This is a genomic window from Knoellia sp. 3-2P3, assembly GCF_029223115.1.
Taxonomy (GTDB): Bacteria; Actinomycetota; Actinomycetes; order Actinomycetales; family Dermatophilaceae; genus Pedococcus_A.
In genome coordinates this window covers 904,750-1,005,382 of the sequence record NZ_JARGZE010000002.1, presented here as the reverse complement: position 1 = coordinate 1,005,382, position 100,633 = coordinate 904,750, and the positions used below count along the sequence as shown (strand labels likewise).

Genomic DNA, 100,633 nt, shown 5'->3' with positions numbered 1-100,633 from the left:
CGCTCACGACGGCCGCGGCTGAGCCCACCGGCAACCGACCGGATTCGACGGCCTCCTTCACCGGAGCGTTGACCTGCTTCTGGAAGGCCTGCGCCACGGCCACGATGGTCCCGGCCCCGCCGGCCCTCGTCGACGGCGCGTGATGCCTGACCCACTGCACCGTCGTCATCGCCGCCGGACCCCCGGAGGTCTCTCCGCGCTCCATGGCCTCGCGCACGACCGCCACCCGGCCGGCCTCGCCGGCCAAGACCAGCGCGTCCACCTCACCGAGCAGGCCGGCCAACCCGTCCGGCCCACCACCTGAGGGCGCCTGCCACAGCACATCCCCCAAGGCACGCATCGCCTCCGAGGCAGCGGCAAGCTTGTCGCGACACTGCGCGAGACTCAGGCAGGCTGTCCCCTCCATGACGACAACCCTAGGGGCGACCACCGACAGCCCAGATCAACCAGCCATCAACGGAAACCCTTGCAGCGCAAGGCAATGCGGCGGCATACCTATGAGTGAAGGGCAACACGAGAGTCACCGCCTGTGGATGACGTGACGACGCTGCGGTCCTTGTGGACCGCGTCAGCGGAGCAGCAGGTTGAGCAGCACCGTGAGCAGGATCGAGGCCACGACCGAGAAGAGGATCATGGCCAGGCAGCCGGGCAGGCCGCCGAGCGGTCGGACCTCGAGATTCCTGCCGATGCGCATGCTGCCGACCCTAGTCAAGCGCCCAATGACGCGCCCGCCGAGCACGCCAGCACATAGGCTGACCCCGTGCTGCGCACCAAGTCGCCTGTGCAGGCGCTGACCACAGCCGACCGCGACGACGCGCTCGAGCTCTGCAGCCGTGACCTCGCCGCCAACGTCTTCGTGGCGGCGCGCATCCTCGAAGGCGTGCTCAGCAGCCAGCCCGGCACCCTCCTCGGCTACCGGGAGGACGGCCGGCTCCAGTCGCTGTGCTGGGCCAGCGCCAACCTCGTGCCCGTCGCCGCCGACGCCGACAGCATCCCGGCCTTCGCCGAGCGTGTGCGCCGCTGGCGCCGCCACTGTGCCTCCCTGCTCGGCCCCACCGAGCAGGTGAACGAGCTCTGGCGGCTGCTGTCGCCGTCCTGGGGCCCGGCCCGCGCCGTGCGACCCCACCAGCCCCTGATGAGCACGATGGAGCGACCCTCCGAGCTCGGCGTGCCCCTCGACCCCCGGGTGCGGCCGGCCAGCCCCGACGAGGTCGACCTCGTCCTGCCCGCCGCGGCCCACATGTTCACCGCCGAGATCGGCTACGCGCCCTACACCGGCAGCGGGCACGCCTACCGCACGTCGCTCCTCGCGCTCATCGAGCGGCAGCACACCTACGTGATCGTCGAGGACGGCGAGGTCGTCTTCAAGGCCGACATCGGCTCCGTGGCGCTGGGCTGCGCTCAGATCCAAGGGGTGTGGCTGGCCCCGCGACTGCGCGGGCAGGGGATCGCGGTGCCGGCCATGGCAGCCGTGGTGGAGCAGGTCATGGACGCGCGTGCGCCGTGGGTCACGCTCTACGTCAACGACTTCAACACCAGCGCCCGGGCCACCTACGCCCACGTCGGTTTCGAGGACGTCGGCTCCTTCACCACCGTCCTGCTCTGACACCGAGGCGCCGTAGCGGCCCCCGGGGGCCTGAAAGGATGACCGCCATGAGCGCCGACCTCCCCGACCTGGCCCGGACCACGGAGCCCCCGGAGCTCACGAGGGACATCGCCGGCCTGGCGGGGCTGTTCCTCGTCTCGGGAGTCACGCACCTGGTCAAGCCCGACGTCTTCGAGCCGCTCGTGCCCCGAGCCCTGCCGACCCGGCGCGGGCTGGTCTACGCCTCGGGCGTCGCAGAGCTCGTCTGCGCAGCAGGTCTGCTCCACCCCCGCACTCGCCGCGCGGCGGGCTGGGCGAGCGCCGCACTGCTGCTCGCGGTGTTTCCCGGCAACGTCCAGATGAGCGTCAGCCACGGGAAGCGAGCGGCGAGGCGCGACGACACGACCGCCAAGGCGACCTTCGTGGCGACCCTCGCCCGGCTGCCGTTGCAGGTCCCCCTGATCCGCGCAGCCCTGCGCGCTGCCGGCAGGTTCTGAGTGCCGGGACTCGTGTGGGCGCCTCTCACGGAGGCCGACCTGCCCGGCCTGCGCCGCCTGGCCCAGGCCTGCCTGCGCGATGTCGCGGGTCGCCCTCACCGACGAGGGGGAGCCCGTGGGCTTGCCCGCGCGCTCTACGAGAGGCACCGGGCCCACTACACGTCGCACGAGCACGCCGCCGTGGTGCGGATCCAGCAGGTGTGACCGATATCCTCGGGTGGTTCCGACACCCCTGAGGAGAATCCTGTGGTTCTGCGCATGTCCGCCCTGTTCCTGCGAACCCTTCGCGAGGACCCGGCCGATGCCGAGCTGCCGAGCCACAAGCTGCTGGTCCGGGCGGGCTACATCCGCCGCGTCAGCCCGGGCATCTACACCTGGCTGCCCCTCGGCCTGAAGGTCCTGCGCAACGTCGAGCAGATCGTCCGCGAGGAGATGGACGCCATCGGCGCCCAGGAGCTGCTCTTCCCCGCCCTGCTGCCGAAGGAGCCCTTCGAGGCGACCGGCCGCTGGGAGGAGTACGGCGACAACATCTTCCGCCTCAAGGACCGCAAGGACGCCGACTACCTGCTCGGGCCGACCCACGAGGAGATGTTCACCCTCACGGTCAAGGACCTGTTCTCGTCCTACAAGGACCTGCCGCTCTCGCTGTACCAGATCCAGACGAAGTACCGCGACGAGGCGCGCCCTCGCGCGGGCCTCCTGCGCGGCCGCGAGTTCGTCATGAAGGACTCCTACTCCTTCGACGTCGACGAGGCCGGCCTGGAGAAGGCCTACCAGCTGCACCGCGAGGCCTACGTCCGCATCTTCAACCGCCTCGGCTTCCACTACGTCATCGTCGAGGCGATGGCGGGCGCCATGGGCGGCAGCAAGTCCGAGGAGTTCCTCGCCACCGCCGAGCACGGCGAGGACACCTACGTGCGCTGCACCAGCTGTGGGTATGCCGCGAACGTCGAGGCCGTGCGCGTGCCCGTCCCCGACGCCCTGCCCTACGACGACGCGCCTGCGGCGCACGTCGAGGACACCCCGGACACCCCGACCATCGAGACGCTGGTCGACCACCTCAACGAGCGCTTCCCGCGCGGGGACCGGCCCTGGACCGCGGCCGACACCCTCAAGAACGTGCTCGTCACGCTCGCCTACCCCGACGGTCACCGCGAGCCGCTGGCCATCGGCGTGCCCGGAGACCGCGAGATCGACGAGAAGCGGCTCGAGGCCCAGGTGGCTCCCGCCGAGGTCGAGGCGTTCGACGAGAAGGCGTTCGCCGAGAACTCGGCGCTGGTCAAGGGCTACATCGGGCCCGGCGCGCTCGGCGAGACCGGCACCGCCAAGGTGCGCTACCTCCTCGACCCGCGCGTCGTCGAGGGGACCCGCTGGGTCACCGGCGCCAACGAGCCCGGCAAGCACGTCATCGACCTGGTGGTCGGCCGCGACTTCACCGCTGACGGCACCATCGAGGCCGCCGAGGTCCGCGCGGGCGACGAGTGCCCCAGCTGCGGGCACGTGCTCGAGACCGCCCGCGGCATCGAGATGGGCCACATCTTCCAGCTGGGCCGGAAGTACGCCGAGGCGCTCGACCTCAAGGTGCTCGACCAGAACGGCAAGCTCGTCGTCGTGACGATGGGCTCCTACGGCGTAGGAGTGTCCCGCGCGGTGGCCGCCGTCGCCGAGGGCAACCACGACGAGCTCGGCCTGGTCTGGCCCCGCGAGATCAGCCCTGCCGATGTCCACCTCGTGGCCACCGGCAAGGACGACGAGGTCTTCGTCAGGGCTGCCGAGATCGCCCGCGCCCTCGAGGGCGAAGGTCTCGAGGTCATCTACGACGACCGGAAGGGCGTCAGCCCGGGCGTGAAGTTCAAGGACTCCGAGCTCATCGGCGTGCCGACCATCGTCGTCGTCGGCCGCGGCCTCGCCGAGGGCAAGGTCGAGATCAAGGACCGCCGCTCGGGCGAGCGCACCGAGGTGGCCGTCGACGACGTCGTGGCGGCGGTGGCCGCAGCCGTCCGCGGAGCGGGGGAGTGAGCGAGCGCACCCCGGCCATCGAGGCGGTCATCTTCGACTGGGGCGGCACCCTGACGCCCTGGCACGAGGTCGACCTGCCGCAGCAGTGGCGAGTCTTCGCCCGCGAGGTGCACGGCCTGCCCGTCGAGGACACCGCGATGCCCGCCGAGGACCTCGCGGAGGCGGACAGCCTCGCCCTGCGCATCCACGAGGCGGAGGAGCGCGCCTGGAAGCGCGGCAGGTCCACGCACGAGAGCGCCTCCATCGCCACCATCCTCGAGGAGGCCGGCGTCGACCCGGGGCACGACCGGCACCACCTGGCGCTCGCGGCATACCGGCGCTTCTGGGAGCCGCACACCCACACCGACCCGCAGGTGCGACCGCTGTGGGAGGGGCTGCGCGACCGCGGCATCCGCGTGGGCGTGCTCTCCAACACCATCTGGACCCGCGCCTTCCACCGCGAGGTGTTCCAGCGCGACGGCGTGCTGCACCTGCTCGACGGCGACGTGTACTCCTCCGAGATCCACGTGGTGAAGCCCCACCCGGAGGCGTTCCGGGCCGCGTGCGCCTCCGTCGGGGTGGCCCCCGAGCGGTCGGTCTACGTCGGCGACCGGCTCTTCGAGGACGTCCACGGCCCGCAGCAGGTGGGCATGCGCGCGATCTGGATCCCGCACTCCGACATCCCGCTCGACCAGCAGGTCGCCGTCGACGTCACGCCCGACGCCAAGGCCCACGAGCTGCTCGACATCCTCGACATCGTCGACGGATGGCTGGCGGAGCTGTCGCGGTAGCCCCGTGCCGGATCCCGACCTGACCACCCTGGCGCTGATGGGCGTGGCCGCCTTCAGCGCCGGCTGGGTCGACGCGGTCGTCGGTGGCGGGGGGCTGATCCAGCTGCCCGCCCTGCTGCTCGGCTTCCCCGGGGCCACCCCGGCCCAGCTGCTCGCGACCAACAAGTTCGGGTCGATCTTCGGCACCGCGACCAGCTCGCTGACCTACGTGCGCCGGGTCCGGCCCGACCTGCGGACCGCCCTGCCCATGGCGGGCGTGGCCTTTCTCGGGGCCGTGGGCGGGGCGCTCATCGGCCTGCACATCCCCAAGAGCGCGTTCAACCCGATCATCCTCGTGATGCTCGTCGTGGTCGGCGCCTACACCGTCGCGCGACCCAAGATGGGCCACGAGACCGCGCTGCGGTTCGACGGCCACAAGCACACGGTCATCGCGATGCTGACCGGCTTCTGCATCGGCGTCTACGACGGCGCCCTCGGGCCCGGCACCGGCTCCTTCATGGTGTTCGCCCTGGTGGGCCTGATGGGCTACGCGTTCCTCGAGGCCAGCGCCAAGGCCAAGATCGCCAACTTCGCCACCAACCTCGGCGCGCTGGTCGTCTTCATCCCGGGCGGGCACGTCATGTGGAAGGTTGGCGCGGTGATGGCGGTGATGAACCTGGCCGGGGGCTACACCGGCGCCCGCACCGCGGTGGCCAAGGGCAGCGCGTTCGTGCGCGTCGTGTTCATCATCGTGCTCGTCGCGTTCATCATCCGCATCGGCGGGTCGGTCCTCGGGGTCTGGTCCTGACATGACCCCCGACGTCGACCGCCTCCTCGACCGCGTCGAGCGCCTGTGCGGGCAGCACCGCCGCCGCGTGGTCGTCGGGGTCGCGGGGCCGCCGGGCGCCGGCAAGACCTCGCTCGTCCTGGACCTGCTCGCCGCAGCCGAGGGCCGGCCCGACCTCGCCGGCCGCGTGGCGCACGTGCCCATGGACGGCTTCCACCTCACCAACGCCGAGCTCGACCGGCTCGGGAAGCGTGACCGCAAGGGCGCCCCCGACACCTTCGACGCGCACGCGTATGCCGCGGTGCTGGCCGCCGTGCGCGACCCGGCCCGCCCCGTGGTCACCGCCCCGAGCTTCGACCACGCGGAGGGCGAGCCCGTGCCCGACGCGCTGACGGTGCCCGCGACGGCCGACCTCGTGCTGACCGAGGGCAACTACCTGCTGCTCGACGACGGCCCGTGGCGGGACGTGCGGGCCCTGCTCGACGAGGTGTGGTTCTGCGCGCTGGCCGACGACGTGCGCCGCGACCGGCTGGTGGCACGACACGTCGCGGCCGGGCGTGAGGCGCAGGACGCCGTGGAGTGGGTGCACCGCTCCGACGAGGCGAACGCCGTGCTCGTCGCGGCTGGGGCGGCCGCTGCGGACGTGGTGCTCCGCGACGGCCGCATCCTCCCCTCGGCCTAGACGCTGCCGCGCTGGTGACTCATCCGCCGGCGCCGCCCTTGAGGGCGGCGAGCCGGGCCTCGACCTCGGCGTCGTCGCCGTGGTCCTCGAGCTCGGCGAACTGGTCCTCCAGCGTCGTGGCCCGTGCCTCGGCGCGGCCCTGCACCATGGCCTCCTGCTTGCGGATCCTGTCCTCGAAGCGGGACAGCTCGCTCGTCGGGTCCATCACGTCGATGGCGCCCATCGACTCCTGCACCTGCGCCTGGGCCTCGGCTGCGCGCGCCCGGGCGACGAGCTGGGAGCGCCTGTTCTGCAGGTCCTCGAGCTTGGTGCGCATGGTCGTCAGCCCGGCCTTGAGCTGGTCGACCGTCGCGTTCATCTGGGCGATGCGGGGCTCGGCCTCCTTCACCTCGCGCTCGTAGCCGATCTGGCGCGACAGGGCCACCTTGGCCAGGTTGTCGAACTTGTCGGCGCCGGCGGTGTCCCCGGCGGCCCGCAGCTCGTCGGCCTTCGCCGACGCGGCAGAGGCCTTGTGGCCCCACTCCAGCGCGGCGTCCTTGTCGATCTGCAGGTCCTGCTCGGCCATGCGGGTGTTGGCGATGGTCTGGGCCACGGCCTCCTCCGCCTCGGCGATCGAGTTGGTGAAGTCGGTGACGAGCTGGTTGATCATCTTCTCGGGGTCCTCGGCCCGGTCGATCAACGCGTTGATGTTGGCCTTGGCCAGCTGGCTGATGCGTCCGAGGATGCTGGTCTTCTGGGTCATCTGCTTCTCCTCCCGGCGTCTCCGCCGTGTCTGTCCTGCTGATCGTGAGCTGGTCGTGTCGTTCGGGTGGTCCGGTCCTCAGAAGCCACCACCCCCGCCGAAGCCACCGCCACCGCCGCCCCCGCCGAAGCCGCCCTGCGAGCCGCCCCAGCCGCCTCCGCGGCCGCCGCCCCAGCCGCCGCCGAAGCCGCCGCTGAGGATGCCCCCGAGGATCAGGGAGGTCGGGTCCAGGCCCCGGCGTCCACCACCGGTCGGGGTGCCCCACGTGTTGCCGCCGGGCGGGCCCCACGAGTTCACGTCGTCCTGGGCCGAACGCAGGGCTTCCTCGCCCTCGGCCTCGGCCTGGTTCAGCAGCGCGCCGGCTTGCTGGGGGTCGTCGTCGGCCCGGGCCGCGGCCTCGTCACAGAGGCGCAGGGCGTTGGCGATGTGCATTCGGGCACGGTTCCCCACGGCGCCGCGACGGCTCTGGATCCACTCGTCGATGCTGGCGATCCGGGCGCGCACCTGCGCCATCCGCTGGTCGAGGAGCTGCCGGCTGCGCTGACGCTGCTGCTCGGCCTCCCGGTAGCGCGACAGGGCGTTGTCGAGGTCCTTCTCGGCCCGGCCGAGCACCCGAAGCGCCTCGAGCGGGTCGCCGCCCTCCCGGGCTGCCGTGCCCCGGGAGATGGCCTCGCGGGCGGCGGCCAGGGCCGTCCGCGTGAGCTGGTCGTCGGCGCCGAGTCGCTCGGCGTCGGCGACGTCGGAGGAGATGGACGCCAGGGCGGCATCGAGCCGGGTGGCAGCGGTCGCGAGCTCTTGGCGAGCGTTGCCGACCGACGTCAGCAGCCGGTCGGCCTGGCCGACTGCCTCCTCCGCCGCGCGGCCCGCGGCCACCGCGGCAGGACGGTCGTCGCGCTCGCGCAGGTGCTCCTCGCCGGTCTCGACGAAGTCCTCGGCCGAGTCGAGCAGCTGCGCGGCCTGGGTGACGTTGCCCGAGACCGTCCGCAGGGCTTCGGGCGGGTACTGCGCCGACAGGCCGGCCAGCTCCTGCTCGGCCACGGGTACGCGTCGCCGCACCTCACCCAGGCGAACCCGCAGCTCGGCCAGGAACTGGGGGATCGTGGCCTGGAGGTTCCGCAAACGGGTGAACTCGGCCTCCTGGGCGTCGAGCCGCTGGTCCGCGCCGCCGGCCAGCTCGATGATCTGCTCGAGCCGGGAGCGGACGGTCAGCTCGTCCACCTGGCCGGCAGACTCCTGGTCCTGCAGCTCGCGCTGGAGCCGAAACGCCTCGGCCGCACTGGCCCGAGCACTCTCCAGCGCCTCCTTGAACGGGCGGGTCGCCTGCACGCCGAACTGCGCCTCGGCGAAGGACAGCTCGTCGGCCGAGGAGCGGATCGCGTCGTCGACCTCGACCAGGGCCGCGGCGGCCCGGCGGCGCAGCTCCTCGGTCGGCACGGGCGCAGCCTGCGGTCCCTGTCCAGGGGGCCAGCCGCTCGGCTGCCCCTGCCGGCGGCGGGAGCGGCGTCTCGCGACGGCATACGCACCCACCGCGCCGGCGGGGAGGAGCAGCAGCCAGGGGGAGAGGCCTCCACCCGACCCGTCGGAGGCGGAGCCGCCGCCGGACAGCTCGCCGGCGGCGGCCTTGCCGTAGCCGTCGGCGGCGGCGCGCACGGCGCCGGCCCAGTCGTCCTCGGCCAGCCGGGGCTCGATGTAGTCGGAGCGGACCGCGCTGTCCTCCTCCGGCGTCAGGCCGGACTCCTCGGTGGTCCAGGTGGCGTAGCGGCGATCGTCCACGGCGACGGCCATCAGCACGTCGTTGCCGCCCAGCCCGGAACGCTCGAAGGTCTGCTCGGTCCAGGCCTGCGGGCTCGTGCCGTCGAAGCTCTTCACGTAGACGACGTAGAGCTGCAGGTTGTGCTCGGAGCGCAGGGCGTCAAGGTCCTTCTGGAGCGCCTCGGTCTCACCGGTGAGCACGCCGGCTCGGTCCGTGATCTGCTCCGTGACGTTGAACGGCGCGTCGGCGTGCCAGCCGTGTGCTCCCGCGCCCGCCGGCACCGACACCACCACGTCCGAGACGGCCTGCGTCGGCGCCGGCGCGGCCCAGAGGCAGGCGGCCGCGAGCGCACAGGCGGCCATCACCCGCGGCTGTCGTGACCTTCTGGCGTCCACACCGTCTCCCCGCGTCGCCGTGCGACCACCGTATGCCGGTCGGCGGGCCTGCGCCCCGAAAGTGGCGCGACCTCGTGGAGGATGGGCGCACCGCGCTGGAAGCGGCCGACCCGGCATACCGCTGCCTCGTCCTATAGGACGAAATCCGGGCCTGTGCGGGGTGGTTTGTCCATGGCCCACTGGAACTACGGGGTGACCATTTGGCACAGTGGGGTGGGTGCACGTCTGGTACGCCAGCTATGGCTCGAACCTCTCCCGCGACCGCTTCCTCTGCTACCTGAGGGGCGGTCGACCTGAGGGCGCCGCCCGGACGTACCCCGGAGCCCGAGACCGGTCCCACCCCCTGGGGGACACCGCCCTCGAGCTGCCCGGCCAGGTCTTCTTCGGCTGGCACTCGCCGACGTGGGACGGTGGCGTGGCCTTCTACGACGCCAGCTCGCCCAGCCAGGCACTCGCGCGGGCCTACCTCATCACGGAGAGCCAGTTCGCCGACGTCGCCGCCCAGGAGATGCACCGCGACCCGGGGCAGGACCTCGACCTCAGCACGGTGCTCGAGGAGCGCCAGCACAGCCTGGGCCCCGGCCGCTACGAGTCGCTGCACCTGGTGGGGGAGCTCGAGGGGCACCCGGTGCTGACCTTCACCAATCCCGAGAGCGCAGAGCTGCCGCACAACCCGCCGTCGGAGCCCTACCTGGCGATGGTGGCCAGGGGGCTGCGGGAGACCCACGAGCACGCCGACGACGCGCTGGTGGACTACCTGCTCGACTGCCCCGGCGTCTCGCCCCACTGGACCCGCGAGCAGGTCGTCGACCTCGTCGCCGCCTAGGGCGCCTGCGTGGCGCTCGCCAGCGCCGTCTCCAGGGCCTCCGCGCTGGTGACCGGGGCGTCGCACACGAAGCCGCGGCACACGTAGGCCGTCGGGCGGCCGTCGACGAGCGGCCGCCCCTCGAGCAGCGGTATGCCGGGGGTGCCCGGCTCGCCGTGGGCGAGGACCAGCCCGGGGGAGTGGGAGCGCCGCACCTGATCGACCAGCGGCTGCGCCTGCGCCGTCTGGGCCCGGGAGTGGGCGACGGCGACCTGGAGGGGACCCGCCGCCGCGGCCTCGGCGGCCGCCAGCGTCCAGCCGGCGAACCGCGGGTCGCGTGAGGCGACCAGCCCCGACGCGGCCAAGGCGGCGTCGGCGGCGGCTCGGTGCTCCGGGCTGCCCGTGAGGGCCGAGTAGGAGAGCAGGGCGCCCGCCATCGCGGACTGGCCCGAGGGCTCGGCGTTGTCGCCCTGGCCGCGCGGCCGGGTGAACAGGGCCTCGGCGTCGTCGGCGGTGTCGTGGAAGCCGCCGCTGCCGTCGCCGAACCGCGACCGCGCGGTGTCGAGCAGGCTTCCGGCGACCTCGAGCCAGCGCGGGTCGGCCGTGGCCTGGTGGAGGGCGAGCAGCCCCTCGGCGAGGTTGCCGTAGTCGTCGAGCACACCGGCCGCAGCGCCGACCGCCCCGTCGCGCGACGCCCTGCGCAGACGGCCGTCGACCAGGTGGGTGCCCACCACGTGGTCGGCGCACGCCACGGCCGCCTCGACGAGAGCGGGCTCGTCGAGCAGCACGCCGGCGTCGCTGAGACCGGCGACAGCCAGCCCGTTCCAACCGGTGACCACCTTGTCGTCGCGAGCCGGCTGCGGGCGCTCCTGGCGCACCCTCAGCAGGCGCTCGCGGGTATGCCGCCACCAGTCGGGGTCGTCCGGGTCGCGCCGCAGCTGCAGGGTCGAGGTGCCGTGCTCGAAGGTGCCACGGTCGGTCACGCCGAGCAGCTCGGCTGCCCGCGCGCCGTCGTCCGGGCCGAGCACCTCGGTGAGCTGGGCCGGAGTCCACGCGTAGGTCAGGCCCTCCACGCCGTCGGTGTCGGCGTCGAGGGCGGACGCGAACGCGCCCTGGTCTGTGCGCAGGTCGCGCATCAGGAACTCGGCGGTCTCGAGCGCCACGCGCCGGGCGAGCGGCGAACCCGTCGTGCGGTGCAGGTGCGCGTAGACCCGCAGCAGCTGGGCGTTGTCGTAGAGCATCTTCTCGAAGTGGGGGACGACCCAGTCGGCGTCGACCGAGTACCGCGCGAAGCCGCCGCCGAGCTGGTCGTACATCCCGCCGCGCGCCATCGCCTCGCAGGTCCGCTCGGCCATGTAGAGGGCGTCGCGCGAGCCGGTGCGACCGTGGTGGCGCAGCAGGAACTCGAGCACCATCGACGGCGGGAACTTGGGGGCGCCACCGAAGCCGCCCCGCTCGTCGTCGAACTGGCCCAGCAGCCGCGCGACGGCGTTCGCGAGCACGTCCTCGCCGACCGGCCGGGCGGGCAGGGGGCCGCCCATCTCGCGCAGGCGGGCCACGATCGAGCCGCTGGTCTCGAGCACCCGGTCCCGCTGGCCCCGCCACGTCTCGTAAACCGCCTGGAGCAGCTGGAGGAAGTGGTCACGGGGGAAGTAGGTGCCGCAGTAGAACGGTTCGCCGTCCGGGGTGAGGAAGCAGGTCATCGGCCAGCCGCCCTGACCGGTGAGCGCCGTGGTGGCCTGCATGTAGACGGCGTCGATGTCGGGCCGCTCCTCGCGGTCGACCTTCACCGCCACGAAGTCGCGGTTCAGGACCTCGGCGACCCCCTCGTCCTCGAACGACTGGTGCGCCATGACGTGGCACCAGTGGCACGCGGCATACCCGACGGAGAGCAGCACCGGCACGTCGCGCCGCCGGGCCTCCTCGAAGGCATCCGGGCACCACTCCCACCAGTCGACGGGGTTGTCGGCGTGCTGGAGCAGGTAGGGGGAGGTGGACGTCGCCAGACGGTTGGCCATGCGTTCCACCGTATGCCGCGGGGCGGGCCGGTGCCCGCCCCGCGGTCGGGTCATGTGGGGTCGCGCCGGTCGTAGGCCCAGAGCGCGATCGCCAGGGCAACCCGGTCGGCGAACACGAGGGGGTCGCGACCGGTCAGGTCCCTGATCCGCGCCAGGCGGTGGCGGACGGTGTTCACGTGGAGGTACTGCTCGCGGGCGGTGGCCTGGAGGGAGCCGTTGGTGGCGAGGAAGGAGCGCAGGGTGGACATGTGCTCGGTCCCGCGGTCGGTGTCCGACGCGAGCAGGGGGGCCACCAGCTGGTCGACGAACGGCTCGAGGCGCGCGGCGGGCTGTTGTTCCAGCAGGCCCTCCAGGCTCAGCAGTCCGGAGGGGCCAACGACACCGCCCTGGCTGGAGGCCAGCTCCAGCGCCGCCCTGGCCTGCGACACGCCCTGTGACAGGTGGCCCAGCGCCACGGGACTGCCATAGCCGCAGGCGAGGCCGAGCTCCCTGGCTGCGGCGGTCACCTGCTCGGTCCCGCCGGTCACGACCAGGCTGATGCCGGGCGCCTCTCCGATCAGCGCGGGCGCCAGCCGCCGGGTCAGCAGACTGGCGGCTCCGCCCGGCCAGCACGAGACGACGATGTCGGCGGAGCCCAGGCCCGCCTGCTCGAGGAAGGGCGCGAGAGCCGTCGGGTTGAGCAGCCGCTGCTGCACCAGGAGGAGGAGCTGGCCGATGCGCTCCCTCTCCAGGGCCGCCTCGACATCGCGCTCGCTGAGGGCCACCTCGACGACGCGCGACAGCTGCTCGACCAGCGTGGGGTCAGGGCGCTCGCGCAGGCCGGTCCACACGAGCTCGCCGCCGCCCACTCTGGCCGTCATGGTCGAAAGGTCGTCGGTCGACAGGTCGCCTGCGGTCGGCTCGGCGCCCGCGGCGGCCATCGTCCGGCCGTGGAGGCGCAGCTCGAGGCGCCCACCCACGAGCTGGGCTGCTTCCTCGAGGAGGTCGACGACGGGCGCGTGAGCACGCAGGCCGGCCAGGAGACGTGGCACAAGCTCGTCGCGGGCTCGCAGGTGCGCTGTCTCCGCCTCCACCCTGCGGCTGGTGAGGTATTCGCCGATGGCACTGAACCGCGCCCCGCGGGGCGCCACGAGCAGCGGCAGCCCGGCCGCGCGGCACGCCTCGACGAGAGCTTGGGGTACGTCGTCGTGGACGTCGCCGGTGCCGAAGCAGATGCCCACTGCCCCAGCGGCCACGACGGAGTCGACGAACCGGGCACAACGCTCGACACCGGTGAGCGTCGTGCCGACCGTGCAGACCAGCTCGCCGCCACGGAGGTAGGCGGAGGGGTCGGGCAGCTCGGTGCTGTGCGCCCACCTGACCGCCCGGCCCAGTGCCGCCTCTGGTGACGTGTGACTGCGCAACCTCAGGGAGTCGACGGCCAGCAGCTCCCGCAGCGTCGGCCCGCTGTCGCCCGAGGTCGCGACCGCTGACGCGTCAGTCATCGGTGCCTCCCGTCGGCACCGTGCTCCTCGCCATGCCGCAAGCCTAGTTCGCCGGTCTGGCCCGGACCGCTGGCACTTGTAGGAACCTCCAACGACAAGCCTGCTCGACAGTGCCTCTCCAGCGACTCTCGCCCACGCCCTTGCGCGGCTCCCGTGCCGTGGCGATGGTGGAGTCAACAAGAGTGAGCGAGGAGACAACGATGTCCCAAGAGCCTGTTCACATCACCGAGGGCCACGTCCTGCGGCGCGAGTTCACCCTGTGGTCCTCGTTCGCCTTCGCGTTCGCCTTCATCTCCCCCATCGTCGCGCTCTACGGCATCTTCGGCCTGGCCCTGACCGCCGCCGGGCCGAGCTTCTGGTGGGGCTTCCTGCTGGTCTTCGCGGGCCAGCTGCTCGTGGCCTTCGTGTTCGCGATGCTGGTCTCCCGCTGGCCGATCGAGGGCTCCATCTACCAGTGGTCCCGCAGGCTGATCGGCACGGGGTACGGCTGGTTCGCCGGCTGGGCCTACATGTGGACCCTCGTCATCGCCATGGCGACCGTCGCGCTCGGAGCGGCCGGCTTCGTCGCGAACATCGCCGGTGTCGAGGCCCCCAGCGGCACGCAGCGGGCCTCCATCGCCCTGGTCATCCTGCTGCTGGGCACGGCCGTCAACCTCGTAGGCCGTCAGGCCCTCAAGATCTTCATGAGCGCCAGCATCATCGCCGAGGTGGTCGGCTCCCTCGGCCTGGGCACCTGGCTGCTGCTCTTCCACCGCGAGAACTCGCTCAGCGTCCTGACCCAGGGTGGGGGAGACGCCGCGACGGGGTACCTGTCCCTGTCCGGTCCCTTCCTGGTCGCGGTGGCCTTCATCGGGTGGTCGTTCGTCGGCTTCGAGAGCGCCGGCGCCATCGCCGAGGAGGTGCACGAGCCGCGCAAGAACCTGCCGAAGTCGGTGATCTTCTCGCTGACCTTCATCGCCATCGTGGTGATGTACTCCAGCCTCGCCATCGTCCTGGCCATCCCGGACCTGGACGCCGTCGCGGCAGGCGACGTGGCCGACCCGGTCTACGAGACCCTCACGAGCGCTCTCGGCGCCGGCATCGCCAAGCCGGTGGAGCTGCTGTTCGTCATCGGGTTCCTGGCCAGCTTCCTCGCCCTTCAGACGTCTGCGTCAAGGGTCATCTGGTCCTACGCCCGCGACGGCGCGCTTCCCGGCTCGCACGTCCTGGGCCGGCTCAGCACCGGGGCGCGGATCCCGACGGCGGCCATCCTGGTCACCACGGTGATCGGGGCGGGGCTGTTCCTGCTCAGCAACGTCGCCAGCAACATCTACACGCTGATGGTCAACTTCACGACGGGCGGCTTCTACCTCGCCTTCCTCTTCCCCCTGGTCGGTGCCCTGGTCGTACAGCTCCGCGGGAAGTGGCGCCCGGGCCCGTTCTCACTCGGCGCCATGTCGCTTCCGGTCACCGTCGTCGCCACCCTCTGGGCGGTGCTGGAGTTCCTCAACATCTCCTGGCCGCGACCGGTCTACGAGCGCCGCTTCCTCGACTGGTCGGTCTGGATCGTGGTGGGGGTGCTCGGGGTCGTCGGCGCGGCGATCTTCGCGTCGGTCCGCTCGCGGATCCTCGATGCGCACGTCATCGACATCGAAGAGGCCGAGGACGAGCGCGAGGACCTTGCGCGGGGTGCCGTGTGACGGAGACCAGTGCGAAGGGGCACCCGCGTTCCGCTGTGGTCACCGGCGGCGCCAGCGGCATCGGACGGGCTGTCGTGACGGAGCTCGGCTCCCGGGGCTGGGCTGTGGCCAGCCTCGACCTGCAGCCGTCGGCATCTGCCGACCACAGTGTGCAGGTCGACGTCACCGACGCGGACGCGATGGTCGAGGCCATCCGTGAGGTCGAGGACCGGATGGGTCCCGTCGCGGCCGCGGTCAACGTCGCGGGCTACTACGAGATGCTGCCGGTGTCCGACATCACCGCCGACCAGTGGCGGCGCATGCTGCGGGTCCACCTGGCGGGGACGGCGAACCTGGCCCGGGCCACGCTGCCCTCGATGCTCCGCGAGGGCGACGGGTCCTTCGTCGCGATCACCAGCGAGCTGGCGGTCGGCGGGGGCGCCGAGGACGCGCACTACGCCGCCGCCAAGGGGGCGATCCTCGGCCTGGTGCGCAGCCTGGCCGCCGAGGTCGCTCCCCGGGGCGTCAGAGTCAACGCCGTCGCCCCGGGCCCGACCGACACCCCGCTCATCGGGCCGGACTCGCCTTGGCGCGCCCCCGAGTACCTCGCCACCCTGCCCCTTCGACGGCTGGTCACCCCCGAGGAGGTCGCCCTCTGCGTCGCCTTCCTCGTGGCCGAGGGCACGTTCTGTGTCGGCGAGGTCCTGAACGTCAACGCGGGGGCGGTGATCTGAGTGACCCCCGAGCAGATATCGTCAGCGCCCCTGGCAGGGAGGGTGGCTCTCGTCACCGGAGCGGCCCAGGGCATGGGCGCCGCGCACGCCCGGCGGCTGGCCCGTGAGGGCGCGGTCGTCGCGGTCAACGACCTGCAGGACTCGCACACCCTGCGCGCCCTCGCCGACGAGATCGGCGGCCTCACCGCCCCCGGCGACGTGAGCGAACCCGGACAGGTGCGCTCGGTGGTCTCGGCTGTGGCGGAGGCCGCGGGCGGCCTCGACGTGCTCGTCGCGAACCACGCCTACATGACGATGGCGCCCTTCCTGGAGCACGACCCGGCGGACTGGTGGAAGGTCGTCGACACCAACCTCGGCGGGACCTTCCACCTGGTGCAGGCGGTCCTTCCGCACATGCGCGCCAAGGGGGGTGGGCGCATCGTCGTCGTGACCAGCGAGTGGGGGATCACCGGCTGGCCCGGCGCCACGGCGTACGCCGCGTCGAAGGCCGGGCTCATCTCCCTCGTCAAGACCCTCGGGCGCGAGCTAGCCCCCGAGGGGATCGTCGTCAACGCCCTCGCGCCCGGGGTGACCGACACCCCCCAGCTCGAGGTCGACGCCCACGACGCCGGGACCACCCTCGAGGAGATGCATGGACGGTATGCCGCGGGGATCCCGCTCGGGCGCATGGGCACCGCCGACGAGATGGCGGCGGTGGTGGCGCTGCTGGCCGACTTCCGGATGTCGGCCATGGTCGGTCAGGTGGTCCAGGCCAACGGCGGCTCCACCCGCACCCGGGCTTGAAAGGCGCCACCAGCAGACCCCCGGCAGACGGCGAGAGGACCAACGATGGCAGAGCAGTACGCGAGGTACGACGACGGCGTCGTGGGGCAGGTCGACGGCCTCCAGGTGCCGCGGTATGCCGGTCTGACGACCTTTGCCCGCCTGCCCCGGCTGGAGGACGTGGACGACTACGACGTGGCCGTGGTGGGCGTCCCCTGGGACTCCGGGGTCACCTACCGTCCCGGGGCGCGGTTCGGTCCGTCCGCGATCCGCCAGGCGTCCCGCCTGCTGCGGCCGTACAACCCGGCCCTCGACGCGCAGCCGTTCCGTCACGCCCAGGTCGTCGACGCCGGAGACGTGGCCGCGAACCCGTTCGACATCGCCCGGGCCATCGACGAGACGCGCGAAGGGCTGGCCACCCTCATCACCCCGTCGGGGCGGCCGGTCGTCAGCCTGGGCGGCGACCACACCATGGCCCTGCCGGCGCTCCAGGCCATGCACCACGTCCACGGGCCGCTGGCCCTCGTGCACTTCGACGCGCACCTCGACACCTGGAACACCTACTTCGACGCGCCCTACACGCACGGCACACCCTTCCGCCGCGCGTCCGAGCAGGGGCTGATCGTCAAGGGCAGCTCGGCGCACGTCGGCATCCGTGGGTCGCTCTACGACCGGCAGGACCTCCTTGACGACGAGGAGCTGGGTTTCACGATCGTGCACTGCCGCGACATCGACCGGATCGGTGTCGATGGCATCGTGGAGCGCGTCGTCGAGCGGGTCGGCGACCACCCGGTCTACGTCTCCATCGACATCGACGTCCTCGACCCGGCGTTCGCGCCGGCGACGGGGACTCCCGAGGCGGGCGGCATGACGAGCCGCGAGCTGCTCGGCGTGCTGCGCGCGATGCGCGAGCTCCGACTCGTCGGCGCCGACATCGTCGAGGTGTCGCCGGTCTACGACCACGCCGAGGTGACCGCGGTGGCGGCGGCCAACATCGCCTACGAGCTGGTCACGATCATGTCCGAGCAGGCGAAGCGGTGAGCGTCCCCGCGGTGCCGGTGTCCTGGCCCGGCGGGAGAGCCGCCGCCGCGGCCTTCACCTTCGACGTCGATGCCGAGTCGGCGGTGCTCTGGGGCAGCCCGGGCAGCGCCGACCGGATGAGCGTCATGAGCCACCAGGCCTACGGGCCGCTGGTGGGCGTTCCGCGGTTGCTCGGCCTGCTCGAGCGGCACCGCATCCGGTCGACGTTCTTCGTCCCCGGCTACACCGCCCACCGCTATCCGGGAGTCGTCAAGGACATCGTGGCGGCAGGGCACGAGGTGGCCCACCACGGGTACCTCCACGAGCAGCCGACTGCGGTCAGCGCCGCGGAGGAGGCCGCCAACCTCGACCGCGGGCTCCAGGCGCTGGAGGAGGTCGCCGGCGTGCGCCCGGTCGGCTACCGGGCACCCATGTGGGACCTGTCCTGGCGCAGCCCGGGCCTGCTCGCCGAGCGCGTCTTCCTCTACGACTCGAGCCTCATGGACGCCGACGTCCCCTACGAGCTCGCAGCGGGACCGGGCGCCGGCTCCTCCAGTCCCTCCGGCCAGGCATCGCTGGTCGAGATCCCGATCCAGTGGGCCCTCGACGACTGGGAGCAGTTCTGCTTCCTGCCCGACATCTCGGGCAGCGGGCTCATCGAGACCCCTCGCAAGGCGCGTGAGCTGTGGCAGGACGAGTTCGAGGCGCTGCGGGACGTGGGAGGTTGCTGGGTCCTGACCAACCACCCCTTCCTCACCGGGCGCCCCTCTCGCGCAAGGCAGCTCGACGAACTCATGGCCCACGTCATCTCATGCGCCGATGTCTGGACGGCCTCGCTGGAGGAGATCGCCAGGCACGTTCGCTCCCTGGGGCTCACGCCTCGCACCATCGCCCACCCAGACGTCGAGTCCTGAGGCTCTGGGGCCGCGCCAGTGGCCGCGCGGCCCGTCGGAGGGCGTGCCACCGTTGGACCATGGCGGCAGGAAGCGAACGGTGGAGCGCCGAGGACGCCGACGTCGTCGTTGTCGGTGCGGGGCTTGCCGGGCTCGCCTGCGCGCGGACGCTGGAGCGCGCCGGCCTGTCGGTCATCGTCCTCGAGGCCGCCGACGAGGTGGGCGGACGCATGCGCACCGACCACGTCGACGGCTTCCTCTGCGACCACGGCTTCCAGGTCGTCAACCCCGCCTACCCGGCGCTGCGTCGGCTGGTCGACCTCGACGCGCTGGAGCTCGGCTCCTTCGACGCCGGCGTGGCCGTGCGCACCCAGCGGGGACTGTCCGTGCTGGCCGATCCGCGGCGCGAGCCGCGCCTGGTGCCGGCCACGCTGCGCAGCGGCTACCTCGACGTGGGGGAGCTGGCCGCGCTGGCCCGGTGGGCGGCCCCGGCACTGAGGCCGTCCCACCTCACCCATGGGCCCGACACGACGCTGGCCGCCTCCCTCGACGAGGCCGGGGTCAGCGGACGGCTCCGGCGCGAGGTGCTCGAACCCTTCCTCGCCGGGGTCCTGGCCGACAGCTCGGGGCAGACCTCGGCGGCCTTCGTGCGGCTCCTGGTGCGCTGCTTCCTGCTGGGCACCCCGGGCGTCCCCGCTGCCGGCGTGCAGGCCCTTCCGGGCCAGCTCGCCGCAGGACTGCAGAAGCCGGTGCGCTGCGGGGTGCGGGTGCAGGCTGCCTACCGCGGCCGGGTCGACACCTCACACGGGCCGCTGCAGGCGTCGGCCGTCGTCGTCGCGACCGATGCCGTCGACGCCCTCGCGCTGGTGGGCGTCGGGTCGCAGGTCATGCGCGGCCTGCGCACCTGGTGGTTCGCCGCCGCCGAGACCCCGTCACCGGAGCGGCTGATCCTCGTCGACGCCCGCCGTGGGCCCGTCGTCAACACCTCGGTCATGAGCGGTGCCGCACCCACGTATGCCCCCGCCGGCCGGGCCCTGGTGCAGGCCACGACACTGCTGCCGAGCGACCTCGACGAGGCAGGTGTCCGCCGCGAGCTCGACCGCCTCTGGGGCACGTCCACGGCGACCTGGGAGCTCGTCGTCCGGCACGACATCGAACGCTCCCTGCCGGTGCAGTCGGCGCCGCTGCGGGCCCGTCGTCCCGTCGCGCTGGGAGACGGTCTGTTCGTCGCGGGAGACCACCGCGACACCGCCTCCCAGCAGGGCGCCCTCGTCTCCGGTCGGCGGGCCGCGCGTGCGGTGCTCCGCGAGCTGGGCAGGCGGGAATGACGTCGCCGCCCCCGGGGCAGGGACCGGCGCTGCAGGGTCGGCCGATCATGCACCAGCACTGGCGCGACATCACGTTCGTCCACTGGCGCGTCGACCCGGACCGCGTGCAGAGGTACCTGCCCGCGGGGGTGCGCCCCGACGTCCACGACGGGTCGAGCTGGGTGGGCCTCATCCCCTTCCGCATGGTCGACGCCGGCGTGGGACCGCGTCGGCCCGTGCCGTGGCTCGGCACCTTCCTCGAGACCAACGTGCGGCTCTACTCGCGTGACGACGCCGGCCGCCGCGGCGTGGTGTTCCTGTCCCTGGACGCCCAGCGCCTGCCGGTCGTCGTCGGGGCGCGGCTGCTGTTCGGCACGCCGTACCAGTGGGCGCGCATGCGGTTCACACCGCAGCCCGTCCCTCGGGACCCCACCGGCTCGGTGGTGACGTATGCCGCGCGCCGGCACCACGTGCCCGGGCCGCGTTGGGCCAGCGGGGATGACCGGCACTCCCCACGACGGCCGCGCCTGACCAGCCGACTGAGCGTGCGGGTGGGGGAGCGGGTCGCCGAGCCGGCTCCGCTCGAGCTGTTCCTCACCGCTCGCTTCGGCCTGCACACCACGGTCGCTCGTCGGGTGCTCTGGGTGCCGAACACGCACGCGCCGTGGCCGCTGCACCGGGCGGAGGTACTCGAGCTCGACGACCTGCTCGTGGCCGCCGCCGGTCTTCCGGGAGTCACCGACCGCCCGCCTGACAGCGTCCTGTTCTCACCAGGCGTCGAGACGAGCTTCGGCCGGCCGGTGCGGATCTGAGGGCTCGTGCCCGGCAGGCGCCGGCGGGCACGCACGAGCCCGGCCGGTGGACCCGGCCGGGCTCGTGCGCAGGGTGCGGCCCGCACGGCCGCGTCCCGGTCAGCGGTCGGCGCCGACCCCGGCATACTCCCGCGGGGCGCTGGGTGCCGTTGCGGGCTCCGCCGCGGGCGCGGCGTGGTCGTCGTCGATCATGGTCGCCTCGTCGAACGGCCGGTCACCGGCCAGCACCGCCGCGCACTGGCCCTTGTCGAGCTGGCCGGTCCAGGTGCCGATGAGCACGGTGGCCACCGCGTTGCCGGCGAAGTTGGTCAGCGCGCGGGCCTCGCTCATGAGGCGGTCGATGCCGACGATGAAGCCGACGCCGTCCACCAGGTCGGGGCGGTGGGACTGCAGGCCGCCGGCCAGGGTGGCCAGACCGGCGCCGGTCACGCCGGCAGCACCCTTGGACGCGATGATCATGAAGACCAGCAGCGAGATCTGCTGCCCGATGCTGAACGGCTTGTCCATCGCCTCGGCGATGAACAGCGAGGCCATCGTCAGGTAGATCGCGGTGCCGTCGAGGTTGAACGAGTAGCCGGTCGGCACCGTGATGCCGACGACCGGACGGGAGACGCCGAGGTGCTCCATCTTCGCGATGAGGCGCGGCAGGGCCGACTCCGACGACGACGTCGAGAGGATCAGCAGGAACTCGCGGCCGAGGTAGCGCAGCAGCGCGAAGATGTTGATGCCGGTCACGGCCTTCAGCAGGGCTCCGAGGACGACGAAGACGAACAGGGCGCACGTGACGTAGAAACTGACCATGATCAGGCCGAGGCTCTTGAGGGCGTCGAGACCGGTCGCCCCGACCACCGCGGCCATGGCGCCGAACGCACCGATGGGGGCGAGCCACATGATCATGGCCATCAGGCGGAAGACGAGCCGCTCGACGTGCTTGATGCCGACGAGGATGGGCTCGCCCGCGGGGCCCATCTTCTGCAGGGCGAAGCCGACGAGCAGCGCCACGAGCAGGGCCTGCAGCACCGAGCCCGAGGTCAGGGCCGACACGAGGGTGTCGGGGACGAGGCCGAGGAGGAAGTCGACCGTCGAGGTGTGCTCGGCGCTCTCGACCTGCTTCTGGCCGGCGGCGGCGAGGTCCTCGGTGAGGTTGAGGCCGGCGCCGGGCTTGATGAGGTTGCCGACGACGAGGCCGATCGCCAGCGCGACGGTCGACATGGTGAGGAAGTAGCCGAGGGCGAGGCCGCCGACGCGGCCGACCTGGGCGGCCCGTCGCACCGACCCGATGCCGAGCACGATGGTGCAGAAGATGATCGGCGTGATCATCATCTTGATGAGGTTGACGAACATCGTGCCGAGCGGCTTGAGCTCCTTGCCGAGCTCGGGCCAGATGGCACCGACGGCGACGCCGGCCACCATGGCGGCGATGACGGCGACGTAGAGGTAGTGGGTGCGGTCGCGCCGCGGCGTGGGCCGGGTGTCGACGGCGTTGTCGGCTGTGCTGCTCACGGTGGTCCTCCAGCGGTGGGTCCGGGCGGCTGCGCCCGAGGGGGTGATGAGTCACGAGGGTCGGGGCAGCGGTGACTAGGGTCACCTTTGTGTTCATTGAGTTCTGGCCCGGTCGGCCGTGCGCTGTGCACGGCGGCTGCCCAGCACGCCGCTGATGGCCGTCTCCGGTTCGGCGTCGCCTCCCGTCGTCGGCGGACCTCTCCGTGGGCGGCTCAGGGCCGCCTCCCCGGCGAGGTGGTCGGTGGCGGGACAGACCGCCGCGCTCCAGGTGCTCGTCGCGGTGCTCGTGGTGGGCGCCGGCCTGCTCGGAGCCTGGGCGCAGGCGCAGCGATCGGGCACCGCGGAGGCCACCGCCCGGGCGACCGCGGTGGCTGAGGCCGTCGCCGCCACCCCCGACGTGGTCGCGGCGGTGCAGGGCCCTGACCCGGCTCAAAACCTCCAGCCCTACGCCGAGCGCGTCCGCCGTGAGACCCGCACCGACTTCGTGGTCGTCATGAGCCCCACCGGTAGGCGCTACAGCCACCCCGACCCCGCACAGGTCGGCCGGCAGTTCCTCGGGCACATCGAGCAGGCCGCAGCCGGCGGCATGGTGGTGGAGGACTACACGGGCACCCTCGGCCCGTCGCGACGGGTCGTCGTCCCGGTGACCGACGATGGCCGGGTGGTGGGCCTGGTCGCCGTCGGCATCCGCAAGGCGGCGGTGGCAGAGCGGCTCCGGGGCCAGGTGCCAGGCCTGCTGCTCGCAGGCTTCGCGGCCGCGCTGCTCTCCGGGGTGGGCACGGCCCTGGTGGCCCGCCGGGTGCGGCGGCAGACCCACGGCCTCGGTGAGCGGCAGCTGCGCGAGATGTACGAGTACTACGACGCCGTGCTGCACGCCGTCACCGAGGGGCTGCTGCTCGTCGACCCCGACGGCCGCCTCATCCAGGCGAACGACGAGGCGATCCGGCTGCTCGGCCTCCCGGCAGACGCACGCGGCCGCCCGGTCGAGGCCCTGGGCCTGGCCCCGCCCCTGGTCGAGGCGCTCACCGATCCGCAGCCGCGGGAGGACGAGCTGCACGTCACCGAGTCCCGGGTGCTCGTGCTCAACACGGCCCCGGCCGTGCGCGAGGGCCGTCGGCTCGGCTCCGTGGCCACGCTGCGTGACCGCACCGACCTCGAGGACCTCACCGGCGAGCTCGACTCCGCGAAGGGCCTCGCCGAGGCGCTGCGCTCGCAGGCCCACGAGTCTGCCAACCGGCTGCACACGGTCGTCTCGCTCATCGAGCTCGGCCACCCCGAGCGGGCGCTGGCCTTCGCCACCGAGGAGCTGGCCGCGTCGCAGGTGCTCACCGACCGGGTCGTGGCGTCGGTGCAGGAACCTGCGCTCACCGCGCTGCTGCTCGGCAAGGCCGCGCAGGCCGGCGAGCGCGGGATCGACCTCGAGGTGGGGGAGAGCGCGCACTGGCCCGAGAACGTGGCGCCCGCCCGCGACCTCGTGACCATCGTCGGCAACCTCGTCGACAACGCCTTCGACGCGGTGGCCGGCGTGGACGGCTCGCGCCGGGTGCGCTTCAATGCCCAGGTGACCGACGGGTATGCCGTGCTGGTCGTGGAGGACAGCGGTCCGGGGATCGCACCGGGCGAGGTGGAGCGGGCGTTCGAGCGCGGCTGGTCGACCAAGCAGGCGGCCGGTGACGGCCGGCGGGGACTCGGCCTGGCCCTCGTCGCCCAGTCCGTCCAGCGCCTTGGCGGCGACCTGCGCGTGGAGGGTCCGCCCGGTGCCCGCTTCGTGGTTCGGATTCCCTTGGCGGACAAGACATGAGTGGCGAGGACGTGGGCATCCTGCACGTCCTCGTCGTGGAGGACGAGCCGGTCGCGGCCGAGGCCCACACGGCCTACGTCAACCGGGTGCCGGGTTTCGCCGTCGCCGCCACGGTCGGCACGAGCCAGGCCGCGATGCTGGCCCTGCAGGAGCACCCCGTCGACCTCGTGCTGCTCGACATGAACCTGCCCGACCGGCACGGGCTCGAGGTCGTGCGTGCCATGCGGGCAGGTGGCCACCGGGCCGACGTCATCGCCCTCACCTCGGCCCGTGACCTGGAGGTGGTGCGGACCGCGGTCTCGCTCGGCGTCGTCCAGTACGTGCTCAAGCCGTTCGTCTTCGCGACCCTGCGCGAGCGGTTGCTGGCCTACCGCGCCTACCGCGAGCAGCTGCACGGCGCCGCGCAGGTCGGCACTCAGGCCGAGGTCGACGAGGTGGTCTCCGGCGTGCGGGCGGCCGCGGAGGCGCGGCTGCCCAAGGGCATGGGCGAGGAGCTGCTGGCGCGGGTCTCCCGCGCCCTCCGGGAGTCCTCCGCCGGCGCCTCGGCCACCGAGCTCGGCGAGCGGGTCGGCGTGAGCCGGGTGACCGCCCGCCGTTACGCCGAGTTCCTCTGCGAGAGCCGGCTTGCCGTGCGGCGGTCGCGCTACACCGGGTCGGGGCGACCCGAGGTCGAGTACACCTGGGTGGGCTGAGGGTCCCGGGCGGCGGCCCTCAGTCGTCCATCGCCTTGGCCAGCGAGATGGCCAAGGTGAGCCGGTCGCGGTCGCCGTCGCGAGCGGCGGACATGGCCTCTGCCGTCTCCCTCACGACGACCCAGGCGCGCGCCTCGTCCTCGTCTATGCCCGCGGCCTCGCAGACCAGCTGCAGCCGGCTACGCACCGACCAGCGGAAGGCCGAGCCGGTGCCGAGCTCGTCGAGCCGGTTCCACAGCACGGGCGGCAGCTCGAAGCCGGGCCGCCCGGCCAGCGGCTTGGGGTCGATCGCCAGCCACGGCTCGCGCTCGCCGGCGAGCACGTTCTGGAAGTGCAGGTCGGTGTGCAGCAGCGTGCCGTCGAGGTCGGGCAGGGTCGCGAGCTCGCGCATCAGCGACCCCGCCTGCTCGAGCATCCGCCGCGGCACGGTCTCGGCGTGGAGCGGGAGCCGTTCCTGCTGGCGGGCGATCCAGCTCGACATCGTGGGAACGCGGGCGGGTGCCGCAACGTGCAGGCGACCCAGCAGCGAGCCGATGACCTCGCAGGCCTCCTCCACGGGCTCGGCCACGAGGTCCCTCGCGGGGTCGAGCGCCTCGAGCAGCAGGCCGCCCCGCCCCGGGTCTGCCGCGACGAGCCGCACCGCCCCGTTGCCGGCCCAGTGCCGCAGGGCCAGCGGCTCCGCCACCGCCTCGCGGTGCGGCCACACCACCTTGAGCACCAAGGCCTCGCCGTCCCGCGTGACCGGGAGGACCACCGCGGTCCAGCCCGTCAGGCCGGGGCCGGTGGGAGTCAGCTCCCAGTGCGTGAGCAGGTCGGCGAGCAGACGGGGCAGGCCGGCGGCCCAGTCCGCGCCGGACGGCCCGCCTTCGGGTGGTAGCCGCGAGACCCACTCGCGCCAGCCGTCGGGGATGAGCGCCGCGGCCTCGGTTGCGGTGGGCACCGTCAGTCCAGGCCGGGGAACGGCTCCAGCGGCATGCCCCAGCGGTGGCACAGCACCTCGGCCTCGGCGAGCCACTGCATGCAGGCCACGAGAGACGTCACGTCTCCGGCGGCCTGCTCGGCCGCTGCGGCCTGGCCTGCACGGAGGCCGTCGAGGACGTGCACGGCCAGCCGCCGGGCCGCGCGGGCACCGGTGACCGCGAAGGGCAGCGGGTAGCCGAGCGAAGGCGGTGGTGCCGAGTCCCCGGCCAGGCCCTCCTGCGCGGCGGCCCGGGCCCGCAACGTCGCCAGGATCGCGGTCGCCAGTCGCCGCTGGCCGCCCTGTGACTGCGCCGCCACCACCTCCATGCCGTAGACCGCTGCCCGGGAGGCCTCGAGGGCGTCGGCGGCCAGGGCGGGGGCCACCAGGCTGCGGGGGGTGGGCCACAGGGGGGTCTCCCCGAGCAGCGTCGCCGCGGCGGCCCGCTGGGCGAGGGCGGCGGCCGGCGTGACCACGGTGCCCCGGCCGAGCCTGGCCAGCTCGGCGAAGCTGTCCGCCGACAGCGTCGCAGCCTCGGCCGCACCGAGGGACGCAGGTGACGGAGCCGTGGCCGTGCCGGACGGGCTCGACGGGGTGGCAGTCGCGGTCCCACCCGGTGCCGGGGTCGTGGTGGTGGGGGCGGTCGCCCGGGCCTGCTGCAACGACTGCGTCTCGGTCACGACGCGGTCGGGCACTCCGAGCGAGCGGAGCAGCGACCGCAGCACCCGGGCCTGCTCCTGGTGCAGCGTCGCCAACCGCGCCGGGAGCGACGTCGCTGCGCCACCGAGCTCGGCGGCCTGCTCGGCGAGTTCCGTGGCCCCCAGCCAGAGGCTGAGCAGCACGCCCTCGCCCGGGATCGGTTCGCGGGTGGGGACGAGCGGCACGCGGGGGGCGTCGTCCTCGAGGCGGATGCCGCACGCCGCCAGCGGGAGCGCCGCCGTGGTGAGCCCGAGCACGGCCAGCACGGACCGCCGGGTGGGGGCACCCAGCATACGGCGGGGGGTCTCGGGCATGGCCCGATCATGGCACGCACGGCCCTGCCCGCCCGGGCAGGGCGCGAGGCGCCGGCGCGACATGCAGGGGCAGGGCCGCCGTGGATAGAGTGTCGGCGCACGGACCCGAGAACTTCAGAGAGGACGATCCGCATGAGCGTCAAGGAGCAGATCCGTCCTGCCGTCGAGGGCCCGCTGGCTGCCCTGGGCCTGCTGGTCGAGGACATCGCGGTCACCCCTGCCGGCCGTCGCCGGCTCGTCAGGGTGTGGATCGACCGCGCCCTCGAGACCGACGGTGCCGAGGTGAGCGACCCGACGCCGTCCCTGAGCCTCGACGAGGTCGCCGACGCCACCCGCGTCGTGAGCGACGCCCTCGACGCCTCCGACGTCATGGGCGAGCAGCCCTACACCCTCGAGGTGACCTCTCCGGGTGTCGACCGCCCCCTCACGCAGCCCCGACACTTCCAGCGCAACGTCTCGCGCCTGGTGGCCCTGACCCCCGTCGAGGGCGAGCCGGTGACCGGCCGCATCGTGCGGGCCGGGCAGGACGAGGTCACCCTCGAGGTGCCCGCCACCAAGAAGCAGCCGGCGCGGACGCAGGACTTCCGGTATGCCGACGTCTCGCGGGCCGTGGTCCAGGTCGAGTTCTCGCGGGGCCGGGCCGAGGACGAGGGCGACCAGAACGACAGCGACAGCAGCGACGAGGAGAACTGAACATGGACATCGACCTTGCGGCCCTGAGGGCCCTCGAGCGTGAGCGCGACATCTCGCTCGACATCCTGATCCCTGCCATCGAGCAGGCGCTGCTCGTCGCCTACCACCGCACTGACGGCGCCTACCGGCACGCCCGGGTCGAGCTCGACCGCAAGACCGGGCACGTCATCGTGTGGGCCCGCGAGGAGCTCGAGACCCCCGAGCCCGCCGAAGGCGAGGAGCGCGGCCGCCCGGAGCTCGGGCCCGAGTTCGACGACACCCCCACCGGCTTCGGGCGCATCGCGGCCTCCACGGCCCGCCAGGTCATCGTCCAGCGCCTGCGCGACCTCGAGGACGAGGCCATCCTCGGCGACTTCAAGGGCCGCGAGGGCGACGTCGTGGCCGGCGTCATCCAGCAGAGCTCCGACCCGCGCCACGTGCTGGTCGACTTCGGCACGGTGGAGGGGATCCTGCCGCTGGCCGAGCAGGTGCCGGGGGAGAAGTACGTGCACGGCGACCGCATCCGGTGCTTCGTCGTCAGCGTCCGCCGCGGGCCCAAGGGGCCGCAGATCGGCCTGTCCCGCACGCACCCCAACCTCGTGCGCAAGCTGTTCGCCCTCGAGGTGCCCGAGATCGCCGACGGCAGCGTCGAGATCGCCGCGCTGGCCCGCGAGGCCGGCCACCGCACCAAGATCGCGGTGCACTCCAAGGTGGCGGGCCTGAACGCCAAGGGCGCCTGCATCGGCCCGATGGGCGCCCGCGTGCGTGCGGTGATGACCGAGCTGCACGGGGAGAAGATCGACATCGTCGACTACTCCGAGGACCCTAGGCAGTTCGTCGCCGCCGCCCTCTCGCCCTCCCGGGTCGAGTCGGTGGAGATCGTCGACCCGCAGCTGCGCGCGGCGCGCGTCGTGGTGCCGGACTACCAGCTCTCGCTGGCGATCGGCAAGGAGGGCCAGAACGCCCGCCTCGCCGCGAAGCTGACGGGCTGGCGGATCGACATCCGGCCGGACAGCGCCGCGGATGCCGGCAAGGACGCGCGCGGTGGGGCCGGTGGGGCCTCTGGTGCCGGTGGTGACCCCACTGGTGCGGCCGGTGGCGCACGCCGACCCCGGTAACGGGTAGACTGGTGGGGACCGACCGGACTGGACTCCAGCCCCGGCGCTCACATGCACAACCCGAGGACGGCGCAGCGCGCCCGATCCGGACGTGTGTGGGGTGTCGCGGGAGGGATAGCCGGTCGGCGCTCCTGCGAGTGGTCGCGGTGCGGAATGATCAGGGCCAGTTCCTGCTTGTACCAGATCTGCGACGTTGTCTGCCGGGACGTGGCGCATGGCTGCACCCGACAGGCGACTGCTTGGACCAAGCCCTCCGACGCCGGGCCTTCGGGCGCGCGCTGCGTGTCAGCGCGGCCCTCGACCCGGCAGCGGTCCGGGACCACCTCGAAGCCGGCTCGCAGAGGCATGTGCAGAAGAAACCGTCCGAATTGGGAACCGAAAGCGGGTTTGACGCTGATGAGCACCCGATGAGTACTCAGCGATGAGCACCCCCCAGCATTAACGACGGTCCGCGCCTGTCCCGGCACGGACCAGACAGGAGAAACGTGGCCAAGGTCCGTGTCTACGAGCTCGCCAAGGAGCTCGGAGTCGAGAGCAAGACTCTGCTCAACCACCTGAAGGAGCAGGGCGAGTTCGTCCGCTCCGCCTCTTCCACCATCGAGCCGCCGGTCGTCCGCAAGATCAAGGAGACCTTCCCCGCGGAGCTCCGCGGCAGCGGTGACGGCCAGCCCGAGGCGAAGGCGGCCAAGCCGGCGGCCAGGAAGCCGGCCGCGAAGCCGGCTGCGCCTGCCCCCGCGGCCCCCGCCGCCCCGGCGACCCCCGCGACCCCCGCCCCGGCTGCCCCCGCGGCGGCCGAGCCGGCGGCCCCGGAGAAGCCGGCCGCTGCCCCGTCGGCGCCCACGCCGGGCCCGCGCCCCGCGCCGAAGGCCCCCGAGGCCCCGGCTGCCCGGGTGCAGTCCTCGCGTGACGAGGGACGGCAGGGCGGCGCTCCGTCGTCCGCGCGTCCCGGTGCATCCGGCCCGCGTCCTGGCGGCCCGGCACCGCGGCCCGGTGGCCCCCGTCCCGGCGCTCCGCGTCCGGGCAACAACCCCTTCGCCCCCAGCCAGGGCATGCGGTCCGGCCGCGAGGGCGGCGGTCGCGAGGGTGGCGGCCGTGAGGGCGCCCCGCGTCCGGGCAACAACCCCTTCGCCCCGAGCCAGGGCATGCCGCGCCCGCAGAGCCGTCCCGGGCCCCGCCCCGGTGGCACCGGCGCTGCCGGTCCGCGTCCGGGTGGCCCGCGCCCCAGCCCCGGCATGATGCCCGACCGCAGCGCGGTCGGTCGTCCCGGTGAGCGCACCGCCCGTCCGGGTGGTCGTCCCGGCGGTGGCCCCGGCGGTCCCGGCGGCGGTCGTCCCGGTGGCGGCGGCGGCGGTTTCGCCGGTCGTCCCGGTGGCGGCGGCTTCCGTGGTGGCGCCGGTCGTGGCTCCACCGCGGGCGCGTTCGGCCGCGGTGGCGGCCGTCCGGTCCGAGGCCGCAAGTCCAAGCGTGCGAAGCGCCAGGAGTTCGAGCAGATGCAGGCGCCGTCGATCGGTGGCGTCACCGTTCCCCGGGGTGACGGCTCGACCGTCATCCGGGTGCGTCGCGGCTCGTCGCTGACCGACTTCGCCGACAAGATCAACGCCAACCCGGCGTCGCTGGTCACCGTGCTGTTCCACCTCGGTGAGATGGCCACGGCGACGCAGTCCCTCGACGAGGACACCTTCAAGGTGCTCGGCTCCGAGCTCGGCTACGACATCCAGGTCGTCTCGCCGGAGGAGGAGGAGCGCGAGCTCTTCGACTCCTTCAACATCGACCTCGAGACGGGTATCGAGGGCGAGGAGGACGAGGACCTCGAGGCGCGTCCGCCGGTCGTGACCGTGATGGGCCACGTCGACCACGGCAAGACCCGCCTGCTCGACGCCATCCGCAACGAGGACGTCGCGGCGAGCGAGTCCGGTGGCATCACCCAGCACATCGGCGCCTACCAGGTCCACAAGGAGCACGAGGGCGTCGACCGGGCGATCACCTTCATCGACACCCCGGGTCACGAGGCGTTCACCGCCATGCGTGCCCGTGGTGCCAAGGTCACCGACATCGCGATCCTCGTCGTCGCCGCTGACGACGGCGTGATGCCGCAGACCATCGAGGCGCTCAACCACGCCCAGGCGGCCGACGTGCCGATCGTGGTCGCGGTCAACAAGATCGACGTCGAGGGTGCGAACCCGGCCAAGGTGCGCCAGCAGCTGACCGAGTACAACCTCATCGCCGAGGAGTACGGCGGCGACACCATGTTCGTCGACGTCTCCGCCAAGGCCGGCCAGAACATCGACAGCCTCCTCGAGGCCGTCCTGCTCACCGCCGACGCGGCGCTCGACCTGCGGGCCAACGCCGGCAAGGACGCGCGCGGTGTCGCGATCGAGGCCAACCTCGACCGTGGCCGCGGCGCAACCGCCACAGTGCTGGTGCAGACCGGCACCCTGCGGGTCGGCGACGCGATCGTCACCGGCAGCGCCTACGGCCGCGTTCGCGCCATGCTCGACGAGCACGGCAAGAACGTCGACGAGGCGGGCCCGTCCCGCCCGGTCCAGGTGCTGGGTCTGTCCTCCGTCCCGCGGGCCGGCGACACCTTCGTCGTCGCACCCGACGACCGCACCGCCCGGCAGATCGCCGAGCGGCGCGAGGCGGCGGACCGCCAGGCCTCCCTGGCCAAGGCCCGCAAGCGCATCAGCCTCGAGGACCTCAACGAGGCCCTGGCGGCCGGCAAGGTCGAGACCCTCAACCTCATCCTCAAGGGTGACGTGTCGGGTTCGGTCGAGGCGCTCGAGGACGCGCTGCTGCAGATCGACGTGGGCGACGAGGTCGACCTGCGGATCATCGACCGCGGTGTCGGCGCGATCACGATGAACAACATCAACCTCGCGATGGCCTCCGACGCCATCATCATCGGCTACAACGTCCGGGCCGAGGGCCAGAACGCTGACTACGCCGAGCGCGAGGGCGTCGAGATCCGCTACTACTCGGTGATCTACAACGCCATCGAGGAGATCGAGGCGGCCCTGAAGGGCATGCTCAAGCCGGAGTACGAGGAGCACGAGCTCGGCACGGCGGAGATCCGCGAGATCTTCCGCTCGTCCAAGTTCGGCAACATCGCCGGTTCGATCGTCCGCAGCGGCGAGATCAAGCGCGGCACCAAGGCGCGGATCACCCGCAACGGTGTCGTGGTGGCCGAGAACGTCGAGATCGCCGGCCTGCGCCGGTTCAAGGACGATGTCACCGAGGTCCGCGACGGCTTCGAGTGCGGCATCAACCTCGGGTCGTACAACGACCTGCAACTCGGCGACCTCATCTCCACCTACGAGATGCGCGAGAAGCCGCGCGCCTGACGGCGCACAGCGGCGGGGTATGCCGGGTGGTCACCACCCGGCATACCCCCGCCTTCCCGTCGCGCCGGCCAGCCGTCACGGCGCCGCGCGACCCGGACCCACACGAGGAGTAGCCATGGCTGACGCAGGACGCGCCCGCAAGATCGCCGACCGCATCAAGGTCCTCATCGCGGCGAACGTCGAGCGGATCGTCAAGGACCCCGACCTCGGCTTCGTCACCATCACCGACGTGCGGGTCACCAACGACCTCCAGCACGCCTCCGTCTTCTACACGGTGTTCGGCGACGAGGCGCAGCGCGCGAAGACCGCTGCCCTGCTGGAGAAGAACAAGGGACGGCTCCGCTCCTTCGTGGGTGGCCAGATCAGCATCCGGCTGACCCCGACCCTGGAGTTCTTCGCCGACGCCATCCCGGAGACCGCCGCCCACCTCGAGGACCTCCTGCGGGAGGCCAAGGAGCGCGACGCGGCCGTCGCCGCTGCGGCCGCCGCCGCGCAGTACGCCGGCGACGCCGACCCGTACAAGAAGCCCTCCGAGGAGGGCGACGTCGACGACACCGTGTGGGACACCGCCGACCTCGACGGCGACGCGGATGCCCGTCGCTGACGGCCTCCTCGTCGTCGACAAGCCCGCCGGCTGGACCAGCCACGACGTCGTCGGCCGGGCCCGGCGGCTCTGCGGCACCCGCCGCGTCGGGCATGCCGGCACGCTCGACCCGATGGCGACCGGCGTGCTCGTGCTGGGGGTCAACAAGGCCACCCGGCTGCTGACCTTCCTCGTCGGCTGCGACAAGACCTACACCGCCACCATCCGGCTCGGCCAGAGCACCATCACCGACGACGCGGAGGGCGAGGTCACTGCGTCGACCCCGGCCGACCGCGTCACCGCCGGTGCGCTGCGAGGCGCCGTGCTCGCCCTCACCGGCGACATCGAGCAGGTGCCGAGCGCCGTGAGCGCCATCAAGGTCAAGGGCGAGCGGTCCTACGCCCGCGTCCGCGCCGGCGAGGACGTCGAGCTGGCCGCCCGTCCGGTGACGGTCCACCGCTTCGACGTGCTCGAGACCCGCCGGGCCGAGGCCGACGGCGTGCCGGTGCTCGACGTCGACGTCGAGGTGGAGGTGTCCTCGGGCACCTACGTGCGGGCCCTCGCCCGCGACCTCGGGGCCGCTCTCGGGGTGGGCGGCCACCTCACCGCGCTGCGGCGGACCCGCGTCGGCTCGTTCACCCTCGAGCAGGCCCACACCCTCGACGAGCTTGCGGCCGCGGCCGAGCGCGACGAGGTGCCGCTGCTGCCGCTCGCCGATGCCGCCCGGGGCGGGTTCACGGCCCGCGAGCTGAGCGAGACCGAGGCCCGCGCGGTGGGCTACGGGCAGCGCATCGCCTCGGCGCCGCCCGGGCGCCGGGAGCCGGTCGCGGCCTTCGGGCCGGACGGCACGCTGGTGGCGATGCTGGACGAGACCGGGCTGAAAGCCCGGGCGCTCGTCGTGTTCGCCCCCGCGGGTTCGTAGAGTGTCCTCCGTGCACCGCTGGACCGACCCCACCCAGACCCCCGAGTCGCTGCGCCCCTGCGTCGCGACGTTCGGCAACTTCGACGGGGTCCACCGGGGCCACCGGGCCGTGCTCGGGCGCCTGCTCGAGGAGGGGGCCCGGCTGGGCCTGCCGTCGGTCGCGGTCACGTTCGACCCGCACCCTGCGGCGCTGTTCCACCGTGAGCAGGGCCTGCCCCTGATCACCCCCGACTCGCTGCGCGACGACCTCCTCGCCGACATCGGCCTCGACGGCCTGCTGGTGCTGGAGTTCACCCACGAGTTCGCCGACCAGACCGCCGAGGACTACGTCCGCCACACCTTCGTCGAGGCGCTCCAGGCCAGGGTGCTCGTGGTCGGGCAGGACACGCGCGGGTTCGGCAGGGGCTACACCGGCGACGTCGACCTGTTGCGCGAGCTGGGGGAGAGGCACGGCTTCGAGGTCGTGGTCGTCAGCGACCAGGGCGACCTCGGCGACGAGGGCCACCACCGCTGGTCCTCCACGGGGGTCCGCGACCACCTCGCGGCCGGGCGGGTGGCCGCCGCGGCCGACGTGCTCGGCCGGCCCCACCAGGTCGTGGGGACCGTCGTGCACGGTGCCCACCGGGGGCGTGACCTCGGCTACCCCACGGCGAACCTGAGCCAGGACGCCCTCGGCATGGTGCCGGCCGACGGGGTGTATGCCGGGTGGCTGACGCGGCTGGACCTGCCCGCGGGAGACGTCGAGCGCACCCTGCCCGCCGCCATCTCGGTCGGCACGAACCCCACCTTCGACGGCACGATCCGCACCGTCGAGGCGTACGTCCTCGACCGCGACGACCTCGACCTCTACGACGAGCGGGTCTCGGTCGAGTTCGTCGAACACATCAGGCCGACGCTGCGCTTCGACTCCGTCGACGAGCTGCTCACGGCCATGGCAGGGGACATCGAGCGGTGCCGCCAGGTGCTGACCACCGTCGTCCCGTCCTGAGCCGGCCCCGCCCCCGGCCGGCGCTGCCCGGCACCTGGGCCCGCAGCGACTGGGGCCTGGTCATCGGAGCGCTGGGGCTCTCCCTCGTCGGCGCCCTGCTCGTGTGGTCGGCGACGCGCAACGACGCCGGCGCGGCATACCTGACCCGACACCTGATCAACACGGCGCTCGGGGTGGCGCTCGCGGCGGGTGTGACGCGCACCGGCCACCAGCTGTTGCGCGCGGTGGCGCCCGTGCTCTACCTCCTGTCGGTGCTCGGGCTCGTCCTGGTGCTCACGCCCCTGGGGTCGACGGTCAACGGCTCCCACTCGTGGATCCTGCTGCCGGGCGGGTTCTCCGTGCAGCCTTCCGAGCTCGCCAAGGCGGCGCTGTGCCTGGGGCTGGCGATCATCCTCGGCGAGCGGCTCGACCGCGGCGCCGCGCCCGACGGTCGCGACGTCGCGGTGGCGTGGGCGGTCGCGGCCGTGCCCATCGGGCTGGTCATGCTGCAGCCCGACCTGGGCTCGGCCCTGGTGCTCGGGGCCCTGGCCTTCGGCGTGGTGGCCCTGAGCGGGGCACCGAAACGGGGCCTGGCGCTCGTGCTGGGGCTCGTGGTGGCCGCGGTGGTGGCCGCGCTCACGACCCCGCTGCTGAGTGACTACCAGCGCGACCGGCTCACCGCCTTCGCCGACCCGCAGGCCGACCCGCAGGGCATCGGCTACCAGACCCGGCAGGTGCGCATCGCCATCGGCTCCGGCGGCTGGCAGGGGCAGGGCCTCTTCGAGGGCCGGCAGACGCAGGGCGGCTTCATCCCCTACCAGCAGACCGACTTCGTCTTCTCGGTGGCGGGGGAGGAGCTCGGGTTCGTCGGCGCCGCCGGCCTGCTCCTGCTCCTTGGGTTCGTCGTCATCCGCTCGGTGGTGGTCGCCGCGCGCGCCCGCGACGCCTTCGGGCGCCTCATGGCGCTCGGCGTGGCGACCTGGTTCACGTTCCAGGTGTTCGAGAACGTCGGGATGAACCTCGGCCTCATGCCCGTGACCGGGCTGCCCCTGCCGTTCGTGTCCTACGGAGGGTCCTCGATGTTCGCGTGCTGGCTGGCCGTGGGGCTGGTCAACAACGTGCACCTGTCCAGCCTGCGGCGCTGAGGCGAACGCCCGGCGCGGCGTGCTCGGGAATCACAACGATTCGCACGAATCACCCCCGGTGTCAGGGTGTGCGTGGCACTATCCCGGCAACGGAACCCCCAACGTGAGGATGGCGATGACGCTGCACTACCGGACCCCTGCCGACGAGCCCGTCGACCGGAGCCTGATCGAGAAGAGGGCGACCAGCGTGGCGCACCTGTTCCGGAGCCGGGTGGAGGCCAGCGCCAACGACGTGGCGTACTCGTTCCCGCGTGGCGACGCCTGGGTGCCGGTGACGTGGAAGGAGGCCCGCGAGCAGGCCTACCGGCTGGCCGCCGGCCTCATCGCCCTCGGCGTGGGTCCGGAGGCCCGCGTGTCGATCGCGTCCACGACGCGCTACGAGTGGGCCATCTGCGACCTGGCGATCATGTGCGCCGGCGCGGCCACCACGACGATCTACCCGACGACCATCCCCGGCGACGTCTCCTACATCCTGTCCAACTCGGACAGCCGCGTCGTCTTCGCCGAGGACGACGCCCAGATCGCCAAGCTGCGCGAGGTGCGCCACGAGATCCCGCACGTGACGCGGGTCGTCACCTACGACGGCACCCCCGACGGCGACTGGGTCATCACCCTCGACGAGCTCGACCAGATGGGCGCGGAGCTGCTCGCCACCGACTCCGGTGCCGTCGACGAGCGCATCGACGCCCTCACCCCGGAGCGGTTGGCCACCATCATCTACACCTCGGGCACCACCGGTCGCCCGAAGGGCGTGCGGCTGACCCACGACGCGTGGACGTACGAGGGCGCGGCGGTCGACTCGATCGGCATCCTCAGCAAGGACGACCTGCAGTTCCTCTGGCTGCCGCTGTCGCACGTGCTCGGCAAGATCCTGCTGACCATCCCGATGCAGATCGGCTTCCCGACCGCGATCGACGGCCGGGTCGACAAGATCGTCGAGAACCTCGGCGCCGTGAAGCCCACCTTCATGGGAGCCCCGCCCCGCATCTTCGAGAAGGCCAAGGGGCGGATCTCGATGATGATGCAGGAGGAGGGCGGCATCAAGTACCGCCTCTTCCAGTGGGCCGAGGGCGTGGGGGACAGGGCCGCCGCGCTGCGTTCCCAGGGCAAGGAGCCGTCGGGCCTGCTCGGGCTGCAGTACTCGCTGGCCGACAAGCTGGTGCTGCACAAGGTGCGCGAGCGCTTCGGTGGACGGGTCCGCTTCTTCGTCTCCGGCTCGGCGGCCCTCGACCCCGCGATCGCCAAGTGGTTCGACGCGTTCGGCATCCTCATCCTCGAGGGCTACGGCCTCACCGAGACGAGTGCGTTCTCGTTCGTCAACCGCCCCAACGCCTACCAGCACGGCACCGTGGGCTGGCCAGCGCCGGGCACCGAGGTCAAGATCGCCGAGGACGGCGAGGTCCTGGTGCGTGGCCCGGGCGTCATGGAGGGCTACCACAACGCCCAGGACCAGACCGCCGAGACCATGGACGTCCAGGGCTGGCTGCACACCGGTGACATCGGCGAGGTCGACGAGCGCGGCTTCCTCAAGATCACCGACCGCAAGAAGGACATGTTCAAGACCTCGGGCGGCAAGTACGTCGCGCCGTCGCGGATCGAGTCGACCTTCAAGGGCATGTGCCCCTACGTCAGCCAGATGCTCGTGCACGGCGCCGACCGGCACTTCGTCTCGGCGCTGGTCACCCTCGACCCCGATGCGATGCAGGGCTGGGCGGCCGCCAACAACATGGCCGGCAAGTCCTACAGCGAGGTCGTCACGTCGCAGCGCTGCCGCGACATGGTCCAGACCTACATCGACGAGCTCAACATGACGCTCAACCGGTGGGAGCAGATCAAGAAGTTCACCATCCTCGACAGGGACTTCTCGGTCGAGGAGGGCGAGATCACGCCGAGCATGAAGCTGCGCCGCAAGGTGGTCAACGAGCGCTACCGCGGCCAGCTCGACGCGCACTACGCGGACACCCCCGTGAAGTGACGCGGCCGCTCCACGGCTGACCGCACGAGCGCCCCGCCACCCCCTCCCGGGCGGCGGGGCGCTCGCGCGCGGTCGGGGCGGCCCTCGCGCGTGGTCGGGGCTCGCCGGGTCGCGGGCCGGGTGAGGACCGTGTCGGATTCCTGCCGGTGGGCGTCGGTGCGGCCCGGCAGACTGGGCCCATGCACGACGACCACGAGGCCTGCGTCCGCGCCGTCCGGGCCAAGGACGCCCGGTTCGACGGGTGGTTCTTCACCGCCGTGGTGACAACCGGCATCTACTGCCGCCCGAGCTGCCCGGTGGTGCCGCCGAAGCCGCAGAACATGAGGTTCTACCCGAGCGCGGCCGCAGCCCAGCGCGGAGGCTTCCGCGCCTGCAAGCGCTGCCGCCCCGACGCGGTGCCCGGCTCGCCGCAGTGGTCCACCCGTGCCGACGTGACCGCCCGCGCGATGCGGCTGGTCGCCGACGGGGTGGTCGACCGCGAGGGCGTGGCCGGACTCGCGCGGCACCTGGGCTACAGCACCCGCCAGCTCGAGCGGCTGCTCACCGCCGAGGTCGGGGCCGGCCCGGTGGCGCTCGCCCGCGCCCAGCGCGCCCAGACGGCGCGGGTCCTCGTGGAGTCGACCGACCTGCCCATGAGCGAGGTCGCCTTCGCCGCAGGTTTCGCGAGCCTGCGCTCCTTCAACGCGACCGTCCGGGAGGTCTTCGCGCTGACGCCCACGGCCTTGCGGCAGCGTGCAGAACCCGCTGTCGCCGGCGGGCACACCCAGACCACCGCACCGGCCTGGCACCACGTGGCGCTGCGCCTGCCGTTCCGGGCGCCGCTGCTGCCCGACAGCCTGTTCGGGCACCTCGTCGAGACGCGGGTGCCCGGCGTGGAGGAGTGGCGGGCCGGCTCCTACCGCCGCACGCTGCTGCTGCCCCGCGGGCCGGGGGTGGTCGCCCTGGCGCCCGCCGGCGACCACGTCGCGGCGCGCGTGTGGCTCGCCGACCTGCGCGACCTCTCCAGCGCGGTGGCCCGCTGCCGGGCGCTGCTCGACCTCGACGCCGACCCGGCAGCGGTCGACGACCACCTCGCCGGCGACCCCCGCCTCGCACCGCTCGTCTCCCGCGCGCCCGGCCGCCGGGTGCCGCGCACGGTCGACGCCGACGAGCTCGCCCTGCGCGTCGTCCTCGGGCAGCAGGTGTCGACGGCGGCCGCCCGCACGCTCGCGGCCAGGCTGGCGGCCCACCTCGGCCGTGCGGTCAGCGACCCCGAGGGTGCGCTGACGCACTGCTTCCCGTCACCCGAGGTGGTTGCCGAGCTCGACCCTGCGTCCCTGGCCATGCCGAGGTCGCGAGCCAGCACGCTCATCGCGCTGGCGGGTGCCATCGCCGCGGGTGCTGTGCGGCTCGGCCCGGGGGAGGACTGGCTCGCTGCGCGGGCTGCGCTGAGGGCCCTGCCCGGGGTCGGCCCCTGGACCGTCGAGATGGTGGCCATGCGCGGGCTCGGCGACCCGGACGCCTTCCCGGCCACCGATCTCGGGGTCAGGCACGCTCTGGCGTCCCTCGGCGTCCGGGACGCCGCTGCCCTCGGCCACGCCCGACGGCAGTGGCGGCCGTGGGGCGCGTATGCCGTGCAGCACCTCTGGGGGATGGGGGACCACGCGGTGAACCGACTGCCGCGGGAGCCTGAGGTCGAGGAGGGCTCGGCGGCATGAGTGCGCAGGGCCTCGGCCGCCGACACCTGGTGCTGGAGCCGACCCTTGTCGGCCCCCTCACCCTCGTGGCAGAGGGCGAGGGGCTCGTCGCGGTCTGGATGGAGGACCAGCGCCACCACCCCGGGGAGCTGACCTACGGCGTGTCCGCCGCCGCGGACGACCCGGTGCTGACGCGCGCTGCGACGCAGCTCGAGGAGTACTTCGCCGGTGAGCGCACGGAGTTCGACCTGCCCCTCGCCGCCCAGGGCACCGAGTTCCAGCGGCGGGTGTGGGCGGAGCTGGAGCGGATCCCGTACGGCGAGACGGCGACCTACGGTGAGCTGGCCCGGCGCCTGGGCAACCCCACCGGCTCCCGAGCCGTCGGCCTGGCCAACGGGCGCAACCCCCTCGGCATCGTGGTGCCCTGCCACCGGGTCGTCGGCACCAGTGGCGACCTCACCGGCTACGGCGGCGGCCTGCCGCGCAAGCGCCGGCTGCTCGACCTCGAGGCGCGGGTGGCCGGTCACCGTCTGTTCTAGGTGCGCTGGGGCCCGGTCAGGGGTGGACATGGTTGGGCATGCCTGTGGCCCCGCCGGCGGCTGGCGGGGTGTGGGGCGGGGTCACGCTGGCTCCTGGGCGGCGCGTCGGGCGAGGAGCTCGTCCCAGGAGCCGCGGGTGAGGTCCCACTCGACCCGTTCGCCGTGCGCGTCCTTGACGACCCGGCCGGCGTAGCGGCGGTTGTGCACGATGGTGTGGTGCCGCTCGCACAGCAGGGCGGCGTTGCCCAGGTTCGAGGGGCCGAGGTCTGCCCAGTGCACGAGATGATGGGCGTCCGCCCACTGCGGCGGGGCGTCACAACCGGGGTAGGTGCAGCCCCCGTCGCGGATCCAGAGCCGTTTGGTCTGGGCGTCGGTGAAGTACCGCTTCTCCAGGCCCCAGTCCAGAACCTCACCCTTGCCGTTCAGGACGATGGGGATGACGGAGCCGTCGCAGCACAGCCGGCGGACGGTTTCCGGGGCGAGGTGGGTGCCGGCGTCCAACCCGCCCAGGGTGGTGGCCGCACCCAGCCCGGCCTTGAGCGACTCCCAGTCCATGGTCAGCAGCAGGGTGGTCTTGTTCGTCTTGCCGACCTCGTCACCGGCCGCCACCGCCCGCCGGACCAGGGTCACCAGGGCGTCGCCGCGCCGGCGCTCGCTGGAGCGCGGGTCGCGTTCCCCGTCGACCGGCTTCGGCGCCGACAGCGGCCCGAGCGCGGCCCCCAGGACTGCCTTGCCCTCGACGTCGAGGGTGAGCCGGTACTCGAAGGTGTCGGCGCCGGTGTCCCGCGGCTGGGACAGCGCGATGAAGGACTTGCCCAGGTTCTGCTGGTCCTGCAGGACGTCGGTCAGCCCGTAGCGGGCCAGCATCGCCGGGCGCAGCTGCCGGCAGGCCCGTGGGCCCTGTTCGGCGGCCAGGCCGACCAGTCCCTCGAGGACGTGGGGTTCGGCGCCCTCGGCCAGCAGCGGCCGCAGCTTCTCGAGCTCGGACACGACCGCGGCAGCGGAGGTCACCGGCAGCCGCCCGGTGTCCACCGCCTCCTTCACCGGGGCGTTGACCCGCTTCTGGAACGCCTGCGCCACCGCGACGATGGTGCCCGCCCCACCGGCCCTCGTCGACGGCGCGTGATGCCTGACCCACTGCACCGTGGTCATCGCCGCCGGCCCACCGGAGGTCTCGCCCCGTTCCATGGCCTCACCGACCACCGCCACCCGGCCCGCGTCGCACGCCATGCCGAGGGCGTCCACCTCGCCCAGCAGCCCGGCCAGCCCGTCCGGCCCACCGCCGCTGGGTGCCTGCCACAACGCGGCGTCGAAGCCGACCAGTGCCTCCCGCGCAGCAGCCAGCAGAGCCCGGCGCTCCGCCAGGCTCAGACTCGGCTGGTTCCCCTCCATGACCACAACGGTAGGGCCGACCACCGACAGTCGAACTCAGCCCGACTGTGACGGAAATGTCTGTTGCACAACGGTTTTCACGGCATACCTCATCGCTCACGACAACCCGGGAGACGGGTCCTGTGGATGATGTGACGGCTCCCGGCTCACTGTGGATGACCTAGCCGCCGTCCTGCACCAGTGGCACGAACCGGTAGTACCCGCCGCGCTCCACCTCAGGGCCGCCGGCGGCGGCGCGCACCCGCAGCATCCGGCCCCCCACCGGGATGACCATCACCCCGCCGGGCACCAGCTGGGTCACCAGCTCGTCGGGCAGGTGGTCGGGCTCGGCGGAGACGAGGATGCGGTCGAACGGCCCCTCCGCCGGGGCACCGAGCAGGCCGGGCGTGGCCCGCTCGACCCGGGCCCACGGCATACCGGCCCCGGCCAGGTTGGCCGCACCCATCTCCACCAGCGCCGGCACCCGCTCGACGCCCAGCACAGACCCCGTGGGGCCGGTCAGGTGCGCGAGGATCGCCGTGGTCCAGCCCGAGCCGGAGCCGACGTCGAGCACCCGGTGCCCCTCGTGCACGTCGAGCAGTTCGAGCATGGCCCGCACCGTGCTCGGCTGCGAGCTGGTCTGCCCGTGGCCGATCGGAAGGGCCATGTCGGCCGGCGCGAAGAAGCGCTGCGCCCTCGGCAGGTAGCGGGCCCGCGGCACCGCCCGCATGGCCTCCCGCACCCGTTCCGCGGCCTCCACTTCGCCAGTATGCCGCCGGGCCGAGGTCCGCGGATTCGGGTTGGGGGACGGCCCCGGTTTACCCTTGAGCCCATGTCTGGCATGTCCGTCTTCCCTGCCCTCGAGCCGCTGCTCGAGCAGGTCAGCAAGCCCATCCAGTACGTCGGCGGTGAGCTCAACTCGACCGTCAAGGACTGGAACTGCGGTGGTTTCGGCCCCGCGGGCGACGACCTGACGGTGCGGTGGGCGCTGATGTACCCCGACGCCTACGAGGTCGGCGTGCCCAACCAGGGCGTCATGATCCTCTACGAAGTCCTCAACGAGCGCGAGGACGCCCTCGCCGAGCGCACGTATGCCGTGTGGCCCGACCTCGAGCGCCTCATGCGCGAGTCCGCGGTGCCGCAGTTCACCGTCGACGCACACCGGTCGGTGCGCGACTTCGACCTCTTCGGGGTCTCGTTCTCCACCGAGCTCGGTTACACCAACATGCTCACGGCGCTCGACCTCGCCGGCATCCCGCTCCACTCGGTCGACCGCGCCGACGACGACCCGGTCGTGGTCGCCGGTGGCCACGCCGCGTTCAACCCCGAGCCGATCGCCGACTTCATCGACGCCGCCATCGTCGGCGACGGTGAGCAGGCCGTGCTGACCGTGACCGACCTCGTCTCGGAGTGGAAGGCCCAGGGCCGGCCGGGGGGTCGCCGCGAGCTGCTGCTGCGCCTGGCCCGCACCGGCGGCGTCTACGTGCCGGCGCTCTACGACGTCGACTACCTGCCGGACGGCCGCATCAAGCGCGTGGCGCCGAAGCAGGACGCCTCGGGTGTGCCGTGGCGGGTCGCCAAGCACACCGTCATGGACCTCGACGAGTGGCCCTACCCGAAGCAGCCGCTGGTGCCGCTCGCCGAGTCGGTGCACGAGCGCATGTCGGTCGAGATCTTCCGGGGCTGCACCCGCGGCTGCCGCTTCTGTCAGGCCGGCATGATCACCCGGCCGGTGCGCGAGCGCTCCATCACCGGCATCGGCGAGATGGTCGAGCGCGGGCTGTCGGCGACCGGCTTCGAGGAGGTCGGCCTCCTCTCGCTGAGCTCGGCCGACCACAGCGAGATCGCCGACATCACCAAGGGCCTCGCCGACCGCTACGAGGGCACCGAGACGGGCCTGTCGCTTCCGTCGACGCGAGTCGACGCGTTCAACATCGACCTGGCCAACGAGCTCACCCGCAACGGCCGCCGGTCCGGCCTGACCTTCGCGCCCGAGGGCGGCAGCGAGCGCATCCGCAAGGTCATCAACAAGATGGTGACCGAGGAGGACCTCATCAACACCGTCGCGGCGGCCTACGGCGCGGGGTGGCGGCAGGTCAAGCTCTACTTCATGTGCGGGCTGCCGACCGAGACCGACGAGGACGTGCTGCAGATCGCCGAGCTCGCCAAGCGGGTCATCGAGACCGGCCGGCAGGTCAGCGGCCGGCGCGACATCCGCTGCACCGTCTCCATCGGCGGCTTCGTGCCCAAGCCGCACACGCCCTTCCAGTGGTGCGGCCAGCTCGGCGCCGAGGAGACCGACGCGCGGCTCGAGAAGCTGCGCGACGCGATCCGCTCCGACAAGCGCTACGGCTCCTCGATCGGGTTCCGCTACCACGACGGCAAGCCCGGCATCGTCGAGGGGCTGCTCTCGCGCGGTGACCGCAGGGTCGCCCGGGTCATCGAGGCCGTCTGGCGTGACGGCGGCCGGTTCGACGGCTGGAGCGAGCACTTCTCCTACGAGCGCTGGATGCGCTGCGCCGAGGAGGCCCTGGCAGACCTGCCGGTCGACGTCGCCTGGTACACCACGCGCGAGCGCGGCGAGACCGAGGTGCTGCCCTGGGACCACATCGACTCCGGCCTCGACAAGGAGTGGCTCTGGGACGACTGGCAGGACGCCCTCGACGAGACCGAGGTCGACGACTGCCGCTGGACCCCGTGCTTCGACTGCGGCGTCTGCCCACAGATGGGCACCGAGATCGAGATCGGCCCGACCGGCAAGAAGCTGCTGCCCCTGACCGTGCTCGGCTCCGGCCGCGAGCAGATGCTCGAGAACGCCGGGCACTCCCACTGATCCGGCCAGGTCCTGCTCGCGGTTCGGGGTGTTCCCGCGCACAGTGACGCGCGGGAACACCCCGAACGCGCCTTTTGTCAGTCCCCGACCCTGACGACGAAGATGGCCATGTCGTCGGGGGGCGGCTCCGCGGTGAAGTCGAGGACCAGCTGGCGGATCCTCTCGGCCACCGCCTGAGCAGGCAGGTGAGCGGCACGGCTCAGCTCGGTGCTGAGCCCCTCCTCACCGACCATGTGGTCGTTCCGGCGTCTCTCCAGCACGCCGTCGGTGACCACGACGAGGACCTCACCCCGTTCGACCACGTGCTCCTCGGCCTCGTACTCCACCTGGTCGAGAACCCCCAGCAGGGCCTGCGGCCGGCCGATCTGGGTGACCTCCCCGCCGTTCCGCACGACGAACGGCGCGGGGTGGCCCGCGTTCACGACGTTCACCGTCAGCCGTCGCCCCTCGGGATGGAGCATTCCGCACACCAGGGTCAGGAACCGCGACCTCGATCCCTCGGCGAGGATCGCGGCGTTCAGCCGCTCGAGGACGGCCGGGACCGGGAAGCCGGCCTGTGCCAGAGCCCGGATGGTGTGGCGCGCCAAGCCGGTGACGGCCGCGGCCTCCGCCCCCTTTCCACACACGTCGCCGACGACGAAGCACCACGTGCCGCCGCCGACCGCGAAGAGGTCGTAGAAGTCGCCGCCGGCGGAAGCGCCCTCTCCTGCGGCCTCGTAGACCACGCCCACGTCGAGCCCTGGCGGAACGTCCATCGACGAGGGCAACAGGCTCTGCTGGAGCGCCTGGCCGACGGCAAGCAGGGCGCCGTGCGCCCTCGCGTTGTCGATCGCCAGGGCCGCCCTGCGCGCGATGGACTCGGCGACGAGGAAGGTTTCGCTGCGCAGCGGGTTGTCCTTCGGGCGACCTAGGGTCAGGAAACCGATCTGCCGCCCCCGGGCGACCATGCGGATCACGGTGAGCGACTGGCCCAGGAGCATGTCGACCGAGTCGCCGAGCTGGTCGGGGCTGGTGTCCTCGAGCGCTGCGAGGAGTGGCTCGACGAGCTGCTCGTCGGCGTGCCAGACGTGTTCCAGCACGGGGTTCCCCCGCTCGTCGTCGAGGTACACGGCGCACCAGCTCGCAAGGCGGGGCACGACTATCTGCCCGGTGATCGCCATCGTCATGGACTGGTCGAGCGATCCTGCGAGCAGGTCCCCCGCTTCAGCGATGAAGCTGAGCCAACCGCGCCGTTCACGTTCCGACCTCTGGAGTCGCGCACGGTCCGCAGCCACGGCTATCGAGTCGGCAAAACGCTGCAGCTCGACCGCCTGGTCGTCGGCGAAGGAGTCCGAGCGTTCGGCGGCCGCCCCCAGCGCCCCGATGACCCTGCCCTCGATGACGACGGGCACGACGAGCAGCGATCCCAGTCCGGTTCCCTGCAACAGCGGCACCTCGAGGTCGGAGAGGTCGGTCACCACCACCGGCAGGTGCGGCGTGCGCGGGTCGGGGAGGCCTGCCGAGCCGGCCTCCAGCCGCGTGCCGCGAAGGGCATCCGGCAGGCCGCTGACGGCCTTGACCTCGAACTCGTCGTCGAAGTCCCGCACCAGCAGGAGGTAGGACGCATCCGCCGAGATCGGGTCCCTCACCCGCTCCACGGCCAGGGAGAGGTAGTCATCGATGCCCAGGCGCTGCAGCACGTCGTCCCTGATCCCCAGCGGATCGGCCCGGGTTCGGGACGCCCGGGCGGCCGCCACCGGGTGCTCGAGCAGGCCACGCCGGCTCGCCGGTACGAGCAACGCCACCGAGCCCAGGCCGCGGCCGGCGGGGACGTGGGAGGCGAAGACCTTTGCGGGCACACCGTCCTTGCACACGACCGCGTAGGTGCCCTGCCACGGAGCGGCCGCCGCCGATGTGGTGGGCTCGCGCGGCGGCCGGTCCCCGGGAAGGGAGTCGACCATCTCCTCGAAGGTCCTCCCGATCACCTCTTCGGGGGTCCAGCCGAACATCGCGGTCGCATCGGGGTTCCACGCCGTCACGACGCCGTGACCGGACATCTCAACAGCCGCGACGCGGAGAGGCTCCTGCGTGGTCCCCCCCGAGCTGGACTCGGGCCGCGCCGACGCCATGTCGCGGGAGCACAGCGCCCACACGCTCTTGGAGGTGCCGGTGTACTCGACCCCCCAGGCCGAGGCCAGCGCCGACGTGATCAACAGCCCGCGGCCGCTCTCGGCGTCGGTCGGCTCCTGGGCCCCCAGCGGCAGCGACCGTGAAGGATGACGGTCCTCCACCTCGAGCCGGAGGACCTGGGCGTCGAGCCTGAGCCGGAGGAGGGCGGTCGTCCCCGCGTGGACGACCGCGTTGGTGACCAGCTCGCTGACGAGGAGGGTGGCGCTGTCGACCAGGTCCTCGGCGCCCCATTCCTCCAGCGTCCGTCGGGCGAAGAGCCGTGCCTGCGACACCGAGCGCGCGTCCGCGGCGAAAGTGTGGTGGGCGCGCATCGGCTGAGTGGGCATGAGCTCTCGCGGGAAGGTATGGGCAGGCTCTCGTCATGGTGACAGACTTGCCGGCATCGTTGCACCGAGGCCGAAACGGGAGGCGCGCGATGCCCATCAGCCCGACTGTGACAAAGGGTGCGAACGGAACGACCGGCGGCACGCAAGGGCATTCCGAGCCCCGCCGGAACGGCGACATCGACCCAGCGGAGCTCAGGCCCGTCCTTGCCGCGCTGACGGCCATGCGCGACGGCAACTTCCGCAAGCGGCTGCCGGAGAGCGGCGACGGCATCGTTGCCGAGATCGCTGCCGTCTTCAACGAGATCGCCGACCGGGAGCAGCACCTGGCGAGCGAGCTGACCCGGGTCGCGCGCGTCGTGGGGCGTGAGGGTCGGTACGGCGAGCGAATCCAGCCCGGCGACGGAGAGGGCGCCTGGGCGAAGTCCATCGAGGCGGCCAACAGCCTCGTCGCAGACCTGGTCCGTCCCACGGGAGAGTTCGCCCGGGTCGTCGCGGCGGTGTCCGAGGGTGACCTCACCCAGCGGATGGACATCCGCCTCGACGGACAACCCCTCCGCGGTGAGCCGTTGCGAGCGGCCAAGAGCGTCAACGGTCTGGTGAACCAGCTGTCCTCCATCGCCGACGAGATCACCCGCGTCACCCGCGAGGTCGGCACCGAGGGCAAGCTGGGCGGCCAGGCGCGTGTGCGCAACGCCGACGGCAGCTGGCGCGGCCTGATCGACGCGGTGAACACGATGTCGTCCCGGCTCACTGCCCAGGTCCGCGACATCGCCCTGGTGACCACGGCCGTCGCGAACGGCGACCTTTCACAGACCGTCACGGTCGAGGTGTCAGGGGAGATGTCGCAGCTCAAGGACACCGTCGACCGGATGGTCGACCAGCTCTCGTCCTTCGCGGCCGAGGTGACCCGGGTGGCCCGGGAGGTCGGTACGGAGGGCCGGCTCGGTGGTCAGGCGGATGTGCGGGGGGTGTCGGGCACGTGGAAGGACCTCACGGACTCCGTGAACATCATGGCCTCGAACCTGACCAGCCAGGTCCGCGGCATCTCGTCCGTCGCCCAGGCCGTGGCCCAGGGGGACCTCAGCCAGCAGATCACGGTCACGGCCCGCGGTGAGGTGGCGGAGCTGGCGGACACGCTGAACTCCATGACCGCGACACTGCAGACCTTCGCCGACGAGGTGACGAGGGTCGCCCGCGAGGTGGGCACCGAGGGGATCCTCGGCGGTCAGGCGGACGTGCCGGGTGTCGCGGGCCGGTGGAAGGACCTCACCGAGTCGGTGAACTACATGGCGAACAACCTGACGGCGCAGGTCCGCGACATCGCCCAGGTGACGACCTCGGTGGCACGAGGCGACCTGAGCCGGAAGATCACGGTCGACGTGAAGGGCGAGCTCGCCGAGCTCAAGAGCACCGTGAACACGATGGTCGACCAGCTGTCCTCGTTCGCGGACCAGGTGACCCGGGTGGCGCGCGAGGTCGGCAGCGACGGCATCCTCGGCGGACAGGCCGACGTCCCCGGCGTCGCCGGGACGTGGAAGGACCTGACCGACTCGGTGAACTCCATGGCGAGCAACCTGACCAACCAGGTGCGCAACATCGCGCAGGTGACAACCGCCGTCGCCCGAGGGGACCTGAGCCAGAAGATCACCGTCGACGTGCGCGGCGAGCTCGCTGAACTGAAGGGCACCGTCAACACGATGGTCGACCAGCTGTCGTCGTTCGCCGACGAGGTGACCCGCGTCGCCCGTGAGGTCGGCGGGGAGGGCCGGCTCGGCGGTCAGGCTGCCGTGCCCGGCGTCTCCGGGACCTGGCGAGACCTCACCGACTCGGTGAACTTCATGGCGGGCACGCTCACCGCCCAGGTGCGCAACATCGCCGAGGTGACCACTGCCGTCGCCCGTGGCGACCTCACGCGCACCATCACGGTCGAGGCCCGAGGCGAGATCCTCGAGCTCAAGGACACCGTGAACACCATGGTCGACCAGCTGTCGTCCTTCGCCGACGAGGTCACGAGGGTGGCCCGCGAGGTCGGCACGGAGGGCCGGCTGGGCGGCCAGGCCGACGTGCACGACGTCTCCGGGACGTGGAAGGACCTGACCGAGAACGTCAACATGATGGCAGCGAACCTGACCTCCCAGGTGCGCAACATCGCTGAGGTGACGACCGCGGTGGCCAGTGGTGACCTCACCCGCAAGATCACCGTCGACGCCCGAGGCGAGATCCTCGAGCTCAAGAGCACCGTGAACACCATGGTGGACCAGCTGTCGTCGTTCGCCGACGAGGTGACCCGGGTGGCCCGGGAGGTCGGCACCGAGGGCATGCTCGGCGGACAGGCGCGGGTCCCCGGCGTGGCCGGGACCTGGCGCGACCTGACCGTCTCGGTGAACTCGATGGCGAGCAACCTGACGAACCAGGTGCGCAGCATCGCAGCGGTCTCCACGGCGGTCGCGCGGGGCGACCTGAGCCAGAAGATCTCCATCGAGGCGCGCGGTGAGGTGGCTGCCCTCGCCGGCACGATCAACGCCATGGTGGACACGCTGCGCGCCTTCGCCGACGAGGTGACCCGCGTGGCGCGGGAGGTCGGCACCGAGGGCATCCTCGGCGGCCAGGCCCACGTCCGCGGTGTCGCCGGCACTTGGAAGGACCTGACCGACTCGGTGAACTCCATGGCGGGCAACCTGACCAGCCAGGTGCGCAGCATCGCGCTCGTCACCACCGCCGTCGCCCACGGCGACCTGACCCAGAAGACGTACGTCGACGCGCGTGGCGAGATCCTCGAGCTGAAGACGACGGTCAACCGCATGGTCGACCAGCTGTCGTCGTTCGCCGACGAGGTGACCCGGGTGGCCCGCGAGGTCGGCACCGAGGGCAAGCTCGGTGGTCAGGCGGAGGTCGCCGACGTCTCGGGCACGTGGCGCAAGCTCACCGAGAACGTGAACCAGCTCGCCGGAACGCTCACCACACAGCTGCGGGCGATCGCCGAGGTCTCCACGGCAGTGACCCAGGGCGACCTGAGCCAAGAGATCACCGTCGAGGCGCAAGGTGAGGTCGCCGAGCTCAAGGACAACCTCAACCAGATGATCGACAACCTGCGTGAGACCACGCGGGCGAACCAGGAGCAGGACTGGCTCAAGACCAACCTCGCCCGGTTCACGGGACACATGCAGGGCGGGCGCGACCTGCTCGACGTCACCCAGCTCATCGTGACCGAGCTGACCCCGCTGGTCGGGGCCACCGAGGGCTCGTTCTTCCTGACCGAACAGGGTGCCGACGGCGCCGAGTCGCTCCGGCGGATCGCCTCGTACGGCTACCGTCCCCGCGCTGGGGTGCCCGACACCTTCGGCTTCGGTGAGGGGCTCGTCGGCCAGTCGGCCCTCGGACGCGAGCCCATCCTCGTGACCGACGTGCCCAGTGACTACATCCGGATCTCGTCCGGTCTCGGTGAGGCCTCCCCGCTCACGATCATCATCCTGCCGGTGGTGTTCGAGGAGCAGGTGCTCGGTGTCGTGGAGCTGGCGTCGTTCGTGCCGTTCAGCGTGGTGCACATCCAGTTCCTCGAGCAGCTGATGGAGATCATCGGCGTCTCCCTGAACGCCATCATCGCCAGCTCCCGCACCCAGGCACTCCTGGTCGAGTCGCAGCGGCTCGCGGCAGAGCTGCAGAACAAGTCGGGGGAGCTGCAGACCCAGCAGCGGGAGCTGCAGCAGAGCAACGCCGAGCTCGAGGAGAAGGCGAGCCTGCTGGCCCAGCAGAACCGCGCGATCGAGATCAAGAACCTGGAGATCGAGGACGCCCGCCGCGCCCTCGAGGACCGTGCGGAGCAGCTGGCGCTGTCGTCGCGCTACAAGTCCGAGTTCCTCGCGAACATGTCGCACGAGCTGCGCACGCCCCTCAACTCACTGCTGATCCTGGCGAAGCTGTTGTCCGACAACGCGGACGGAAACCTGAACCGGCGCCAGGTGGAGTTCGCCCAGACGATCCACAGCGCGGGCACGGACCTCCTCCAGCTCATCAACGACATCCTGGACCTGTCCAAGGTGGAGGCCGGGAAGATGGACGTCCACCCCTCCGATGTCGCGCTCTCCGGGGTCGTGGAGTACGTCGAGGCCACGATCCGGCCCTTGACCGCGGAGAAGGACCTGCGCTTCTCGGTGTCGGTCTCCGACGACCTGCCACGGACGCTGCACTCCGACCAGCACCGGCTCCAGCAGGTGTTGCGCAACCTGCTGTCGAACGCCGTGAAGTTCACGACCTCCGGCGAGGTGAGGCTGGACATCCGGAACTCCACCGAGGAGCGCTTCACGACCCCCTCGCTCACCGTGGCGCCCCAGGTGGTGGCCTTCGCGGTCAGCGACACGGGGCTCGGCATCGCGCCCGAGCAGCTGAGGACCATCTTCGAGGCCTTCCAGCAGGCAGACGGCACGATCAGCAGGAAGTTCGGCGGCACTGGGCTCGGCCTGTCGATCAGCCGAGAGATCGCCCGGCTGATCGGTGGCGAGATCCACGTGGAGAGCGAGCCGGGTCGGGGCAGCACGTTCACGCTCTACCTGCCGATCCGGTTCGCCGCCGGCCACCAGTCGTCGGCCGCGGAGGCGGGGCCGGTGCAGCTCGAGCAGGCGGCGGAGGCCGTCCCCGCGAGGACCGGGCCCGTGGAGCTGGCCCAGGAGAGCGTGGCGGACGACGAGGCCGACATCGGGCCCGGCGACCGCGTGCTCCTGGTCGCACTCTCCGACCCGGACCTGTGCCGGGCCGGGGTGGAGGTCGGCCGGCAGCAGGGCTTCAAGGTCATGGCAACCACCCGGGCCGACGACGCGCTCGTCCTTGCCCACCAGCGGCGGCCCGAGGCCATGATCATCGGCATGGACATGGTCGCCCACGACGGGATGTCCCTCCTCAACGGCCTCAAGAGGTTCTCCGAGACCCGTCACATCCCCACGGTGGCCGCGCACTCGGCCAAGGCGGGCCAGGACGCCCATCAGGGCCGACTGGCCGGCGCGCTCGACGTGATCGAGGAACCCGTGACCCGCGCGGAGATCGAGTCGGCACTCGACCGGCTCGCCTCGTTCGTGGCGAGGAGGACGCGGTCGCTCCTCGTCGTGACGGGTGACCCCGGTGGCCACAGCGCCGCCGCCGCCGAGCAGTTCGGCGCCATGGAGGACGTCGACGTCGAGGTGGTGGGAACCTCGGCGGCTGCCGCGGAGGCTCTGGACGCCCGTCCCTACGACTGCGTCGTGGTGGACCTCGCGATGGTCGAGGGCGGCGGGTTCGACGTCCTCAAGCGGATCAGGTCGCGCAAGGCGCTGCGTGGCACACCGGTGGTCGTCGCCGGTGCCGCAGACCTCAGCCCACGCGAGGCGACCCGGCTGCGGCAGTACGTCGACGCCCTGACCATCACCACCCCGCCGTCGCTGGAGCGCCTCGTCGACCAGATCGCGCTGTTCCTGCACCGTGCCGACGTCGAGCTGCCACCGGACCTCAGGCGCTCCCTCGAGCGGGTGAGGGACGGCGAGCAGGTCTTCGTCGGCAAGCGCATCCTCATCGTGGACGACGACGTGCGGAACGTGTTCGCACTCGCGAGCGCTCTCGAGCAGCACGGCATCGACGTCGTCTACGCCGACAACGGGGAGTCCGGACTCGACGCCCTGCGCCGGGAGCCCGAGATCGACCTGGTGCTGATGGATGTGATGATGCCGGGGATGGACGGATACACCGCGATGCGGGAGATCCGCAAGATGCCCACGTTCCGGGACCTTCCCGTGATCGCCCTGACCGCGAAGGCCATGCCGGGGGATCGGGACAACAGCCTTACAGCCGGCGCGTCCGACTACGTCACCAAACCTGTCGATGTCGAGCAGCTGCTCACGGTGTTCAGGTCGTGGCTGTCATGACGGAGCGGGCGAAGATCCTGATGGTCGACGACCGACCGGAGAACCTCCTGGCGCTGGAGGCCATCCTCGGCTCGCTCGACCAGGTGCTGGTCCGCGCGAACTCGGGCGAGGAGGCGCTCAGGGCGCTGCTCATGGACGACTTCGCGCTGATCCTCCTCGACGCGCAGATGCCGGGCATGGACGGCTTCGAGACGGCGACCCGGATCAAGCGGCGAAGCCGCACCAAGGACGTCCCGATCATCTTCCTGACCGCGCTGGAGAAGGACCAGAACAGCTCCTACCGCGGCTACGCCTCGGGGGGAGCCGACTACATCTCCAAGCCCTTCGACCCCTGGATCCTCCGTGCCAAGGTCCAGGTGTTCGTCGACCTGTGGACGGCGAGCCGTCGCCTGGCAGCCCAGGCCGCGTTCCTTCGCCAGCAGGTCGACTCGCAGCCCGACGAGGTCGACGTGATCGGGGTCCTGAGGGAGCGGGTCGTCGGGGTCGCGGAGGCGGTCGACCAGCTCGCCGAGCAGGCCGGCCACTCCGGTGACCCCCTGGTGGCGGGATCCGTGCAACGCGTGCAGCGCCGGGTGGAGGAGCTTGCCGACGCGCTCGCGGTCCTCGACGCGGGCGCAGGCGTGGCGGGTCTCACCCGTCGCGAGTTCGGCTGACCGCAGTCCGTCCGTCCCGGTCCGCGGGCAGCAGGCGGCGGCGCAGCGCCACCGGCTCTCCCTGTCAGGCGATCCCGGTGTTGCTCGACGACGACCGCGTGCGGGAGGCGTCTAGGGTGGCTGGCCATGGACGGGGAGCAGGCTGCCTACCGGGTCGTCGAGGCGGGCGAGGGCGACGTCGGCGACCTGACCCGGATGCGGCTGGCGTGGTCAGCAGAGCACGGGTTGCGTGCCACCGACGACGCTGCCCTCGATGACTTCACCGACCGCATGCAGCAGTGGTGGGACCAGCAGTCGGGCCACCGCCGGGCGTGGGTGGTCCGGGACGCCGCAGGGGCGTCGGTGGGCATGGCCAACCTCGCGGTGTTCACGCGGATGCCGCGGCCGGAGGTGCCCGACGTGCACTGGGCCTATGTCGCCAACGTCTGGGTGGACCCGGCCCACCGACGGTGCGGGGTGGGGCGCCTGCTCATGGAGAGCGTCGTCGCCTGGGCCCGGGAGGCGCGGATGCTGCGGATCGTGCTCAACCCGAGCGAGGTGTCCCTACCGCTCTACCGTGGGCTGGGCTTCGCCCCGGCCGACAACCTGCTGCGGCTCGACCTGTGACCCGCCACCGGGTGGGGCACGGCATCGCCCAGCTGCTGCGGTTCGCGTGGCTCGAGGCCCGCGCGTGCGCGTTCGCGGTCGTCATCTTCGCGGGGCTGGCCCTCTCGACCGTGGTGCCGCTGCCGATCGCGCGCTACGACGCCCTGCTCGTCTACGGCGTCGTCGCGACCCTGGCCTTCTGGGCGCTGCGGCTGGAGACGGGGCGTGAGGTGCTCGGCACGCTGGCCTTCCACCTGGTCGGCCTGGTGTTCGAGGTTCTGAAGGTGCGGCTCGGCTCGTGGGCCTACCCCGAGGACGCGGTCACGAAGCTCGCGGGGGTCCCGCTCTACAGCGGTTTCATGTATGCCGCGGTCGGCTCCTACATCGCGCGGGCCTGGCGGCTGATGGGCCTGCGGCTGACCCGCTACCGGCCGTGGCCGACCGCCGTGCTGGCGGTGGCGATCTACGCCAACTTCCTGACCCACCACTTCCTGCCCGACGCGCGTGTCGTGCTGGCCGTGCTTCTGCTCGCCGCCACGTGGGGCACCTGGGTCCACTACACCGTGGGGCCGAGCCGCTACCGGATGCCGCTGGCCCTGTCCTTCGTGCTCATCGGCTTCTTCCTGTGGCTGGCCGAGAACATCTCCACGGTCTTCGAGGCCTACCGGTACCCGGACCAGGCCGACGGCTGGTCGATGGTCCACGTCGGCAAGTTCGGGTCGTGGGCTCTCCTGGTGGTGGTCTCCTTCGTGCTCGTCGCGAACTGGAAGACCTCGCACCTGCGTGACGAAACCCGCCGCCACGCCGAACCGACCGTCGATATCGTGGAGAGGTGAGCACGACCCCGGGCAGGAGCCCTGAAGCGGCCGTCCGTGCCTACCTCGACGTCGTCGCCGACCTCGGCTCGACACAGGACGACCTGCTCGCCGTGCTCCACCCCGACGTGGTCTTCGTCGAGCACCCGAGCCCCATGTCACCCCACGGCCGCACCCACGGCCGTGACGGCATGGTGGCCGGCTTCCTCGCCGGCAAGGACCTGCTCTCCGAGCAGCAGATCGACGTGCAGGGCGTGCTGGTCGAGGGTGACCGGGTGGCGGTGCAGTCGACCTGGACCGGCGTGGTGCGCCACGACGCCGGTGCGCTGGCCGCCGGCACGCGCCTGACCGCCCACCTGGCCGGCTTCTTCACGGTGCGCGACGGGCTGGTCTCCCGCCACGAGACCTACGACTGCTACGAGCCCTTCCCGGCGCCACCGCTGGGCCCGCGCCACCGCTGACGCCGATGTGTGCCGGGTGGCCAGGACGCGGTGACCACCCGGCACACGGCGGTAGTCAGCCCCTGCGGCTGGCGAACCAGGGGTGGTGGAGGTCCTTGTAGGAGACGTCCTGCATGATCGACATCTCCTGCTCCATCTCCCGACGCACCTCCTCGGGCATCTCCTTGCGCTCGCCCTCGCGGGCCTCGGCCTCGGAGCGGAACGCCACCGTCTCGGTGAACCAGCCGTCCGGCTGCATCGCGAGGGTGCCGCCGATGATCTCCGGGCGCTGCTCGTGGAGGGTGTCCATCGGCTGCTCCAACATGCGACGGAGCCGCTCGGGGTCGGTCACGCGCCCCTGGATGACCTGCACGAAGCCGGCGTCGTCCGACCCGCCCTGCATCCAGATGGTCGCGTCGTCGCAGTCGTGGAAGGTCACGTCGCCGTCGAAGCACTCCTGCATCTTCTGCCACCACTCGCCCTGCTCGGGTCTGGTCGAGTTGCGCATCGCGGTCTCCTTGGACTCGAAGCGCACCACGCCGACGAACTCGCCCTCGTCCGTGACGCCGTAGGTGCCGCCCAGCCAGCCCTCCGCCGTCGGACCCAGCGTCTCGCGCCACTCGTCGGTCAGGCGGTGCAGCCGCTCCTCGTCGCGGCACTTTCCCTGGATGATCTGGATGAACACGTCCGCCCTCCTGTCCTGGCAAGGCCGCTTCCCTGGTGAAGTGGCCCAGCGCTCGACGCTACGCCGGACGCCCGGCGCTCTCGTCGGGCAGACGTCCTAGCCCCGCGGCAGCGTGACCCACCGCCGGGCTACGCGAAAGTGACTGCTACGCGAAAAGGGCGGCGACGACCTCACGGAAGGCCGCGGTGTGCCGGTCGACGTCCTCGCGGGAGGTCTCGGGGCACATGAGGGCCATGTTGTGGAACGGCGTCATGAGGATGCCGCGGTTGACCATGGCCAGGTGCATGTAGGCGTCGAGCTGGTCGTCGGCGGCGGCCGCAGAGGCCTCGCCCGTCGTGGGCGCGGGGCGTGCGAAGCGGTACTCCGCCCGCGCGCCGAGCTGGCTGATCGACCACGGCACGTCGAGCTCGTCGAGGGTCGCCTGCACGCCCGCGGTGAAATCGGTGGCCAGCGCCGTCATGCGCTCGAACGCGTCCTGCGTCAGCACCTCGCCGAGGGTGGCTCGCATGGCGGCGGTCGACAGGGCGTTGCCGGCCAGCGTGCCGCCGACGCCGCCCACGTCGACGATGTCGGCCTCGCCCGCCTCGGTGTGCCGGGTGATCGCGCCGGCGACCTCCTCGGTGATGCCGTAGGCGCCGGACGGGATGCCACCTCCGATGGACTTGCCGATGACGAAGATGTCGGGCTGCAGGCCCCACGCGCGGGTGGCGCCGCCCCAGCCGGTGGAGAAGGTGTGGGTCTCGTCGATCATCAGCAGCGCGCCGTACTTCGTGGCCAGCTCGCGCAGCCCCTCCATGAAGCCGGGCTCGGGCAGCACGATGCCGATGTTGGTCAGGGCCGGCTCGGTGAGGATGGCGGCCACGTCGCCGTGCGCGAGGGCCGCCTCGACGGCCTCGAGGTCGTTCCAGGTGACGGCGCGGGTCGTCAGGTCGAGGTCGACCGGCGGGGCCACGTTGCCGGGCCTGCTCTCGGTCTTGCCCTCGGGCCCCGGCAGGGCGAAGGCCTCGTCCACGGAGCCGTGGTAGCAGTAGGCGAAGACGAGGACCTTGGGCCGGCCGGTGGCCAGCCGGGCCAGGCGGATCGCCCAGCGGTTGGCGTCGGTGGCGCTGAGGGTGAACGACCACAGCGGCATGCCGAAGCGCCGGGTCAGCTCGGCCCCCACCCACTGGGCGTCCTCGGTGGGCAGCATCGTGGTGATCCCGCCGAGCTCGCCCATGCGGCGCTGCACCGCCGCGACCGTCGGCGCGGGGGAGTGGCCCGCCATAGCGCCGGTGTCGCCGAGGGCGAAGTCGACGTAGGTGTGGCCCTCGACGTCGGTGACGCGGTTGCCCTTGGCGTGGTCGAGGTAGAGCGGGAACCCGCCGGTCCACATGTTCATCCAGGTCATCGGCACGCGGCCGAAGAGGTTGCCCGCCTCCTCGAAGAGGGCGCGGCTGCGAGGGTGGTTCTTCGTGTATGCCGCCTGCTCGGCTTCGAGGAGGGAGGCCAGCCGGGTGCGGTCGAGGGACGCCATGACGGAAGGCTAGTGCGCCGATGTCATCAGCGACAGGGCCATCTCACGGATGATCTCGGCACCCAGAGGCCCTATGAACCACTGATTCCGCATTCCGGCGGGGTGTCGGGGGATGGTCTGCCTGCCCTGCTCCGCGCGCTGCGTCACTGATGCCTCGGCGGCACCAGTGACGCCGTCACCGCCCGCGGGCCGGGCACGGCGGCATACCTCCTAGGCTTGTCCTCCATGGCCCGCCAGCGCACCCCAGAAGGACCGCCCCCCGCGCCCGCCGTGCAGAAGCTGCGGGTGCGCTACGCCAAGCGGGGGCGCCTGCGGTTCTCCTCCACGAGGGACTTCCAGCGCGCGCTCGAGCGGGCGCTGCGCCGCGCCGGGGTGCCGATGGCGTACTCGGCCGGCTTCCACCCGCACCCGAAGGTCTCCTACGCCAACGCCGCCCCGACCGGCACCGCGAGCGAGGCGGAGTACTTCGAGATCTCCGTGACCGAGCGGGTCGACCCCGAGTCGGTGCGGGCCGCCCTCGACGAGGCGCTCCCCGACGGCCTCGACGTGCTCGAGGTGGTCCGGGCCTCAGCCGGCTCGCTCGCCGACCGGCTCCAGGCCAGCGACTGGGTCATGGAGTTCACCGACGTGCCGCTGGCCGAGCTCGAGCGGGCGGCGGCGGCCCTGCTGGCACAGGAGCGGGCCGAGGTGACCCGCATGTTCAAGACGGGGCCGAAGACCTTCGACGTGCGCGGCGCCGTCGTGTCGCTGTCCGCTGAGGCCTCGGAGCGGCCCGGGTGTGCGATACTGCGGTTGGTCGTCCGGCACACCACACCTGCCGTACGCCCCGACGACGTTCTGACCGCGCTGCGAGCAGTCACGGAGTTCGCGCCGCCGACACCACCCCTGGTGACCCGGCTGGCGCAGGGCCCGCTGCAGACCGCAACCGCTGGGGTGGCCGACCCACTGGCTGCCGACAAGGACGGCGCCGGCACCTGACCGGTGACGCGCGGCCCGCGCGAGCCAGCCAGGGGCAACCAACGACTTCCGTGTCGCAGGCACCCGCAGGCGAGACGGCGCACAACCCACGCACCACGGTGCTGATCGGAGCGGCCTCGGCCTCTCGGGTGTGGCCCTCACCCCGTGGGTGACGAGAGGACGCCACGATGGCATCCACCGAAGACCTCTTCCAGGCTCCGCAGGGCTCCGCCGAGGGCGAGACCGCCGCGGCGGCGCCGGCCCCCGCCACCGACTCCGCTGCCGCAGCCGCCCCGGCCCCGGCCCGCAAGCGGGCTCCGCGACGGGCCACCAAGAAGGCGGCCGCACCCGCCCCGTCGCAGTCCGCCGAGTCGCAGGCCACCGACGCGAAGCCGGCCGACGAGAAGCCGGCCGACGAGGCTCCCGCGACCGACCAGCCGGTCGACCGGCTGGCCGACGACAAGCCCGCGGACGAGGGCTCCGCCGACGACAAGCCCGCCAAGCCCGCCAGGAAGAGGGCGGCCAAGAAGACGGCGCGCAAGTCCGCCAAGAAGGCCGCTCCCGAGGTCGAGGGCAGGGTCGAGGAAACCGTCGAGACAACCGTCGAGGCGACGGTCGAGCCGGCCGGCGCCGAGGTGCCCCCGCTCGAGGAGGCCCTCGAGGAAGAGGCCGAGCAGCCCGAGCAGCCCGAGCAGCCCGAGGAGACCGACGCCCGGGAGGCAGCCGCTGGCGCCTCGGCCGTCCCGAGCCTCGGGGTGCTGTTCAAGGCGCCGGAGACGCCGGCGGTCCCGTCGCGACGCCGAGCGCGCAAGGCCCAGCCCGAGGTCGAGGAGCCGCAGGGCGGCGAGACCTCGGCCGACGAGGGCGAGCAGGCTGAGCAGCCCGCCGAGGAGGAGGCCACCGAGGGCGGCCGCGGCCGTCGTCGCCGCAACCGCGGCGGCAAGGGACGCCGGGGTCGTGGGGCTGCCGAGGGGGAGGAGTCGGCCGAGGCCGACAGGCAGCAGGCACCCGAGGCGGGCCAGGAGGCTCCGGCCGAGGAGGCCGAGGCCGGGGGCGAGGGCGCCGAGGAGGGTGCTGAGGGCGAGGGTGGCACGAGCCGCCGCCGCACCCGCCGGCGCCGCCGCAGCGGAGGCGCCGCCGAGGGCGAGGCCGAGCCCGGCGTCGTCACCAAGGTGCGCGAGCCGCGCAAGGAGCGCGAAGAGCCCACCTCGCTCAAGGGCTCCACCCGGCTCGAGGCGAAGAAGCAGCGCCGCCGCGAGGGCCGCGAGGCCGGGCGTCGACGCACCATCATCACCGAGGCCGAGTTCCTCGCCCGGCGCGAGAGCGTCGAGCGCACCATGGTCGTGCGCGAGCGGGACGGCAGGACGCAGATCGGCGTCCTCGAGGACGACGTGCTCGTCGAGCACTACGTCTCGCGCGAGACCAACGTGTCGATGGCCGGCAACGTCTACCTCGGCCGCGTGCAGAACGTGCTGCCCTCGATGGAGGCGGCCTTCGTCGACATCGGCAAGGGCCGCAACGCCGTGCTCTACGCCGGCGAGGTCAACTGGGACGCCGCGGGCCTCGAGGCCAACCAGCCCAAGCGCATCGAGAACGCGCTCAAGTCGGGCGACACCGTGCTGGTGCAGGTCACCAAGGACCCGATCGGCCACAAGGGCGCCCGCCTGACCAGCCAGATCTCGCTGCCGGGCCGCTACCTCGTCTACGTCCCCGAGGGGAACATGACGGGCATCTCCCGCAAGCTCCCCGACACCGAGCGCGCCCGCCTCAAGCAGATCCTCAAGGAGGTCGTGCCCGAGAGCGCGGGCGTCATCGTGCGCACCGCCGCCGAGGGGGCGAGCGAGGAGGAGCTGCGGGCCGACGTCGAGCGCCTGACCAAGACCTGGGAGCGCATCAAGTCCAAGGCCGACGCCAAGTCCGGCGCGAAGGCCAAGTCCGGTGGCGCGCCGGCGCTCGTCCACGGCGAGCCCGACCTCACGGTGCGCGTCATCCGCGACGTCTTCAACGAGGACTTCACCTCCCTGGTCGTCGCCGGCGACCAGGCCTGGCAGGAGGTCAGCGAGTACCTCGGCGACGTCGCGCCCGACCTCGCCGGCCGCCTGAAGAAGTGGACCTCCGAGGAGGACCTCTTCAGCCACTACCGGGTCGACGAGCAGATCTCCAAGGCGATGGACCGCAAGGTCTGGCTCCCCTCCGGCGGCTCCCTGGTCATCGACCGCACCGAGGCGATGACCGTCATCGACGTCAACACCGGCAAGTTCGTCGGCTCGGGGGGCAACCTCGAGGAGACGGTCACCAAGAACAACATCGAGGCAGCCGAGGAGATCGTGCGCCAGCTCCGGCTGCGCGACATCGGCGGCATCATCGTCATCGACTTCATCGACATGGTGCTCGAGTCCAACCGCGACCTCGTGGTGCGCCGGCTCCTCGAGTGCCTCGGCCGGGACCGGACCAAGCACCAGGTGGCCGAGGTGACCTCGCTCGGGCTGGTGCAGATGACCCGCAAGCGGGTCGGCAGCGGCCTCATCGAGGTGTTCTCCGAGACCTGCGACCACTGCAACGGCCGCGGCATCATCGTCCACGCCGAGCCCGTCGAGCGGGCCGCCGGCGGCGGTGAGTCCGCCGGCAACGGCGGCGGCGCCGCCCGCTCCCGCAGCCGCAAGGGCAGGTCCGGCGGCCGCGAGGCCGAGGAGCAGCAGGTCCCGCCGACCCCGACCGGCCCGACGCCGGCGCAGATCGCCGCGGCCGCCCACGCTGCCGCGCTCAAGAGTGCCGGGGTGGCCCTCGAGGCCGACGGCTCCGAGGCGGCGGCGCAGGACCAGCCCGTGCTCGAGGTCCACGAGACCGAGCCCGAGGAGCAGCAGCCGGCACCGGCCCGGGCGCAGGCCGCACCCGAGCCCGCCGAGGCGGGACCTGAGCCCGAGGCGGCACCCGCGGCCCCGGTCCACGAGGCCCCGGCGGCGCCGCCCGCAGCGCCCGAGCCGGCCGCCCCCCGGCGCCGCAAGCGCGGACGGGTGGTGGCCCCGGCCGGCCCGCCCCGCGCGTCCGTGTCGTCGCCCGCAGGCGAGGAGGGCGGCGCGGCTCCCGCGCCCACCGCCTGACCTGCCGGTATGCCGCCCGCTCGGTTTTGGAGAGCGGGCGGCCACCCGGTACTCTTGACCCTCGGTGCGCCCACCGCTCCCGATGTCCGCGTCAGCGGGTAGCTATCGGACGGTCCAGACAGAGAGCGCGTGCCCTTCGAAAGACGAAAGTGAGATCAACTGTGTACGCGATTGTTCGCGCTGGTGGCCGACAGGAAAAGGTGTCGGTCGGCGACGTCCTCATCATCGACAAGGTTTCCGCCCAGGCCGGCGACACCGTTGACCTCACGCCGCTTCTCGTGGTCGATGGCTCCACCATCACCAGCGACGCCGACAAGCTCGCCAAGGTGAAGGTCACCGCCGAGGTCGTCAAGCCCGCCAAGGGCCCGAAGATCACGATCATGAAGTACAAGAACAAGACCGGCTACAAGAAGCGCCAGGGCCACCGTCAGCACCTGACCCAGGTCAAGGTCACCGCGATCGAGGCCTGAGCCTCCCGCCCACCAGACTTCGTTAGACCGTCAGACTTAAGACAAGGCAGGAACTGACATGGCACACAAGAAGGGTGCGTCCTCGACCCGCAACGGTCGTGACAGCAACGCACAGCGACTCGGCGTCAAGCGCTTCGGCGGCCAGCTGGTCAACGCGGGCGAGATCCTCGTCCGTCAGCGCGGCACGCACTTCCACCCCGGTGACGGCGTGGGCCGTGGCGGCGACGACACGCTGTTCGCCCTGGTCGCCGGCAACGTGCAGTTCGGCACCAAGCGCGGCCGCAAGACCGTGAACATCGTCCCGGCGGAGACCGCCGCCGCGGAGTGATGGTATGCCGCGGGCCCCAGTCCCGCGGCCACCGAACCTCGCGAGGGGGCGGGCCCAGTGCGGCCCGCCCCCTTCGCACTTTCCCCACCCGACCCTTTATCGGGTCACCCGATGAACAGCCGCTTCACCCGAGGTGCCACCCGGGGTGAGGCGCACCTTTCTCGGGTCACCCGATAAAGGGGCAGCGGCCTAGACTCGGGTCGCCCCCAGACAGAGAGCAGAGACCGATGGCCAACTTCGTCGACCGCGTCGTGCTGCACGTCGCTGCCGGCGACGGCGGCCACGGCGTGGCTTCCGTCAAGCGCGAGAAGTTCAAGCCGCTCGGCGGTCCCGACGGTGGCAACGGCGGTCGCGGCGGCAGCGTCGTCCTGCGCGTCGACCCGCAGGCCACCACGCTGCTCGACTACCACCACCACCCGCACCGCAAGGCGCCCAACGGCAAGCCCGGCGCCGGCGACGAGCGCAACGGCGCCGACGGCGACGACCTCGTGCTGCCGGTGCCCGAGGGCACCGTCGTCAAGGCGGCCGACGGCGAGGTGCTCGCCGACCTCGTGGGCCAGCACGCCGAGTACGTCGTCGCCCGCGGCGGCCGCGGCGGCCTGGGCAACAAGGCGCTGGCCTCGCCCCGGCGCAAGGCGCCCGGCTTCGCCCTGCTCGGCGAGCCCGGCGACGTGCTCGACGTCGTGCTCGAGCTGAAGTCGCTCGCCGACGTCGCGCTCATCGGCTTCCCCTCTGCGGGCAAGTCCTCGCTGGTCTCGGTGCTCTCGGCCGCCAAGCCGAAGATCGCCGACTACCCGTTCACGACGCTCGTGCCCAACCTCGGCGTCGTCATGGCCGGTGACGAGCGCTTCACCATCGCCGACGTGCCCGGCCTCATCCCCGGCGCCCACCAGGGCAAGGGCCTCGGCCTGGAGTTCCTCCGCCACGTCGAGCGCTGCTCGGTGCTGGTGCACGTGATCGACTGCGCGACGCTGGAGCCGGGCCGCGACCCGATGACCGACCTCGACGTCATCGAGGAGGAGCTGGCGCAGTACGTGCCGGACGACTCCCTCGGCGGCCGGCCGCTCGCCGAGCGCACCCGGATCGTCGTGCTCAACAAGGCCGACGTGCCCGAGGCCCGCGAGCTCGCCGAGATGGTCAGGCCCGACCTCGAGGCCCGCGGGGTGGAGGTGTTCGTCGTCTCCGCCGTCGCACGCACCGGACTGAAGGAGCTCACCTTCGCCATGGCCCGTCACGTCGCCGAGCACCGCAAGGAGTTCGAGGTCGTCGAGGCGCCGCGCGTCGTGATCCGGCCCAAGAGCGTCGACGACAGCGGCTTCCGTGTGGTGCGGGAGAACACCCCCGACGGCGAGGTCTTCCGCATCGAGGGGGAGCGCCCGACGCGGTGGGTCCGCCAGACCGACTTCTCCAACGACGAGGCCGTCGGCTACCTCGCCGACCGGCTCAGCCGCGCCGGGATCGAGGAGGCGCTGTTCAAGGCCGGAGCGGTTGCCGGGGCGACCGTGCTGATCGGCCCGAAGGACAACGCGGTCGTCTTCGACTGGGAGCCGACCATGGCCACCGGGGCCGAGCTGCTCGGCGCCCGGGGCACCGACCTGCGCCTCGAGGAGGCGAGCCGCCCGACGCGCGAGCAGAAGCGATCCGAGTACGCCGACCGCCGTGCTGCCAAGTCTGCCGCGCGCGACGAGCTGGCCGCCGAGCGCCGGGCCGGGCACTGGGCCACGGCCCGCGAGGACGACGACGAGTGAGGCACGACGCATGACCCCTGCGCGGCGGCGCGAGGACGTGGCCAAGGCCTCGCGGCTGGTCGTCAAGGTCGGTTCGTCGTCGCTGACCGACCCCGACGGCGGCGGACTCGACGAGCGCCGGCTGGTGGCCCTCGTCGACGTGCTCGCACAGCGTCGGCTCGAGGGCACCTCGGTCGTGCTGGTCTCCTCCGGCGCCATCGCCGCCGGCATCGCACCCCTCGGCCTCACCAAGCGCCCGTGGGACCTCGCGACGCAGCAGGCGGCGGCCAGCGTGGGGCAGGGGGCCCTCGTCGCGGCATACCAGCGCGCCTTCGGCGCCCATGGGCTCACGGTGGGGCAGGTGCTGCTGACCGCCGACGACGTGACCCGGCGCTCGCACTACACCAACGCCAAGCGCACCATCGACCGGCTCCTCGAGCTCGGGATCGTGCCCATCGTCAACGAGAACGACACCGTCGCCACCCAGGAGATCCGGTTCGGCGACAACGACCGGCTGGCCGCCCTGGTAGCCCACATCGCCCACGCCGACGCCCTCGTGCTGCTCACCGACGTCGACGCCCTCTACGACGGGCCGCCGAGCCAGGCCGGCTCACAGCGGGTGCCGCTCGTCGTCGGCGGCCTCGGCCTCGACCACGTGCGCATCGGCGGCACCGGCTCGTCGGTCGGCAGCGGGGGCATGGTGACCAAGGTCGAGGCCGCGTCGATCGCCAACTCGGCGGGCATCACCTGCCTGCTCACCAGCACCGACCAGGCCGGCGCGGCGCTGGGCGGCGAGGACGTCGGCACCCTCTTCGTCCCGACCGGCTCACGGCGGGCGTCGCGCAAGCTCTGGCTCGCCCACGCCACCACGCCCCGCGGCCGGCTCATGCTCGACGAGGGTGCCGTCCGCGCGGTCGTCGAACGACGGAAGTCGCTGCTGCCGGCGGGCATCACCGAGGTCGTCGGTGCCTTCGGGGACGGCGACGCCGTGGAGCTGTGCGGCCCCGACGGCACCGTGATCGGCCGGGGGCTGGTCAACTACGGGTCGTCGGAGCTGCCGGACCTGCTCGGTCGCACGACGCACGAGCTGGCCCGCGAGCTCGGCCCCGGCTACGAGCGGGAGGTCGTCCACCGCGACGACCTCGTCATCCTCTGAGCCGGTCGCTCTCAGCGCACCTGCCTGACCTCGAACTGCATCTTCGGGTGCGCGATGCTCTCCTGCGACTGCACCAGCTGCAGCTCGCGCTCGCCTGAGCTGAGGGTGTTCTCGAGCAGGTCGAAGACGCTCGAGGCGGTGCGGCCGAGCGCCTCGGCCGCGCTGCCGGTCGAGAGCAGGTGCGCGGTGAAGAGCGCCGCCGTCACGTCGCCGGAGCCGTTGGCCTTCAGGGGCAGCTGCGGGGTCTGCACGATCCAGGCGCCGTCGCCGTTCACGGCCAGCATCTCGATGGTGTCCTCGGGGCGGTCGGGGCGCAGCACGCTCGTCACGAGCACCGTCTGCGGGCCCATGGCGCGCGCCTTGTCGACGGCAGTGAGGGTGTCCTCGAGGGACTCCGGCTCGGTCTCGGTGAGGAAGCCGAGCTCGAACTGGTTCGGCGTGATGAGGTCGGCCGCCGGCACCACGCGCTCGCGCAGCAGCACCGGGATCGCCGGGTGCACGAAGCAGCCGCTCTTGGCGTTGCCCATCACCGGGTCGCACGCGTAGATCGCCTCGGGGTTGGCCTTCTTCACGCGGGCGACGGCGTCGAGGATGACGTCACCGATGTCCTCGCCGCCCTGGTAGCCCGATAGCACCGCGTCGACGTTCGGGAACGCCCCGCGCTCCTCGACACCGGTGATCACCTCGCGCACGTCGCTGGCCGGCAGCAGCGGGCCGCGCCACTGGCCGTAGCCGGTGTGGTTGGAGAAGTGCACCGTGTAGACGGGCCACACCTCCACCCCGAGGCGCTGCAGCGGGAAGACCGCCGCGCTGTTGCCGACGTGGCCGTAGGCGACCGAGGACTGGATCGACAGGATGCTCACCCGCGCATTGTGGCAAAGCCGGTATGCCGCGTGCGCGCCGGTGCGCCCCGCCCCACCTCCGCCGGCCACCTCCGCGGCGGAGGAGGAGGGAGGGTCCGGGGGCCGGGACGCACGTCCGCATGGCGGGCGCGCGGCATACGCTTGGGGCATGTCCGTGCCCTCGATGATCGACCCCGCCGCCGTCGAGCAGGTCCGCGAGCTGGCCACGGCCGCCCGGGTGGCCGCCCGCCGCCTCGCCCTGCTCTCCCGGGCCGACAAGGACGCCGCGCTGCGCGCCATGGCCGACGCCCTCGACGCCGCGACCGAGCAGGTCATCGCGGCCAACGCCGAGGACCTCCAGCGCGGCCGCGAGGGCGGCATGGCCCAGGGACTGCTCGACCGGCTGACCCTCGACGCCGCGCGGGTGGCAGGGGTCGCGCAGGCGCTGCGCGACATCGCCGCGCTGCCCGACCCGGTGGGGGAGGTCGTGCGCGGCTCGACGCTGCCGAACGGCCTGGAGATCCGGCAGGTGCGGGTGCCCATGGGTGTCGTCGGGATGATCTACGAGGCGCGCCCCAACGTCACCGTCGACGCCGCCGGCCTGGCGCTCAAGAGCGGCAACGCCGTCATCCTGCGGGGCGGGTCCGCGGCCGCGTCGACCAACCGGGCGCTGGTCTCGGTGCTGCGCACGACCCTCGAGGCCCAGGCCCTGCCGGCCGACGCGATCAGCCTGCTCGACGGCGGCGGCCACGACGCGGTGCGCGCGCTGATGACCGCCCGCGGGCTGGTCGACCTGCTCATCCCGCGGGGCGGGGCGGGGCTCATCCAGACCGTGGTCACCGAGTCGACCGTGCCGGTCATCGAGACCGGCGTCGGCAACTGCCACGTCTACGTCGACGCCGCCGCCGACCTCGACAAGGCGCTCGCGATCGCGGTCAACGCCAAGACGCACCGGCCGAGCGTCTGCAACGCGGCCGAGTCGCTGCTCGTGCACCGGGCGGTGGCCGACGACTTCCTCCCCAAGGTGCTCGCCGAGCTCGGTGGTGCGGGCGTGCGGCTCCACACCGACGCCTCGTCCGGCGAGGCTGCCGAGAAGGCCGGGGTGGCGCACGAGGACGCGACCGACGAGGACTGGGGGACCGAGTACCTCGCGCTCGAGATGGCCGTGCGGGTCGTCGACGACCTCGACGAGGCACTCGAGCACATCCGGACCTACGGGTCGGGGCACACCGAGGCCATCGTCACCGAGGACCGCGCGGCAGCCCGGCGGTTCACCAGCGAGGTCGACGCCGCGGCCGTGATGGTCAACGCCTCGACGCGGTTCACCGACGGTGGCGAGTTCGGCTTCGGCGCCGAGATCGGCATCTCGACGCAGAAGCTGCACGCCCGCGGGCCGATGGCCCTGCCGGAGCTCACGACGACCAAGTGGATCGTGGAGGGCGACGGCCAGGTCCGTGCCTGAGGCATCAGGGACGGCATCAGGACCCGGCCGCCGCTGAGGCCCCTCAGAGCCAGCCGGGCACCACGAGAACCGACCAGGTGACCAGCGGCGCCACCACGACGAGGGTCATGCCCCAGACCATGAGCTGGCGGAAGACCGTGTCGCGCTGCTCGTCGTCGGCGTTGGCCACGCAGAGGGCGCCGTTGGTGGAGAAGGGGCTGATGTCGACCACCGACGAGGAGATCGCCAGCGCCACCACGAGGCCCACCGCGCCGACCTGCCCGGTGAGCAGGAACGGCACCGCGAGCGGGATGAGGGCGCCGAGGATGCCGGTGGTGGAGGCGAAGGCCGAGACGACCGCACCGATGAGGCAGATGAGCAGCGCGGCCAGCAGCGGCGCTCCGACCCCCGCGACCTCGTTGCCGAGCCACTCGACCGTGCCCTGCTCCTGGAGCAGGTTGACGTAGGTGACGATGCCGCCGACGAGCAGCACGGTGCCCCAGGCCACCTTGTCGACAGCGCCCTTGGCGGAGGCGGGGAAGACCAGGGTGAGCACCACGGCCACCGCGATGGCGGTGAAGCCGACGTCGAACCCGAAGAGCAGGGCGGTGACGGCGAGGAACGCCAGCCCCACGAGGGTGAGCATGCGCTCGGGGTTGAGCCGCGAGTCGTCGTCGACCTCGTCGTCAACACCGTCGCGGTCGCGCACGGCGGTGCCCTGGCGGCCCCGCTCGACCGCCGACTCCGGGGTGCCGGTGACGGCCGTGCGGGTCGCCGCCCTGCTGGCACCGGCGGCCTGCTCGGAGAGCTCTGCCGTCGCCGAGGCGTCACGGCCGCGCGCCACGAGCTCGCGGCCGCCGAAGACGACGAAGGCGAGGATCGTGATGGCCAGGCAGGTGAGCACCGAGAGGGCGAAGAGCAGCGCCGGGTTGCCGGGCAGGTCGTTGTCGGAGACCACGCCGTTGGTGATGGCGCCGAAGATGCCGATGGGTGAGAAGGAGCCGCCGGTGGCACCCAGGGTGATGGCCATGCCCATGAGCACCGGGCTGATCCGGTAGCGCGCGGCGAAGCCCATCGCGACCGGCGCGACGATCGCCACGGTGGCCGGGGTCGCCGCGCCGATGCCGGCGATCACGGCGCAGATGCCGAACATGGCCCACGGGATGAGGGCCACCCGGCCGCGCACGGCCCGCACGCTCGCGTGCACCATCCAGTCGACCGTGCCGTTGTTCTTGGCCAGCGCGAACAGGTAGGTGACGCCCACGAGGATGACGAACAGGGAGGCGGGGAAGCCGTCGACGATCTCGTCGGTCTCGACGCCGAACACGGCGACGCCGACGACGGCGGCCGCCGCGAGGGCGAGCGCCCCCATGTTGATCGAGCGCACCGTGGCGATGAGGAAGACGAGGGCCAGCACGCCCAGGGCGATGACGTCCTGCACGGTGAGCTCCTTTGCTCGGGCTCCACACGTCGGTGGAGGAGGCCGGATCCCTCGGCCGACCGCCGGGGGAGTGCCCGACCGAAATGTGAGATACGTCCGGTTCGGGACAGTGGCCTAGCCTCTTGGCCACCGGGGCCGCTGTCAATAGGGTGCCGGTATGCCGTGTCGCCGCTCGGAGCCCGCCCGCGCCGCCCGGAGGCGGCGGTGACCGAGGCCTCCACCGGCCCGGGCCGGCTCAGCCGGCCCCGCCTGTACGAGCAGCTCGCCGAGCACATCGGCGACTTCATCGACGCCCAGGGCCTCGTCCCGGGCGACCGGCTCCCGCCCGAGCGCGCCTTGGCCAAGGACCTCGGCGTCAGCCGCGCCACGCTGAGCAGGGCGCTGGTCGCCCTCGAGGTTCGCGGCCGGGTCGAGGTCAGGCACGGCGACGGGGCGGTGGTCCGAGAGCCGGCCGCGCCCGCCGAGCTCCCCCCGCTCGCCGGTGCTGGTGTCGGCGAGCTGCGGCGGGCGCGTGCCGCCACCATGGCTGGGCTCGCCCGCGAGGCCGCCGGGCACCCCGACGCCTCCCTGCGCGCCGCCCTGCTCGCCGACGACGGCACGACGCGCAGCCTCGAGGACGTCTGGGGCTGCGTGCTGCGCCTCGTGGCGGCCCCCTCGCTCCTCGGTGAGCTGGACCTCGCGCTCGCCCAACGGATCGGCGAGCTCGCCGACGACACCCCGGACCCGGCGGCGGTGGCAGGGCTGGCCCGCGCGGTGCGCGCCGGGCGGGCCGACCTCGTCGCCGACGCCTGCAGCGCGGTCCTCGGCCTCCGGGGCGGCTAGTCCGAGCCGGTGGTGAGGGCGCCGCGGGCCCGGGCCCACGCGGCATACCGGCGGGTGCGCCGCGGCCGGCGCCGGCCCGTGGCAGGATGACCGCCCGTGGAAGGCACCGAGGTTCGCAAGCTGGCCGCGCTCGAGGACACCCACTGGTGGTACCGCGAGCGCCGGCACCTGCTGGCGCGCGCGATCAGGGGGATGACTCCCGGCCGGGCGCTCGACGTGGGTGCCGCGGGAGGTGGCAACACCCGGGTGCTGAAGGCCGCCGGGTGGTCGGTGGCGGCCCTGGAGTACGGCGCCGACGGGGCCGAGGTGGCCCGCGGCCGGGGGCTGGACGTGCTGCGAGCCGATGCGACGGCGCTCCCGCTGCCCGACGGCAGCCTCGACCTGGTGGTGGCCTTCGACGTGCTGGAGCACATCCTCGACCACGACGCCGCGGTCGCCGACGTGCACCGGGTGCTGCGCCCGGGCGGCACCTTCCTCGTGGCGGTGCCCGCCGACCCCCGGCTGTGGTCGGAGCACGACGTGGCCGTCGACCACGTGCGCCGCTACACGCGGGTGACGCTGCGCGACGTGCTCGAGCGCGGCGGCTTCGAGATCGAGTCCATGACGTCGTGGAACGTGCTGCTGCGCCCCGTGGTGGCGTTGCGCCGGCGCAGCAGCCGCGGCAGCGACCTCAGCGACCTGCACCCGCTCGTCAACGCGGGCCTGCGGGCCGTGGTGACGGCTGAGCGCTACCTGCCGGTCAAAGGGATGCCTGGTGTGACTCTGCTGGTAACGGCGCGTCGGCGGTAGTGGCCGGGCCGGTCAGCGAGTCGTAGGCGATGAAGTAGGTCGGACGGGCCTGCAGCATCGCGTACATCCGGCCGACGTACTCGCCGAGGATGCCCAGGCAGAGCAGCTGCACGGCGCCCACCCCGGCGACCGCCACCACGGTGGAGGTCCAGCCCGGCAGGGTGTGGCCGACGAGCTGGGCGACCAGGGCGTAGACGAGCAGGCCCACTGCCGCGAGGCCGCCGGTCAGGCCCAGCCAGGTGGCCGCCCGCAGCGGGGCGATCGAGAAGCCGGTGACGCTGTCGATCGACAGCCGCAGCATCTTGGCCAGCGGGTACTTCGAGCGGCCGGCGGCGCGTTCGTCGCGCTTGTAGGACACCGAGGCCGAGGGGAAGCCGAGGGCGGGGACGATGAACCGCAGCACCCGGTTGTGCTCGGGCAGGGCGTTGACGGCGTCGACCGTGGCCCGCGACATCATGCGGTAGTCGCCGGCGTCGGTCTGGGCGTGGGTGCCGGACAGCAGGCGGATCACGCGGTAGAAGGCGCGGGCGCTGAGGCGCTTGAACGCCGAGTCGGTCGAGCGGTCGGAGCGCACGCCGTAGACCACGTCGACCCGCTGCTCCCGGGCCGTGGTGAGCATCTCGGGGATGACCTCCGGCGGGTCCTGGAGGTCGGCGTCGAGGGTGACGACGTAGTCGCCGCGAGCGACCGACAGGCCCGCGGAGATGGCCGCCTGGTGCCCGGCGTTCGCGCGCAGCCGGACCACCCGGAGCTCGGGCCACTCGCGCCGGATCCGCTGCAGCACCACCGCGGTCGCGTCGGTGCTGCCGTCGTCGACCGCGACCACCTCGTAGCCGGTGCCGAGGCCGTCGGCGACCGGACGCAGGCGCTGGGCCAGCAGGGGCAGGACGTCCTCCTCGTTGTAGACGGGGACGACGATGCTCAGCTCGGGGCTCAGCTCAGGTGGCATGGATCCAGCCTAGGGGCTGGCCGTGCGGGTGGCGGGCACCCACGACCCTGGCCGTGCGGGTGGCGGGCACCCACGACCCTGGCCGTGCGGGTGGCGGGCACCCACGACCCTGGCTGGCAGGGTCGTGGGCGCCGGGGCCTTGCGGCCTCCCGCTCCGCTGGGCGGATCCGGTGGGTGACCGGCCGCGAGGTGGCCACTGCGACGGTGGCGCGGGGTGGGGGTGAACCCCGTCACCGGCGGCGGTCGAGCCTTAGGGTCGCGGTGGCCCTCCGCGGCGTCGCCCGCGGACCCGGGGACGCGCCCCGGAACCGTCGCCGGCGGGCCGGCGACGGCGGACCCGCCGTTATCCGGCCGGCCCAGCTCCGCGCGGCGTCCCACGACCGCTGGCGCAGTCGGGGGCCACCCCACGGAGCGAGTGAGCCAAGTTCTAGTGCCCGCCCGACCCCGGCCGCAGGGAAACCGGGAAACTTCTTCGCGCCCGCCCCCACCCACAGGTCCGTCCACAGCCCCGCCCTGCGCGAGGCGGTAGTTGTGCACAGCCCTGTGCACGAAACCCGTGGACAGGCGCGAGGCCCACACCGGGCGATGACAGGCGGGTGAGCGGCCGACCGGTACGCTGTGCCGCATGTCGTCGTCTCTGGCCAACCTCTTCGCCGCCGCCGAGGAGCACGGGCGCGAGCTGCCCATGTCCCCGTACATGTTCGGCGCCATCGCCCTCGTCGCCTTCGCCGCCCTGCTCGGTGTGCTGTGGATGTTCCGCGGCACCGCGCAGAGGATGTCCGGCGGACACGCGCACCCCCGGGCCGACGAACGCGGCTGACGCATGCGCCTCGGCGTCATGGGTGGCACGTTCGACCCGATCCACCACGGCCACCTGGTCGCCGCGAGCGAGGTGCAGGCCCTCTTCGGCCTCGACGAGGTCGTCTTCGTGCCGACCGGGCAGCCCTGGCACAAGGACGGCGTCAGTCCAGCGGAGCACCGCTACCTCATGACGGTCATCGCGACCGCCTCCAACCCCCGCTTCACGGTGAGCAGGGTCGACATCGACCGGCCCGGCGTCACCTACACCATCGACACGCTGCGCGAGCTGCACGACCAGCGCCCGAACGACGAGCTGTTCTTCATCACCGGCGCCGACGCGCTGGCCGAGATCCTGTCGTGGAAGAACGCCGACGAGCTGTTCGGTCTCGCCCACTTCATCGGCGTCACCCGGCCGGGCCACGAGCTCACCGACGCGGGCCTGCCGGAGAACGGCGTGACGCTGCAGGAGGTGCCCGCCATGGCCATCAGCTCCACCGACTGCCGTGAGCGCGTCGGACGGGCGGAGCCGATCTGGTACCTCGTGCCGGACGGGGTCGTGCAGTACATCAACAAACACCACCTGTATGCCGCGGAGCGAACCGCCGCGGCCCACCCCCTGAACGCCCCGTAGGAGAGCAGTGCCCGCAACGCAACACGCCCTCGACCTCGCCAAGGTCGCCGCCCTCGCCGCCGAGGACAAGCTGGCGACCACCATCACCGCCATCGACGTCAGCGAGCAGCTCGCGCTCACCGACGTCTTCGTCATCGTCTCCGCGCCCACCGACCGCCAGGTCGGCGCCATCGTCGACGAGGTCGAGGACAAGCTGCGCGAGTCCGGGGCCAAGCCGGTGCGCCGCGAGGGCGAGCGCGAGGGGCGCTGGGTGCTGATCGACTACGGCGACATCGTCGTCCACGTGCAGCACGACGAGGAGCGCGACTTCTACGAGCTCGAGCGGCTCTGGAAGGACTGCCCGGAGATCGAGCTGGGCGTCCAGAAGCGCCGCCAGCAGTGACGGTGCGCAGGTGACGCTGGGCCGCCGCGTCGTCGTGCTCCGGCACGGCGAGACCACCCACAACGCGGCCGGCATCTGGCAGGGCCAGCTCGACAGCCCGCTCTCGCAGCGCGGGGTGGAGCAGGCGTATGCCGCGGGGCGGGCGCTCGCGGCCCTCTCTCCCGTGCGGGTGGTCGCCTCCGACCTGCAGCGTGCCGCGGTCACAGGGCGGGCGGTGGCCGACGCGTGCCGTGTGCCCATCACCTACGACGAGCGATGGCGCGAGATCCATGCCGGCGTCTGGCAGGGCATGAGCGGCGCCGAGGTGCGCGCGCAGTGGCCCGAGGAGCAGGAGAAGCTGCTGCGCGGTGAGGACTTCGTGCGCGGCGAGCACGGTGAGACGGTGGCTGACGTGGCCCGTCGCACCGCCGAGGCGCTCGAGGAGCTCATCGCCTCGATGGGCGAGGGGGAGACGATCGTCGTCTCGACCCACGGGGTGGCCGGACGGGCCGCCGTCGCCGAGCTGCTCGGCCTCGACCAGGGCACGGCGTGGACCACGCTGGGCGGGCTGGGCAACTGTCACTGGGCCGAGGTCGCCGAGGGGCGCGTCGGGTGGCGGCTGGTGCGCTGGAACGTCGGTCCGCCCGGCATCGAGACGCTCGACGGCCCCCAATCCCGTGCCTGAGCGGCCGATTTGGTGAATCGGGGGGTCTGGTGGATAAACTCTGGCGTCCCCTCCGGGGGGCCGGGCGAGAAATCGCACGGGGCTGTGGCGCAGCTGGTAGCGCACCTCCATGGCATGGAGGGGGTCAGGGGTTCGAGTCCCCTCAGCTCCACCAGCAGTGGCTCACCGAGTCGCTGGGACGAAGCAGCAGAACCCCTCCCAGGTCTTCCGGGAGGGGTTTTCGTCATACAGGGGGAGTGCAATGTGTGAGGTGCAAGGGCCGTCACAGACGCGTCTGCCTGCCGATGCCCGGGCTCCAGCGCTCGCCCGGACCTTCCTGCGGGCCGCCGCCTGTGAGACGCACCATGCACGGGTCGTCGACGACGCCGAGCTGCTGGTGAGTGAGCTCGTCACCAACGCCGTCCTGCACGGTGCCCCACCGATCACGATGCGGGTGGAGTGCGACGGCAGCAACGGCCTGCGGGTCTCGGTCACCGACCGCAGCGCGGACCCCGCTCGTGTTCGCGAGGCTGACCCCACTGACGAGTCCGGTCGCGGCATGCGCCTGGTCGACGTCATCAGCGACGACTGGGGGGTCGAGCCGCGCACCGGCGTCGGGAAGGACGTGTGGTTCCGGCTTCGGAGCTGACGCGTGGTCGTGGCGGCCCGGTGGCCCGGGCGCCTAGCATTCGCGGGTGGGCGAAGTGCACCCCCACCCCGCTCTTCCCCGACCGCGGTCGAGGCGCCTGACCACGCGCCTGATGAGCGCGCTGGCAGCGCTCGCCGGCCTCGGCGCACCACCTGACAGCTCGGCGGACGAGCGACTCCGCTCCGGCACCCTGGTGCTGGTCTCGGTGCTCATCTCGCTCGTCTCGTTCGTCTGGGTCATCACCTACACCGTCTACGGCTACCCCCTCTCGGGCGCCATCCCCGCCGCGTACCAGGTGCTCACCGTCACCGGGTTGGTGGTGCTGTCACGGACCCACCGCTTCGCGCTCTTCCGCTCCACCCAGCTCATCGCCTTCCTGGTCCTGCCTGCGCTCCTTCAGGCCTCGCTCGGGGGGTTCGTGGCGTCCAGCGGCATGATCCTGTGGTCGGTCTTCACCCCACTGGCGGCCCTGGCCCTGCTGGGCACCCGAGGCTCGCTCGGATGGCTGCTCGCCTTCTTCGCCGAGCTCGTGCTGCTGGCCGTGCTCGACCCCCGCCTGGCCGAGAGCCCGGCGGCGTTGCCGACCGGCTTCGTCACGGCCTTCTTCGTGCTCAACGTCATGGGGGTGACGCTGTGCACCTACGTCATGCTGGCCTACTTCGTCGAGCAGCGGGCCCGCGCCCACCGCGCCCTGGAGGCCGAGCGGGAACGGTCCGAGCGGCTGCTGCGCAACGTGCTGCCGGAGCAGATCGCCGCGCGCCTCAAACGGGACAGCGGCGTCATCGCCGAGCACTACGACTCGGTGACCGTGCTGTTCGCCGACCTTGTCGGCTTCACCGAGCGCTCGCAGGTGATGGCGCCGCGAGAGCTGGTGGCGCTGCTCGACCAGATCTTCTCGGCCTTCGACCAAGTGGCCGACGAGCAGGGCCTGGAGAAGATCAAGACGATCGGTGACGCCTACATGGCGGCAGCCGGCCTCCCGGAACCCAGACCGGGGCACCTCGAGGCGACGGCCCGGGCCGCGCTGGCCATGCGGGAGGAGATCGCCGCACTCGCCACACGCACCGGCCACACCTGGCTCGCCGTGCGGATCGGCATCGACACCGGGCCGGCGGTCGCCGGGGTCATCGGCAGGCGCAAGTTCATCTACGACCTGTGGGGCGACACCGTGAACACGGCCAGCCGGATGGAGTCCCACGGGCTTCCGGGTCAGATCCAGGTGACCGAGCGGGTCGCCGCGGGCCTCGGGCCGACGTACGTGGTGGAGCCGCGCGGCACGATCGACGTCAAGGGCAAGGGGCCGATGCCGACGTTCCTGCTGGTGGGGCCTCGGCTCCCGTCCGCGCCGTCCGGGCGACGGGAGGTCGCGCTGCCCGACGGCTGAGCCGGCGGGGGACCTTTGCCCCTGCGGTGAGGGCCCGTCCCGGGTCTCTACTGGGTGGGAGCAGCCTCTGCTGCGCAGCTCGAAGGAGGCCGGCCATGATCCGTGACTACGTGGGCGACTGGCGGTGGCTGGGGGTGCGCGGGCTGCTCGCCCTCGCGTTCGGGACCGCCACCCTGGTGTGGCCGGAGATCACGCTCTGGGCCCTGGTGGTGACCTGGGGTGTCTTCGCCCTGCTGGAGGGGGTGGGCAGCCTCGCGGCGGCGTTCGGCGGCGCCGTGGGCCGGGCCAGGGTCTGGCTGGTCGTGCACGGCATTCTCGGGATCGCGGCCGGCATCGTCACCCTGGTGTGGCCGTCGATCACCGGTCTGGTCCTGCTCTTCGTCATCGCCGTCTGGGCGTTCCTCTCGGGCCTGGCGAAGCTCGTGACGGCCGTGCAGCTGCGCCGCGAGCTGAGGCACGAGTGGGTCCTCGGCGCGGTGGGTGTGCTGTCCATGGGGTTCGCCGTGCTGCTGGTGGTCACCCCCGGAGCCGGCGCCCTCGTGGTCACGTGGCTCATCGGCTGGTACGCCGTCGTCCTGGGCCTGGCCCTGCTGGCCCTGGCGTGGGAGGTGCGGCGCGAGCTGCACGGGGAGGCGCCACGCGCCTCCGCCCGGCCCGGGACTGCGCACCCGGCCACGTGAAGCCGGTGGTGACCCCCACCCGGGGGCCCGCCGCCAGCAACGGCCTTGGGACGTATGCCGCGTGCGCCCGCTTCGCGGTTCTTTGTCATCGGCTCTTCGGCTGGTCCTGGCCCGCAAAGGTAAAGACTTGGTCTGCTGATCCCCTACGTTTGGCATGTGGGTCCCAGCCAGCGGGGCCGGCGGCCGGGGACCAAGGCCTCCGCGGGGCAACACGAAGGCTGGGGGTGGGCGCGGGCCCGGTTCGGTGAACCGGGCCCGCCGCCCTGTCCGGCGTCGAACGGGCGGCGGTGGGGAAGAGGCGCGCCTACGCGGCTGCGGGTTGCTCGTCCTCCGAGACGGCGAGGGCCAGGTCGACCATGGCCTTGATGATGAGCACGAGACCGGCGTTCATGAGGAGCAGCCACTCGATGCCCAGGGGCACCGAGCTGTCGCTGCCGAAGCCCGGCGCGAACGAGGTGCTGAACATGAGGATGCCCGCACCCGCTGCGAGGAAGACGCCACTGGTGGTCCGGTGCACCCGGCAGCGCACGATCGAGATGCCGAACAGCAGCAGTCCCGCGCAGGTCAGCAGGAGCGAGCCCCAGAAGCCCATGCCCACGGCTGCGGCGCCTGCCCACCCGACCCAGCTGGCGGGATGGGTGCCCTGCCGCAGCTGGTGGCCGGCAACGCCGATGGTGATGAGGGCCGTGGTGGCGAGCTGGAGGGCGGTGTGTGCCGCGGCCGGCAGGGCGACGTCGCGCGCGAGCGCGTTCCAGTACGCGAAGAGCAGCACCGCGCCGGCCGCACCCCAAGCCCCTGCGTGGCGCTCCATCCAGGCGATGAGGCGCAGTGTCCCCTCCATAGGGCGACGGTAGGGAGCGGGGCCGCGCACGAGATCCGGCATCGAGCCCGGCTCGAGCTACGCTGATTGCTGCAGGGAGCACACCCCCCACCGACCGCCGCGAGCTCCGCCACGGGCGTGGCAGGGGGTGTGGGAGGGTTCGGCCCGTGACTGGGGTGCTGTGGGCGCTGGTGGCCGGCTTCGCCGTCCTCGACTGGTATGCCGTGTGGCGCGGCTCGCACGGCCTCGAGCGGATCGCGAAGCCGCTCACGATGGTGGCGCTGACGGGCGCAGTCCTCTCGATGGGCGCCGCCGACTCGGCCTCTGGGCGCTGGCTCCTCGCCGGTCTCGTGCTCGGCCTCCTCGGCGACGTGGCACTGCTCTCCGACAGCGAGCCGCGTTTCATGGTAGGTCTGTCCGCCTTCCTGCTCGGACACCTGGCCTACGTCGCGGCGTTCCTGCCGGTCGGGCCCCAGAGCCTGGTGGCCGCGCTGCCCGGTGCCGTGCTAGTGCTCGTGCTGGTCGCCGTCGTCGGCCGGCCGGTGCTGGCCGCGGCCGGCGCGCAGGGTGGGCCGGGGCTGGCAGCTGCCGTCGCGGCATACGTGCTCGTCATCGGCGCGATGGTCGTGACCGCGTGGGGCACCGGGCGCCCGCTGGTCGCCGCGGGCGCGACCGTCTTCATGGTGAGCGACGCCGTCCTCGCGCACGCCCGGTTCGTCAGGCCGTGGCGGTGGGCGTCCCTGCTGGTCATGGTGACCTACCACCTCGGACAGGTGCTCATCGTGCTGGGACTGCTGCGGTAACCTGAGCCCATGGCACGCTCGCTGCTTCTTCGACAGCCGCGCTGACGAACCGGACTGCCGGACGTCACCGCGGCGAACCCCTCCTGCGTGAGGGGCTTTTTTGTGCGAAGAGCGCGAGCGCAACCACGACGCGAGGGATGAGATGAACGAGACGCCGCACCGCTACACGGCCGAGCTGGCCGGCCAGATCGAGGTCGCCTGGCAGGACCGCTGGCAGGAGGAGGGCACCTTCCACGCCCCGAACCCCGCCGGCCCGTGGGCCGAGCCCGAGAAGGTCGCCGGCCGCGAGAAGCTGCTCGTCCTCGACATGTTCCCCTACCCGAGCGGCACCGGCCTGCACGTCGGGCACCCGCTGGGCTACATCGCCACCGACGTCTTCGCCCGGTTCAACCGCATGACGGGCAAGAACGTGCTGCACTGCCTGGGCTACGACGCCTTCGGCCTGCCCGCGGAGCAGTACGCCGTGCAGACCGGCCAGCACCCGCGCAAGACCACCGAAGAGAACATGGTCAACATGAAGCGCCAGCTTCGGCGCCTCGGCCTGGGCCACGACGACCGGCGCACGATCGCCACCATCGACCCCGACTACTACCGGTGGACGCAGTGGATCTTCCTGCAGATCTACAACTCCTGGTACGACGCGGATGCCGTGCGCGAGGACGGTGGCCGCGGGAGGGCCCGGCCGATCGGTGAGCTGGTCGAGCAGTTCGCGTCAGGGGAGCGCCCGACGCCGAACGGCCGCGACTGGGCCGCCCTGAGCCCCAGCGAGCAGAGCGCGATCCTGGAGCAGCACCGGCTGGCCTACACCTCCGAGGCGCCCGTGAACTGGTGCCCCGGCCTGGGCACCGTGCTCTCCAACGAGGAGGTCACCAACGAGGGGCGCTCCGAGCGCGGGAACTACCCGGTCTTCAAGCGGAGCCTGCGCCAGTGGATGATGCGCATCACCGCCTACGCCGACCGGCTGGCCGACGACCTCGACCGGGTCGAGTGGCCCGAGAAGGTCAAGCTGATGCAGCGCAACTGGATCGGCCGCAGCCAGGGCGCCCGCGTCTCCTTCCCCGTGGTCGGGCAGGACGCCTCGATCGAGGTCTTCACCACGCGTCCCGACACGCTCTTCGGCGCCACCTTCATGGTGCTGGCACCCGAGCACCCGCTGCTGGAAACCATTGTCTCGCATGGCGACTGGCCTGCCTCGACGAAGGACGCGTGGACCGGTGGCGAGGCCACCCCGAAGGAGGCCGTCGCGGCATACCAGCTGCAGGCCTCGCGCAAGAGCGAGGTCGAGCGGCAGACGGAGGGCAAGGACAAGACCGGGGTGTTCACCGGCGCCTTCGCGACCAACCCGGTCACGGGCGAGCAGGTCCCGGTCTTCGTCGCCGACTACGTGCTGATGGGCTACGGCACCGGCGCGATCATGGCGGTGCCGGCGCAGGACAACCGCGACTGGGAGTACGCGACCCGCTTCGAGCTGCCCATCATCCGCACGGTGCAGCCGGCCGAGGGCCACCCCGAGGACGAGGCCTACGTCGGCGAGGGTCCGGCGATCAACTCCGCCAACGACGAGATCTCGCTCAACGGCATGGGTGTCGCCGAGGCGAAGGCGGCCATCATCGCGTGGCTGGAGGCCAAGGGCTTCGGCGCGGGCACGGTCAACTACAAGCTGCGCGACTGGCTGTTCTCGCGCCAGCGCTACTGGGGCGAGCCGTTCCCCATCGTCTTCGACGAGGAGGGCAATGCCCACGGCGTGCCCGAGTCGATGCTGCCGGTGACCCTGCCCGACGTGCCGGACTACTCGCCCAAGACGTTCGACCCCGACGACGCTGCCTCGAGCCCCGAGCCGCCGCTGTCGAGGGTGCCCGAGTGGGTGGAGGTCGAGCTCGACCTCGGTGACGGCCGCGGGGTGCAAAAGTACCGCCGCGAGACCAACACCATGCCCAACTGGGCTGGCTCGTGCTGGTACTACCTGCGCTACCTCGACCCCGCCAACGCCGAGGCCCTGGTCGACCCGGAGAACGAGTCCTACTGGATGGGCCCGCACGCGGCGCCCGTGGAGGGTGCGCCGGCCGGCGTCACCGACCCCGGTGGTGTCGACCTCTACGTCGGCGGCGTCGAGCACGCCGTGCTGCACCTGCTCTACGCCCGCTTCTGGCACAAGGTGCTGCACGACCTCGGCCACCTCAGCAGCGAGGAGCCGTTCCGCAAGTACTTCAGCCAGGGCTACATCCAGGCCTACGCCTACACCGACGAGCGCGGGCAGTACGTGCCGGCGGCCGAGGTCGAGGAGATGTCCGTCGAGTACGGCGGCGACCCGATCTACACCTGGCGCGGCCAGCCGGTGAACCGCGAGTACGGCAAGATCGGCAAGTCGCTGAAGAACGTCGTCAGCCCCGACGAGATGTACGACGCCTACGGCGCCGACACCTTCCGCGTCTACGAGATGGGCATGGGACCGCTGGAGCTGTCCCGGCCCTGGGAGACGCGTGCGGTCGTGGGTTCGCAGCGCTTCCTGCAGCGCCTGTGGCGCAACGTCATCGACGAGGAGACCGGCGAGGTGCGCATCGTCGACGAGCCCGTCGACCCGGAGACGGCACGCGTGCTGCACAGGACGATCGACGCCGTCGGCCGTGACTACGCCGCGCTGTCGTTCAACACGGCGATCGCCCGGCTCATCGAGCTGAACAACGCGCTCACCAAGCTCGACGCGGTGCCGCGCGAGGCCGCCGAGAAGATCGTGCTCATGGTCGCCCCGCTGGCCCCGCACATCGCCGAGGAGCTGTGGTCGCGGCTCGGCCACGAGGGCACCATCACCTACGAGCCGTTCCCGCAGCCGGAGGTCTCGCTGCTCGTCGAGGAGACCGTCACCTGCGTCGTGCAGATCAAGGGCAAGGTGCGTGACCGCATCCAGGTGCCGGCCGACATCAGCGAGGACGCGCTGCGCGAGCAGGTGCTGGCGCTGCCGAAGGTGGTCGCCGCGACGGAGAACGGGATCCGGACCGTCATCGTCCGGGCCCCCAAGCTCGTCAACGTCGTCCCCGCGTGAGGCTCCACGGCGCGCAGGCCACCGACCGGTAGCCTGCGCACCGTGAGCGTCGCGATCGTCACTGACACCACGGCATACCTGCCGTCGTCGGTCGTCGCCGAGCGCGGCATCAGGGTGGTGCCCCTGCACGTCGTCGTCGCCGGCAAGGAGTTCAGCGAGGGCGTCGACATCAGCACCGGCGAGGTGGCCACGGCGTTGCGCGCCCACCGCCCGGTGAGCACGTCCCGGCCCTCCCCGAGCGCGTTCCTCGCCGCCTATGAGGCTGCGGCCGCCGGCGGCGCGACGGAGATCGTCTCGATCCACATCTCCGGCGAGATGTCGAGCACGGTGCAGTCGGCCCACCTCGCCGCGGAGCACTCGCCCGTGCCGGTGACCGTGGTGGACTCCCGTTCCCTGGGCATGGCCATGGGGTATGCCGTGCTGGCGGCCTGCGATGCCGCGGCCGCCGGTGCCGACGCGGAAAGCGTTGCGGCGCAGGCACTGTCGCGCTGCGAGGCCGCGACGGTGGTGTTCTACGTGGACACGCTCGAGCACCTGCGACGAGGAGGACGCATCGGCGCCGCGTCGGCCTTCCTGGGCTCGGCGCTCGCGATCAAGCCGATCCTCTCCCTCAGGGACGGCCGGATCCGGGCGCTGGAGAAGGTGCGCACCTCGGCGCGGGCGCTCTCGCGTCTCGAGGAGCTCGCAGCCGCGGCCGCGGAACAGGCGCCGCCGGGCTCCGACGGCGTGGACATCGCCGTGCACCACCTCGACTCCGCCGAGAGGGCGGAGGAGCTCGCCCGGCGGGTGCGGCAGCGGATCTCCTGCGCCCACGAGGTGCGGGTCGTCGAGCTCGGCGCGGTGGTGGGGGCCCATGTCGGCCCCGGAACCATCGCCGTGGCCGTCTCCCCGAGACTGGCCGGTTCGTGAGCACCTGGGCGGTCCTGCCGGCAGCCGTGGGCGCATCGGACGCCGACGGGCTCGACGTCGGGGGCCTGCTCGGCTCGGCCGCACTGCTCGGGCTCGTGCTCGTCGGCGCCTTCCTGCTCGGCTCGGTCAACCCCGCCTCGATCGTGGCGCGGGTCCTGGGCAAGGACCTGTCCCGCTCCGGCTCCGGCAACCCCGGCGCCACCAACGCGGGCCGGGTCCTCGGCGTCCGGTGGGGCGTGGTGGTGGGCCTGCTCGACGTCCTCAAGGGCTACCTGCCGGTCGTCCTGGTCCAGGCGGCGATGGGCACGGTGCCCGCCCTCTGCGCCGGAATCGCCGTCGTGCTCGGCCACATCTGGTCGCCGTTCCTGAGGGGCCACGGCGGCAAGGGCGTGGCGACCTCGCTCGGGGCGATCCTCGCCGTGCAGCCGTGGTTCGGCCTCGTCATGGTCGCCGTCTTCGGGGTGCTCGTGTGGCGGATGCGCTGGGTGGCCGGTGCCTCGGTGTCGGCCTGCCTCGTGCTGCTCCTGCTGGGGGTCGGGACCTGGCTCGGGTGGGTGCCCGGCGGCTCGCGGGACGTGGGTGCCTGGTGCGTGGTGCTGGCCGTCATCGTCATCTACCGCCACCGGCGCAACATCGAGCTGTGGATCGCCGCCCGTCGCAGCTCGTCCACACCCTGACCCGATCACGCTCCGTCGTCCACAGGAGTCCGGTCGACGCCGCCCTGGGCCGGCGCACCTTCCTAGCGTGCCCGTATGCCGTTGCGTCGCCGTCCCGCCGAGCCGTCACCCCGCCTGCTCGCCCTGCTGGCCGGCCCGGACCAGGGCGCCCTGGAGGCGCAGGCGTCCGGTGCCGAGGAGCCGGCCGTCGCGGAGGAGTTCTGGCTGCCGCGGCGGGAGTGGCTCGAGGAGCGGCCGGCGACGGCCGGGCATCGTCGAGGCCGAGAGGAGGCGACGCAGCCGCACCCGAACCCGTCAGCGCCGGGGGAGGCGCCGGCCGCCGGGCACCGGGCATCGCCGGGACGGCACCGGCGCCCACGGCCCCCGGGTCCTGCCCTGCTGAGCGTCCCCGCCGCCCTGCGGGGCGCGCGGGTGACCGGCCCCGCGGCGGCAGCGGTCGGCATGGTCGTGGTGGTGCTCCTCGCGGTCGGCGTCTTCGGGGTGCGGGTGGCCTGGGCCCGCGCCGCCAGCGCGCCCGAGCCGGTCGTGGCCGGTGCCGGCACATCAGCGCCCTCCGCGCTGGTCTCGCGCACACCGGGAGCCAGCGTGCCGGGCGACGCGGTGAGCCCCTCGTCACGGCCGTCCTCGCCCCCGTCGGGCGCCGGTGGCGCTGGTCGGCTGGTGGTGCACGTGGTCGGGCAGGTGAGGCGACCGGGGGTGGTGGTGCTCTCACCGGGCGCCCGGGTCGGCGAGGCCCTCACCAGGGCAGGGGGTGCGCTGCCCGGCGCCGACCTCGGGGCGCTCAACCTCGCGCGGGCCCTGGTCGACGGGGAGCAGGTGCGCGTGCCGAAGCCGGGGGAGGCCGCACCCGCGGCGGCCGAGGCGCCCGGTGACGCTGGGGCGGCCGGAAGCGGGGGCGCCGCGAGTGGCACCGCTGGCTCCGCCCTCCCGGTCAACCTCAACACCGCCACCGTGGCGGTGCTCGAGGAACTGCCCGGCGTGGGCCCGGTGCTCGCCCAGCGGATCGTCGACTGGCGCACCGAGCACGGCCGGTTCACCTCGGTCGACGAGCTGGCCGAGGTCAGCGGCATCGGCGAGAAGATGTTCGCCCAGCTCCAGGGCAAGGTCACCGTGTGAGCCGGCGGCCGGCACGGCCGCGCCGGGTGGCGGAGCGGTCGGTGCCCGACCTGCGCCTGCTGCTTCCGGCTCTTGCTGCCTGGGTCACCGCGGCCGCCACCCTCGCCACCCCACCCTCCTGGCGGCTGGGCCTGTCGGCTGCCCTGCTGGGGCTCGCGGCGGGCGGCCTGGTCGTCACGAGCAGGTCTGCGCGGCGCGGCACCAGGCCCGGCAGGACCCCGCCGCGCGCGCACCCACTGGCCCGGTGGCTCGCACTGTCGGCGGCCTCGGCCTCGGTGGTGCTGGTCGGCTCCGCCTGCCACACCCTGGTGCGGGAGGCTGGGCCGGTCGCGGCACTCGCGCGGGGGCAGGCGGTCGTGCAGGCCACAGGGGTCGTCTCGAGTGAGCCGGTGGTGCGGGGCGGCCGGGACGCGCAGACGGTGCTGCTGCGGCTCACGCTCACCGAGGTCGCCGGGCGCGGTGAACGCAGCCGGGTGCGCACGCCGGTGCTCGTGGTCGGCGACGAGCGCTGGTCGGCAGTGCGCTGGCGCGAGCGCATCAGGGTGCAGGGCCGCCTGGGGACGGCCGAGCCCGGGGAGCCGGTGGTCGCCGTCCTCCGCCCGCTGGGGGCGCCGACGCTGCTCAGCGAGCCGGGCGTGGTGGCCCGCGGCGCGGAGCACCTGCGGGCGGGCCTGCGCAGCGCTGCTGCGCCCCTGCCGGCAGACGCCCGCGGCCTGCTGCCGGCCCTCGTCATCGGCGACACGAGCCGCACCCCCGACGACCTGACCGAGGCCATGCTCGCCACCGGGATGACGCACCTGTCGGCGGTCAGCGGCTCCAACGTCGCCATCGTGCTCGCCGCCGCACTCGGAGGCGCGGCGCTGCTCGGCGTCCGGCGGCGCTGGCGTCCGGTGGTCGCGATGCTCGTGTTGGCGGGCTTCGTCGTCCTGGCGCGTCCGGAGCCGAGCGTGATCCGCGCGGCAGCGATGGGCGCCATCGGGCTGGTGGGGCTGAGCCGTTCGCGACGGGCGGCAGGCCTGCCGGTGCTCGCCGGCGCCGTCTGGTGCCTCCTCCTCGTCGACCCGTGGCTGAGCCGCACCTACGGGTTCGCCCTGTCCACGCTCGCGACCCTGGGACTGCTGCTGTTCGTCCGCAGCTGGGGCGAGGCGATCGGCCGGCGGCTCCCGCGGCGCCTGCGCTCGTGGGGTCCCGCCCTCGCGATACCCGTTGCCGCGCAGGCGATGTGTGCGCCGGTCGTGGTGCTGCTGCAGGGGTCCGTGAGCACCGTCGGCGTCGTCGCGAACCTGCTGGCGGCCCCACTGGTGGCGCCGGCGACCGTGGCGGGGGTCGCCGCGGCGCTGACCGCCAGCGTCTGGCAGCCCGTCGGCACGGCCCTGTGCTGGGCCGGGGCGCTGCCGACGCTGGGCATCGCCCGCATCGCACGGGTCTTCGCGCAGGTGCCCGGCGGCACGATGCCGTGGCCGGATGGCGGAGTCGGTGCCGTGCTGCTCGCAGCGCTGACGGTGCTGGTCCTGGTCGCCGGTCCCTGGGCGGCGCACCACGTCCGGATCCGTCCGTTGGGGGCCCTGGCGGCTGGCCTGCTGGCGGCCGCCTCGCTCGTGCCGACCTCGCCGGCGACCTGGCCGCCGGAGGGCTGGCGCCTCGTCGCCTGCGACGTCGGCCAGGGCGATGCGCTCGTGCTGGCCACCACACCGGGGCGAGCCGTGCTGGTCGACGCCGGTCCCGATCCAGCCCTCGTCAACGGCTGCCTGCGCCGGCTCGAGGTCCGCGCGCTCGATGCGATCGTGCTGACCCACCTGCACGCCGACCACGTCGAGGGGCTGCCGGGCGCCCTGTCCGGGCGGGAGGTGCGGGAGGTCCTGGCCTCGCCGGTGCGCGACCCTCCCCACCAGTGGGAGCAGGTGCGCGAATGGGCCGCAGCGCGAGGCGTGCCGGTGCGGGAGGTGTATGCCGGCGACCGGCTCCAGTGGCAGGGCGTCACCGCCGACGTGTGGTGGCCCGCGCGGAGGATCAGCGCGGGGTCGGTGCCCAACAACGCCAGCGTCGTGCTGGCCGTCGAGTCCGACGAGGTCGACGCGCTGCTGCTGGGCGACGTCGAGCGGGAGGCGGCGCACGCCATGCTCCTGGCCCTGCGCCGAGACCCGGCGATGGCCGCGGCCGCGGCGCGTCTCGACGTGGTCAAGACCCCGCACCACGGCTCGTCCAACCTCGATACCGACCTCATGGAGGTGGTCGCGGCACCGGTGGCGGTCATCAGCGTGGGCCGCGACAACGACTACGGCCACCCGGCGCCCAAGCACCTCGAGGTCCTGCGGCGCAGCGCGTCGGCCATCTACCGCACCGACCAGCGCGGCGACGTCGCGGTGCTCTCGCGCGGTGGCGAGGTGGCCGTCACGACGAGCCGCTGACCTGCGCCAGGGGCCGTTGTGCCCGAGCCGCCGCGCGGGCTCCGAGCGGCCGTCAGGTGCTGGCCAGGACGCGCGGTGGCGTCTTCGCGGCCTCGACGAGGGCGTCGATGGTGGCCTGCACGGCGGGCACCCGCTGGAGGTCGGGGGTGGTGACGACGTGCACCTGGCGGCGGGAGGAGGGCCTGATCGGCAGGGTGACGACGTCGCTGTGGTGCGCGGTGCGCAGGATCAGGTCGGGGATGAGGGCCACGCCGAGCCCCTCGGCCACCAGGCCCATCACGGCCACGTAGTCCTCGGTCTCGAAGGCCACGTCGGGGGAGAAGCCCTCGGCGGAGCACATCTGGAGCAGGTGGCCGCGGCAGCGCGGGCACCCGGCGATCCAGTGCTCGGAGGAGAGGTCGGCCAGGTCCACGACGTCCTGTCCCGCGAGGGGGTGGTTCCTCGGAAGGGCGAGGCGCACGTCGTCGTCGAGCAGCTTCTGCGTCACGAAGAGGTCGAGGTCCTCCTCACCGCGGCCGAGGTCGGTGCCCTCGTAGGCGAAGGCGACCGCGAGGTCGCACTCGCCGGCACGCAGCGCGGCCAGCGACTCCGGCGGCTCGGCCTCGGTGAAGGTGACCTTGACCTCCGGGTACCGCTCCTTCACCAGGGCCAGCGCGCGAGGCACCAGCGTCGCCGAGGAGGACGGGAAGGCCATGAGGCGCACGCGCCCGGAGCGCAGTCCGGCGATCGCGGCGACCTCCTCCTCGGCGGCGTCGAGGGCGGCCAGCACCGTCACCGCGTGGCGGGCGAGCACCTGTCCCGCCTCCGTGAGCCGCACGCTGCGTCCGATCCGCTCGACCAGCACGGTGCCGGTGCGCTGCTCGAGCCGGCGCACCATCTGCGAGATCGCCGGCTGGGAGTACCCCAGCGCCAGGGCCGCACCGGTGAAGCTGCCCTCGTCGGCAATGGCCTTCATGACGCGGAGACCCGCTGCGTCGATCATGCATCCAGCATAACCGTCGGTTATCCAACGGTACCCATGTTGCCGCTGGGGATGATGTCCCGTGGTCGCGCATACTGGGTGCCATGCCTGCGCTCGCGACCGACCTCGACGCCTTCGTCGACCTCCTCGCCGGTGGAGACGTGCTGGTGCTCAGCGGCGCCGGCATCAGCACCGAGTCCGGCATCCCGGACTACCGTGGGCCCGACGGCAACCGGCGGGTCCAGCCCATGCAGTACGCCGAGTTCGTCGGCTCGCCGGAGGCCCGCAGGCGTTACTGGGCCCGCAGCTACGTCGGCTGGCAGCGCTTCTCGTCGGCGGCCCCCAACGACGGGCACCGGTCCGTGGCGGCACTTCAGGCGGCTGGGCTCGTGGGGCCGGTCATCACCCAGAACGTCGACGGACTGCACCAGGCGGCCGGTGCCGTCGAGGTCACCGAGCTGCACGGCGCGCTGGCGAAGGTGGTGTGCCTGACGTGCGGTGACCGCACCAGCCGCTGGGACCTCGACGAGCGGATGCGCCAGGCGAACCCCGGCTACGAGGTCACCAGCAACGAGATCCGGCCCGACGGCGACATCGTCCTCAACGCCCTCGACGTCGAGGACTTCGTCGTGCCACTCTGCCTGGTCTGCGGGCGCGACACGCTCAAGCCCGACGTGGTGTTCTTCGGGGAGTCCGTGCCGAAACCGTTGGTGGAGAGGTGTTTTCAACTCACCGAGAGGGCGCGCGCCCTCCTGGTGCTCGGCTCGTCCCTGAAGGTGATGTCCGGCTACCGGTTCGTGCGGCGGGCAGCCGCGCACGGCATACCGGTCGGGATCATCACGCACGGACCCACCAGAGGTGACGCCGAGGCCACGCACCACCTCGACGCACCCCTCGGCGCCACCCTCGCCGAGCTCGTCAGCCGGCTGGCCGCCTAGCCACCAGCACCACGTCGATCGCGTCACCGGCGTCGGTGGGGCGGAGCACCTCTTCGCAGCGCTGGACCTCGAGTCCGTCCGAGGCGGCGCGCAGCTGGTCGGTCGTGTGCAGGATGCTCGGGTCCTGTGGACCTTCGACACCCTCGGTGAGGTTGCGCAGGGAGTGCCCCACGACGACCAGTGCCCCGCCGGGGGCGAGCCACTGCCCGAGGCGCGAGAAGACGTCCTGGGGGATGTGCAGGTAGGCCACGAGCACGAGGTCGAAGAGGGTGCCCGGCGCAGGCTGCCACTCGGTGACGTCGGCCACCACCCACTCGACGTCCAGTGACCGGCGGGCGGCCTCCTGCCTCCCACGGTCGATGCCGACCGCGGAGAAGTCCACCGCCGTGACCTGCCAGCCGCGCTCGGCGAGCCAGAGGGCGTGCCTGCCCTCGCCGGCACCGAGGTCGAGCGCCCGCCCCGGCGGCCAGCCGGCGACCACGGCCTCCACCTCGCGGTTCGGCCCGGCGCTCCAGACCCGCTCGGCCGCGGCATACCGCTCGTCCCACGTCTGCGGCCCCCGGCCGCCCTGCGACTCCATGGACCTAGCATCGCCCCTGTGACGCAGATCCGCCCCGCCCGCGAGGACGACCTGGCCACCGTGGCCGCCATCTACAACGCCGAGGTCGAGGGCGGGGTGGGCACGTTCGACACCCTTCCGAGGGGCCCCGACCACTTCGCCCACCGCCTGGCACCGGAGGTCCCCGGCGACGTCTTCCTCGTCGTCGAGGACGGCGCCGACGTGGTGGGCTTTGCGTACTCCGGCCCCTTCCGGTCCCGCCCCGCGTATGCCGGGACGCGCGAGACCTCCGTCTACCTCGCCTCGGCTGCCCGCGGGCGCGGACTCGGCAGGGCGCTCTACGCCGAGCTGCTCGAGCGCCTCGACGCGGCAGGCGTGCACACCGTCCTGGCCGTGGTGGCGCTGCCCAACGAGGCCAGCGAGGCGCTGCATCGCAGGCTGGGGTTCGAGCGGGTCGGCGTGCTCCGGGAGGTCGGCCACAAGCTCGGCCGCTACGTCGACACCGCCTGGTGGCAGCGACTTCCCTGAGCCTGGCGGACCCGGGTCGCGTCCGAGGTCTGTCTCCGGCGGCGGCCGCGTCCTACCATCTTCAGGTCAGGCCGTCAGTGGGACCGGCGAGCAGGTGACGATGGGGTGGTGTCATGGCACGCGTCCGAACTGGACCGTTCGAGAACGACGACGCACTCGACTTCCTGGACGACCTCGAGGAGACCGAGCCCGAGGGGCGGCCGGCCAAGGTGCGGGGCGCCCTGCGCCGCGTCGTCGCGACGGAGGACTACATCGACGCGCCCGTGATGGCGGAGGCCGTCGCCGCGGCCGCGGTGGTGGCCGGCAGCGAGGACCCCGACTCGGTCGTGGGGGAGCGCTACCTGCCGCCCTGGCTCGACAGCGACCCCCTCGAGGTCGACGAGGAGCTCGAGGAGCTCGCGGCACAGGCCCTCCACCGGGCGCTGCGGCCCGACGAGAACGAGTGGTGGGAGCTGTGGGAGGAGGCCGAGGCCACTGACGACGTCACTGAGGTGGTGAGCCGCTACCTCGACGTCTTCGGCGACTGACGTCGACCGTGAACGTCGGTCGCCGACCGACGGCGACCGACGACGTCAGACGCGCCGCAGGACGGCCGTCACCTTGCCGAGCACCGTGGCGTGGTCGCCGTCGATCGGCTCGAAGGCCGGGTTGTGCGGCAGCAGCCACACCTTCCCGTCCTTGCGCTTGAACGTCTTGACGGTGGCCTCGTTGTCGAGCATGGCGGCCACGATGTCGCCGTTGTCGGCGGTCGGCTGCTGGCGCACGACCACCCAGTCGCCGTCGCAGATGGCCGCGTCCACCATGGAGTCGCCCACCACCTTGAGCAGGAAGAGCTGCCCCTCGCCGACGATCTGCTTCGGCAGGGGGAAGACGTCCTCGACGGACTCCTCCGCCGTGATCGGCACACCGGCCGCGATCTGGCCGAGCACGGGCACGTAGGACGCCTCGGGCCGCTGGTCGTTGATGCCGGTCTCGTCGTAGGTCGCGTCGGCGTCGTCGGGGGCTGCCCCGCCCCGGTAGCCCCGCATGTCGGCCGGCGCGTCGGGGGAGACGACCTCGATGGCCCGCGGGCGGTTGGGGTCGCGGCGCAGGAAGCCCTTGCGCTCCAGGGAGGCCAGCTGGTGCGCCACGGAGCTCGGGCTGGTGAGCCCCACCGCCTCCCCGATCTCGCGCAGGCTGGGCGGGTAGCCGCGGCGGTCCACGGAGTTGCGGATGACCTCGAGCACCCGGCGCTGGCGCACGGTGAGGCCGTCGCCGCGCTCGCGCTCGGGCAGCTCCTTGACGTTGTCGTCGGACATGCCGCTCCTCGTTTCTGCAGGTCAGGTGCCGTGTACCGGGCTGTCAGCCGGTCGGCGGGGGTGGGCTGTCGGTGGCCTCTGATGTGCTTCGAGGCATGGGCACAGCGTATGGAGTTCGAACACAGTTGCCAAACATGTGTTCGACGCGTGTCTTGAACCGTTCGAACATGCGTGCTAGAAATCGTACAAGCGTTCGATCGAACACCCGTTCGGAGAACAGGGCCCCGCAGGCGCGGGGTCGGGAGAGGGGAATGACCATGAGTGCAGCAGTCGCCTGGGACCTGGGGGCCACACCGACCCGCGTGCCGACCCGTCCTGCCCGTCCGCGCCTGGTCCTCGTCCCAACCGGCGACGCGGTCCCGACTCCGGTCGCCGGGGGGCTTCGCCTGACCCGGGCCGGCCGGCTGGTCATCACCCTCATGGTCGCGGCCGTCCTGATCGCCGTCACCGCGCTGGTGCTGGCCGGCTCCGCCGGTGGCGCGTCGGCGCCCGTCGCCGACCACGCCGTCACCGTCGTCGAGGGCCAGACCCTCTCGGAGGTCGCCGCGCGCGAGCTGCCCGCCCTCCCGGTCGCCGAGGCGGTCGCGCAGCTGCAGCTGGCGAACAACCTGCCGAGCACGCAGGTGCACGCCGGCCAGGTCCTCGTCGTCCCCGCCCTGGGGTAGCCCGGTTCAGGACAGGCGTCGGCTCAGAGCAGGCCCTTGTCGGCGATGTGTGACCACTTGACGGGGTCGGTCGTGCCGGCCTTGTCGATCGCGAGCTGGTCGACGGAGGTGGTCGGCTTCTGGCCGCCGACCTGGGTCCACGTCGTCACCCGCAGCGCCCTGCCGCCGCTCATGACGTAGACGTAGCCGGTCTTGGTGCCGCGCAGGTAGGAGTTGTCGACCGGCTTGTGTGCCAGGTGGTTCCACCGCCCACCCGACCCCGCCCGGTCGATCGCCGCGATGTCGATGCCGACGGTGGGCTGGACCGTGGCGCTGCCGATGTTGGCCCAGGCGTGCACGTAGACGGGCGCGCCGCCGGCGATGCGGTAGACCTCCTGGCGCTGCAGGCCGCGGACCAGCGTGCCGTCGGCGGGTCGGGCGCGCAGGTGGTTCCACCGGCCCCCCGAGCCCGCCTGGTCGATGGCTGCGTCGTCCACCGTCGTGGTCGGCTGGGTGCCGCCGAAGGGCGCCCACGTGTAGACGTGCACCGGTGCACCGCCGGCGACGCGGTAGACCAGCCGGCTGCGCGCCCCGCGGATGAAGGTGCCCTCGCTGGGCAGCGTCGGCAGGGACGCCAGGGAGGTGCTGCTGAGCAGGTGGGTGGGCTGCATGCCGCCGAAGCCGGTCCACGTCGAGACGAAGACGGGGGCCTTGCCCACCAGGCGGTAGACCTCGTTGGTCTCCCGCACCCGCACGAACGTGCCGGGCTTGGGCGGCTGGTACGCCGTGTCCTTGAAGTGGATGAAGTTGCTCGGCCAGTTGCGGTCGCCCTTGGGGATGCGCCAGCGGTAGGACCCGCCGCTCCACGACGAGTCCGAGATGGTGATGTAGGAGGAGGTGACCTCCTCGACGTACCCGACGTGACCGTAGGACGGGGCGTAGACGCTGCCGTAGCTCCACTGGGCGATCGCGCCCGTCCGAGGTGTCGTGTCCACCCGGAAGCCGCGGTTCCTGGCGTTGACCGCCCAGCTGCCGGCGTTGCCGAGCCCGCTCTGCTGCGCCACGCCGTTGCGCGCGAGGCGGTAGGCCACGTAGTTCGTGCAGTTGTTGCCGGTGCTGCTGACCGGGTAGCCCCAGACCGACTTCCCGGTGTAGCCGGAGAAGGAGACGCACCCGATCGAGGAGGTCTTGCACTCGTAGACGATCGTGCCGGCGCCGGCGGCGGTGCTCGTGGCGCCGAGCGCTGCGGTGCCGAGCAGGAGGGCAGCGGCAAGGCGCGAGGACAGGCGGAGCAGGCGTGTGCGCATGACTTCCCGGGGGTAGGGGACGGTCTCGGCATACGGTGAGAAAGCACCACGCCACGACCAGGGCCTGGAACAGAGTGCCTGATCCCGGCACGCCTGTACGACAAATGGGTGAATATCACCCCTGTAGTTCCCCCTCCTTTCGAAAGGTCGGGGGGCGCACCCGGCCGGCACGGCCGAGCCACAGCACCACCATCGGCCCGGATCTCGCTCGGATCGCGGGCTCTGACGGGCGGGGCTAGGGTGCGAGCAAAGGAGGCGGGTGATGGACGCGAAGAAGACCTTCCTGTCGTGGCCGGTGCTGCGGCAGTTCCGCAGTGGGGACTTCCTGGGCCGCGGTCCGGCGGTCACCTCGGAACGCACGCGAACCCTCGAGCCGCGGACGAAGACCGCCGACCGGGTCGTGCAGAGCGTGTGCCCGTACTGCGCCGTCGGCTGCGGCCAGCGCGTCTTCGTCAAGGACGAGAAGGTCGTCCAGATCGAGGGCGACCCCGACTCGCCCGTCTCGCGAGGACGCCTGTGCCCCAAGGGCTCTGCGAGTGAGCAGCTCGTCAACAGCCCCGGCCGCCAGACGAAGGTGCTCTACCGGCGCCCCTACGGCACGCAGTGGGAGCCGCTGGACCGCGAGACGGCCATCGACATGATCGCCGACCGGTTCGTGCAGAGCCGGCGCAACGGGTGGCAGGACCTCGACGACCAGGGCCGGCGGCTCCGGCGCACCATGGCGATCGCGGCCCTCGGAGGGGCGACCCTCGACAACGAGGAGAACTACCTCATCAAGAAGCTGTTCACCGCCGCGGGGGCGATCCAGATCGAGAACCAGGCGCGTATTTGACACTCCGCCACGGTTCCCAGTTTGGGATCCTCGTTCGGGCGCGGTGGCGCGACCCAGTATGAGCAGGACCTGGCCAACGCCGACTGCATCGTCATCCAGGGCTCCAACATGGCCGAGTGCCACCCGGTGGGCTACCAGTGGGTGACCGAGGCACGGCTCAAGGGCGCCAAGGTCATCCACATCGACCCCCGCTTCACGCGCACGTCGGCGACGGCTGACAAGCACATCCCGATCCGCGCGGGAAGCGACGTGGTGTTCCTCGGGGCGCTGATCAACCACATCCTCAGCAACGACCTGTACTTCAAGGAGTACGTCGTCGCCTACACCAACGCCGCGACGATCATCAACGAGGACTTCCAGGACACCGAGGACCTCGACGGCCTGTTCTCCGGGTACGACGCCGACAAGGGCTCCTACGACCTGACCACCTGGGCCTACGCCACCGAGAGTGACGAGGACGGGAAGATCGAGGCCCCCGGCACCGAGCAGGGCGAGGCCAAGGAGGCGACTGCCGACGGCCACCGGATGGGTGCTGCCGGTCCGCCGCTCGAGCACGCCCGGGTGCTGCGCGACGAGACGCTGCAGGACCCTCGCACCGTGTTCCAGATCCTCAAGCGGCACTACGCGCGCTACACGCCCGAGATGGTGGCCGACACCTGCGGCATCTCGGTCGACGACTTCCACTACGTGGCCAAGGCGGTCACCGAGAACAGCGGTCGTGAGCGCACCACGGCGTTCGTCTACGCCGTCGGCTGGACGCAGCACACCCTCGGCGCCCAGTTCATCCGGACGGCCGCGATCATCCAGCTGCTGCTCGGCAACATGGGCCGTCCCGGGGGCGGGATCATGGCGATGCGCGGCCACGCCAGCATCCAGGGCTCGACCGACATCCCGACGCTCTACAACATCCTCCCCGGCTACCTCGCGATGCCGGTCGCGGGTCGGCACGACACGTGGCAGGAGTACATCAACGCGATCGGCAGCAAGGAGCAGAAGGGCTTCTGGGCCAACGCCGACGCCTACGCCGTCAGCCTCATGAAGGCGTGGTGGGGAGATGCGGCGACAGCCGAGAACGACTGGGCCTTCGACTACCTGCCGAGGCTCACCGGCGCCCACGGCACCTACCAGACCACGATGGACATGCTCGACGACAAGGTCGAGGGCTACTTCCTGCTGGGCCAGAACCCTGCGGTCGGCTCCGCGCACGGCAGGATGCAGCGGCTGGCGCTGGCGCACCTGAAGTGGCTCGTGGTCCGCGACCTCAACATGATCGAGTCGGCGACGTTCTGGCAGGACAGCCCCGAGATCGCGACCGGCGAGCTCGAGACCGAGAAGATCGGCACCGAGGTCTTCTTCCTGCCGCCCGCCTCGCACGTCGAGAAGGCGGGCACCTTCACACAGACCCACCGGATGCTGCAGTGGCGGCACAAGGCCGTCAACCCGCCGGGCGAGTGCCAGAGCGAGCTCGAGTTCTTCTACGAGCTGGGCAGGAAGATCCGCGAGCGCCTGGCCGACTCCACCGACGAGCGCGACCGGCCGCTGCTCGACCTCACCTGGGACTACCCCCTCGACGAGGACGGCGAGATCGACGGCGAGGCGGTGCTGCGCGAGATCAACGGCTACCACCTGGCCGGGGAGAAGCAGGGCCGGCTGCTCGACCTCTTCACCGAGATGGAGGCCGACGGCAGCACCAGCGGCGGCTGCTGGATCTACACGGGTGTCTACGCCGGCGGGATCAACCGCAGCGCGAACCGCAAGCCCGGACGCGAGCAGAGCCAGGTCGCTCCCGACTGGGGCTGGGCCTGGCCGGCCAACCGGCGGATCCTCTACAACCGCGCCTCGGCCGACCCCGAGGGTCGCCCGTGGAGCGAGCGCAAGAAGTACGTCTGGTGGGACGAGGAGCAGCAGAAGTGGGTGGGTGACGACGTCCCCGACTTCCCGGCGACCAAGGCGCCGAGCTACCGGCCCGAGCGCGGTGTCGGCGGCCCCGAGGGCATCGCCGGTGACGACCCGTTCATCATGCAGCCCGACGGCAAGGGCTGGCTCTTCGCACCCAAGGGCATGCTCGACGGGCCGCTGCCCACGCACTACGAGCCGCAGGAGTCGCCGGTCGACAACCCGCTCTACCGGCAGCAGTCCAACCCCGCTCGGAAGGTGTTCCCGCGCAAGGACAACCTGTGGAGCCCGTCGGCAGGAGCGCCGGGCAGCGACGTCTACCCGTTCGTCTTCACCACCTACCGCCTCACCGAGCACCACACCGCCGGTGGCATGAGCCGCTGGCTGCCCTACCTCGCCGAGCTCCAGCCCGAGCTCTTCTGCGAGGTCTCGCCGGAGCTCGCGGCCGAGCGCGGCCTGGAGAACGGCGGTTGGGCGACCATCGTCTCGGCGCGCACCGCCATCGAGGCCCGGGTGCTGGTCACTGAGCGCATGACGCCGATGGTCATCGGTGGCAGGACGATCCACCAGATCGGCCTCCCCTACCACTGGGGCGTCGGTCGTGACGCGGTCGTGTCCGGCGACGCCGTCAACGACCTGCTCGGCGTGGCCCTCGACCCCAACGTGCAGATCCAGGAGTCGAAGGTCGGTGCTTGCGACATCCAGCCGGGCCGCCGTCCGCACGGCGAGGAGCTGCTGCGGCTGGTCCACGAGTACCAGTCGCGGGCCGGCGTCACGGTGACCACGTCGAACGAGCTGATGACCCGCGAGGACGGACACTGATGGGCTACCTGGACCGCCAGCTGTCGGGGCCGACCGACCCCATCGCCGACGCGGCGTGGGAGGAACCGCGCACGCGCAAGGGGTTCTTCACCGACACCTCCATCTGCATCGGCTGCAAGGCGTGCGAGGTGGCCTGCAAGGAGTGGAACGCGATTCCGCAGGACGGCGAGCTCAACCTGCTCGGGTCGTCCTACGACAACACCGGCTCGCTGGGCGCGAGCACGTGGCGGCACGTCGCGTTCATCGAGCAGACCACCGAGCGCATCGAGGAGGCGCGCACGTCCGGTGGTCGGCTGGTGGACCTCGGTATGCCGGTGGTGCGACCGAGCGAGCCCGCGTCACCGATGACCGAGGCCGGGATCGGCCCGTCGCCCGCGGCGCCGGGCATTAACCCCGCGGCGTCGGGCATGGACTCCCCGGCGCCGGGCATGGACTCCGCGGCAGTGGCCCAGGCCCAAGCGGCGGCGGCCACCGGCACCATCCCGGACTTCCGCTGGCTGATGGCCTCCGACGTGTGCAAGCACTGCACCCATGCCGGCTGCCTCGACGTCTGCCCGACCGGTGCCCTGTTCCGCACCGAGTTCGGCACCGTCGTCGTGCAGCCGGACGTCTGCAACGGGTGCGGCTACTGCGTCGCGGCGTGCCCCTTCGGCGTCATCGACCGGCGCGAGGGCGACAAGACCGTCACCAACCACGGCAACGCGCAGAAGTGCACTCTCTGCTACGACCGGCTGCGCGACGACCAGATGCCCGCGTGTGCCCAGGCCTGTCCGACGACCTCCATCAAGTTCGGCGACCTCGACGAGATGGTGGCGACGGCCCAGCAGCGCGTGGAGACGTTGCGGGACAACGGTTACACCGAGGCACGGCTCTACGGCGCCAACGCCAACGACGGGGTGGGAGGCACCGGGTCGGTGTTCCTGCTGCTCGACGAGCCCGAGGTCTACGGCCTGCCGCCGGACCCGCGCGTGCCCACCGCCGACCTGCCCGACATGTTCCGCAAGGCCGGCCTCGCTGGGCTCACCATGCTGGCGATGGCCGCCGCCTCCTTCCTGGGGAGACGCCGATGACGACGAACCCGTTCGACGCCGACCGACCGCCCGAGCCGGCCCGCCGCGGCCGGCGCCGGCGCAACGGTGGTGGGCAGGGACGCCGCCGCGACGAGTCGCTGATGGTGCCGGACGTCGAGTTCGACAGCTACTACGGGCGCAACATCGTCAAGGCGCCGCCGTGGAAGCACGAGATCCCCACCTACCTGTTCCTCGGCGGCCTCGCGGCCGGCTCGGGCCTGGTCGGCGCAGGCGGATCCGCACGCAACCTGCCCGCCCTGCGCCGTGGCGGGCGCATCGCCGCCCTGGCCGCGGTGGCCCTCGGCGGGGGCGCCCTGGCAAAGGACCTCGGGCGGCCGGAGCGCGCGCTCAACATGATGCGCACGGTGAAGCTGACCTCGCCGATGTCGGTCGGGTCCTGGATCCTCAGTGCGTTCGGGGCGTTCGCCGGAGTCGCCGCCGCAGCGGAGCTGGGCCGCGAGCTGCCCGACCAGGACGGGTTCCTCGCCAAGGCCCTTCGTGTCGCCGACCCGCCCGCAGCCATCGGCTCGGCGCTCTTCGCACCGCCGCTCGCGGCATACACGGCGGTGCTGCTCTCCGACACGGCCGCTCCCACGTGGCGCGAGTCCTACAAGCAGCTGCCCTTCGTCTTCGTCGGCTCCGCGAACGCGGCGGCTGCCGGCCTGGCCCTGCTCGTCAGCCCGACGGACCAGAACGGCCCGGTGCGGAAGATGGCCCTCACCGGGGCCGCACTCGAGCTGGGCGCCTTCGAGCTGATGCGCCGTGAGATGCACCCCCTGGTGGCCGAGCCGCTGCACGAGGGGGAGGCCGGCAGGAAGCTGCGGCTGGCCGAGATCCTCACCGGCGCAGGCGCGCTCGGTGCGGTGCTCTTCGGGCGCAACCGCCTGGCGGCCGGGCTGAGCGGGATCGCCCTGATGGCCGGTTCCGCCCTGACCCGGTTCGGCGTGTTCGAAGCGGGTATGGAGTCGACGAAGGACCCGAAGTACACCGTGCAGCCCCAGCGCGAGCGGCTGGAGCAGCGCCGAGCCGATGGCGTCACCGACGACTCCATCACCACCATCCGGTAGCCACCGGACGTCCAGGGAGGTATGCCGTGAGTGAGAGGCCCAGTGCCGCAACAGCGTCCGCGCGGGAGACCGCAGGTGGGGGAACGCCCAACCGGTGGGTCATCCTCGTCGCAGCCGTCCTGGTGCAGCTCGCCATCGGGGCTGTCTACGCCTGGAGCGTCTTCGCCAAGGCGATGCAGAGTGAGGATGGTTTCGGCTGGAGCAAGGCGCAGTCCGCGGTGCCCTTCACGGTCGTCATCGGGATGATCTTCGTGGGCAGCTACATCGGCGGGCGGATCCAGGACCGCAGGGGGCCACGGATGGTGGCGCTGGTCGGTGGCGTGATCTACAGCATCGGCGTCATCCTCGCCTCGTTCGCCGACGCCGACCGCTTCTGGCTCCTCGTGCTCGGCTACGGCGTCCTCGGCGGGTTCGGCCTCGGCATGGTCTACATCGTGCCGATCGCCATGCTGCAGAAGTGGTTCCCGGACAAGCCCGGCCTCATCACCGGCATCGCGGTCGCCGGTTTCGGCTTCGGCGCGGTCATCACCGCCCCGCTGGGCCAGCAGCTCATCGACAACACCCCTGACCTGCCGACGAAGGCGTTCCTGCCGCTGGGCATCGGCTACCTCGTGGCCATCCTCGCCGGGGCGGTCTTCTTCCAGAACCCGCCCAAGGGCTACCTCCCGCCCGGCATGGCCGCGCCGGCCGCCGCCTCGGGGCAGGCCACGAAGGTGGCCGGGGCCGGCCGCGACTACACCCAGCAGGAGGCGCTGCGCACCCCGCAGTGGTACCTGCTGACGGCGATCCTCACGCTCAGCGTCACCGCCGGCATCTCGCTCATCGCGGTTGCTGCCGGCAGCGCCGTCGACATCGCCGGCTACTCCACGCTGGGGGCCGCCAGCCTCGTCGGCGTCCTGTCCATCTTCAACGGCGCCGGCCGGATCCTGTGGGGCTGGCTCTCCGACAAGATCGGCAAGATGCCGGCGTTCATGGGCATCCTCGGCATCCAGGGCGTCTGCCTGATCCTCATCCCGCACGCCGGCAACGCCGCCCTGTTCGCCGTGCTCGCCGCGCTGATCTACACCTGTTACGGCGGCGGCTTCGGCACCATGCCGTCGACGGCAGGCAAGTTCTTCGGGGTCACCAACGCCGGCGCGATCTACGGCCTGATGCTCATCGGCTGGAGCCTCGGAGGCATCATCGGGCCGCTGCTGATCGCGTCGCTGATCGGCGAGGAGAAGGCCTACACGCTGGGCTTCACCGTCATCGGCGTCATCGCCCTCGCCGCCCTGGCGCTGCCGCTCATCACGAAGCGGCCGGCCCCGCTCGGTCCGGCGGCGCCGTCGGACGGTCAGCGGGAGGACGGTCAGCGGGAGGCCGGCCGGCGGGAGGCCGCCGAGGGGGCCGGTCGCCCCTGAGCAGGGGGAGGCCGGCCGCCGTCCAGGCCTCGACGCCACCGATCATGTCGGTGGCGTTGGGCAGGCCGACCGCCTGCAGCGAGGCGGCGGCCAGGCTCGAGCTGAAACCCTGGCTGCACACGACGACGACCACCTGGTCGGGCCCCGTCAGCTCGGGCACCCGCCACGCTCCCTCGGGGTCCAGGCGCCACTCGAGCACGGTGCGCTCGACGACGAGCGCGCCGGGCAGCTCGCCCTGGTGCAGGCGCTGGGACTCCGGGCGGGTGTCGACGAGCAGGGCGCCGGCGGCCTGGGCGGCCAGCACCTCGGCGGGCGTGAGTCGGTGCAGGCCTGCGCGGGCCCGTTCGAGGATCCGGTCGACGCCGCTCATGGCACGCCGTCACCGGACCCGGACGGCCACCCCGTCGAACGGGACGAGCTCCCCGATGACGGGGGCGCCGGGAACCTCTCCGGCGAGCAGGAGGCCGCCGCTGGTCTGCGCGTCGGCGAGCAGGACCAGCTCGTCGTCGTCGACCTCGGCCTCGAGGTGGGGTCGCACCCAGTCGAGGTTGCGCTTGCTGCCGCCGGGGACGAAGCCCTCCGCCAGCGACGCCCGCGCTCCTTCGAGGTAGGGAACGGCCGCGGCGTCGACGACAGCGGTCACCCCGGAGGCCCGCGCCATCTTGAACAGGTGGCCCAGCAGTCCGAACCCGGTCACGTCCGTCGCCGCCGTGATCCCGGCAGCGAGGGCCGCCTGCGAGGCCTCGGCGTTGAGCCGCGCCATGGAGGCGACCGCGTGCTCGAAGACCTCGCCGGTGGCCTTGTGCCGGTTGTTCAGCACGCCCACGCCGAGCGGCTTGGTCAGGCTGATCGGCAGCCCGGCGGTCGCGGCGTCGTTGCGCAGGAGGCGCTCCGGGTCGGCGAGGCCGGTGACCGCCATGCCGTACTTGGGTTCGGGGTCGTCGACGCTGTGGCCGCCGGCCACCGGGCACCCGGCCTCGCGTGCGACGTCGAGCCCGCCGCGCAGCACCTCCTGCGCGAGCTCGCGGGGCAGGACGTCGCGCGGCCAGCCGAGCAGGTTGACCGCGACGACGGGACGCCCGCCCATGGCGTAGATGTCGGAGAGGGCGTTGGCCGCGGCGATGCGCCCCCAGTCGTAGGCGTCGTCGACCACCGGGGTGAAGAAGTCGGCAGTGGCGAGCACGGCCAGGCCGCCCTCGATGCGCACCGCAGCGGCGTCGTCGCCGTCGTCGAGACCGACGACGAGGTCGGGGTGGCTGGTGCCGAGCAGGCCGCGCACCATGTCCTCGAGCTCACCCGGGGGGATCTTGCACGCGCACCCGCCCCCGTGCGCGAACTGCGTCAGCCGGTGCCCGTTGCCCTGTCCACTGCTCATGGTGCCCACGCCGTGACTGTATGCCGCGTGCCCGCCGTTGGCACGCGGCATACCTCCCCACCCCGCTGCCGTTTATCGGGTCACC

The 100,633-nt window shown here is 72.4% G+C and carries 87 protein-coding genes, 1 tRNA gene and 1 pseudogene; 65 read left to right on the top strand and 24 right to left on the bottom strand.

What is annotated here, in order from left to right:
* Window positions 1-406: pseudogene (locus tag P0Y31_RS10125) on the bottom strand (hypothetical protein); the annotation flags it as partial.
* A 162-nt stretch (window positions 407-568) separates the two neighbouring features.
* Window positions 569-694 (bottom strand): hypothetical protein, encoded by a 126-nt coding sequence (locus P0Y31_RS10120; protein ID WP_275868840.1) that lies wholly within the window; start codon window positions 692-694, stop codon window positions 569-571.
* 66 nt (window positions 695-760) lie between these two features.
* Here P0Y31_RS10120 and P0Y31_RS10115 point away from each other — a divergent pair, with 66 nt between their 5' ends.
* From P0Y31_RS10115 to P0Y31_RS10085, 7 genes are read left to right on the top strand one after another with little or no spacing between them, the layout of a single operon-like run.
* Window positions 761-1,606, top strand: a complete 846-nt coding sequence (locus P0Y31_RS10115; RefSeq protein ID WP_275803998.1) for a GNAT family N-acetyltransferase — start codon at window positions 761-763, stop codon at window positions 1,604-1,606.
* A 47-nt stretch (window positions 1,607-1,653) separates the two neighbouring features.
* Complete coding sequence (locus P0Y31_RS10110) at window positions 1,654-2,082, top strand: MauE/DoxX family redox-associated membrane protein (protein WP_275868837.1); 429 nt, start codon at window positions 1,654-1,656, stop codon at window positions 2,080-2,082.
* Window positions 2,083-2,286 (top strand): hypothetical protein, encoded by a 204-nt coding sequence (locus tag P0Y31_RS10105; RefSeq protein ID WP_275868835.1) that lies wholly within the window; start codon window positions 2,083-2,085, stop codon window positions 2,284-2,286.
* 42 nt (window positions 2,287-2,328) lie between these two features.
* Window positions 2,329-4,101, top strand: a complete 1,773-nt coding sequence (locus P0Y31_RS10100; protein WP_275868832.1) for a proline--tRNA ligase — start codon at window positions 2,329-2,331, stop codon at window positions 4,099-4,101.
* A complete protein-coding gene (locus tag P0Y31_RS10095) occupies window positions 4,098-4,871 on the top strand; it encodes an HAD family hydrolase (RefSeq protein WP_275868830.1) in 774 nt (257 codons plus the stop codon). Before P0Y31_RS10100 ends, P0Y31_RS10095 begins: the two co-directional genes overlap by 4 nt.
* Window positions 4,872-4,875: 4 nt before the next feature.
* Window positions 4,876-5,658, top strand: a complete 783-nt coding sequence (locus P0Y31_RS10090; protein WP_275868828.1) for a TSUP family transporter — start codon at window positions 4,876-4,878, stop codon at window positions 5,656-5,658.
* 1 nt (window position 5,659) lies between these two features.
* Window positions 5,660-6,319 carry a nucleoside/nucleotide kinase family protein gene (locus tag P0Y31_RS10085; RefSeq protein ID WP_275868826.1) on the top strand — a complete coding sequence of 220 codons (660 nt, stop codon included), beginning with the start codon at window positions 5,660-5,662 and terminating at the stop codon, window positions 6,317-6,319.
* A gap of 19 nt (window positions 6,320-6,338) precedes the next feature.
* Here P0Y31_RS10085 and P0Y31_RS10080 read toward each other — a convergent pair whose 3' ends face one another.
* Window positions 6,339-7,061 (bottom strand): PspA/IM30 family protein, encoded by a 723-nt coding sequence (locus tag P0Y31_RS10080; protein ID WP_275868823.1) that lies wholly within the window; start codon window positions 7,059-7,061, stop codon window positions 6,339-6,341.
* Between the two features lie 78 nt (window positions 7,062-7,139).
* On the bottom strand, window positions 7,140-9,176 hold the full coding sequence (locus P0Y31_RS10075) for a TPM domain-containing protein (protein WP_275868820.1): 2,037 nt from the start codon (window positions 9,174-9,176) through the stop codon (window positions 7,140-7,142).
* Between the two features lie 250 nt (window positions 9,177-9,426).
* On the opposite strand from P0Y31_RS10075, the gene P0Y31_RS10070 reads away from it, so the two are divergent.
* On the top strand, window positions 9,427-10,035 hold the full coding sequence (locus tag P0Y31_RS10070) for a histone deacetylase (RefSeq protein ID WP_275868817.1): 609 nt from the start codon (window positions 9,427-9,429) through the stop codon (window positions 10,033-10,035).
* Here the strand turns inward: P0Y31_RS10070 and P0Y31_RS10065 are convergent.
* Together P0Y31_RS10065 and P0Y31_RS10060 are read right to left on the bottom strand one after the other, a co-directional pair.
* Window positions 10,032-12,032, bottom strand: coding sequence for a thioredoxin domain-containing protein (locus P0Y31_RS10065; protein WP_275868814.1), 2,001 nt, complete (start codon window positions 12,030-12,032; stop codon window positions 10,032-10,034). The two genes, P0Y31_RS10070 and P0Y31_RS10065, sit on opposite strands and share 4 nt — an antisense overlap.
* Window positions 12,033-12,082: 50 nt before the next feature.
* Window positions 12,083-13,516, bottom strand: coding sequence for a PucR family transcriptional regulator (locus tag P0Y31_RS10060; RefSeq protein ID WP_275868812.1), 1,434 nt, complete (start codon window positions 13,514-13,516; stop codon window positions 12,083-12,085).
* Between the two features lie 200 nt (window positions 13,517-13,716).
* Here P0Y31_RS10060 and P0Y31_RS10055 point away from each other — a divergent pair, with 200 nt between their 5' ends.
* The 7 genes from P0Y31_RS10055 to P0Y31_RS10025 are packed head-to-tail and all read left to right on the top strand — an operon-like array spanning window position 13,717 to window position 20,702.
* The gene (locus tag P0Y31_RS10055; protein ID WP_275868809.1) at window positions 13,717-15,195 is read left to right on the top strand and encodes an amino acid permease; all 1,479 of its coding nucleotides are present in this window, start codon (window positions 13,717-13,719) and stop codon (window positions 15,193-15,195) included.
* Window positions 15,192-15,908 carry an SDR family oxidoreductase gene (locus P0Y31_RS10050; RefSeq protein ID WP_275868807.1) on the top strand — a complete coding sequence of 239 codons (717 nt, stop codon included), beginning with the start codon at window positions 15,192-15,194 and terminating at the stop codon, window positions 15,906-15,908. The genes P0Y31_RS10055 and P0Y31_RS10050 overlap by 4 nt, the downstream gene beginning before the upstream one ends.
* 42 nt (window positions 15,909-15,950) lie before the next feature.
* On the top strand, window positions 15,951-16,691 hold the full coding sequence (locus P0Y31_RS10045) for an SDR family NAD(P)-dependent oxidoreductase (RefSeq protein ID WP_275868804.1): 741 nt from the start codon (window positions 15,951-15,953) through the stop codon (window positions 16,689-16,691).
* 45 nt (window positions 16,692-16,736) lie between these two features.
* The gene (gene speB, locus P0Y31_RS10040) at window positions 16,737-17,711 is read left to right on the top strand and encodes an agmatinase (protein ID WP_275868802.1); all 975 of its coding nucleotides are present in this window, start codon (window positions 16,737-16,739) and stop codon (window positions 17,709-17,711) included.
* Complete coding sequence (locus tag P0Y31_RS10035; RefSeq protein WP_275868800.1) at window positions 17,708-18,604, top strand: polysaccharide deacetylase; 897 nt, start codon at window positions 17,708-17,710, stop codon at window positions 18,602-18,604. Before speB ends, P0Y31_RS10035 begins: the two co-directional genes overlap by 4 nt.
* 59 nt (window positions 18,605-18,663) lie before the next feature.
* Window positions 18,664-19,911: an NAD(P)/FAD-dependent oxidoreductase gene (locus P0Y31_RS10030; protein WP_275868798.1), complete on the top strand. Its 1,248-nt coding sequence runs from the start codon at window positions 18,664-18,666 to the stop codon at window positions 19,909-19,911.
* A 47-nt stretch (window positions 19,912-19,958) separates the two neighbouring features.
* Window positions 19,959-20,702 (top strand): DUF2071 domain-containing protein, encoded by a 744-nt coding sequence (locus P0Y31_RS10025; RefSeq protein WP_275868796.1) that lies wholly within the window; start codon window positions 19,959-19,961, stop codon window positions 20,700-20,702.
* Between the two features lie 99 nt (window positions 20,703-20,801).
* On the opposite strand, the gene P0Y31_RS10020 is transcribed toward P0Y31_RS10025, so the two are convergent.
* Window positions 20,802-22,205 (bottom strand): cation:dicarboxylase symporter family transporter, encoded by a 1,404-nt coding sequence (locus tag P0Y31_RS10020; RefSeq protein WP_275868793.1) that lies wholly within the window; start codon window positions 22,203-22,205, stop codon window positions 20,802-20,804.
* Window positions 22,206-22,446: 241 nt separating this feature from the next.
* On the opposite strand from P0Y31_RS10020, the gene P0Y31_RS10015 reads away from it, so the two are divergent.
* Both P0Y31_RS10015 and P0Y31_RS10010 read left to right on the top strand, forming a co-directional pair.
* Window positions 22,447-24,006, top strand: a complete 1,560-nt coding sequence (locus P0Y31_RS10015) for a sensor histidine kinase (RefSeq protein WP_275868790.1) — start codon at window positions 22,447-22,449, stop codon at window positions 24,004-24,006.
* Window positions 24,003-24,698 (top strand): response regulator, encoded by a 696-nt coding sequence (locus P0Y31_RS10010; protein ID WP_275868787.1) that lies wholly within the window; start codon window positions 24,003-24,005, stop codon window positions 24,696-24,698. Before P0Y31_RS10015 ends, P0Y31_RS10010 begins: the two co-directional genes overlap by 4 nt.
* A 19-nt stretch (window positions 24,699-24,717) precedes the next feature.
* Here P0Y31_RS10010 and P0Y31_RS10005 read toward each other — a convergent pair whose 3' ends face one another.
* Window positions 24,718-25,638: an aminoglycoside phosphotransferase family protein gene (locus P0Y31_RS10005; protein WP_275868785.1), complete on the bottom strand. Its 921-nt coding sequence runs from the start codon at window positions 25,636-25,638 to the stop codon at window positions 24,718-24,720.
* A 2-nt stretch (window positions 25,639-25,640) separates the two neighbouring features.
* Window positions 25,641-26,669, bottom strand: coding sequence for a DUF4439 domain-containing protein (locus P0Y31_RS10000; protein ID WP_275868782.1), 1,029 nt, complete (start codon window positions 26,667-26,669; stop codon window positions 25,641-25,643).
* A gap of 132 nt (window positions 26,670-26,801) precedes the next feature.
* Here P0Y31_RS10000 and rimP point away from each other — a divergent pair, with 132 nt between their 5' ends.
* From rimP to P0Y31_RS09945, 11 genes are all read left to right on the top strand, one after another.
* On the top strand, window positions 26,802-27,362 hold the full coding sequence (gene rimP / locus P0Y31_RS09995) for a ribosome maturation factor RimP (RefSeq protein WP_275868780.1): 561 nt from the start codon (window positions 26,802-26,804) through the stop codon (window positions 27,360-27,362).
* Between the two features lie 2 nt (window positions 27,363-27,364).
* Complete coding sequence (gene nusA / locus P0Y31_RS09990; RefSeq protein WP_275868778.1) at window positions 27,365-28,459, top strand: transcription termination factor NusA; 1,095 nt, start codon at window positions 27,365-27,367, stop codon at window positions 28,457-28,459.
* 11 nt (window positions 28,460-28,470) lie between these two features.
* Window positions 28,471-28,884, top strand: a complete 414-nt coding sequence (locus P0Y31_RS09985; RefSeq protein WP_345803628.1) for a YlxR family protein — start codon at window positions 28,471-28,473, stop codon at window positions 28,882-28,884.
* 60 nt (window positions 28,885-28,944) lie between these two features.
* Window positions 28,945-31,800 carry a translation initiation factor IF-2 gene (gene infB, locus P0Y31_RS09980; protein ID WP_275868776.1) on the top strand — a complete coding sequence of 952 codons (2,856 nt, stop codon included), beginning with the start codon at window positions 28,945-28,947 and terminating at the stop codon, window positions 31,798-31,800.
* A 115-nt stretch (window positions 31,801-31,915) separates the two neighbouring features.
* Window positions 31,916-32,404 (top strand): 30S ribosome-binding factor RbfA, encoded by a 489-nt coding sequence (gene rbfA / locus P0Y31_RS09975; protein ID WP_275868774.1) that lies wholly within the window; start codon window positions 31,916-31,918, stop codon window positions 32,402-32,404.
* Entirely contained in the window at window positions 32,391-33,305 is a 915-nt protein-coding gene (gene truB / locus P0Y31_RS09970) for a tRNA pseudouridine(55) synthase TruB (protein ID WP_275803942.1), read from the top strand. The genes rbfA and truB overlap by 14 nt, the downstream gene beginning before the upstream one ends.
* A gap of 10 nt (window positions 33,306-33,315) precedes the next feature.
* A complete protein-coding gene (locus P0Y31_RS09965) occupies window positions 33,316-34,293 on the top strand; it encodes a bifunctional riboflavin kinase/FAD synthetase (protein ID WP_275868772.1) in 978 nt (325 codons plus the stop codon).
* The gene (gene rodA, locus P0Y31_RS09960; RefSeq protein ID WP_345803627.1) at window positions 34,257-35,417 is read left to right on the top strand and encodes a rod shape-determining protein RodA; all 1,161 of its coding nucleotides are present in this window, start codon (window positions 34,257-34,259) and stop codon (window positions 35,415-35,417) included. Before P0Y31_RS09965 ends, rodA begins: the two co-directional genes overlap by 37 nt.
* Window positions 35,418-35,532: 115 nt before the next feature.
* Window positions 35,533-37,392, top strand: a complete 1,860-nt coding sequence (locus P0Y31_RS09955; protein WP_275868771.1) for a long-chain fatty acid--CoA ligase — start codon at window positions 35,533-35,535, stop codon at window positions 37,390-37,392.
* 179 nt (window positions 37,393-37,571) lie between these two features.
* Entirely contained in the window at window positions 37,572-39,089 is a 1,518-nt protein-coding gene (locus P0Y31_RS09950) for an AlkA N-terminal domain-containing protein (RefSeq protein WP_275868769.1), read from the top strand.
* The gene (locus tag P0Y31_RS09945) at window positions 39,086-39,607 is read left to right on the top strand and encodes a methylated-DNA--[protein]-cysteine S-methyltransferase (RefSeq protein WP_275868767.1); all 522 of its coding nucleotides are present in this window, start codon (window positions 39,086-39,088) and stop codon (window positions 39,605-39,607) included. The genes P0Y31_RS09950 and P0Y31_RS09945 overlap by 4 nt, the downstream gene beginning before the upstream one ends.
* A gap of 81 nt (window positions 39,608-39,688) precedes the next feature.
* Here the strand turns inward: P0Y31_RS09945 and P0Y31_RS09940 are convergent, their stop codons facing one another.
* Complete coding sequence (locus tag P0Y31_RS09940; protein WP_275868765.1) at window positions 39,689-40,999, bottom strand: HNH endonuclease signature motif containing protein; 1,311 nt, start codon at window positions 40,997-40,999, stop codon at window positions 39,689-39,691.
* Window positions 41,000-41,159: 160 nt separating this feature from the next.
* Window positions 41,160-41,738: a methyltransferase domain-containing protein gene (locus tag P0Y31_RS09935; protein WP_275868763.1), complete on the bottom strand. Its 579-nt coding sequence runs from the start codon at window positions 41,736-41,738 to the stop codon at window positions 41,160-41,162.
* A gap of 72 nt (window positions 41,739-41,810) precedes the next feature.
* Here P0Y31_RS09935 and P0Y31_RS09930 point away from each other — a divergent pair, with 72 nt between their 5' ends.
* Complete coding sequence (locus tag P0Y31_RS09930) at window positions 41,811-43,811, top strand: TIGR03960 family B12-binding radical SAM protein (RefSeq protein WP_275868762.1); 2,001 nt, start codon at window positions 41,811-41,813, stop codon at window positions 43,809-43,811.
* 77 nt (window positions 43,812-43,888) lie between these two features.
* Here P0Y31_RS09930 and P0Y31_RS09925 read toward each other — a convergent pair whose 3' ends face one another.
* Window positions 43,889-46,306 carry a SpoIIE family protein phosphatase gene (locus P0Y31_RS09925; RefSeq protein WP_275868760.1) on the bottom strand — a complete coding sequence of 806 codons (2,418 nt, stop codon included), beginning with the start codon at window positions 46,304-46,306 and terminating at the stop codon, window positions 43,889-43,891.
* A 221-nt stretch (window positions 46,307-46,527) separates the two neighbouring features.
* Between P0Y31_RS09925 and P0Y31_RS09920 the strand changes: the two genes are divergently transcribed.
* The 5 genes from P0Y31_RS09920 to P0Y31_RS09900 all read left to right on the top strand — a co-directional run bounded on the left by P0Y31_RS09920 (window position 46,528) and on the right by P0Y31_RS09900 (window position 54,708).
* A complete protein-coding gene (locus P0Y31_RS09920) occupies window positions 46,528-52,194 on the top strand; it encodes a HAMP domain-containing protein (RefSeq protein WP_275868758.1) in 5,667 nt (1,888 codons plus the stop codon).
* The gene (locus P0Y31_RS09915; RefSeq protein ID WP_275868952.1) at window positions 52,191-52,847 is read left to right on the top strand and encodes a response regulator; all 657 of its coding nucleotides are present in this window, start codon (window positions 52,191-52,193) and stop codon (window positions 52,845-52,847) included. Before P0Y31_RS09920 ends, P0Y31_RS09915 begins: the two co-directional genes overlap by 4 nt.
* A gap of 126 nt (window positions 52,848-52,973) precedes the next feature.
* A complete protein-coding gene (locus P0Y31_RS09910; protein ID WP_275868756.1) occupies window positions 52,974-53,453 on the top strand; it encodes a GNAT family N-acetyltransferase in 480 nt (159 codons plus the stop codon).
* Entirely contained in the window at window positions 53,450-54,268 is an 819-nt protein-coding gene (locus P0Y31_RS09905; RefSeq protein WP_275868754.1) for a DUF817 domain-containing protein, read from the top strand. The genes P0Y31_RS09910 and P0Y31_RS09905 overlap by 4 nt, the downstream gene beginning before the upstream one ends.
* Window positions 54,265-54,708, top strand: coding sequence for a nuclear transport factor 2 family protein (locus P0Y31_RS09900; protein WP_275868752.1), 444 nt, complete (start codon window positions 54,265-54,267; stop codon window positions 54,706-54,708). The genes P0Y31_RS09905 and P0Y31_RS09900 overlap by 4 nt, the downstream gene beginning before the upstream one ends.
* Window positions 54,709-54,763: 55 nt before the next feature.
* Here the strand turns inward: P0Y31_RS09900 and P0Y31_RS09895 are convergent, their stop codons facing one another.
* On the bottom strand, window positions 54,764-55,372 hold the full coding sequence (locus P0Y31_RS09895; RefSeq protein WP_275868750.1) for a hypothetical protein: 609 nt from the start codon (window positions 55,370-55,372) through the stop codon (window positions 54,764-54,766).
* 145 nt (window positions 55,373-55,517) lie between these two features.
* Window positions 55,518-56,885, bottom strand: coding sequence for a transaminase (locus tag P0Y31_RS09890; RefSeq protein WP_275868749.1), 1,368 nt, complete (start codon window positions 56,883-56,885; stop codon window positions 55,518-55,520).
* Window positions 56,886-57,110: 225 nt separating this feature from the next.
* Between P0Y31_RS09890 and P0Y31_RS09885 the strand changes: the two genes are divergently transcribed.
* The 6 genes from P0Y31_RS09885 (at window position 57,111) to proB (ending at window position 64,624) form a co-directional block, all read left to right on the top strand.
* A complete protein-coding gene (locus tag P0Y31_RS09885; protein ID WP_275868747.1) occupies window positions 57,111-57,863 on the top strand; it encodes a TIGR03936 family radical SAM-associated protein in 753 nt (250 codons plus the stop codon).
* Between the two features lie 167 nt (window positions 57,864-58,030).
* Complete coding sequence (locus tag P0Y31_RS09880; RefSeq protein WP_275868745.1) at window positions 58,031-60,943, top strand: Rne/Rng family ribonuclease; 2,913 nt, start codon at window positions 58,031-58,033, stop codon at window positions 60,941-60,943.
* Between the two features lie 161 nt (window positions 60,944-61,104).
* Window positions 61,105-61,413, top strand: a complete 309-nt coding sequence (rplU, locus tag P0Y31_RS09875; RefSeq protein WP_091755432.1) for a 50S ribosomal protein L21 — start codon at window positions 61,105-61,107, stop codon at window positions 61,411-61,413.
* 58 nt (window positions 61,414-61,471) lie between these two features.
* Window positions 61,472-61,741, top strand: coding sequence for a 50S ribosomal protein L27 (rpmA, locus tag P0Y31_RS09870; protein WP_275868743.1), 270 nt, complete (start codon window positions 61,472-61,474; stop codon window positions 61,739-61,741).
* A gap of 227 nt (window positions 61,742-61,968) precedes the next feature.
* Window positions 61,969-63,489 (top strand): GTPase ObgE, encoded by a 1,521-nt coding sequence (gene obgE, locus P0Y31_RS09865; protein ID WP_275868741.1) that lies wholly within the window; start codon window positions 61,969-61,971, stop codon window positions 63,487-63,489.
* Between the two features lie 10 nt (window positions 63,490-63,499).
* Complete coding sequence (gene proB / locus P0Y31_RS09860) at window positions 63,500-64,624, top strand: glutamate 5-kinase (protein WP_275803906.1); 1,125 nt, start codon at window positions 63,500-63,502, stop codon at window positions 64,622-64,624.
* A gap of 11 nt (window positions 64,625-64,635) precedes the next feature.
* Here the strand turns inward: proB and pdxY are convergent, their stop codons facing one another.
* Window positions 64,636-65,487, bottom strand: coding sequence for a pyridoxal kinase PdxY (gene pdxY, locus P0Y31_RS09855; protein WP_275868739.1), 852 nt, complete (start codon window positions 65,485-65,487; stop codon window positions 64,636-64,638).
* A 148-nt stretch (window positions 65,488-65,635) separates the two neighbouring features.
* On the opposite strand from pdxY, the gene P0Y31_RS09850 reads away from it, so the two are divergent.
* Window positions 65,636-66,928, top strand: coding sequence for a glutamate-5-semialdehyde dehydrogenase (locus tag P0Y31_RS09850; RefSeq protein ID WP_275868737.1), 1,293 nt, complete (start codon window positions 65,636-65,638; stop codon window positions 66,926-66,928).
* Window positions 66,929-66,971: 43 nt separating this feature from the next.
* On the opposite strand, the gene P0Y31_RS09845 is transcribed toward P0Y31_RS09850, so the two are convergent.
* Entirely contained in the window at window positions 66,972-68,348 is a 1,377-nt protein-coding gene (locus P0Y31_RS09845; protein WP_275868735.1) for an SLC13 family permease, read from the bottom strand.
* 204 nt (window positions 68,349-68,552) lie between these two features.
* Between P0Y31_RS09845 and P0Y31_RS09840 the strand changes: the two genes are divergently transcribed.
* Window positions 68,553-69,170, top strand: coding sequence for a winged helix-turn-helix domain-containing protein (locus tag P0Y31_RS09840; RefSeq protein ID WP_275868950.1), 618 nt, complete (start codon window positions 68,553-68,555; stop codon window positions 69,168-69,170).
* 96 nt (window positions 69,171-69,266) lie between these two features.
* Window positions 69,267-69,959, top strand: coding sequence for a class I SAM-dependent methyltransferase (locus P0Y31_RS09835; protein WP_275803898.1), 693 nt, complete (start codon window positions 69,267-69,269; stop codon window positions 69,957-69,959).
* Here P0Y31_RS09835 and P0Y31_RS09830 read toward each other — a convergent pair.
* Complete coding sequence (locus P0Y31_RS09830) at window positions 69,910-70,908, bottom strand: glycosyltransferase family 2 protein (protein ID WP_275868734.1); 999 nt, start codon at window positions 70,906-70,908, stop codon at window positions 69,910-69,912. The two genes, P0Y31_RS09835 and P0Y31_RS09830, sit on opposite strands and share 50 nt — an antisense overlap.
* Window positions 70,909-71,533: 625 nt before the next feature.
* Here P0Y31_RS09830 and P0Y31_RS09825 point away from each other — a divergent pair.
* From P0Y31_RS09825 to P0Y31_RS09790, 8 genes are all read left to right on the top strand, one after another.
* Window positions 71,534-71,728 (top strand): hypothetical protein, encoded by a 195-nt coding sequence (locus P0Y31_RS09825; protein WP_275803894.1) that lies wholly within the window; start codon window positions 71,534-71,536, stop codon window positions 71,726-71,728.
* 3 nt (window positions 71,729-71,731) lie between these two features.
* Entirely contained in the window at window positions 71,732-72,340 is a 609-nt protein-coding gene (gene nadD / locus P0Y31_RS09820; protein WP_275868732.1) for a nicotinate-nucleotide adenylyltransferase, read from the top strand.
* A 7-nt stretch (window positions 72,341-72,347) separates the two neighbouring features.
* Entirely contained in the window at window positions 72,348-72,722 is a 375-nt protein-coding gene (rsfS, locus tag P0Y31_RS09815) for a ribosome silencing factor (protein ID WP_275868730.1), read from the top strand.
* A 10-nt stretch (window positions 72,723-72,732) separates the two neighbouring features.
* Entirely contained in the window at window positions 72,733-73,386 is a 654-nt protein-coding gene (locus P0Y31_RS09810) for a histidine phosphatase family protein (RefSeq protein ID WP_275868728.1), read from the top strand.
* Window positions 73,387-73,464: 78 nt separating this feature from the next.
* Window positions 73,465-73,540: transfer RNA gene (locus tag P0Y31_RS09805), tRNA-Ala, on the top strand.
* An 87-nt stretch (window positions 73,541-73,627) separates the two neighbouring features.
* Window positions 73,628-74,014, top strand: coding sequence for an ATP-binding protein (locus P0Y31_RS09800; RefSeq protein ID WP_275868726.1), 387 nt, complete (start codon window positions 73,628-73,630; stop codon window positions 74,012-74,014).
* A gap of 112 nt (window positions 74,015-74,126) precedes the next feature.
* On the top strand, window positions 74,127-75,398 hold the full coding sequence (locus P0Y31_RS09795) for an adenylate/guanylate cyclase domain-containing protein (protein ID WP_275868724.1): 1,272 nt from the start codon (window positions 74,127-74,129) through the stop codon (window positions 75,396-75,398).
* Between the two features lie 95 nt (window positions 75,399-75,493).
* Window positions 75,494-76,078 (top strand): DUF308 domain-containing protein, encoded by a 585-nt coding sequence (locus tag P0Y31_RS09790; protein WP_275868722.1) that lies wholly within the window; start codon window positions 75,494-75,496, stop codon window positions 76,076-76,078.
* 304 nt (window positions 76,079-76,382) lie between these two features.
* Here the strand turns inward: P0Y31_RS09790 and P0Y31_RS09785 are convergent, their stop codons facing one another.
* Window positions 76,383-76,919: a hypothetical protein gene (locus tag P0Y31_RS09785; protein WP_275868720.1), complete on the bottom strand. Its 537-nt coding sequence runs from the start codon at window positions 76,917-76,919 to the stop codon at window positions 76,383-76,385.
* A 146-nt stretch (window positions 76,920-77,065) separates the two neighbouring features.
* On the opposite strand from P0Y31_RS09785, the gene P0Y31_RS09780 reads away from it, so the two are divergent.
* The 6 genes from P0Y31_RS09780 (at window position 77,066) to P0Y31_RS09755 (ending at window position 85,851) form a co-directional block, all read left to right on the top strand.
* The gene (locus P0Y31_RS09780) at window positions 77,066-77,701 is read left to right on the top strand and encodes a lysoplasmalogenase (protein ID WP_275868718.1); all 636 of its coding nucleotides are present in this window, start codon (window positions 77,066-77,068) and stop codon (window positions 77,699-77,701) included.
* Between the two features lie 142 nt (window positions 77,702-77,843).
* Window positions 77,844-80,741 carry a leucine--tRNA ligase gene (gene leuS / locus P0Y31_RS09775; protein WP_275868716.1) on the top strand — a complete coding sequence of 966 codons (2,898 nt, stop codon included), beginning with the start codon at window positions 77,844-77,846 and terminating at the stop codon, window positions 80,739-80,741.
* A 42-nt stretch (window positions 80,742-80,783) separates the two neighbouring features.
* Window positions 80,784-81,650, top strand: coding sequence for a DegV family protein (locus P0Y31_RS09770; RefSeq protein WP_275868714.1), 867 nt, complete (start codon window positions 80,784-80,786; stop codon window positions 81,648-81,650).
* On the top strand, window positions 81,647-82,327 hold the full coding sequence (locus P0Y31_RS09765) for a glycerol-3-phosphate acyltransferase (RefSeq protein ID WP_275868712.1): 681 nt from the start codon (window positions 81,647-81,649) through the stop codon (window positions 82,325-82,327). The genes P0Y31_RS09770 and P0Y31_RS09765 overlap by 4 nt, the downstream gene beginning before the upstream one ends.
* A 75-nt stretch (window positions 82,328-82,402) precedes the next feature.
* Entirely contained in the window at window positions 82,403-83,443 is a 1,041-nt protein-coding gene (locus P0Y31_RS09760; RefSeq protein ID WP_275868710.1) for a ComEA family DNA-binding protein, read from the top strand.
* Complete coding sequence (locus P0Y31_RS09755) at window positions 83,440-85,851, top strand: ComEC/Rec2 family competence protein (RefSeq protein WP_275868708.1); 2,412 nt, start codon at window positions 83,440-83,442, stop codon at window positions 85,849-85,851. Before P0Y31_RS09760 ends, P0Y31_RS09755 begins: the two co-directional genes overlap by 4 nt.
* A gap of 52 nt (window positions 85,852-85,903) precedes the next feature.
* Here P0Y31_RS09755 and P0Y31_RS09750 read toward each other — a convergent pair whose 3' ends face one another.
* The gene (locus P0Y31_RS09750) at window positions 85,904-86,833 is read right to left on the bottom strand and encodes a LysR family transcriptional regulator (protein ID WP_275868706.1); all 930 of its coding nucleotides are present in this window, start codon (window positions 86,831-86,833) and stop codon (window positions 85,904-85,906) included.
* Window positions 86,834-86,916: 83 nt separating this feature from the next.
* On the opposite strand from P0Y31_RS09750, the gene P0Y31_RS09745 reads away from it, so the two are divergent.
* Window positions 86,917-87,750 carry an NAD-dependent protein deacetylase gene (locus P0Y31_RS09745; RefSeq protein WP_275868705.1) on the top strand — a complete coding sequence of 278 codons (834 nt, stop codon included), beginning with the start codon at window positions 86,917-86,919 and terminating at the stop codon, window positions 87,748-87,750.
* On the opposite strand, the gene P0Y31_RS09740 is transcribed toward P0Y31_RS09745, so the two are convergent.
* On the bottom strand, window positions 87,731-88,330 hold the full coding sequence (locus P0Y31_RS09740; protein WP_275868703.1) for a class I SAM-dependent methyltransferase: 600 nt from the start codon (window positions 88,328-88,330) through the stop codon (window positions 87,731-87,733). The two genes, P0Y31_RS09745 and P0Y31_RS09740, sit on opposite strands and share 20 nt — an antisense overlap.
* Before the next feature lie 18 nt (window positions 88,331-88,348).
* Here P0Y31_RS09740 and P0Y31_RS09735 point away from each other — a divergent pair, with 18 nt between their 5' ends.
* Entirely contained in the window at window positions 88,349-88,837 is a 489-nt protein-coding gene (locus P0Y31_RS09735) for a GNAT family N-acetyltransferase (protein ID WP_275868701.1), read from the top strand.
* Between the two features lie 113 nt (window positions 88,838-88,950).
* The gene (locus P0Y31_RS09730; RefSeq protein WP_275868699.1) at window positions 88,951-89,364 is read left to right on the top strand and encodes a DUF4259 domain-containing protein; all 414 of its coding nucleotides are present in this window, start codon (window positions 88,951-88,953) and stop codon (window positions 89,362-89,364) included.
* 45 nt (window positions 89,365-89,409) lie between these two features.
* Here the strand turns inward: P0Y31_RS09730 and lexA are convergent, their stop codons facing one another.
* Window positions 89,410-90,135, bottom strand: a complete 726-nt coding sequence (lexA, locus tag P0Y31_RS09725) for a transcriptional repressor LexA (protein WP_275868697.1) — start codon at window positions 90,133-90,135, stop codon at window positions 89,410-89,412.
* Between the two features lie 257 nt (window positions 90,136-90,392).
* On the opposite strand from lexA, the gene P0Y31_RS09720 reads away from it, so the two are divergent.
* Window positions 90,393-90,800 carry a LysM peptidoglycan-binding domain-containing protein gene (locus P0Y31_RS09720; protein ID WP_275868695.1) on the top strand — a complete coding sequence of 136 codons (408 nt, stop codon included), beginning with the start codon at window positions 90,393-90,395 and terminating at the stop codon, window positions 90,798-90,800.
* Between the two features lie 23 nt (window positions 90,801-90,823).
* On the opposite strand, the gene P0Y31_RS09715 is transcribed toward P0Y31_RS09720, so the two are convergent.
* Window positions 90,824-92,086 (bottom strand): CHAP domain-containing protein, encoded by a 1,263-nt coding sequence (locus P0Y31_RS09715; RefSeq protein WP_275868693.1) that lies wholly within the window; start codon window positions 92,084-92,086, stop codon window positions 90,824-90,826.
* Window positions 92,087-92,348: 262 nt separating this feature from the next.
* Here P0Y31_RS09715 and fdh point away from each other — a divergent pair, with 262 nt between their 5' ends.
* The 4 genes from fdh to P0Y31_RS09695 are packed head-to-tail and all read left to right on the top strand — an operon-like array spanning window position 92,349 to window position 99,173.
* Window positions 92,349-95,636 (top strand): formate dehydrogenase, encoded by a 3,288-nt coding sequence (gene fdh / locus P0Y31_RS09710; RefSeq protein ID WP_275868690.1) that lies wholly within the window; start codon window positions 92,349-92,351, stop codon window positions 95,634-95,636.
* The gene (locus P0Y31_RS09705) at window positions 95,636-96,706 is read left to right on the top strand and encodes a 4Fe-4S dicluster domain-containing protein (protein ID WP_275868689.1); all 1,071 of its coding nucleotides are present in this window, start codon (window positions 95,636-95,638) and stop codon (window positions 96,704-96,706) included. Before fdh ends, P0Y31_RS09705 begins: the two co-directional genes overlap by 1 nt.
* The gene (gene nrfD / locus P0Y31_RS09700; RefSeq protein ID WP_275868687.1) at window positions 96,703-97,773 is read left to right on the top strand and encodes an NrfD/PsrC family molybdoenzyme membrane anchor subunit; all 1,071 of its coding nucleotides are present in this window, start codon (window positions 96,703-96,705) and stop codon (window positions 97,771-97,773) included. The genes P0Y31_RS09705 and nrfD overlap by 4 nt, the downstream gene beginning before the upstream one ends.
* Window positions 97,774-97,799: 26 nt before the next feature.
* Window positions 97,800-99,173 (top strand): OFA family MFS transporter, encoded by a 1,374-nt coding sequence (locus tag P0Y31_RS09695; protein ID WP_275868685.1) that lies wholly within the window; start codon window positions 97,800-97,802, stop codon window positions 99,171-99,173.
* Here P0Y31_RS09695 and P0Y31_RS09690 read toward each other — a convergent pair.
* Window positions 99,061-99,543: a rhodanese-like domain-containing protein gene (locus tag P0Y31_RS09690; RefSeq protein ID WP_275868683.1), complete on the bottom strand. Its 483-nt coding sequence runs from the start codon at window positions 99,541-99,543 to the stop codon at window positions 99,061-99,063. The genes P0Y31_RS09695 and P0Y31_RS09690 overlap by 113 nt on opposite strands.
* A 9-nt stretch (window positions 99,544-99,552) precedes the next feature.
* Window positions 99,553-100,548 (bottom strand): selenide, water dikinase SelD, encoded by a 996-nt coding sequence (gene selD / locus P0Y31_RS09685; protein ID WP_275868949.1) that lies wholly within the window; start codon window positions 100,546-100,548, stop codon window positions 99,553-99,555.
* Between the last annotated feature and the right edge of the window lie 85 nt (window positions 100,549-100,633).

Coding starts and splice junctions, on each gene's coding strand:
- P0Y31_RS10120 (WP_275868840.1), bottom strand. CDS start 694: ATGCGCATCGGCAGGAATCTCGAGGTCCGACCGCTCGGCGGCCTGCCC.
- P0Y31_RS10110 (WP_275868837.1), top strand. CDS start 1,654: ATGAGCGCCGACCTCCCCGACCTGGCCCGGACCACGGAGCCCCCGGAG.
- P0Y31_RS10085 (WP_275868826.1), top strand. CDS start 5,660: ATGACCCCCGACGTCGACCGCCTCCTCGACCGCGTCGAGCGCCTGTGC.
- P0Y31_RS10080 (WP_275868823.1), bottom strand. CDS start 7,061: ATGACCCAGAAGACCAGCATCCTCGGACGCATCAGCCAGCTGGCCAAG.
- P0Y31_RS10075 (WP_275868820.1), bottom strand. CDS start 9,176: ATGGCCGCCTGTGCGCTCGCGGCCGCCTGCCTCTGGGCCGCGCCGGCG.
- P0Y31_RS10065 (WP_275868814.1), bottom strand. CDS start 12,032: ATGGCCAACCGTCTGGCGACGTCCACCTCCCCCTACCTGCTCCAGCAC.
- P0Y31_RS10060 (WP_275868812.1), bottom strand. CDS start 13,516: ATGACTGACGCGTCAGCGGTCGCGACCTCGGGCGACAGCGGGCCGACG.
- P0Y31_RS10055 (WP_275868809.1), top strand. CDS start 13,717: ATGTCCCAAGAGCCTGTTCACATCACCGAGGGCCACGTCCTGCGGCGC.
- speB (WP_275868802.1), top strand. CDS start 16,737: ATGGCAGAGCAGTACGCGAGGTACGACGACGGCGTCGTGGGGCAGGTC.
- P0Y31_RS10030 (WP_275868798.1), top strand. CDS start 18,664: ATGGCGGCAGGAAGCGAACGGTGGAGCGCCGAGGACGCCGACGTCGTC.
- P0Y31_RS10025 (WP_275868796.1), top strand. CDS start 19,959: ATGCACCAGCACTGGCGCGACATCACGTTCGTCCACTGGCGCGTCGAC.
- P0Y31_RS10010 (WP_275868787.1), top strand. CDS start 24,003: ATGAGTGGCGAGGACGTGGGCATCCTGCACGTCCTCGTCGTGGAGGAC.
- P0Y31_RS10000 (WP_275868782.1), bottom strand. CDS start 26,669: ATGCCCGAGACCCCCCGCCGTATGCTGGGTGCCCCCACCCGGCGGTCC.
- rimP (WP_275868780.1), top strand. CDS start 26,802: ATGAGCGTCAAGGAGCAGATCCGTCCTGCCGTCGAGGGCCCGCTGGCT.
- nusA (WP_275868778.1), top strand. CDS start 27,365: ATGGACATCGACCTTGCGGCCCTGAGGGCCCTCGAGCGTGAGCGCGAC.
- rbfA (WP_275868774.1), top strand. CDS start 31,916: ATGGCTGACGCAGGACGCGCCCGCAAGATCGCCGACCGCATCAAGGTC.
- truB (WP_275803942.1), top strand. CDS start 32,391: ATGCCCGTCGCTGACGGCCTCCTCGTCGTCGACAAGCCCGCCGGCTGG.
- P0Y31_RS09955 (WP_275868771.1), top strand. CDS start 35,533: ATGACGCTGCACTACCGGACCCCTGCCGACGAGCCCGTCGACCGGAGC.
- P0Y31_RS09950 (WP_275868769.1), top strand. CDS start 37,572: ATGCACGACGACCACGAGGCCTGCGTCCGCGCCGTCCGGGCCAAGGAC.
- P0Y31_RS09945 (WP_275868767.1), top strand. CDS start 39,086: ATGAGTGCGCAGGGCCTCGGCCGCCGACACCTGGTGCTGGAGCCGACC.
- P0Y31_RS09940 (WP_275868765.1), bottom strand. CDS start 40,999: ATGGAGGGGAACCAGCCGAGTCTGAGCCTGGCGGAGCGCCGGGCTCTG.
- P0Y31_RS09930 (WP_275868762.1), top strand. CDS start 41,811: ATGTCTGGCATGTCCGTCTTCCCTGCCCTCGAGCCGCTGCTCGAGCAG.
- P0Y31_RS09925 (WP_275868760.1), bottom strand. CDS start 46,306: ATGCCCACTCAGCCGATGCGCGCCCACCACACTTTCGCCGCGGACGCG.
- P0Y31_RS09920 (WP_275868758.1), top strand. CDS start 46,528: ATGCGCGACGGCAACTTCCGCAAGCGGCTGCCGGAGAGCGGCGACGGC.
- P0Y31_RS09915 (WP_275868952.1), top strand. CDS start 52,191: ATGACGGAGCGGGCGAAGATCCTGATGGTCGACGACCGACCGGAGAAC.
- P0Y31_RS09910 (WP_275868756.1), top strand. CDS start 52,974: ATGGACGGGGAGCAGGCTGCCTACCGGGTCGTCGAGGCGGGCGAGGGC.
- P0Y31_RS09890 (WP_275868749.1), bottom strand. CDS start 56,885: ATGGCGTCCCTCGACCGCACCCGGCTGGCCTCCCTCCTCGAAGCCGAG.
- P0Y31_RS09885 (WP_275868747.1), top strand. CDS start 57,111: ATGGCCCGCCAGCGCACCCCAGAAGGACCGCCCCCCGCGCCCGCCGTG.
- P0Y31_RS09880 (WP_275868745.1), top strand. CDS start 58,031: ATGGCATCCACCGAAGACCTCTTCCAGGCTCCGCAGGGCTCCGCCGAG.
- rpmA (WP_275868743.1), top strand. CDS start 61,472: ATGGCACACAAGAAGGGTGCGTCCTCGACCCGCAACGGTCGTGACAGC.
- obgE (WP_275868741.1), top strand. CDS start 61,969: ATGGCCAACTTCGTCGACCGCGTCGTGCTGCACGTCGCTGCCGGCGAC.
- proB (WP_275803906.1), top strand. CDS start 63,500: ATGACCCCTGCGCGGCGGCGCGAGGACGTGGCCAAGGCCTCGCGGCTG.
- P0Y31_RS09850 (WP_275868737.1), top strand. CDS start 65,636: ATGTCCGTGCCCTCGATGATCGACCCCGCCGCCGTCGAGCAGGTCCGC.
- P0Y31_RS09830 (WP_275868734.1), bottom strand. CDS start 70,908: ATGCCACCTGAGCTGAGCCCCGAGCTGAGCATCGTCGTCCCCGTCTAC.
- P0Y31_RS09825 (WP_275803894.1), top strand. CDS start 71,534: ATGTCGTCGTCTCTGGCCAACCTCTTCGCCGCCGCCGAGGAGCACGGG.
- nadD (WP_275868732.1), top strand. CDS start 71,732: ATGCGCCTCGGCGTCATGGGTGGCACGTTCGACCCGATCCACCACGGC.
- P0Y31_RS09800 (WP_275868726.1), top strand. CDS start 73,628: ATGTGTGAGGTGCAAGGGCCGTCACAGACGCGTCTGCCTGCCGATGCC.
- P0Y31_RS09795 (WP_275868724.1), top strand. CDS start 74,127: ATGAGCGCGCTGGCAGCGCTCGCCGGCCTCGGCGCACCACCTGACAGC.
- P0Y31_RS09790 (WP_275868722.1), top strand. CDS start 75,494: ATGATCCGTGACTACGTGGGCGACTGGCGGTGGCTGGGGGTGCGCGGG.
- P0Y31_RS09785 (WP_275868720.1), bottom strand. CDS start 76,919: ATGGAGGGGACACTGCGCCTCATCGCCTGGATGGAGCGCCACGCAGGG.
- leuS (WP_275868716.1), top strand. CDS start 77,844: ATGAACGAGACGCCGCACCGCTACACGGCCGAGCTGGCCGGCCAGATC.
- P0Y31_RS09760 (WP_275868710.1), top strand. CDS start 82,403: ATGCCGTTGCGTCGCCGTCCCGCCGAGCCGTCACCCCGCCTGCTCGCC.
- P0Y31_RS09750 (WP_275868706.1), bottom strand. CDS start 86,833: ATGATCGACGCAGCGGGTCTCCGCGTCATGAAGGCCATTGCCGACGAG.
- P0Y31_RS09745 (WP_275868705.1), top strand. CDS start 86,917: ATGCCTGCGCTCGCGACCGACCTCGACGCCTTCGTCGACCTCCTCGCC.
- P0Y31_RS09740 (WP_275868703.1), bottom strand. CDS start 88,330: ATGGAGTCGCAGGGCGGCCGGGGGCCGCAGACGTGGGACGAGCGGTAT.
- P0Y31_RS09730 (WP_275868699.1), top strand. CDS start 88,951: ATGGCACGCGTCCGAACTGGACCGTTCGAGAACGACGACGCACTCGAC.
- lexA (WP_275868697.1), bottom strand. CDS start 90,135: ATGTCCGACGACAACGTCAAGGAGCTGCCCGAGCGCGAGCGCGGCGAC.
- P0Y31_RS09720 (WP_275868695.1), top strand. CDS start 90,393: ATGAGTGCAGCAGTCGCCTGGGACCTGGGGGCCACACCGACCCGCGTG.
- P0Y31_RS09715 (WP_275868693.1), bottom strand. CDS start 92,086: ATGCGCACACGCCTGCTCCGCCTGTCCTCGCGCCTTGCCGCTGCCCTC.
- P0Y31_RS09705 (WP_275868689.1), top strand. CDS start 95,636: ATGGGCTACCTGGACCGCCAGCTGTCGGGGCCGACCGACCCCATCGCC.
- nrfD (WP_275868687.1), top strand. CDS start 96,703: ATGACGACGAACCCGTTCGACGCCGACCGACCGCCCGAGCCGGCCCGC.
- P0Y31_RS09690 (WP_275868683.1), bottom strand. CDS start 99,543: ATGAGCGGCGTCGACCGGATCCTCGAACGGGCCCGCGCAGGCCTGCAC.
- selD (WP_275868949.1), bottom strand. CDS start 100,548: ATGAGCAGTGGACAGGGCAACGGGCACCGGCTGACGCAGTTCGCGCAC.